Origin of the sequence: Aquincola sp. J276 (genome assembly GCF_024700035.1) — a bacterium.
Taxonomy (GTDB): domain Bacteria; phylum Pseudomonadota; class Gammaproteobacteria; order Burkholderiales; family Burkholderiaceae_C; genus Aquincola; species Aquincola tertiaricarbonis.
This window is the reverse complement of record NZ_JAJONC010000002.1, coordinates 1845158-1955153: the sequence shown is the minus strand read 5'-3', so window position 1 is coordinate 1955153 and position 109996 is coordinate 1845158. Positions and strand designations below refer to the sequence as shown.

General features: G+C 72.0%; 104 protein-coding genes and 8 pseudogenes (2 of these 112 cut by a window edge). 71 read left to right on the top strand and 41 right to left on the bottom strand.

The features are described 5' to 3' along the window. A protein-coding gene (locus LRS14_RS26970; RefSeq protein ID WP_257801782.1) for an EAL domain-containing protein crosses the window boundary here: on the top strand, positions 1-405 show its 3' end. Its footprint begins 828 nt before the window's first position; 405 of the gene's 1233 nt are visible here — the last part of the coding sequence; its start codon lies off the left edge, out of view; its stop codon occupies positions 403-405. Between the two features lie 13 nt (positions 406-418). Here LRS14_RS26970 and LRS14_RS26965 read toward each other — a convergent pair whose 3' ends face one another. Together LRS14_RS26965 and LRS14_RS26960 are read right to left on the bottom strand one after the other, a co-directional pair. Continuing rightward, positions 419-2053 (bottom strand): ATP-binding protein, encoded by a 1635-nt coding sequence (locus LRS14_RS26965; protein WP_257801781.1) that lies wholly within the window; start codon positions 2051-2053, stop codon positions 419-421. A 203-nt stretch (positions 2054-2256) separates the two neighbouring features. Then, entirely contained in the window at positions 2257-2583 is a 327-nt protein-coding gene (locus LRS14_RS26960) for a glycine zipper domain-containing protein (RefSeq protein ID WP_198157109.1), read from the bottom strand. 155 nt (positions 2584-2738) lie between these two features. On the opposite strand from LRS14_RS26960, the gene LRS14_RS26955 reads away from it, so the two are divergent. Continuing rightward, a complete protein-coding gene (locus LRS14_RS26955) occupies positions 2739-3194 on the top strand; it encodes a universal stress protein (protein WP_046116344.1) in 456 nt (151 codons plus the stop codon). Positions 3195-3252: 58 nt separating this feature from the next. Here LRS14_RS26955 and LRS14_RS26950 read toward each other — a convergent pair whose 3' ends face one another. Together LRS14_RS26950 and LRS14_RS26945 are read right to left on the bottom strand one after the other, a co-directional pair. Continuing rightward, the gene (locus LRS14_RS26950) at positions 3253-4098 is read right to left on the bottom strand and encodes a universal stress protein (protein ID WP_046116252.1); all 846 of its coding nucleotides are present in this window, start codon (positions 4096-4098) and stop codon (positions 3253-3255) included. Between the two features lie 100 nt (positions 4099-4198). Next, positions 4199-5773, bottom strand: a complete 1575-nt coding sequence (locus tag LRS14_RS26945) for a bifunctional aminoglycoside phosphotransferase/ATP-binding protein (RefSeq protein WP_257801780.1) — start codon at positions 5771-5773, stop codon at positions 4199-4201. A gap of 67 nt (positions 5774-5840) precedes the next feature. Between LRS14_RS26945 and LRS14_RS26940 the strand changes: the two genes are divergently transcribed. After that, the gene (locus tag LRS14_RS26940; RefSeq protein ID WP_257801779.1) at positions 5841-6230 is read left to right on the top strand and encodes a hypothetical protein; all 390 of its coding nucleotides are present in this window, start codon (positions 5841-5843) and stop codon (positions 6228-6230) included. Here LRS14_RS26940 and LRS14_RS26935 read toward each other — a convergent pair. From LRS14_RS26935 to LRS14_RS26920, 4 genes are all read right to left on the bottom strand, one after another. Then, a complete protein-coding gene (locus LRS14_RS26935) occupies positions 6167-7087 on the bottom strand; it encodes a branched-chain amino acid ABC transporter permease (protein WP_257801778.1) in 921 nt (306 codons plus the stop codon). The two genes, LRS14_RS26940 and LRS14_RS26935, sit on opposite strands and share 64 nt — an antisense overlap. Beyond that, positions 7084-8259, bottom strand: a complete 1176-nt coding sequence (locus LRS14_RS26930) for an ABC transporter substrate-binding protein (RefSeq protein ID WP_257801777.1) — start codon at positions 8257-8259, stop codon at positions 7084-7086. The genes LRS14_RS26935 and LRS14_RS26930 overlap by 4 nt, the downstream gene beginning before the upstream one ends. 113 nt (positions 8260-8372) lie before the next feature. Further along, entirely contained in the window at positions 8373-8597 is a 225-nt protein-coding gene (locus LRS14_RS26925; protein WP_046116257.1) for a hypothetical protein, read from the bottom strand. A gap of 344 nt (positions 8598-8941) precedes the next feature. Then, positions 8942-9568, bottom strand: coding sequence for a GNAT family N-acetyltransferase (locus LRS14_RS26920; protein ID WP_257801776.1), 627 nt, complete (start codon positions 9566-9568; stop codon positions 8942-8944). A gap of 39 nt (positions 9569-9607) precedes the next feature. On the opposite strand from LRS14_RS26920, the gene LRS14_RS26915 reads away from it, so the two are divergent. The 5 genes from LRS14_RS26915 to LRS14_RS26895 all read left to right on the top strand — a co-directional run bounded on the left by LRS14_RS26915 (position 9608) and on the right by LRS14_RS26895 (position 15650). Next, a complete protein-coding gene (locus LRS14_RS26915) occupies positions 9608-9832 on the top strand; it encodes a hypothetical protein (RefSeq protein WP_046116258.1) in 225 nt (74 codons plus the stop codon). A 6-nt stretch (positions 9833-9838) separates the two neighbouring features. After that, a complete protein-coding gene (locus LRS14_RS26910) occupies positions 9839-12580 on the top strand; it encodes a sensor histidine kinase (RefSeq protein ID WP_257801775.1) in 2742 nt (913 codons plus the stop codon). Then, complete coding sequence (locus LRS14_RS26905) at positions 12552-12926, top strand: response regulator transcription factor (protein WP_046116346.1); 375 nt, start codon at positions 12552-12554, stop codon at positions 12924-12926. Before LRS14_RS26910 ends, LRS14_RS26905 begins: the two co-directional genes overlap by 29 nt. Next, positions 12923-15115, top strand: a complete 2193-nt coding sequence (locus LRS14_RS26900) for an exonuclease domain-containing protein (RefSeq protein ID WP_257801774.1) — start codon at positions 12923-12925, stop codon at positions 15113-15115. The genes LRS14_RS26905 and LRS14_RS26900 overlap by 4 nt, the downstream gene beginning before the upstream one ends. Positions 15116-15176: 61 nt before the next feature. Beyond that, positions 15177-15650, top strand: coding sequence for a DUF421 domain-containing protein (locus tag LRS14_RS26895; RefSeq protein ID WP_046116261.1), 474 nt, complete (start codon positions 15177-15179; stop codon positions 15648-15650). On the opposite strand, the gene LRS14_RS26890 is transcribed toward LRS14_RS26895, so the two are convergent. Both LRS14_RS26890 and LRS14_RS30830 read right to left on the bottom strand, forming a co-directional pair. Continuing rightward, the gene (locus LRS14_RS26890) at positions 15647-16090 is read right to left on the bottom strand and encodes a DMT family transporter (RefSeq protein ID WP_257801773.1); all 444 of its coding nucleotides are present in this window, start codon (positions 16088-16090) and stop codon (positions 15647-15649) included. The two genes, LRS14_RS26895 and LRS14_RS26890, sit on opposite strands and share 4 nt — an antisense overlap. Before the next feature lie 73 nt (positions 16091-16163). Beyond that, positions 16164-16559 (bottom strand): annotated as a pseudogene (locus LRS14_RS30830) (EamA family transporter); the annotation flags it as partial. A gap of 76 nt (positions 16560-16635) precedes the next feature. On the opposite strand from LRS14_RS30830, the gene LRS14_RS26880 reads away from it, so the two are divergent. Both LRS14_RS26880 and LRS14_RS26875 read left to right on the top strand, forming a co-directional pair. Beyond that, complete coding sequence (locus LRS14_RS26880; protein ID WP_257801772.1) at positions 16636-17082, top strand: CBS domain-containing protein; 447 nt, start codon at positions 16636-16638, stop codon at positions 17080-17082. A 52-nt stretch (positions 17083-17134) separates the two neighbouring features. Then, a pseudogene (locus tag LRS14_RS26875) lies at positions 17135-18172 on the top strand (LacI family DNA-binding transcriptional regulator); the annotation flags it as partial. Positions 18173-18217: 45 nt separating this feature from the next. Here the strand turns inward: LRS14_RS26875 and LRS14_RS26870 are convergent. Beyond that, entirely contained in the window at positions 18218-19102 is an 885-nt protein-coding gene (locus tag LRS14_RS26870; RefSeq protein ID WP_257801771.1) for a LysR family transcriptional regulator, read from the bottom strand. 125 nt (positions 19103-19227) lie between these two features. On the opposite strand from LRS14_RS26870, the gene LRS14_RS26865 reads away from it, so the two are divergent. Continuing rightward, the gene (locus tag LRS14_RS26865; protein WP_257801770.1) at positions 19228-19836 is read left to right on the top strand and encodes a glutathione binding-like protein; all 609 of its coding nucleotides are present in this window, start codon (positions 19228-19230) and stop codon (positions 19834-19836) included. Next, positions 19833-20519, top strand: coding sequence for a glutathione S-transferase family protein (locus LRS14_RS26860; RefSeq protein ID WP_257801769.1), 687 nt, complete (start codon positions 19833-19835; stop codon positions 20517-20519). Before LRS14_RS26865 ends, LRS14_RS26860 begins: the two co-directional genes overlap by 4 nt. Positions 20520-20627: 108 nt before the next feature. On the opposite strand, the pseudogene LRS14_RS26855 reads toward LRS14_RS26860, so the two are convergent. Beyond that, a pseudogene (locus tag LRS14_RS26855) lies at positions 20628-21109 on the bottom strand (GreA/GreB family elongation factor). 123 nt (positions 21110-21232) lie between these two features. Here LRS14_RS26855 and LRS14_RS26850 point away from each other — a divergent pair. The 7 genes from LRS14_RS26850 to LRS14_RS26820 are packed head-to-tail and all read left to right on the top strand — an operon-like array spanning position 21233 to position 26889. Next, positions 21233-21904: an amino acid ABC transporter permease gene (locus tag LRS14_RS26850; protein WP_046116269.1), complete on the top strand. Its 672-nt coding sequence runs from the start codon at positions 21233-21235 to the stop codon at positions 21902-21904. Further along, positions 21904-22557, top strand: coding sequence for an amino acid ABC transporter permease (locus LRS14_RS26845; protein WP_046116270.1), 654 nt, complete (start codon positions 21904-21906; stop codon positions 22555-22557). The genes LRS14_RS26850 and LRS14_RS26845 overlap by 1 nt, the downstream gene beginning before the upstream one ends. Before the next feature lie 35 nt (positions 22558-22592). Continuing rightward, positions 22593-23405, top strand: coding sequence for a transporter substrate-binding domain-containing protein (locus LRS14_RS26840; protein WP_257801768.1), 813 nt, complete (start codon positions 22593-22595; stop codon positions 23403-23405). A 19-nt stretch (positions 23406-23424) separates the two neighbouring features. Then, positions 23425-24186: an amino acid ABC transporter ATP-binding protein gene (locus LRS14_RS26835; RefSeq protein WP_046116272.1), complete on the top strand. Its 762-nt coding sequence runs from the start codon at positions 23425-23427 to the stop codon at positions 24184-24186. Next, on the top strand, positions 24183-24968 hold the full coding sequence (locus LRS14_RS26830; RefSeq protein ID WP_257801767.1) for a sugar phosphate isomerase/epimerase: 786 nt from the start codon (positions 24183-24185) through the stop codon (positions 24966-24968). The genes LRS14_RS26835 and LRS14_RS26830 overlap by 4 nt, the downstream gene beginning before the upstream one ends. Beyond that, complete coding sequence (locus tag LRS14_RS26825) at positions 24968-25909, top strand: sugar kinase (protein WP_257801766.1); 942 nt, start codon at positions 24968-24970, stop codon at positions 25907-25909. The genes LRS14_RS26830 and LRS14_RS26825 overlap by 1 nt, the downstream gene beginning before the upstream one ends. A gap of 5 nt (positions 25910-25914) precedes the next feature. Next, positions 25915-26889 carry a 2-hydroxyacid dehydrogenase gene (locus LRS14_RS26820; RefSeq protein WP_404977625.1) on the top strand — a complete coding sequence of 325 codons (975 nt, stop codon included), beginning with the start codon at positions 25915-25917 and terminating at the stop codon, positions 26887-26889. Between the two features lie 10 nt (positions 26890-26899). On the opposite strand, the gene LRS14_RS26815 is transcribed toward LRS14_RS26820, so the two are convergent. After that, positions 26900-27079: a DUF3606 domain-containing protein gene (locus LRS14_RS26815; RefSeq protein WP_046116276.1), complete on the bottom strand. Its 180-nt coding sequence runs from the start codon at positions 27077-27079 to the stop codon at positions 26900-26902. Between the two features lie 135 nt (positions 27080-27214). Between LRS14_RS26815 and LRS14_RS26810 the strand changes: the two genes are divergently transcribed. Further along, on the top strand, positions 27215-27586 hold the full coding sequence (locus tag LRS14_RS26810) for a hypothetical protein (protein WP_046116277.1): 372 nt from the start codon (positions 27215-27217) through the stop codon (positions 27584-27586). A gap of 30 nt (positions 27587-27616) precedes the next feature. On the opposite strand, the gene LRS14_RS26805 is transcribed toward LRS14_RS26810, so the two are convergent. Continuing rightward, the gene (locus LRS14_RS26805) at positions 27617-28417 is read right to left on the bottom strand and encodes a c-type cytochrome (protein ID WP_157039862.1); all 801 of its coding nucleotides are present in this window, start codon (positions 28415-28417) and stop codon (positions 27617-27619) included. A gap of 143 nt (positions 28418-28560) precedes the next feature. On the opposite strand from LRS14_RS26805, the gene LRS14_RS26800 reads away from it, so the two are divergent. From LRS14_RS26800 to rpoN, 3 genes are all read left to right on the top strand, one after another. Beyond that, positions 28561-28854, top strand: coding sequence for a hypothetical protein (locus tag LRS14_RS26800; RefSeq protein WP_198157112.1), 294 nt, complete (start codon positions 28561-28563; stop codon positions 28852-28854). Next, entirely contained in the window at positions 28832-29200 is a 369-nt protein-coding gene (locus LRS14_RS26795) for a response regulator (protein ID WP_046116278.1), read from the top strand. The genes LRS14_RS26800 and LRS14_RS26795 overlap by 23 nt, the downstream gene beginning before the upstream one ends. 147 nt (positions 29201-29347) lie before the next feature. After that, on the top strand, positions 29348-30832 hold the full coding sequence (gene rpoN, locus LRS14_RS26790) for an RNA polymerase factor sigma-54 (protein ID WP_046116279.1): 1485 nt from the start codon (positions 29348-29350) through the stop codon (positions 30830-30832). A 28-nt stretch (positions 30833-30860) separates the two neighbouring features. Here the strand turns inward: rpoN and LRS14_RS26785 are convergent, their stop codons facing one another. Further along, positions 30861-32297 carry a sigma-54 dependent transcriptional regulator gene (locus LRS14_RS26785; protein WP_257801764.1) on the bottom strand — a complete coding sequence of 479 codons (1437 nt, stop codon included), beginning with the start codon at positions 32295-32297 and terminating at the stop codon, positions 30861-30863. Between the two features lie 253 nt (positions 32298-32550). On the opposite strand from LRS14_RS26785, the gene LRS14_RS26780 reads away from it, so the two are divergent. Beyond that, complete coding sequence (locus LRS14_RS26780) at positions 32551-35040, top strand: ATP-binding protein (RefSeq protein WP_157039863.1); 2490 nt, start codon at positions 32551-32553, stop codon at positions 35038-35040. A gap of 19 nt (positions 35041-35059) precedes the next feature. Here LRS14_RS26780 and LRS14_RS26775 read toward each other — a convergent pair whose 3' ends face one another. The 3 genes from LRS14_RS26775 to LRS14_RS26765 form a co-directional block, all read right to left on the bottom strand. Then, positions 35060-35257, bottom strand: a complete 198-nt coding sequence (locus LRS14_RS26775) for a hypothetical protein (RefSeq protein WP_046116280.1) — start codon at positions 35255-35257, stop codon at positions 35060-35062. A gap of 42 nt (positions 35258-35299) precedes the next feature. After that, complete coding sequence (locus LRS14_RS26770) at positions 35300-35530, bottom strand: hypothetical protein (RefSeq protein ID WP_157039864.1); 231 nt, start codon at positions 35528-35530, stop codon at positions 35300-35302. A 114-nt stretch (positions 35531-35644) separates the two neighbouring features. Next, positions 35645-36943, bottom strand: a complete 1299-nt coding sequence (locus LRS14_RS26765; RefSeq protein ID WP_257801763.1) for a response regulator — start codon at positions 36941-36943, stop codon at positions 35645-35647. Between the two features lie 143 nt (positions 36944-37086). On the opposite strand from LRS14_RS26765, the gene LRS14_RS26760 reads away from it, so the two are divergent. Genes LRS14_RS26760 through LRS14_RS26740 form a run of 5 tightly spaced genes read left to right on the top strand, consistent with a single transcriptional unit; the run spans position 37087 to position 41825 of the window. Next, a complete protein-coding gene (locus LRS14_RS26760; protein WP_257801762.1) occupies positions 37087-37512 on the top strand; it encodes a hypothetical protein in 426 nt (141 codons plus the stop codon). Then, positions 37509-39257: an ATP-dependent DNA helicase RecQ gene (locus LRS14_RS26755; RefSeq protein WP_257801761.1), complete on the top strand. Its 1749-nt coding sequence runs from the start codon at positions 37509-37511 to the stop codon at positions 39255-39257. The genes LRS14_RS26760 and LRS14_RS26755 overlap by 4 nt, the downstream gene beginning before the upstream one ends. Before the next feature lie 27 nt (positions 39258-39284). Continuing rightward, positions 39285-41117 (top strand): thiamine pyrophosphate-requiring protein, encoded by a 1833-nt coding sequence (locus LRS14_RS26750; RefSeq protein ID WP_046116284.1) that lies wholly within the window; start codon positions 39285-39287, stop codon positions 41115-41117. Between the two features lie 53 nt (positions 41118-41170). Then, positions 41171-41386, top strand: a complete 216-nt coding sequence (locus tag LRS14_RS26745) for a hypothetical protein (RefSeq protein WP_257801760.1) — start codon at positions 41171-41173, stop codon at positions 41384-41386. 7 nt (positions 41387-41393) lie between these two features. Then, complete coding sequence (locus LRS14_RS26740) at positions 41394-41825, top strand: PPC domain-containing DNA-binding protein (protein ID WP_232315626.1); 432 nt, start codon at positions 41394-41396, stop codon at positions 41823-41825. Between the two features lie 6 nt (positions 41826-41831). Here the strand turns inward: LRS14_RS26740 and LRS14_RS26735 are convergent, their stop codons facing one another. After that, on the bottom strand, positions 41832-42023 hold the full coding sequence (locus LRS14_RS26735; RefSeq protein WP_046116286.1) for a hypothetical protein: 192 nt from the start codon (positions 42021-42023) through the stop codon (positions 41832-41834). A gap of 102 nt (positions 42024-42125) precedes the next feature. Between LRS14_RS26735 and LRS14_RS26730 the strand changes: the two genes are divergently transcribed. The 13 genes and pseudogenes from LRS14_RS26730 to fae all read left to right on the top strand — a co-directional run bounded on the left by LRS14_RS26730 (position 42126) and on the right by fae (position 56064). Beyond that, complete coding sequence (locus LRS14_RS26730) at positions 42126-43571, top strand: NAD-dependent succinate-semialdehyde dehydrogenase (protein WP_257801759.1); 1446 nt, start codon at positions 42126-42128, stop codon at positions 43569-43571. A 142-nt stretch (positions 43572-43713) separates the two neighbouring features. Then, positions 43714-44271: a formate dehydrogenase subunit gamma gene (locus tag LRS14_RS26725; RefSeq protein ID WP_257801758.1), complete on the top strand. Its 558-nt coding sequence runs from the start codon at positions 43714-43716 to the stop codon at positions 44269-44271. Further along, positions 44268-45848, top strand: coding sequence for an NADH-quinone oxidoreductase subunit NuoF (locus LRS14_RS26720; protein WP_257801757.1), 1581 nt, complete (start codon positions 44268-44270; stop codon positions 45846-45848). The genes LRS14_RS26725 and LRS14_RS26720 overlap by 4 nt, the downstream gene beginning before the upstream one ends. Positions 45849-45871: 23 nt before the next feature. Next, a complete protein-coding gene (gene fdhF / locus LRS14_RS26715) occupies positions 45872-48751 on the top strand; it encodes a formate dehydrogenase subunit alpha (protein WP_257801756.1) in 2880 nt (959 codons plus the stop codon). A gap of 9 nt (positions 48752-48760) precedes the next feature. Then, on the top strand, positions 48761-49015 hold the full coding sequence (locus LRS14_RS26710; protein WP_046116290.1) for a formate dehydrogenase subunit delta: 255 nt from the start codon (positions 48761-48763) through the stop codon (positions 49013-49015). Positions 49016-49064: 49 nt separating this feature from the next. Further along, positions 49065-49430, top strand: a complete 366-nt coding sequence (locus LRS14_RS26705; protein ID WP_257801755.1) for a 4a-hydroxytetrahydrobiopterin dehydratase — start codon at positions 49065-49067, stop codon at positions 49428-49430. 123 nt (positions 49431-49553) lie between these two features. Next, positions 49554-50636 (top strand): beta-ribofuranosylaminobenzene 5'-phosphate synthase family protein, encoded by a 1083-nt coding sequence (locus tag LRS14_RS26700; protein ID WP_257801754.1) that lies wholly within the window; start codon positions 49554-49556, stop codon positions 50634-50636. A 38-nt stretch (positions 50637-50674) separates the two neighbouring features. Then, positions 50675-51589 (top strand): NAD(P)-dependent methylenetetrahydromethanopterin dehydrogenase, encoded by a 915-nt coding sequence (locus LRS14_RS26695; protein WP_257801753.1) that lies wholly within the window; start codon positions 50675-50677, stop codon positions 51587-51589. A gap of 9 nt (positions 51590-51598) precedes the next feature. Then, a complete protein-coding gene (locus tag LRS14_RS26690) occupies positions 51599-52732 on the top strand; it encodes an ATP-grasp domain-containing protein (RefSeq protein ID WP_257801752.1) in 1134 nt (377 codons plus the stop codon). After that, complete coding sequence (gene mch, locus LRS14_RS26685; RefSeq protein WP_257801751.1) at positions 52732-53712, top strand: methenyltetrahydromethanopterin cyclohydrolase; 981 nt, start codon at positions 52732-52734, stop codon at positions 53710-53712. The genes LRS14_RS26690 and mch overlap by 1 nt, the downstream gene beginning before the upstream one ends. Then, positions 53709-54631, top strand: a pseudogene (locus LRS14_RS26680) (RimK family alpha-L-glutamate ligase). The gene mch and the pseudogene LRS14_RS26680 overlap by 4 nt, the downstream one beginning before the upstream one ends. Beyond that, positions 54628-55479, top strand: a complete 852-nt coding sequence (locus tag LRS14_RS26675) for a triphosphoribosyl-dephospho-CoA synthase (RefSeq protein ID WP_257801750.1) — start codon at positions 54628-54630, stop codon at positions 55477-55479. Before LRS14_RS26680 ends, LRS14_RS26675 begins: the two are co-directional and overlap by 4 nt. Before the next feature lie 75 nt (positions 55480-55554). After that, positions 55555-56064, top strand: a complete 510-nt coding sequence (gene fae / locus LRS14_RS26670) for a formaldehyde-activating enzyme (RefSeq protein WP_046116297.1) — start codon at positions 55555-55557, stop codon at positions 56062-56064. A gap of 81 nt (positions 56065-56145) precedes the next feature. On the opposite strand, the gene LRS14_RS26665 is transcribed toward fae, so the two are convergent. Beyond that, complete coding sequence (locus LRS14_RS26665) at positions 56146-56586, bottom strand: dihydroneopterin aldolase (RefSeq protein ID WP_046116298.1); 441 nt, start codon at positions 56584-56586, stop codon at positions 56146-56148. 225 nt (positions 56587-56811) lie between these two features. Between LRS14_RS26665 and LRS14_RS26660 the strand changes: the two genes are divergently transcribed. The 9 genes and pseudogenes from LRS14_RS26660 to LRS14_RS30825 all read left to right on the top strand — a co-directional run. Beyond that, on the top strand, positions 56812-58920 hold the full coding sequence (locus LRS14_RS26660; RefSeq protein ID WP_257801749.1) for a sigma-54-dependent Fis family transcriptional regulator: 2109 nt from the start codon (positions 56812-56814) through the stop codon (positions 58918-58920). Between the two features lie 25 nt (positions 58921-58945). Then, the gene (locus LRS14_RS26655; RefSeq protein WP_257801748.1) at positions 58946-59506 is read left to right on the top strand and encodes a flavoprotein; all 561 of its coding nucleotides are present in this window, start codon (positions 58946-58948) and stop codon (positions 59504-59506) included. Beyond that, a complete protein-coding gene (locus LRS14_RS26650) occupies positions 59485-60912 on the top strand; it encodes a DUF6513 domain-containing protein (RefSeq protein ID WP_257801747.1) in 1428 nt (475 codons plus the stop codon). Before LRS14_RS26655 ends, LRS14_RS26650 begins: the two co-directional genes overlap by 22 nt. After that, entirely contained in the window at positions 60905-61480 is a 576-nt protein-coding gene (locus LRS14_RS26645; RefSeq protein WP_257801746.1) for a DUF447 domain-containing protein, read from the top strand. Before LRS14_RS26650 ends, LRS14_RS26645 begins: the two co-directional genes overlap by 8 nt. After that, complete coding sequence (locus tag LRS14_RS26640) at positions 61477-62193, top strand: (5-formylfuran-3-yl)methyl phosphate synthase (protein WP_257801745.1); 717 nt, start codon at positions 61477-61479, stop codon at positions 62191-62193. Before LRS14_RS26645 ends, LRS14_RS26640 begins: the two co-directional genes overlap by 4 nt. 107 nt (positions 62194-62300) lie before the next feature. Continuing rightward, positions 62301-63521: a sorbosone dehydrogenase family protein gene (locus tag LRS14_RS30475; protein ID WP_257801744.1), complete on the top strand. Its 1221-nt coding sequence runs from the start codon at positions 62301-62303 to the stop codon at positions 63519-63521. A gap of 558 nt (positions 63522-64079) precedes the next feature. Then, positions 64080-66140 (top strand): LamG-like jellyroll fold domain-containing protein, encoded by a 2061-nt coding sequence (locus LRS14_RS26630; protein WP_257801743.1) that lies wholly within the window; start codon positions 64080-64082, stop codon positions 66138-66140. A 25-nt stretch (positions 66141-66165) separates the two neighbouring features. Beyond that, on the top strand, positions 66166-66954 hold the full coding sequence (locus LRS14_RS26625) for a PEP-CTERM sorting domain-containing protein (protein WP_257801742.1): 789 nt from the start codon (positions 66166-66168) through the stop codon (positions 66952-66954). Between the two features lie 171 nt (positions 66955-67125). After that, positions 67126-67317, top strand: a pseudogene (locus LRS14_RS30825) (hypothetical protein); the annotation flags it as partial. A 30-nt stretch (positions 67318-67347) separates the two neighbouring features. Here the strand turns inward: LRS14_RS30825 and LRS14_RS26620 are convergent. The 3 genes and pseudogenes from LRS14_RS26620 to LRS14_RS26610 all read right to left on the bottom strand — a co-directional run. Next, a pseudogene (locus tag LRS14_RS26620) lies at positions 67348-68127 on the bottom strand (alpha/beta hydrolase); the annotation flags it as partial. Continuing rightward, a complete protein-coding gene (locus tag LRS14_RS26615) occupies positions 68124-69530 on the bottom strand; it encodes a HAMP domain-containing sensor histidine kinase (RefSeq protein WP_257801740.1) in 1407 nt (468 codons plus the stop codon). The pseudogene LRS14_RS26620 and the gene LRS14_RS26615, both read right to left, overlap by 4 nt. Continuing rightward, a complete protein-coding gene (locus LRS14_RS26610; RefSeq protein WP_046116307.1) occupies positions 69511-70197 on the bottom strand; it encodes a response regulator transcription factor in 687 nt (228 codons plus the stop codon). Before LRS14_RS26610 ends, LRS14_RS26615 begins: the two co-directional genes overlap by 20 nt. 237 nt (positions 70198-70434) lie before the next feature. Between LRS14_RS26610 and LRS14_RS26605 the strand changes: the two genes are divergently transcribed. Genes LRS14_RS26605 through LRS14_RS26595 form a run of 3 tightly spaced genes read left to right on the top strand, consistent with a single transcriptional unit; the run spans position 70435 to position 72638 of the window. Next, a complete protein-coding gene (locus LRS14_RS26605; RefSeq protein ID WP_257801739.1) occupies positions 70435-71430 on the top strand; it encodes an SDR family oxidoreductase in 996 nt (331 codons plus the stop codon). A gap of 54 nt (positions 71431-71484) precedes the next feature. Then, the gene (locus LRS14_RS26600; RefSeq protein ID WP_046116308.1) at positions 71485-71811 is read left to right on the top strand and encodes a hypothetical protein; all 327 of its coding nucleotides are present in this window, start codon (positions 71485-71487) and stop codon (positions 71809-71811) included. After that, the gene (locus LRS14_RS26595) at positions 71808-72638 is read left to right on the top strand and encodes an ABC transporter ATP-binding protein (RefSeq protein WP_257802232.1); all 831 of its coding nucleotides are present in this window, start codon (positions 71808-71810) and stop codon (positions 72636-72638) included. Before LRS14_RS26600 ends, LRS14_RS26595 begins: the two co-directional genes overlap by 4 nt. A 16-nt stretch (positions 72639-72654) precedes the next feature. On the opposite strand, the gene LRS14_RS26590 is transcribed toward LRS14_RS26595, so the two are convergent. Next, positions 72655-73686: a kelch-like protein gene (locus tag LRS14_RS26590; protein ID WP_257801738.1), complete on the bottom strand. Its 1032-nt coding sequence runs from the start codon at positions 73684-73686 to the stop codon at positions 72655-72657. Between the two features lie 96 nt (positions 73687-73782). Between LRS14_RS26590 and LRS14_RS26585 the strand changes: the two genes are divergently transcribed. Beyond that, entirely contained in the window at positions 73783-74682 is a 900-nt protein-coding gene (locus LRS14_RS26585; RefSeq protein ID WP_257801737.1) for a LysR family transcriptional regulator, read from the top strand. 21 nt (positions 74683-74703) lie between these two features. Here LRS14_RS26585 and LRS14_RS26580 read toward each other — a convergent pair whose 3' ends face one another. Both LRS14_RS26580 and LRS14_RS26575 read right to left on the bottom strand, forming a co-directional pair. Then, entirely contained in the window at positions 74704-75072 is a 369-nt protein-coding gene (locus LRS14_RS26580; RefSeq protein WP_046116310.1) for a response regulator, read from the bottom strand. Positions 75073-75088: 16 nt separating this feature from the next. Further along, complete coding sequence (locus LRS14_RS26575) at positions 75089-76051, bottom strand: chemotaxis protein CheX (protein WP_046116311.1); 963 nt, start codon at positions 76049-76051, stop codon at positions 75089-75091. Between the two features lie 159 nt (positions 76052-76210). Here LRS14_RS26575 and LRS14_RS26570 point away from each other — a divergent pair, with 159 nt between their 5' ends. Next, entirely contained in the window at positions 76211-77134 is a 924-nt protein-coding gene (locus LRS14_RS26570; RefSeq protein ID WP_046116312.1) for a LysR family transcriptional regulator, read from the top strand. 6 nt (positions 77135-77140) lie between these two features. Here LRS14_RS26570 and LRS14_RS26565 read toward each other — a convergent pair whose 3' ends face one another. Then, complete coding sequence (locus LRS14_RS26565; RefSeq protein WP_257801736.1) at positions 77141-78499, bottom strand: S9 family peptidase; 1359 nt, start codon at positions 78497-78499, stop codon at positions 77141-77143. Positions 78500-78682: 183 nt separating this feature from the next. On the opposite strand from LRS14_RS26565, the gene LRS14_RS26560 reads away from it, so the two are divergent. Beyond that, positions 78683-80488, top strand: coding sequence for a methyl-accepting chemotaxis protein (locus LRS14_RS26560; protein ID WP_046116313.1), 1806 nt, complete (start codon positions 78683-78685; stop codon positions 80486-80488). A gap of 15 nt (positions 80489-80503) precedes the next feature. On the opposite strand, the gene LRS14_RS26555 is transcribed toward LRS14_RS26560, so the two are convergent. From LRS14_RS26555 to LRS14_RS30820, 5 genes and pseudogenes are all read right to left on the bottom strand, one after another. Next, entirely contained in the window at positions 80504-81148 is a 645-nt protein-coding gene (locus LRS14_RS26555) for an ATP-binding cassette domain-containing protein (protein ID WP_083441031.1), read from the bottom strand. Beyond that, positions 81145-81864 (bottom strand): ABC transporter ATP-binding protein, encoded by a 720-nt coding sequence (locus LRS14_RS26550; protein WP_257801735.1) that lies wholly within the window; start codon positions 81862-81864, stop codon positions 81145-81147. The genes LRS14_RS26555 and LRS14_RS26550 overlap by 4 nt, the downstream gene beginning before the upstream one ends. Continuing rightward, positions 81861-82844, bottom strand: a complete 984-nt coding sequence (locus tag LRS14_RS26545) for a branched-chain amino acid ABC transporter permease (protein ID WP_257801734.1) — start codon at positions 82842-82844, stop codon at positions 81861-81863. The genes LRS14_RS26550 and LRS14_RS26545 overlap by 4 nt, the downstream gene beginning before the upstream one ends. Beyond that, a complete protein-coding gene (locus LRS14_RS26540) occupies positions 82837-83709 on the bottom strand; it encodes a branched-chain amino acid ABC transporter permease (RefSeq protein WP_046116316.1) in 873 nt (290 codons plus the stop codon). Before LRS14_RS26540 ends, LRS14_RS26545 begins: the two co-directional genes overlap by 8 nt. A 19-nt stretch (positions 83710-83728) precedes the next feature. Beyond that, a pseudogene (locus LRS14_RS30820) lies at positions 83729-85019 on the bottom strand (ABC transporter substrate-binding protein). A 142-nt stretch (positions 85020-85161) separates the two neighbouring features. On the opposite strand from LRS14_RS30820, the gene LRS14_RS26525 reads away from it, so the two are divergent. Beyond that, positions 85162-90843, top strand: a complete 5682-nt coding sequence (locus tag LRS14_RS26525) for an AAA family ATPase (RefSeq protein ID WP_257801731.1) — start codon at positions 85162-85164, stop codon at positions 90841-90843. Here LRS14_RS26525 and LRS14_RS26520 read toward each other — a convergent pair. Both LRS14_RS26520 and LRS14_RS26515 read right to left on the bottom strand, forming a co-directional pair. Further along, positions 90840-91874, bottom strand: a complete 1035-nt coding sequence (locus LRS14_RS26520) for a ProQ/FinO family protein (protein WP_257801730.1) — start codon at positions 91872-91874, stop codon at positions 90840-90842. The two genes, LRS14_RS26525 and LRS14_RS26520, sit on opposite strands and share 4 nt — an antisense overlap. A gap of 77 nt (positions 91875-91951) precedes the next feature. Continuing rightward, the gene (locus tag LRS14_RS26515; RefSeq protein ID WP_046115594.1) at positions 91952-92413 is read right to left on the bottom strand and encodes an Lrp/AsnC family transcriptional regulator; all 462 of its coding nucleotides are present in this window, start codon (positions 92411-92413) and stop codon (positions 91952-91954) included. Between the two features lie 128 nt (positions 92414-92541). Between LRS14_RS26515 and LRS14_RS26510 the strand changes: the two genes are divergently transcribed. Further along, on the top strand, positions 92542-93267 hold the full coding sequence (locus tag LRS14_RS26510) for an aspartate/glutamate racemase family protein (protein ID WP_310740883.1): 726 nt from the start codon (positions 92542-92544) through the stop codon (positions 93265-93267). A gap of 118 nt (positions 93268-93385) precedes the next feature. Here the strand turns inward: LRS14_RS26510 and LRS14_RS26505 are convergent. Beyond that, positions 93386-94610: pseudogene (locus LRS14_RS26505) on the bottom strand (threonine ammonia-lyase). Between the two features lie 69 nt (positions 94611-94679). On the opposite strand from LRS14_RS26505, the gene LRS14_RS26500 reads away from it, so the two are divergent. Continuing rightward, complete coding sequence (locus LRS14_RS26500) at positions 94680-95186, top strand: DUF2231 domain-containing protein (protein ID WP_046115556.1); 507 nt, start codon at positions 94680-94682, stop codon at positions 95184-95186. Here LRS14_RS26500 and LRS14_RS26495 read toward each other — a convergent pair. Further along, positions 95174-95593 (bottom strand): response regulator, encoded by a 420-nt coding sequence (locus LRS14_RS26495; RefSeq protein WP_046115557.1) that lies wholly within the window; start codon positions 95591-95593, stop codon positions 95174-95176. The genes LRS14_RS26500 and LRS14_RS26495 overlap by 13 nt on opposite strands. A gap of 117 nt (positions 95594-95710) precedes the next feature. Here LRS14_RS26495 and LRS14_RS26490 point away from each other — a divergent pair, with 117 nt between their 5' ends. The 6 genes from LRS14_RS26490 (at position 95711) to LRS14_RS26465 (ending at position 102521) form a co-directional block, all read left to right on the top strand. Next, positions 95711-96328 carry an alpha-ketoglutarate-dependent dioxygenase AlkB gene (locus LRS14_RS26490; protein ID WP_046115558.1) on the top strand — a complete coding sequence of 206 codons (618 nt, stop codon included), beginning with the start codon at positions 95711-95713 and terminating at the stop codon, positions 96326-96328. 80 nt (positions 96329-96408) lie between these two features. Beyond that, a complete protein-coding gene (locus LRS14_RS26485; RefSeq protein ID WP_052736603.1) occupies positions 96409-97206 on the top strand; it encodes a glycosyltransferase family 25 protein in 798 nt (265 codons plus the stop codon). Further along, positions 97196-98017 (top strand): DUF707 domain-containing protein, encoded by an 822-nt coding sequence (locus LRS14_RS26480; protein WP_046115559.1) that lies wholly within the window; start codon positions 97196-97198, stop codon positions 98015-98017. Before LRS14_RS26485 ends, LRS14_RS26480 begins: the two co-directional genes overlap by 11 nt. Continuing rightward, positions 97986-99791 carry an ABC transporter transmembrane domain-containing protein gene (locus LRS14_RS26475; RefSeq protein ID WP_257801729.1) on the top strand — a complete coding sequence of 602 codons (1806 nt, stop codon included), beginning with the start codon at positions 97986-97988 and terminating at the stop codon, positions 99789-99791. Before LRS14_RS26480 ends, LRS14_RS26475 begins: the two co-directional genes overlap by 32 nt. Then, positions 99791-101581 carry a hypothetical protein gene (locus LRS14_RS26470; protein WP_257801728.1) on the top strand — a complete coding sequence of 597 codons (1791 nt, stop codon included), beginning with the start codon at positions 99791-99793 and terminating at the stop codon, positions 101579-101581. The genes LRS14_RS26475 and LRS14_RS26470 overlap by 1 nt, the downstream gene beginning before the upstream one ends. Further along, a complete protein-coding gene (locus LRS14_RS26465; RefSeq protein WP_257801727.1) occupies positions 101574-102521 on the top strand; it encodes a class I SAM-dependent methyltransferase in 948 nt (315 codons plus the stop codon). The genes LRS14_RS26470 and LRS14_RS26465 overlap by 8 nt, the downstream gene beginning before the upstream one ends. Here LRS14_RS26465 and LRS14_RS26460 read toward each other — a convergent pair. After that, entirely contained in the window at positions 102485-103177 is a 693-nt protein-coding gene (locus LRS14_RS26460) for an NrtR DNA-binding winged helix domain-containing protein (protein WP_257801726.1), read from the bottom strand. The two genes, LRS14_RS26465 and LRS14_RS26460, sit on opposite strands and share 37 nt — an antisense overlap. 77 nt (positions 103178-103254) lie before the next feature. On the opposite strand from LRS14_RS26460, the gene LRS14_RS26455 reads away from it, so the two are divergent. Beyond that, on the top strand, positions 103255-104175 hold the full coding sequence (locus LRS14_RS26455; protein WP_257801725.1) for a metallophosphoesterase: 921 nt from the start codon (positions 103255-103257) through the stop codon (positions 104173-104175). Positions 104176-104249: 74 nt separating this feature from the next. Here the strand turns inward: LRS14_RS26455 and LRS14_RS26450 are convergent, their stop codons facing one another. Beyond that, the gene (locus LRS14_RS26450; RefSeq protein WP_257801724.1) at positions 104250-104771 is read right to left on the bottom strand and encodes a DUF427 domain-containing protein; all 522 of its coding nucleotides are present in this window, start codon (positions 104769-104771) and stop codon (positions 104250-104252) included. A 188-nt stretch (positions 104772-104959) separates the two neighbouring features. On the opposite strand from LRS14_RS26450, the gene LRS14_RS26445 reads away from it, so the two are divergent. The 4 genes from LRS14_RS26445 (at position 104960) to LRS14_RS26430 (ending at position 107182) form a co-directional block, all read left to right on the top strand. Further along, positions 104960-105439: a GNAT family N-acetyltransferase gene (locus LRS14_RS26445; protein WP_257801723.1), complete on the top strand. Its 480-nt coding sequence runs from the start codon at positions 104960-104962 to the stop codon at positions 105437-105439. 38 nt (positions 105440-105477) lie between these two features. Further along, positions 105478-105966 (top strand): carboxymuconolactone decarboxylase family protein, encoded by a 489-nt coding sequence (locus LRS14_RS26440; protein WP_257801722.1) that lies wholly within the window; start codon positions 105478-105480, stop codon positions 105964-105966. A gap of 49 nt (positions 105967-106015) precedes the next feature. Continuing rightward, entirely contained in the window at positions 106016-106600 is a 585-nt protein-coding gene (locus tag LRS14_RS26435) for a Crp/Fnr family transcriptional regulator (protein WP_257801721.1), read from the top strand. A gap of 63 nt (positions 106601-106663) precedes the next feature. Further along, a complete protein-coding gene (locus LRS14_RS26430) occupies positions 106664-107182 on the top strand; it encodes a DUF1772 domain-containing protein (RefSeq protein ID WP_257801720.1) in 519 nt (172 codons plus the stop codon). Here the strand turns inward: LRS14_RS26430 and LRS14_RS26425 are convergent. The 3 genes in view from LRS14_RS26425 to LRS14_RS26415 are tightly spaced (at most 13 nt apart) and all read right to left on the bottom strand, a layout consistent with a single transcriptional unit that may run on beyond the window. Next, a complete protein-coding gene (locus LRS14_RS26425; protein WP_046115600.1) occupies positions 107161-107526 on the bottom strand; it encodes a PRC-barrel domain-containing protein in 366 nt (121 codons plus the stop codon). The two genes, LRS14_RS26430 and LRS14_RS26425, sit on opposite strands and share 22 nt — an antisense overlap. Before the next feature lie 13 nt (positions 107527-107539). Further along, complete coding sequence (locus LRS14_RS26420) at positions 107540-107812, bottom strand: DUF378 domain-containing protein (RefSeq protein WP_257801719.1); 273 nt, start codon at positions 107810-107812, stop codon at positions 107540-107542. Positions 107813-107825: 13 nt separating this feature from the next. Continuing rightward, a protein-coding gene (locus tag LRS14_RS26415; protein ID WP_257801718.1) for a glycosyltransferase crosses the window boundary here: on the bottom strand, positions 107826-109996 show its 3' portion. Its footprint extends 271 nt past the window's final position; 2171 of the gene's 2442 nt are visible here — the last part of the coding sequence; its start codon lies beyond the right edge, outside the window — the gene reads right to left on this strand; its stop codon occupies positions 107826-107828.

Below are 109996 nucleotides of genomic sequence, written 5' to 3'. Positions count from 1 at the left end.
GAGACCGACGCCATGGCCGACCTGGCCTCGGTCATCGAGAACACCGGCCGCATCCGCATGCTGGGCTTCAACCTGGCCATCGACGATTTCGGCACCGCCTATTCCAGCTTCTTCCAGCTCTCGCGCATCCCGTTCTCGGAGCTGAAAATCGAGCGCGCCTTCATCCACGGCCTGGAGGCCGACCGCAGCAAGCAGGGCATCGTCAAGGCCTGCGCGATGCTGGGGGCCTCGTTGGACATGCACGTGGTGGCCGAAGGCGTGGAAACCGCCGAGGAGCTGGCGCAGGTGCGCGAGGCCGGCTGCACCGAGGTGCAGGGCTGGTTCGTGGCCCGCCCGATGCCTGCGCCCCACGCGCTGGCCTGGCTGCGCGACCTGCCCGAACAGCGCTTCGCCCTGCCGGGCTGAAGCCGCCGGCGCTTCAGGCCGGCACCCGCCGCAGCACCGCCGCGGCTTCCAGCAGCAGTCCTTCGCACAGCACCGCCGCACGCACCGGATGGCCGGCGCGCAGCGCCAGCTCCACCTCGGTGGCGCGCTCGGTCAGGTGCGCATGGCCGAAGGAGCCGGCGGTGCCGCGCAGCACGTGCACCAGCCGGCCCAGGGCCTGCCAGTCGCTCGCACGCAGCGCATCGCGCATGCCCTGGATCTGCGCCGGCAGGCCGGCGCGGAAGGCCTGGTGCAGCTCGGCCATCTCGGCCTGGAAGGCGGCTTCCTGGGCATCGTCCTCGTAGGCCACGCCCAGGTGCTCGCCGATCACCTGGTAGAAGCGCTCGCGGTCCACGGGCTTGGCCAGCACGTCGTTGCAGCCGGCCTCGTGGTAGCGCTGCACGTCGGCCTTCATCACGTTGGCCGTCAGTGCCACTATGCGGGTCTTGCAGCGGCTGGCGCGCAGCTGGCGGGTGGCGGTCTCGCCGTCCATCACCGGCATCTGCATGTCCATCAGGATCAGGTCGAAGTCCTGGCGCAGCGCCAGCGTCACCGCGTCCTTGCCGTTGGCGGCCACCGTCACCGCCAGGCCGGCCTGGCGCAGGAAGGCGCTGAGCAGGCGCTGGTTGTCCGCACCGTCCTCGGCCAGCAGCACGCGGCCGGCCAGCTCGGGCACGGCGATGGAGGTGATCTCGAAATCACCGCGGCCCCAGTACAGCAGGTCGCCTTCCATCGTCAGCAGCTCGGCGCGCGGCACCGGCGCGGCCAGCGGCATCACCAGCTCGAAGCGGCTGCCCGCCTGCGGCTGGCTCTGCACGCTGATGCGCCCGCCCAGCAGGCCCGCCAGCTGGTGCGAGATGTACAGGCCCAGGCCGGTGCCGCCGAACTTGCGGGTGGTGGTCAGGTCGGCCTGCGAGAAGGGCTGGAACAGCCTCGCCTGCTGCGCCTCGGACATGCCGATGCCGGTGTCCACCACCGCAAAGCGCATGGCGGGCTCCTCGGCGTCGTAGTGCAGCTCCAGCGTCACGCTGCCACGCGGCGTGAACTTGATGGCATTGCTGATGAAGTTCAGCAGGATCTGCTTCAGCCGCACGGGGTCGGTGCGCAGCACCGGCGGCAGCGGCAGGAAGGGCTGCACCTGGAAGGCCAGCGAGCGCTCGGCCGCCCGGCCCGACACCAGCGCATTGATGTCGCGCAGCAGCAGCGGCAGCGGCAGGTCGATCTGCTCCAGGTCCACCTGCTGCGTCTCGATCTTGGCCAGGTCGAGGATGTCGTTGATCACGTCCAGCAGGTGCCGGCCATTGCGGATGATGGTGCGCAGCGCCTCCTCGCGGTCCACCGGGTTGGCCACCGGCTGCATCAGCAGCTCGGCAAAGCCGATGATGGAGGTCAGCGGCGTGCGGATCTCATGGCTCATGTTGGCCAGGAAGGCGCTCTTCGCGCTGCTGGCGGCCAGGGCCTCGTCACGCGCCTGGCGCAGCTCCCCGGTGCGCGCGCGGATGGTTTCCTCCTGCTCGGCCACCACCCGGTCCAGCCGGGCACGGGCCTCGGCCAGCTCGGCCTGCGCCTGCTTGCGGGCGGCGCGCTCCAGTGCCAGGCGGCGCTCCAGCGCCTCCACCAGCGGCTTCAACCGCGGCCTCCGCCGATGATGCGGGCCGGCGCCGCGCGGTGGGCACGCAGCGGCGCGGAAAGGGGCAGGGGCGGAGGTACGGCGGGCACGGTTCGGGACGCGGTGCGCGAGCGCCGCGTTCGAGCTCAGGAAGGCCTGTCATCGGCCCGCCCGGGCCCGACTTGAGCCGGCGCGCCCGCATGCCGGCCCGGTCCGTGAGGCACTCAGCGGCGGCGGGACAGCGCGACCAGCAGCCCGGCGATCACGCCCACCGCGGCGGCCACGCCCACGGCCGCATACGGATGGCTGTGCACCTGCTCGTCCACCAGCCGGGCGGCGCGGCGGGCGCGGTACATCGCCACCTCCTCCAGCTCCTGCAGCTGCTCGCGGCTGCGGGCCAGGCGCGCGGCCAGGCGGTCGCGCAAGGCCTGTGCCTCGGCATCGCCCTGCTTCAGGCCGCCCTTGATCAGCGCATCCGCCTCGTCCACCGCATGGCGCAGCCCTTCGGTGATGCGGTCCTGCATCGCGTGTTCCTGGGAAACGTTGGTCATGTGTGCTCCGGGTGGTGGATGGATGTGCCTGCACTGTAGGCCGTGCCGCCGCGGCTGCACGCCGGCTGCCGTGCCGCGCTTGACCGGCATCAAGGGCTGGCGCCGGCGCGCAATCCACACTGGCCGCCCGCCCTCGGCTGCTGCAGGTGAAAGCCATGTCCTATCAACACATCCTGGTGCCGGTCGACGGCAGCCCCACAGGCTTGCGCGGCCTGGACGAAGCGGTGGCGCTGGCGCGCCTGACCCGGGGGCGCCTGCGGCTGCTGCATGTGGTGGACGAGCTCACCTTCGCCAGCGGCTTCGAGACCGGCACCGCCTTCATGGCCGACGTGGTGCCGCTGATGCGCGAGGCCGGCGAAGCGGTGCTGCGCGAGTCCGCGGCCCGGGTGCAGGCCGCCGGCGTGCCGGTGGATACGGTGCTGTGCGACCGCTTCGCCACCCGCGTGTGCGACGCGGTGGTCACCGAAGCCCGGCAGTGGCCGGCTGATCTCATCGTGCTGGGCACCCATGGCCGGCGCGGCGTGGGCCGGCTGCTGCTGGGCAGCGATGCCGAGCAGGTGCTGCGGCTGGCACCGGTGCCGGTGCTGCTGGTGCGCGCGCTGCCTACCTGAAGAAGAAGACGTTCCCGCGGCGGTACTGCAGGGCCGAGGTCATCGGGCCCCTCCGGGGTCAATGGGACATCAGCACCGGCACCGTCATCGTCAGCAGCAGGCTGCGCGTGGCGCCGCCCAGCATGCTCTCGGCCCAGCGTGCATGGCCGTAGGCGCCCATCACGATGAGGTCGCTGCCGCGGTCGGCCGCGCGGGAGAGCATCGCCTCGCCGATGGGAATGTCGGTGGTCTCCACCGCCACGTCGGCCATCACGCCCTGCCAGGCCAGCCACTGCTGCAGTGACTTCAACCGGTGCTGCGCCGCGGGCGTGTCGTCGGCCATGCCGCCTTCGTTCCACCACACCACCTCCACCGTGCGCGCGCGGCGCAGCAGCGGCAGCGCGTCGGTGAGGGCGCGGGTGGCTTCGCGGCTGTCGTCCCAGGCCACCAGCACCCGCTGGCCCACCGGATCGAAGTGCCCGGCATAGGGCAGCACCAGCGTGGGCCGCGCACTGTAGAGCACCGCCTGCTCGACGATGGCCTGCACCGCCGCATGGCCGCGGACCCGCGGGTCGGCCTGGCTGACGATGGCCAGGTCGCTGCAATGCGCATGGCGCACCAGCGAGGCGGCGGCGTCGTTCTCGTCCACCACCGTCTCGAAGGAAGGCAGGCCAGCGGCGGCGCAGGCCTCGCGCATGCCAGCGGCGGCGGCGTGCGCGCGGCTGCGCATCTCGGTCCAGGCCAGCTCGGTGAGTTCGGCGAAGTTGCCGCCGATCTCGGGCATCACCGGCACGTCGATCAGGCCGGTGGGCGCCAGGCCCACCAGGTGGGCCTCGAAGCTGCGCGCCAGGCGGATGGCCACGTCGATGCGGGCCGCGCACAGCGGGTCCTGGTCGAGCAACACGAGCATGCTGCGGTAGGTCATGGAAGGCTCCTGGTGCGGCGGTGTTGCGGGCATTGTTCGGCGCGGCTGCGGGCGGCTGCTTGATCTGGCGCAAGCAGCGGCGGGGCGTGCCGCGTCGGCCTCAGCGCAGGGCTTGCCAGCGTGCGGCCAGGTCGGCAGGGCAGGGCGGCTGCGTGGTGTCCACCGGCAGGCAGGGCGCGCCTTCGTCGGGCGCCAGCGGCTCGGCCAGCGTGGCCAGCTTTGCCAGCACCGCTTCATCGGCCTCGGAAGGATCGCCGCCGCTGGCCAGGCGGTGGGCGATGCGCCGGCGCAGCACCGGCATCGGCGCCTGGCAGTCGATCAGCGCCACCGGCATGCCCAGCGAGCGGGCCAGCGCGATGAAGCGCAGGCGTTCGTCCCGGCGCAGGAAGGCCGCATCGACGATGACCGGCCAGCCGGCGCGCAGCGCGGTTTCGGCCAGCGCGTGCAGCCGCGCATAGGTGCGGCGGTGCGCGTCGGGCCCGTAGAGGTCCAGGCCGGCGCGGCGAGAGTCGGCCAGCGGACCCAGGCCGTGCAGCCGCTTGCGCTCGACGTCGGAGCGCAGGCGCACCGCGCCGGCGGCCTGCAGCAGGGCTTCGGCCAGCTGGCTCTTGCCGCTGGCCGGCAGGCCGTGCATCAGCGCCAGCCGGGCGTCCTCACCGAAGGCCAGGCGGTGCGCCAGGCCCAGGTAGCCGGCCATGTCGCAGCCTGCGGGGCCGGCCCGGCCCTGCGCAGCCTGCAGCACCGCCACCTGGGCCCGCACCAGCGCGCGGCTGACCAGGTAGAAGCGCAGCAGCGGCAGGCCCTCGTGATCGCCGCCGGCCTGCAGCCAGGCATCGAGGAAGCGCCAGGCCAGCGCCGGTGCGCCATGCGCCAGCAGGTCCATCACCACGAAGGCGATGTCGTGCATCACGTCCACCCAGCGCAGCGCGGGGTCGAAGTCGATGCCGTCGAAGGCGGTGGCGGCGGGCGTGGGGCGATCGAAGGCCAGCAGGTTGGCCAGGTGCAGGTCGCCATGGCCCTCGCGCACGCGGCCGGCCTGCAGGCGAGCCTCGAACTGCGGTGCCAGTGCAGCCAGCTGCTGCCGGAGCCAGGCGCGCAGCGGCGGCCAGTGGCTCACGGTGGCGGCCTGCTCGGCGGCGTCCAGGCCCGCAACCAGCCGGCCCATCACCTCGTTCAGCGCCTGCGGCGTGCCCCAGGGTCCGTCCGCCGGTGCCGCTGCGGCCTCGGCATGAAAGGCCACCAGCCGCGCCGCCAGCGCATCCACATGCGCAGGAAGCAGGGTGCCGGCGGCCACGCGGGTGCTCCACAGCGCCGCGTCGTCGAAGCGGCGCATCTGCACCGCCACGTCCACCACCGGCCCCGGGGCATCGCCCAGCACCGGGCCGGCAGGGGTGGCGTGCACCTCGAGCAGGCCGAGGTAGATCTCCGGCGCCAGGCGGCCGTTCAGGCGCAGCTCCTCTTCGGCGCAGAAGCGCCGCCGCGCCAGCGTGGCGCAATCGACGAAGGACAGCTGCAGCGGCTTCTTCAGCTTGAAGGCCTGCGTGGCGGTGAGCAGCACCCAGGAGATGTGCGTTTCCACCAGCTGCACCGGCCCGCCTTCGGTGGCCTGCAGCCATGCCTGCAGCGCAAGCACGCGGGCGGTGGCGGCGGGGAGGGAGTCGGCATCGGCTGGCATCGGCCCACTATGCACAGCACCGCCGGTGGCGGGTCTGTCCAGACGCAAAAAGTGAAGCGGTCGGCTGATGGCGCCGCAGCAGCAGTACCCGCCGGGCATGCTGGACCTGCTGCTCTGGCCCAGCATCGTCACCCAGCGGCCGCAGCCACCCGAGACGGCTTACCTGCCGCTGCCCCAGGCACTGGCCCGCCACAGCGCGGCGCACCTGGTGCAATGCAACTGGCCCCATGCGCTGAACACACCGGACGGCAGGGGCCTGGGCGGCAGCCACGTGCTGGCGCCCGATGGCACGCTGCTGTTCAGCCTGCCCGACGACGAGGCCGGGTTGGCGGTATCCAGGCTGGGCAGCCGCGAGATGATCTGGCACCCCGACCCGCCGCCCCCCAGCCCCCGCTACCCCCGCGCCGGAAACAGCCCCTGCGGCTTCCAGAACAGCACGGCCGCCATCAGCAGGTAGATCAGGATGGATGCCAGCGCCGGCCCGGCGCCGGACGCGGCCGCGGGGCCGAGCAGTCCGGCCAGCGCCCAGGGCACGAAGCTGCGGCCCACGGTGTCCACCATGCCCACCAGCAGCGCGCCCACCAGGGCGCCGCGCACCGAGCCGATGCCGCCGATCACCACCACCACGAAGGCCAGGATCAGGATGCTTTCGCCCATGCCCACCTGCACCGCCAGCAGCGGGCCCAGCAGGCCGCCGGCCAGGGCGCACAGCGCGGCACCGGCCGCGAACACCAGCGTGAACAGCCGCTTGACGTCGGCACCCATGGCCATCGCCATCTCGCGGTGGCTGGCACCGGCGCGCACCTGCATGCCGATGCGCGTGCGCGTGATCACCAGGTACAGCCCCAGCGCCACCAGCAGGCCGGCGGCGATGATCACCAGCCGGAAGGCCGGGTAGCTGAAGCCCGGCCACAGCTCGACCGGCCCGGCCACCGCCGCGGGCAGGTTCAGCATCAGCGGCTGCGGCCCCCACAGCATGCGCACCGCTTCGTTGCACATCAGCAGGATGGCGAAGGTGCCCAGCACCTGGGAGAGGTGGTCGCGTTGGTAGAGGCGCCGCAGCACCGCCAGCTCCAGCGCCACGCCGAACAGGGCCGTGCCCGCGATGCCGGCACCCAGCCCCAGCAGGAAGGAGCCGCTGGCCTGCGTGGCCGCGGCGGTGAGGTACGCGCCCACCATGTACAGCGAGCCATGGGCCAGGTTGATCATGTCCATGATGCCGAACACCAGCGTCAGCCCGGCGGCCAGCAGGAACAGCATCAACCCGAACTGCAGGCCGTTGAGGGCCTGCTCCGCCAGCAGCGTCGCGCTCACGACATCCTGCAGGCGCTGGCGTAGGCGTCCACGTGGTTCTTGAACACGGTGCCCAGCGTGCGGTTGGTGATGCGGCCCTGGCCGTCCCTGGTGACCACCCGCAGGTGGTAGTCCTGCACCGGGTACTGGTTGGCGCCGAAGCGGAAGCCGCCGCGCACCGAGCTGAACCGGGCCGCCTTCAGTGCCTGCCGCAGTGCCTGCTTGTCGTCGAGCTTGCCCTTGGCGTCGCGCACCGCCGCGTCCATCAGCATCGCGGCGTCATAGCCTTGCGACGCGTACAGCGTGGGCAGCCGGCCGTAGGCCTTCTGGAAGTCGGCCACGAAGCGCTTGTTGGCCGCGTTGTCCAGGTCGTGCGCCCACTGCGAGGTGTTGAACATGCCCAGCATCGGTTCGCCCACGGCGCCGATCACGTCCTCGTCGGCCGAGAAGCCGGGGCCGAACAGGGTGGCGTCCTTGGACATGCCCGAGGCCACGTACTGCTTGACGAAGTTGATGCCCATGCCGCCCGGCAGGAAGATGTACATCGCCTCGGGCTTGGCCGCACGCACCTGGGCCAGCTCGGCCGCATAGTCCAGCTGGCCCAGCCGGGTGTAGATCTCCTGCACCACCTCGCCCTTGTAGAAGCGCTTGAAGCCGGTGAGCGCATCCTTGCCCGCCGGGTAGTTGGGCGCCAGCAGGGCCACTTTCTTGAAGCCCTTGTCCTGCACCGTCTTGCCCACCGCCTCGTGCTGGTTGTCGTTCTGGTAGCTGACGCTGAAGAAGTACGGGTTGCACTGGTCCCCCGCGTACTGCGACAGGCCGGCATTGGCGCTGAGGTAGAAGGTCCTGGCCGCGAAGGTGGGCGGGCCCACCGCCAGCATCACATTGGAGAACACGATGCCGGTCATGAAGTCGACCTTGTCGCGCTTGAGCATGCGGTCGGCCAGCTGGCGCGCGACGTCGGGGCTTTGCTGGTCGTCGGCGACGATCACTTCGGCGGGCCGGCCGCCGAGCTGGTTGCCGGTGTGCTTGAGCGCCAGGTTGAAGCCGTCGCGGATGTCGATGCCCAGCGCGGCGCCGGGCCCCGACAGCGTGCTGATGAAGCCCACCTTCACCGCATCGGCGGCAAGGGCGGCGGCCGGTGCCGCGAGGGCGGCCGCCAGCAAGGGGAGGGCGGCAAGGGCGAGACGCATGGCAAACACTCCTGGAAGGTGGGATGGCCACCGGCCAGGCGGCCGCACGCTGCGGCCTGCCATGCCTGCGGGCAGGCGCCGGCCGGGACGGGCCGGAGCTTACCCGCCGTGCGTCATGCGGCCGGCGCTTCCTGGGTGCGTATCGCGCCTTCGGCGACGTAGCGCTTGTAGTCGGTCAACGGCATGGCGGTGAGGCCGCGGGCCTCGCCTTCTTCCCAGCTGAGGGTGGCGTCCCGCTCGGTGAATTCCACCTCGATGGGGCCGGGGCGGATGGCGATCTGCGCGCCGTCGCCTTCACGGTAGAAGACTTCGCCGACGATCTCTGCGTGCTGTGTCATGGGTGACTCCTGATTCCGACCAAAGATCGATGGGTGAGATGCTCGCGCGCGGTTTTTCGTTCCGCCACCGGACGTGCGCGCGAAGGCCTGTAGGTGCCGTCCTACGCGGCGGCGGCATCAAACAGCACGTCGGCAACCGGCCTGTTCCTGCGATCAGGCCGGCGCCAGGTCAGCACAATGCACAGCTGAACGAGGCGAACAACCGACCGCACCATTGGGCGGAATCCCGGAACCCGTGACCGGCGCCAAGACCCCGTCGTTCCAGCATGACGCTGGCACGCCCGGTAGCGAGAAGGGCCACCCCACGGTGGCCCTTTGCTTTGTGCGGCCGGTCATCCGGCGGCTCACACCGGCGGCAGCACCCGCAGGTACAAGACCTCCGAAGGCCGCAGCCCCAGCGGCGCGGCCTCCTCCGGCGTGGCCGGGCGCATGCCCAGCTGCTGCATCAGGTGGATTGAGCGGCCATGCGCCGCCTCGGCCGATGCCAGCAGCAGCGTGATGCCGCAGTGCGCATGCAGGTGCTCCACCATGGCCGCCGTGGCGCGCCGCGCGATGCCGCGGCCGTGGAAGCGGCTGCCGAACACATAGGCCACCCAGCAGGTGCCCGGCGCGATCACCGTGGCCTGCACGTAGCCGGCCGCTTCCTCCCCGCCTTGTGGGCCGGTTACCCACACCACCCAGTTCAGCCACACCTCGGTGCCATCGGCGGACCCGCCTTGCGCCAGCTGCGTGAACACCTCGCGCAGGTAGCCCAGCGAGGGCGGCGGGCCGTAGTCCAGGTGGGTGTAGATCGCCGGGTCGGCCAGCACCGGGTACATCGCCTCCGCATGCTCGGGCCGCAGCGGCCGCAGGCGCAGGCCGTCGGCCTGCAGCTCGGCGGCGGCCGGATCGTCGGCGGATGGATAGGTGGGCGTGGGCATGCCCCACGATAACAAGGCCGCCTGCTTCAGGCTGGTGTAAGCGGTGCGCACCACAGTGGCCTGCACGGTGCAAAGCGCGCCGCCCGCCCCATGTCCGCCGATCCCCTCGACAGCCCGCCCCGCCCGCCGGCCGACCTGCGCAGCCAGCGCCTGCCGGCCCTGGCCGTGGCGGCGCTGCTGCTGTTCAACTATCCGCTGCTGGCGCTGTGGGACCACCCGGTGCTGGTGCTGGGTCTGCCGCTGTTCCCGGCCATGCTGTTCGGCCTGTGGGCGCTGCTCATCGCGCTGCTGGCCTGGCTGATGGAACGGGACTGAACCACCATGCTGGCGCCGGCACTGGTGCTGGCGGCCTCGGCCGCCTACCTGTTGCTGCTGTGCCTGGTGGCGGCCTGGGGCGACGCGCGGGCGCGGCAGGGCCGCTCGGTGGTGGGCCATGCCGGCGTGTACACGCTGTCGCTGGCGGTGTACTGCACCGCATGGACCTACTACGGCAGCGTGGGCCGGGCGGCCTCGGCCGGCATGGCCTTCCTGCCGGTGTACCTCGGCCCCATGCTGGCCATGGTGCTGGCCTGGCTGGTGGTGCGCAAGATGATCCGCATCGCGCGCAGCTACCGCATCAGCTCCATCGCCGACTTCATCGCCAGCCGCTATGGCCACAGCCCGCTGCTGGCCGGGCTGGTGACGCTGGTCACCCTGGTGGGCATCGTGCCCTACATCGCGCTGCAGCTGAAGGCGGTGGCCACCGGCCATGCGCTGCTCACGCAGCCGGGCGGCACGGCGGCTGCGCCGCTGTCGCCCTGGTGGCGCGACGGCACGCTGGCGGTGGCGCTGGCGCTGGCCGGCTTCACCATGGTGTTCGGCACCCGCCAGCCGGGCAGCGCCGAGCGCCACGAGGGCATGGTGCTGGCCATCGCGGTGGAGTCGCTGGTCAAGCTGCTGGCCTTCGTGGCGGTGGGCGTGTTCGTCACCTGGGGCCTGTTCGGCGGGCCGGCCGACCTGTTCGCGCGGGCGCTGCAGCAGCCCGCGCTGGCGCGGCTGCTCACGCTGGGGCCGAGCCAGCCGCTGGCCTACGGGCAGTGGCTGGCGCTCACGGTGCTGTCGGCGCTGTCGGTGCTGTTCCTGCCGCGGCAGTTCCAGGTGATGGTGCTGGAGAACGTGGACGAGCGGCACCTGCGCCGCGCGGCCTGGGCCTTTCCGGCCTACCTGCTGCTCATCAACCTGTTCGTGCTGCCCATCGCGCTGGGCGGGCTGATGCACTTCGCCGGGGCGGGACAGCCGCAGGCCTCGCCCGACGGCTTCGTGCTGAGCCTGCCGCTGGCCGCCGGGCAGCCGGCGCTGGCGCTGCTGGCCTTCGTGGGCGGTCTGTCGGCCGCCACCGGCATGGTGATCGTGGAGGCCACCGCCGTCAGCACCATGGTGTGCAACGACCTGGTGCTGCCGCTGCTGCTGCGCAGCCGCCGCTGGGCGCATGCGGCCGACCTGAGCGGGTGGCTGCTGGCCATCCGCCGCGCGGCCATCGTGGCCCTGCTGCTGCTGGGCTGGCTGTACATGCGGCTGGCCGGCGAGGCCCAGGCGCTGGTGAGCATCGGTCTCATCAGCTTTGCCGCAGTGGCGCAGTGCGCGCCGGCGCTGCTGGGCGGCATGTACTGGCGCGGCGCCACCCGCGGCGGCGCGCTGGCCGGGCTGGCGGCGGGCTTCGGCCTGTGGCTGTACACGCTGATGCTGCCTTCGCTGGCGCGCTCGGGCTGGCTGGCCGATGGCTTCCTGCAGCACGGCCCGGCCGGCCTGGCGCTGCTGCGGCCGGAGCAGCTGTTCGGCCTGGCCGGGCTGGACAACCTCACGCATTCGCTGTTCTGGAGCCTGCTGGCCAATGCGGCGCTGTTCGTCGGCGTGTCGCTGGCGCGGCGGCCCGGGGCGCAGGAGCTGGCGCAGGCGGTGCTGTTCGTCGACGTGTTCAGCCGCACCGGCGCGCCGGCCGGTCCGCAGGCGCCGCTGTTCTGGCGCGGCCAGGCCCGGGTGCACGACCTGCTGGCGCTGGCCGGCCGCTTCCTTGGCGAGGCCCGGGCGCGTGCGCTGTTCATGCGGCATGCGGCCGGGCAGGGCGTGGCCGACCTGGCCGCGCTGGTGCCCGATGCCGGCCTGGTGCACCTGGTGCAGACCGAGCTGGCCGGCGCCATCGGCAGTGCATCGGCGCGGGTGGTGGTGGCGCGCGCGGTGCAGGAGGAGGCACTGGCCGCCGACGACGTCCTGCGCATCGTGGAGGAGGCCACGCGGCTGCGCGCGGCCAACCAGCAGCTGCAGAGCCTGGACCGACTGAAGGACGATTTCATGTCGTCGGTGACGCATGAGCTGCGCACCCCGCTGACCGCCATCCGCGGCCTGGCCGAGCTGATGCGCGACGAACCTGGCATGCCCGAGGCGCAGCGCCAGCAGTTCCTGGGCATCGTGGTGGACGAGGCGCAGCGGCTGTCGCGGCTGGTCAACCAGGTGCTGGACCTGGCCAAGATCGAGAGCGGCCATGCCCGGTGGCTGGAGGAAGACGTGGACCTCAGGGCGCTGGCGCAGCGCTCGGCCGACGCGGTGGCCGAGCTGCTGCGCGAACGCGGCGTGCGGCTGTCGCTGGCGCTGCCGCCCGACCCGCTGCCGCCGCTCGTCGCCGACCCCGACCGGCTGATGCAGGTGCTGGTGAACCTGCTGTCGAATGCCGCCAAGTTCGCGCCCGCCGGCCGCGGCCAGGTGCGGCTGGCGCTGCAGGCCGATGCCCGGGGCGCCACCTTCAGCGTGGCCGACGACGGCCCCGGCGTGCCCGCCGCGGAGCGGGAGCTGGTGTTCGAGAAGTTCCGCCAGGGCAGCGCCGGCGGCGGGGACCCGCGTGTGCAGGGCACCGGCCTGGGCCTGCCCATCTGCCGCGAGATCGTGGCGCATCACGGCGGGCGCATCTGGCTGGAGCCCGACACAGGTCAAGGCGCGTGCTTCCGCTTCACGCTACCTTGGCAGCGCGGGGCGCAAGCCCCGCCGCCGCCGGAGACACGCCATGCGCCACAAGATCCTGATCGCCGATGACGAGCCCAACATCCTCATCACCCTGGACTACCTGATGAAGCGCGAAGGCTTCGACGTGCGCCTGGCGCGCGACGGCCAGGAGGCGCTGGACGCGGTGGCCGCCGATTGCCCCGACCTGCTGCTGCTGGACGTGATGATGCCGCGCAGGAGCGGTTTCGAGGTCTGCCAGGCGCTGCGCGCCGAAGGCCACGGCGGCCGGCCGCGCATCCTGCTGCTCACCGCCAAGGGCCGCGACACCGACGTGGCCAAGGGCCTGGCCCTGGGCGCCGACGGCTACATGACCAAGCCTTTTTCCACCCGCGAGCTGGTGCAGCGGGTGAGGGCGCTGCTCGGCCCTGCGCCATGAAGCCGCGCCAGGCGCTGTGGGCCGGTGTGGCCGGCGCCGGGCTGGCGCTGCTGGCCTGGCTGCTGTCGACAGGCGGCCTGCTCTGGGCCACGCTGTCGGCCGCCGAGCGCGCCGCGGTGGCGCCGGTGCTGGGCCCGCGGCTGCCCTTGCTGGGCGGCGCCGTGCTGCTGGCCGCGGCGGCAGTGGCGGCCGGCGTGCAGCGCTGGCTGCTGCCGCGGGCCGACGCGCTGCAGCGCCTGGCCGAGCAGGCCCGCATCCGCGTGCAGGCGCCGGCCCAGGCGAGTGCGTCGCTGCAGACCATCGACGGCGAGGGCGGGTCGGCGCTGCGCGCGCTGGCCACGGCCATCGACGAGCTGGTGCGCCAGCGCGAGGCGCTGCGGCAGGACGTGGCCGAGCAGGTGCGCCTGGCCAGCCTGGAGATGGAGCTGGAACGCAACCGCCTGGCCGCGCTGATGTCCGAGCTGACCCAAAGCGTGGTGGTGTGCAACCTGGACGGCCGGGTGCTGCTGTACAACCAGCGCGCGCGGCTGCTGTTCCGCGACCTGTCCGGCACGCCGGCGCTGGCCGGCGGCGCCGAGCTGCTGGGGCTGGGCCGGTCCATCCACGCGGTGCTGGAGCAGCCGCTGCTGGCCCATGCGCTGGACACCATCCGCGCCCGGCTGCTGCGGGGCGATGCCGCCGCCTCCGCGCAGTTCGTCACCGTGGCCGCCACCGGCCGCCTGCTGCGCGTGCAGGTGGCGCCGGTGCGGGATGCCGGGCCGCAGGGCGGCGAGGGGCTGCAGACCATCGCCGGCTTCGTGCTGATGGTGGACGACGTGACCGACGAGTTCGAGCAGGGCGCGCTGCGCGACCGCCTGCTGCACCAGCTGACCGAGGGCCAGCGCGGCCCATTGGCCAACCTGCGCGCGGCCGCCGAGATGCTGGACGACGGCGGCCTGGACGCGGGCCTGCGGCAGCGCTTCGTGGCGGTGATCCACGAGGAGGTGGGCACGCTGGGCCGCCGCATCACCGAGCTGGCCGCCCGCGCGCAGGAAGGCGTGCGGACCCGCTGGCCGATGGAGGAGATGCGCGGCGCCGACCTGGTGGCTGCCGCCCAGCGCCGGCTGGCGGACCGTCTGGGCCTGCACGTGGGCTTGCAGGCCGTGGACGAGATGCTGTGGCTGCAGGTGGACAGCTATGCCCTGCTCACCGCCCTGCACTACCTGGCCGGCCGCCTGGCCGACGAATTCCAGGTGCGCATGGTGCAGCTGCGCCTGCAGCGCGCCGACACCGGCCATGCCCAGCTGGACCTGCTGTGGGGCGGCCAGGCCCTGAGCGCCGAGACGGTCATGAGCTGGGAGCTGGACCCCATGCGCATCGGCGGCGACACCAGCCCGCTGAGCCTGCGCGAGGTGCTGGACCGCCACGGCGCCGAGTTCTGGTTCGAGCGCGAGCGGGTGCGCCACCAGGCCTTCTTCCGGCTGCTGCTGCCGCTGTCGGCGCCGCCGCCCACGCCGCTGGCCGAGGCGCTGCCGCTGGTGGTCGGCGGCCGGCCCGAGTTCTACGACTTCGACCTCTTCCAGCACAGCCCGCAGCACCAGGCGCTGGAACACCGGCCGCTGGCCGAGCTTGCCTACACCGTGTTCGATACCGAGACCACCGGCCTCCAGCCCTCGCAGGGCGATGCCATCCTGCAGATCGGAGCGACCCGCATCACCGGCGCCAAGCTGCGCCGGGCGGAGAGCTTCGAGCAGCTGGTCGATCCGCAGCGGCCCATCCCCGAGGCCGGCATTGCCATCCACGGCATCACGCCCGAGCGGGTGCGCGGCCAGCCCGCCATCGGGCAGGTGCTGCCGGCCTTCCACCGCTTCGCGCAGGACACGGTGCTGGTGGCCCACAACGCCGCCTTCGACATGCGATTCCTGCAGCTGCAGCAGGCCGCCACCGGCTGCGTGTTCGACCAGCCGGTGCTGGACACGCTGCTGCTGTCGGCGGTGGTGCATCCGCACCAGCCCTCGCATGCGCTGGAGGCGATCGCCGCCCGCTTCGGCCTGCCGGTGGCCGGCCGCCACAGCGCGCTGGGCGATGCGCTGCTCACCGCCGAGGTGTTCCTGCGGCTGCTGCCGCTGCTGCAGGCCATGGGCATCCACACCCTGCACCAGGCGCGCGAGGCGGCCCAGCGCACCTACTTCGCCCGCCTGGCCTATTGAGCACTTGCGTCCGGGTATGCAGGTTGCCGAGCCGGGCCTGTATCAACTTGCGGCCTGCCGAATGTTCAGCTTGGAGCAAAACGGGTGGGAACTGGTGCTGCGTGCGGTGCTGGTGTATGCGGCGCTGCTGGTGATGGTGCGCCTGTCGGGCAAGCGCACGGTGGGCCAGTTCACGCCGTTCGACCTGCTGGTGATGCTGCTGCTGAGTGAATCGGTGAGCAATGCCCTGACCGGCGGCGACGAGTCGCTGCCCGGCGGCCTGCTGTCGGCCGGCACGCTCATCCTGCTCAACGGCCTGGTGGCGCTGGCCACCACGCGCAGCCGGCGCGTGGAGCGGCTGGTGGAAGGCGAGCCCGTGCTCATCGGGCGCGACGGCCAGTTCTTCGAAGCCGTGATGCGGCGCCACCGCGTGGCCGATTCCGACATGGAGCGCGCCTTGCGCGAGGCCGATTGCGACAAGCAGGACATGGCCTGCGCCTTCCTCGAGTCCAACGGCGGCATCAGCGTGATGAAGAAGCAGCCACCGCGGGCCTAGCCGCGCGAGGGTGCCGATACCAGCGCCACGCCGGCCGTCGTCACCACGATGCCCAGCGCGCTCAGCGCGGTGGGCACCACGCCGTACATCGCCCACTCCAGCACCACCGCCACGATGGGCGTGAGGAACAGCAGGCTGGTCACGCGGGTGGCATGGCCGCGGCGCATCAGCCAGTGCAGGGTGTTGGTGGCCAGGATGGAGGCGAACAGCACCAGGAAGGCCAGCGAGCCCGCCAGCGGCCAGCTCCACCGGATGCGCAGCCCTTCCACGCCCCAGGCCAGCGGCGCCAGCACCAGCGCCGACAGCAGCAGCTGGATGAGCCGCCGCGCTGCGCAGGTCGGCCGTGGGGCAGTAGCGGCGCTGGTACAGCGTGCCCGCGGTGATGGCCACCAGCGAGATGGCCACCGCGGCCAGCGCCGCGCCGTTGACCGCCTGCACATCCACCTTGTGCCACACCACCAGCGCCACGCCCAGCAGCCCCGCCGCCACGCCCGCCCATTGCCGCGGTTGCAGCCGCTGGCCGAGGAAGCGGTGCGCCACCAGCGCGGTGGCCAGCGGCTGCGTGGCCAGCAGCAGTGCGGTGATGCCGGCCGACAGGCCCAGCACCTGCGCATGGTGGCTGCCGCCCAGGTTCACCGCATGCATCAGCAGCCCGGCCACGCCGATGTGCAGCCATTCGGCCCGCGTGGCCGGCCAGCGCGGGCGCGTCATCAGCACCCAGGGCAGCAGGCACAGCGCCGCCAGGCAGAAGCGCAGCGTGAGGAAGGTGAAGGGCGACGCGTACTGCAGCCCCGTCTTGCTGGCCAGGTAGCCCGAGCCCCATACCAGCACGAAGAACCAGGCCAGCGCGGTGTCGATGCGGGGCGCCGGCGGCGCGGCAGTGGGATGGGGGTGGGAAGGGGCGGTCATGCAGTGCCCACTGTGCCCGATGTGGCCCGCGTCGGCAGCATGCCGCGGGCATGGCCCTTGCCCGGCCGGCAGCACGATGGCGACGCTGATCCGTGAGGTGATGACCCGGGGCGCACGCACGCTGGCCCCGGCCGACAGCGTGCGCGATGCCGCGCGGCTGATGCACGAGCTGGACGTGGGCGCGGTGCTGGTGTGCGACGGCCGCCGGCTGCAGGGCATGCTGACCGACCGCGACATCGTGCTGCGCGTGGTGTCGCCGGGCCTGGCGCCCGAGGACACGGCCATCGACCAGGTGATGAGCCCCGAAGTGGTCTGGTGCTTCGAGTACGACGAGGTGGCCGCCGTGGCCGCCCGCATGCAGCAGGCCCGCATCCGCCGGCTGCCGGTGGTGGACCGCGCGCAGCAGCTGGTGGGCATCGTCACCCTGGGCGACCTGGCCAGCCGCGGCGAGCATGGCTGGGCGCAGGAAGTGCTGGCCGATGTGTCCGAGGCCTCGCAGCCGGCAGTCCCGCCGGATGAATGACGCCTGAAAATTCCGGTGGAAACCATGAAACTGGTTTCATACAATCCGCCGGATGAACCCACCCGAGGTCCTGGAAGCCGGCCCCGCCGAAGCCGAAGGCCGCAGCACGATTGCCGACGTCGCGCGTGTGGCCGGCGTGTCCAAGGCCACCGTCTCGCGCTTCCTCAACCACCGCGAGAAGCTGCTGTCGCCCGAGATCGCCGCCAAGGTGGAAGCCGCCATCGCCGCGCTGGGCTACAGCCCCAGCCCGATGGCGCAGGCGCTCAAGCGCGGGCGCTCGCGGCTCATCGGGCTGGTGGTGGCCGACATCACCAATCCGTTCTCGGTGGCGGTGCTGCGCGGGGCCGAAAAGGCCTGCCAGGAAGCCGGCTACCTGGTGATGCTGTTCAACCTGGGCAACCAGAGCCAGAGAGAGCGTGAAGGCATCGAGGCGCTGGCCTCCTACCAGGTCGAGGGCTTCATCCTCAACACGCTGGGCGCCGACCCGTCGGCTGCCAGCGAGGTGGCGCGCCACGGCAAGCCCGCCGTGCTGGTGGACCGCCGGCCGCCGGGCATGAAGGCCGACTTCGTCTCGCTGGACAACGCCGACGCGGTGCGCCAGGCCGCCAGCCACCTGCTGGGCAACGGCTGGCGCGAGATGCTGTACGTCACCGAGCCGATCAAGGGCGTGAGCTCTCGCGTGGAGCGCGAGGCCGCCTTCCGTGCCTTCATCGCCGAGCAGGGCAGGGCGGCCAACGGCCAGACGCTGGAAGCCGGCGACGGCGACGAGGCTGCGTTGGCGCAGGCCTTGAAGGACTGGCGCAAGCGTGCCGGCCGCAAGCCCATCGCCGTGATCGCCAGCAATGCGGTGGTCACGCTGCGCGTGGCCAGCGCCGTGGCGCAGCTGGGCTGGCAGTTCGGGGTGGACCTGGGCTTCGTCGGGTTCGACGACACGGAGTGGGCGCCGCTGGTGGGGCCCGGCTTGAGCACCATAGCGCAGCCGACCGACGACCTGGGGCATGTGGCGGCGAGCTGCCTGCTGGAGCGGCTGCAGGGCCGGCAGCTGCCGGCGCGGCAGATCTTGCTGCCGGGGCGGTTGGTGGTGCGGGGGGTCGTCGCGGGGGGTGGGTCAGTAGACGGTCATGCCCAAAAACCCTCAGGGAAGTTGTATGACCTTGGAGAGGTGGGCGTAAACCGCACCCACCCGACGCAGATGTCGTACGTCCGGGTGCGTCAGCAGCCACAGTTCTGTCTCGCACTCCGGCAGCGGGTCGGTCAAACGCACGAGATCCTTGCGCCCTTCCGCCAGGAACAGGGGCACGACGCCGATGCCCAGGCCCAAGGCGACCAGTTCCAGCACCGACAGGATGCTGCCCACCTGGTACCGCGGAACCAGCTTCGGAAAATGGCGCTTGCGCCAGACGACCGAAGGATGCTCGGGTAGCGCTTCGTCGGGCGCCACCCAATCCAGGCTCGCCGCCCGGGCCAGCTCGAAGCTGCGCAGCCGAGCCCGGCGCGCCGCGTACAGGGCCACGCGGATCGGCCCGATCTGCTTGCCGACGAGGTGAGCGGGCGGGCGCTTCGTCGCGCGAACCGCGATGTCGGCATCGCGCCGCGTCAAGCTCGCCAGCTCATTGCCTGTGTGCAGCTCAAACGCCAGGAGGGGGTGCTCCTCCCGCATGGCAGCCAGCGCTGGCGCGACCAGACCATGCAGGACTGTGTCGGTCGTTGTAACGCGAACCACGCCCGAGATCTGGGACGGTGCCGACTCCACCATGGAGCGCGCCGCCTCGAGCGCACTTTCAATGGATTCCGCCTGAACGGCAAGCTCCTGGGCGAGTTCCGTCGGGACATAGCCCGAACGGGTTCGCTCGAACAACGGTCGACCCAGGCCACGCTCGATCCGCTGCAAGGCCCGGAACACCGTCGAGGCGTCGACGCCCAGCCGCTCTCCCGCGGCGGCCAAGGTCCCGGTGCGCGTCATGGCCAGGGTCATTTCCAGGTCGGCTGGGCCCATCTTGTATTGCGTTCTCGCAATCATCGCTTGCCGTTCGGCCTATGGTCGTTGCTCGGTGGCAATCCTACAGTGGACTCGTCGTCAACTTCCCTCCCTTGGCGATGGTGCTGCGGGCCCCATCGCTCATCCCTCACCGAAAGGTCACTCCCATGAAGCTCTACTTCGCCCCTGGCGCCTGCTCCCTCGCCGTCCACATCGCACTCCGTGAAGTCGGCGCGACGTTCGACGCCGTCTCCGTCGACCTCGCCAAGTCGGTCACCGCTGACGGCACCGACTACCGCACCATCGCTCCGCGCGGCTATGTGCCGCTGCTGCAGCTCGACGACGGCTCGCGCCATACCGAGGCATCCGCACTGCTGCAGTACGTCGCAGACCTGGATCTGCAGCAGCGCCTGATCGGCGCGGCGGGCTCGGCGCGCCGGCTCGCGGTGGTGGAGTGGCTGACCTTCGCCAGCACGGAACTGCACAAGGTCTTCAGCCCGTGGCTCTGGCACAAGGAGACTGCGGAGTCGACACGCCAGGCGGTCAAGGACAAGCTTGCCACCCGCTTCGCCGAGCTCGATGCACTGCTGGGCACGCAGCCGTACCTGGCGGGCGAGTACAGCGTGGCCGACGCCTATGCCTTCACCATCGTCAACTGGTCGAACTTCCTGGGACTGCCCCTCACGAAGTACCCGAACCTCCTGGCCTACATGGGCCGCGTGTCGTCACGACCGGCGGCCCAGGACGCCCTGCGCGCCGAGGGGCTCCTGAAGTGAGTGCGCCGCTCGTCCTGGTGTCTCACGCGCTGTGTCCCTACGTGCAGCGCGCGGCCATCGTGCTGGCCGAGAAGGAGGTGCCGTTCGAGCGGCGGGACGTTGACCTGGCGCGCAAGCCCGATTGGTTCGTGCGCGTGTCGCCGCTGGGCAAGACGCCCGTGCTGCTCATCGGCAAAGAGGCCATCTTCGAGTCGGCTGTGATCTGCGAGTACCTGGACGACACGACGCTGCCGCGCTTGCACCCTGCCAACGCGCTGGAGCGCGCCCGACACCGCTCGTGGATGGAATTCGGCTCCAGCGTGCTGAACCTCATCGGAGCGTTCTACAACGCCCCCGACGAGCAAACGCTGAAGGCCCGGGCAGCGGACATCCGGGAGAAGTTCCAGCAACTGGAGGCCGCACTGGGATCGGGGCCGTTCTTTGCGGGCGCATCCTTCAGCATCGTCGATGCGGTCTATGGGCCGGTGTTCCGGTACTTCGACGTGTTCGACAGCATCGCCGACTTCGGGTTCTGGGACGACCTGCCCAAGGTACGGCGGTGGCGCAAAGCGCTGGCCAGGCGCCCCTCCATCCAGCAAGCCGTCAGTCCGCGGTATGCGGAATTGCTCCTGGCTTTCCTGGTCAAGCGCAGCTCGGCGCTCAGCAAGATGTGTCGCGAGGCGGGCGCGAACTTGCCAACCTGACCTTTCGAGAACCACTGCCGCCGGGCCGATAGGACGGAGACCGCTCCTGGCCGAGTGCCAAGGCCGCGGATTCGGCCCATGACCGACCGCAAGCGCTGCGCCGCAGCCTCAGTCAACCCGCAGCACCTCGAACTGCTGCCGCCCTGTCGCGACGTGGATCGACACCTCGTCGCCCTCGCACTTGCCCAGCATCGCCTGGCCCAACGGCGCTTCGCTGCTGATGACCTGGACGAGTTGCGCGCCGATGCCCAGCTTCATGCTGCCCCCGCCGGGCCGATGAAGAGCTGCTGCTGCCTGTCGTCGGCATCGACGAGGCAGACCAGCGCGCCGAGCTGTATGCCTTTGCTGCTGTCGTAGGGGCCGGGGCGGAACTGGCGCCACACAGCCATCGCCTGGCGGATGGCTTCGGCGCGACGCGCCTGGCCGGTGGCCAGGTAGGCGGCTTCAAGCCCCAGGGTGTCGTACTTGTTTTCGGCGATGTTCTCTTCGTGCGTCGCCGCCTCGTGGGCCACCCGTACGGCCTGTTCGGCTTGCAGAAGGTCTTCGGCCAGCCGCGCCAGCACCTGCTGTTGCAGCACGTGTTTGTCCATGGTCGATTGTCATGCCCCCCGGGAAACCCCCAATCCCATCCTGAAACCGGTTTCCTACACTGAACCCGTTAAGAAACCGGTTTCACAGCGTCCCGCCGGACACCGCGCCGAAAGCAGTACCCCTTGAACTACACCCTCCAATTCGCCGACGTGCTGGCCGCCTGGCCGCTGTTGCTCAAGGGCACGTGGATCACCATCCAGCTGTCGCTGACGGCCACGGTGCTCGGGCTGCTGGTGGCCATCGTGTGCGCCTGGGGCAAGACCTCGGGGCCGAAGCCGGTGCGCTTCGTCATCCAGGCCTACATCGAGCTGATCCGCAACACGCCGTTCCTGGTGCAGCTGTTCTTCTTCTTCTTCGCGTTGCCGGCCATCGGCCTGCGCTGGTCGCCGTACACCGCGGCGCTCACGGCGATGGTGGTGAACCTGGGCGCCTATGCCACCGAGATCATCCGCGCCGGCATCGAGTCCATCCCGAAGGGCCAGATCGAGGCCGGCCTGGCGCTGAACATGAAGCGCCACCAGATCTTCCGGCTCATCGTGCTCAAGCCCGCGCTGCGCGCCATCTTCCCGGCGCTCACCAGCCAGTTCATCCTGCTGATGCTCAGCAGCAGCGTGGTGTCGGTGATCTCGGCCGACGACCTCACCTCGGTGGCGGCCAACCTGCAGTCGCAGACCTTCCGCAGCTTCGAGATCTACATCGTGGTGGCGCTGATCTACCTGGCGCTGGCCATGGCCTTCTCGGCGCTGTTCCGCCTGGTGCAGCGCCGGGTGCTCTCCTATCCGGACCGCCGCTGATGCGTACCTTCGGCCTCAACGACCTCTGGTTCATCGCCGCCGCGGCGCAGTGGACCATCGCGCTGTCGCTCATCGCCTTCGTCGGCGGGGCGGTGGTGGGCCTCGCGCTGGCGCTGGCCCGTACCTCGGAGCGGCCCGCACTGGTGCGCGCCGCCGGTGCCTTCATCCAGGTGTTCCAGGGCACGCCGCTGCTGCTGCAGCTGTTCCTCATCTTCTTCGGCCTTCCGGTGCTGGGGCTGGAAGTCAGCCCGTGGATCGCGGCCGGCACGGCGCTGGTGCTCAACACCGGCGCCTTCCTGGGCGAGATCTGGCGCGGCTGCATCCAGGCGGTGCCGCGTGGCCAGTGGGAGGCGGCCGAGGCGCTGGGCCTGCACTACGTGGCCCGCATGCGCCGCGTGGTGCTGCCGCAGGCCTTCAAGATCGCGCTGCCGCCCACCGTCGGCTACATGGTGCAGGTGATCAAGGGCACCTCGCTGGCGGCCATCATCGGCTTCACCGAGATCACCCGCGCCGGGCAGATCATCAACAACGCCACCTTCCAGCCGCTGATCGTGTTCAGCGTGGTGGGGGCCATCTACTTCCTGCTGTGCTGGCCGCTGTCGATCTGGGCCGGCCGCATCGAGCGCCGCCAGGCCCTGGCCCTGCAGCGCTGATTCGCGCTTCTTCCCCTTCATCACCGGAGACACCGATGTCCACCACGTCCCGCCGCCCCTTCGTCGCCGCTGCCGCCGCCCTGGCCTGCAGCACCCTGCTGGCCGCCTGGGCGCCGCTGGCCCAGGCGCAGACCGCCGAAGAGATCAAGAAGAAGGGCACGCTGACGGTCGGCATGCTGGTGGACTTTCCGCCCTACGGCACGGTGGACAGCAGCAACAACCCCGACGGCTACGACGCCGACGTGGCCAGGCTGCTGGCCAAGGACCTGGGCGTCAAGCTCAACCTGGTGCCCGTCACCGGCCCCAACCGCATTCCCTACCTGCTGACCAACAAGGTCGACGTGCTGATCGCCTCGCTGGCCGTTACGCCGGAGCGGGCCAAGCAGGTGCAGTTCTCGCGCCCCTACTCGGCGGCCACCATCGTGCTGTTCGCTCCGAAGAAGGCCAACATCAAGGCGCCGGCCGACCTGAAGGGCGTGCGCGTGGCCGTGGCCCGCGCCAGCACGCAGGACACCGCGCTGACCGCCATCGCGCCCGAGGGCACCGAGATCCGCCGCTTCGACGACGACGCCTCGGCCATGCAGGCGCTGCTGTCGGGCCAGGTGGATGCCATCGGCTGCTCCACCACCGTGGCGGCGCAGATCGCCAAGCGCGCCGGTGCCGACACCTTCGAGCAGAAGCTGGTGCTGCGCCAGCAGCTGATGGCCGTGGCCATGCGCCCGGGCCAGGCCGACCTGCAGAAGACGATGGACGGCCTGATCGAGAAGAACACCGCCAACGGCGAGCTGAACAAGCTCTACACCAAGTGGCTGGGTACCGCGCTGCCGCAGCTGCCCGCCGCCAACTGAGCCTGCTGAAGCTGCTGCCATGAACACCGCCGCCGAGCCCATCATCCGCATCGAGAACGTCAACAAGTGGTACGGGCAGTTCCAGGTGCTGACCGGCATCGACCTGCAGGTGCGGGCCGGTGAGCGCATCGTCATCTGCGGGCCTTCGGGCTCGGGCAAGTCGACGCTGATCCGCTGCATCAACCGGCTGGAGACGGTGCAGCAGGGCCGCATCGTGGTCGATGGCATCGACCTCACCGCCAACCCGCGCAACGTGGATGCGGTGCGCAAGGAAGTCGGCATGGTGTTCCAGCAGTTCAACCTGTTCCCGCACCTGACGGTGCTGCAGAACTGCACCCTGGCGCCGATGAGCACCCGCGGCGTGTCGCAGGCGGAGGCCGAGGCCACCGCCATGAAGTACCTGGAGCGGGTGCGCATCCCGGAGCAGGCGCGCAAGTACCCGGCGCAGCTGTCGGGCGGCCAGCAGCAGCGGGTGGCCATCGCCCGCGCGCTGTGCATGACACCCAAGATCATGCTGTTCGACGAGCCCACCTCGGCGCTGGACCCCGAGATGGTCAAGGAAGTGCTGGACACCATGATCGGCCTGGCCGAGGACGGCATGACCATGCTGTGCGTGACGCACGAGATGGGCTTTGCCCGCAGCGTGGCCGACCGCGTGATCTTCATGGCCGAAGGCCGCATCCTGGAGCAGGCGCCGCCGCAGCAGTTCTTCGGCCAGCCGCAGCACCCCAAGACGCAGGCGTTCCTGGGGCAGATCCTCAGCAGCGCGCAGCACGCATGAACGAGGCACCGCTGTTGATCTCGTTGTCGTCCTTCGGCGCGGCCGAGGTGCGCCGGCACGGCCAGCTCTGGTTCACGCGGCTGGCGGCGGAGGCCGGTGCCGATGGCGTGGAGGTGCGCGGCGAGCTGCTGACGAATGCCGCGGCCGAGCTGGATGCGCTGGCCGACGCCACGCTGCAGCTGGGCCTGACCACGGTGTACTCCAGCCCCGAAGGCCTGTTCGCGGCCGATGGCACGCTGGACGACGCCGCGCTGGATCGCGCGCTGGCGGCGGCCGCCCGGCTGCAGGCACCGCGGCTGAAGATGTCCATCGGCGGCTATGGCGCGGCCTCGCGCAGCGCCTCGGCCGAGGCCCTTCCCGCGCTGCGCCTGCGGCTGCAGCAGGCCGAGGGCATCGAGCTGGTGATCGAGAACGACCAGACGCCCACCGCGGGCACGGTACGCGCGCTGGTGCCCTTCTTCGAGGCCGCGGCCGATGCGGCGCTGCCGCTGCCCATGGTGTTCGACATGGGCAACTGGCACTGGCTGGGCGAATGCCCGCTCCAGGCGGCGCAGGCGCTGGCCAGCCGCGTGGGTTACGTGCACTGCAAGGGCGTGCAGCGGCTGCCCGCCAAGTGGGTGGCGGTGCCGCTGGCCGACTCGGCCGCGCCCTGGCGCACCCTGATCGACGCGATGCCGCGCGGTGTGCCCTGGGCCATCGAATATCCCCTGATCGGTGACGACCTGCTGGCCGTCACCCGCACGCAGGTCGACCTGCTGCGCGCACTGAGCCGGAGCCTGTGATGAAGCCCCTGGACGTGGTGACCTTCGGCGAGGCGATGCAGATGTTCGTCGCCGCCGAGCCCGGCCCGCTGGAAGACGTGACCAGCTTCCACAAGCGCACCGCCGGCGCCGAGACCAACGTGGCCATCGGCCTGGCGCGGCTGGGCCTGGGCGTGGGCTGGGTGAGCCGGCTGGGCGCCGAATCCATGGGCCGCTACCTGCTCAAGGCCATGCAGGCCGAGGGCATCGACTGCTCGCACGTGGTGTGCGACGCCGCGCAGCGCACCGGCTTCCTGTTCAAGGGTCGGGTGACCGACGGCAGCGACCCGCCGGTGGAATACCACCGCAAGGGCTCGGCGGCCAGCCAGATCGTGCCTGGCGACATCGACGTGCCGTGGGTGACCGGCGCGCGCCACCTGCATGCCACCGGCGTGTTCGCGGCACTGTCGGCCAACTGCCTGGCCACCGCGCACGAGGCGATGCGGCTGATGCGCGAGGCCGGCCGCAGCATCTCGTTCGACCCCAACCTGCGGCCCACGCTGTGGGCCTCGACCGAGGTGATGCGCGAGGCCATCAACGCATTGGCCGCGAAGGCGGACTGGGTGCTGCCGGGCCTGGAGGAAGGCCGGCTGCTGACCGGCGCCGACACGCCCGAAGGCATCGCCGCCTTCTACCGCGACCGCGGCGCCCAGGTGGTGGTGGTCAAGCTCGGCCCGGCCGGCGCGTACTTCAGCAGCGCCGAGGCCAGCGGGCATGTGCCGGGCTTTCCGGTGGCGCAGGTGGTGGACACCGTGGGCGCCGGCGACGGCTTTGCGGTGGGCGTGATCAGCGCGCTGCTGGAGGGCCGGCCGCTGCTGCACGCGGTGCGCCGCGGTGCCTGGATCGGCGCCCGCGCCGTGCAGGTGCTGGGTGACACCGAAGGGCTGCCCACGCAGGCCGAACTGCAGGCCGCCGCGCTGTGACGGCCGTGCCGCGTCAGCAGGTGCTCGTGTTCCGCGAGCTGCCGCCCGACCAGTTGGCGCGGCTGCAGGCGGTGCATGAGGTCACCGTCGCCAACCCGCGCATCGAGGCGCAGCGCGATGCCTTCTTCGCGGCGCTGCAGCGCGCCCAGGGACTCATCGGCTCCAGCTATCCCATCGATGCAGAGGTGCTGGCCCGGGCGCCGGCGCTGCGCGTGGTCTCCAGCATCTCGGTGGGCATCGACAACTACGACCTGCCCGCGCTGCGTGCACGCGGCGTGATGCTGTGCCACACGCCCGGCGTGCTGACCGAGACCACGGCCGACACGCTGTTCGCGCTGGTGATGGCCACCAGCCGCCGCCTGGTGGAGCTGGCCAACCATGTGCGCGAAGGCCGCTGGCAGCGCAACATCGACGAGCGGCTGTTCGGCTGGGACGTGCACGGCAAGACGCTGGGCATCGTCGGCTTTGGCCGCATCGGCCAGGCGCTGGCGCGGCGGGCGGCGCTGGGCTTCGGCATGCCGGTGCTGTTCCACAACCGTTCGGCGGTGGATGTGCCGGCCGAGCTGCCGGCGCTGGCGGCGCATGCGCGCCAGCTGCCGCTGCATGACGTGCTGGCGCAGTCCGACATCGTGGCGCTGACGGTGCCGCTGACCGACGAAACCCGCGGCCTGATGGATGCCGCGCGCTTTGCGGTGATGAAGCCGGGTGCCATCTTCGTCAATGGCTCGCGCGGCGGCGTGGTGGACGAGGCGGCGCTGCTGCAGGCGCTGGACGGCGGACACCTGCGCGCCGCCGGGCTGGACGTGTTCGCCACCGAGCCACTGCCGCTGGATTCGCCGCTGCGCACGCATCCGAAGGTCACGCCGCTGCCGCACATCGGCTCGGCCACGCACGAGACGCGGCAGGCGATGGCCGAACTGGCCACCAGCAACCTGCTGCAGGCCCTGGCCGGCGAGCGGCCCCGCGCCACCGTCGGCTAGGGGCCTTCGCTCAGCCGTCGTTGCCGGGTGCGGCCGGCTGCGGATGGGCGGCCAGGTAGCCCTTGACCTTGTCGAGGTCGGTGCCCACGCGGCGCAGCGCTTCCTCCAGCACCGGCACTGGCACGGCCAGCTGCGCTGCCCAGCGTTCCAGCGCGCCGGGTTCCGAGAGCTCGATGCGTTGCATGTCCATGCCTTCCGCGCAGCAATCCAGGTGCCGGCCGCTGTCTGGTTTCTGTAGGACACCCCGCACGCCCCATCGCGCCATCGCCCCGCAGCCTGGTGTCAGCCCGCGGGGCAGCATGCAGCTTCAGACCAAGGAGCAGCCATGAGCATCACCGATTCCACCGACCGACCGCTGGCCACCCCGGACCAGCGCCATCGTCCGCAGGATGCAGGCGATGTGGGCGGGCAGGCCACCACCATCGACGCCGGCCTGGCCCGGGCCAGCACCTCGCCCGACGACCAGCCCGGCATCAGCCCGGCGGGCAAGCCGCAGCCGGTGGACGGCGACTGGGCCGACCGCGAGGCCGCGGCCCGCGAGGACGGCACCGAGACCGAGCTGCCCGACAGCACCGGCGTCAAGCGCTCCGGCGTGCGGGTGAACGACGACGACAACGTGCTGGAGTCGCTGGGCAAGGCCATCACCGACCCGCTTCGCAGCGCAGCCGACGACGAACCCGGCCAGCCCGGGCGCTGAAGGCCGCGCGCCTCGGCGCGACCCGGTGACTCAGCGCAGCCCGGTGAGGTAGACCGCCACCGCCTGCACCGTGGCCGCCGGCATCGCGCCGTACGAAGGCATGCCGGCGCCGGGCTTCAAGGCCTCGGCGTGGCGTATCCAGTGGGCCATCTGCGCACTGTCGTTGTCCAGCAGGCCGGCCGCCAGGGTCAGGCGCCGGCCCACATGGGTGAGGTCCGGGCCACCGCCGGTGGCCTCGGACACGCCGCGCACCGTGTGGCAGGCGGTGCAGCCGTGGTCGATGAAGGCCTGCCGGCCCAGCGCCGGCACCACGCCTTCGTCCGCATGCGCCGGCTCGGCCTCGCGCTCCAGCCAGCGTGCGAAGCCCTCCGGCGCCACCGCCACCACCTGCAGGCTCATGCGGCTGATGCCGTTGGCGGTGAATTCGGCGCATTCGCCGCGGTACACCGCGGGCCGCCAGGCGGTGATGTCCAGGTGCTGCACCTGGCCCGGCATGATGTCGGTTCGGCCGCTGAGCGGCGGCACGCGGAAGCTGTGCACCACGTCGCTGGAGCGCAGCGACAGCCGCACCTTGCGGCCGACCGGGATGCGCAGCTCATTCGCGCTCACCACTTCGGCGCCGGTGCGGGGGTGGCGGTAGCGCACTTCCCACCACCACATGTTGGCCGTGACCGAGACTTCCAGCGGCGCTTCCGCCGGCAGCGGCCCGAATACATAGCGTTCCAGCGCGCTGTACACCAGCAGCGACGCCATCACCACCAGCGGCAACGCAATGGCGGAAAGCAGGGTCCAGCGGGCCCAGCGGGTGCGGTGGCGCGACAGTGCGTTCATGCCGCCATGGATCAAACGGCGTGCCCGCGTGTAGCAAAGGCAAAAAGTGGCTGCAAGGTATGCATCGTGTAAATCTGTAGCCGGATGTCACCAGCCGGCACATGGTTTGCCCGAATGTGCCCGGATGCAACTGGAGAACCACCATGAACGCAGGTGAAGCGACGCGGTGCCGGCTGACCGAGGATCTGCTGCTCGGCGATGCCACCGCGTTCTTCGAACGCATGCTCGACGACGACTGCCCGATGCCAGCGCCGCAGCGCCTGGAACTGCGGCTGCCCGCAGCTTCAGGCGGCATGCCTGTTGCCGCGAGACGCTATACAGCCATGCCGTGCGCGGCACGACGTGGGCTGCAGGGAGAGCAGGATGAATCAGGCAGGGGCAGCGCCAGCCGCAGGGCGGGGCGGGCTTCAGGGCATGCATGTGCTGTTGGTGGATGACTGCGTGGATGCGCTGGTGCCACTGGCGGCCTTGCTGGAGATGAGCGGGGCGGAGGTGGCCACGGCGGAGAACGGGCAGCAGGCGCTGGAGTGCCTGCGCAGCGCGCCATGCGACGTGCTGGTGTCCGACCTGCGCATGCCGGTGATGTCGGGCGTGGAACTCATCCGCGCGGTGCGGGCCGATGCGGCATTGCCGCAGCCGGTGGCCATCGCCTACAGCGGCTATAGCACGCTGGCCACGCGGGAGGTGGTGGACGCCGGCTTCGACGCCGTGCTCACCAAGCCGCTGGGCATCGACAAGCTGCAGCAGGTCATCGTCGCGCTGCGGGCGGGCGGCCGCCCTTGAACCGGCTTGCCGCAATTCACGCGGCGTTACCGGCAAAACCGGTGCCCGCCGGCACGGGCTGAAGGCGTTCCACCGAGGGAAGGCAGGGTTGTTGCGGGGCCGGCACGAAAGGTGCGGAAAGAGCCTCCCAGAGGAGATAACGACCCCATGCCCGCCAGCAGCCTTCGCGTCATACACCAGCAAAACCAGGCCTTGTCGCCCCGCCTGCAACATGCTGTCCGGCTGTTGCAGATGTCGTCTCTCGACTTTGCGCAGACCATCGCCGACACCCTGGGCCGCAACCCGTTTCTTGAAGGTGACGAGGGCGACGACGCCCCGTTGCCGCCCGGCCTCACCGCCCTTGTCAATCCGCTGGCCGAACCCGGCAGCGCCACCGCGCCGCGGGAAGACCTGACGCCCGCCGACCAGGCGGCCAGCGACTACGACAATGCCGCCGACGACGGCCACAGCGAGCCGCCGCCCGATGCCGGCACCTGGAACGAAGCCCTGCCCGGTGGCAACAAGGGCGATGGGCCCGAGGTGTCGGCCACCGAGCTGGTGGCCAGCAGCACCGGCCTCAACACCCACCTGCACGGCCAGCTCAACCTGCTGCCGCTGGGTCCGCGCGACATGGCGCTGGCCAAGGCGGTGGTGGAGCTGCTGGACGACGACGGCTACCTGCGCGGCGATCCGTTCGAGCTCACCGCCGACGATTCCATGGATCCGCCGCCCACCGACGAGGAAGTGCGCATCGCGGTGCGCCGCGTGCAGTCGCTGGACCCGGCTGGCGTGGGCGCCCGCACGGTGCAGGAGTGCCTGCTGCTGCAGACCGGCGAGATCGAATGCCCCCACCAGCGGGCGCTGGCGCGCCGCATCATCGGCGAGCAGCTGCGCCTGCTGGGCACCCGCGATTGCGAGACCCTGGCGCACCGCGTGGGCCATCCGCTGGCCGACGTGGAAGCGGCCTGTGCGCGTATCCGCCGCTTCGACCCGCGGCCGGGCTGGCGCTTCGGCGCGCCGCCGGTGCACTACGTGACGCCCGACGTCATCGCCCGCCGCTACCGCGGCCGCTGGGTGGCGGTGCTGAATCCGGCGGTGGTGCCGCGGCTGCGGCTCAACAGCACGGTGGTGGACCTGTTCCAGCGCCACCGCGGCGCGCCCTGCCCCGACCTGGCCAGCCACCTGCAGGAGGCGCGCTGGACGGTGCGCAACGTGGAGCAGCGCTTTTCCACCATCGTGGCGGTGGCGCAGGCGGTCATCGACCGCCAGCACCACTTCCTGGACTACGGCGAGATGGCGATGAAGCCGCTGGGGCTGAAGGAGATCGCCGAGGCCGTGGGCGTGCACGAGTCCACCGTCTCGCGCGTGACCAGCAACAAGTACATCGCCACGCCGGCCGGCGTGTTCGAGCTCAAGCACTTCTTCTCGCGGGCGATGGTGATGCCCAGCGGCGCCTCGCTGTCGCCCACCGCCATCCGCGGCCTGGTGCGCGACATCATCGCGGACGAGAAGGCCAGCCATCCGCTGTCGGACACCGAGATCACCCAGCTGCTGTGGCAGCAGGGCCTGCGCGTGGCGCGCCGCACGGTCACCAAGTACCGGCAGGCGCTGCGCATCGAGCCCGCGGCACGCCGCAAGGCGATGGCGGGCTGACGGGCCCGCGCTTCGGCGGGGCCGCGCCTCAGCTGCCCGCAGGCGGCTCGGCCAGGTCGGCCGCGGTGGCCTCCATGGCGTCGTCGCCGCCGCGGGAATATTCCTTCAGGCGGTTGTAGAGCGTCTTCATGCTCACGCCCAGGGCGGCGGCGGTGCGCTCCTTGTGGCGGTTGAAGTGCTGGAAGGTGGCCAGGATCAGCTGGCGTTCGGCCTCGGCCATCGAGGTGCCCAGCGGCAGCGTGAGCGAGGGCACGGCCGGTGGCGCGGCCACGCCGCCTTCGCCGGCCATCGACATGCTCAGCGGCACGCCGCTGTCGCGCGGCAGCCATTCGTCGCCAATGTCGTCGCCGTCGGCCATCACGTACACCCGCTGCACCACGTTGCGCAGCTCCCGCACGTTGCCCGGCCAGCGGTAGGCCTGCAGCGCCTGCAGCGCCCTGGGCGTGAAGCGGCGGCTGTGGCCCTCCCGCTGGCACACGCCGGCCAGGAAATGCTCGGCCAGCAGCGGCACGTCCTCGCGCCGCTCGCGCAGCGGCGGCAGCTCGATCGGGAAGACGTTCAGGCGATAGAACAGGTCCTCGCGCAGCTTGTGGTCGGCCACGGCCAGCTCGGGCGCCCGGTTGGTGGCGGCGATCACCCGCACGTCGGCCTCGCGCAGCTGGGTGGAGCCCACGCGCATGAAGGTGCCGGTCTCCAGCACCCGCAGCAGCTTGACCTGCAGCTCGATCGGCATCTCGGTGATCTCGTCGAGGAACAGCGTGCCGCCGTGCGCCCGTTCGAAGAAGCCCTGGTGCTGCGTGTCGGCGCCGGTGAAGCTGCCCTTCTCGTGGCCGAAGATCTCGCTCTCGATCAGGTTGGGCGAGATGGCGCCGCAGTTCACGGCCAGGAAGGGCCGCGCACGCCGGCGGCTGAGGTCGTGCACCGAACGGGCCACCACCTCCTTGCCGGTGCCGCTCTCGCCGGTGACGAACACGCTGATGGATGTGATGGCCACCCGCGTGATCTGCCGGTACACCCGCTGCATGGCCGCGCTGCGGCCCCACAGATGGCCGAAGTGCCCGCTGCGGGCCCATTCGGCCTCCATCTGGCCGATCTCGGCCTGCAGCGCATCGGGCCGCATCACGCGCGACAGGATGCCCTGCAGCTGCCGCTTGCTCACCGGCTTGGTGATGTAGTCGGCCGCGCCGAAGCGCAGCGCCTGGATCGAGGTCTCCAGGCTGGCATGGCCGGTGATCAGCACCACCTCGGAATGCTTGATCAGGTCCGGTGTTTCGAAAAGATCCATTCCGCTGCCGTCCGGCAGCTGCAGATCGAGCAGCACGACATCGGGTCTTTGCAGCGCGAGCTGTCGGCGGGCATCGCGTAACGATCCCGCGGTTGCCACGCTGAATTGCTGTTCCGCAATCAGCGCTGCCATCATGCGCGCCGCGTCCGCATCGTCCTCAACGATCAGGGCGTGGCTCATCGGTGAACTCCTCCGGTACTGCTACTGACAAGGTCCGGTTCGGGGCGCTGGAGGCCCCTTCGGGGCATGGAGCATAAGCGTTCCGACGTCGCCGCACGGGCGGCGTGGGCAGCAGGAAACAACTCGTCTCACATTGCAGAAACGGGCATGCCGATTGCCCCTTGGAACCCTTGGTTCGCCACTTCCGTCGCACCCTCCATTGCCCACCACACGCCGTTGGCCCGTTGCCTCGCTGCGCACCTACCTGGTCGCCATGATCCTGTTGGCCAGCGTGCCGATGGCCTTGTTCATGTCGCTGCAGATCCTGCGCGACGTACGGTCCCAGCATGAGCGCCTGACCGACAGCCTGCAGCGCTCGGCCAACGTGCTGGCCGAAGGCATCGACCGCGAACTGGTGGCCTCGCTGGAAGCGCTGGTGCTGCTGTCCGATGCGGCGGCGCCGGGCGGCGTGGACGTGCAGGCGCTGGTGGGCCGGCTGCGCGAGCGCCCGCGCCTGCGGCCCAGCTGGCAGGCGGTGTTCATTGCCGACGCGCAAGGCCGCGTGGTCGAGGTGGTGGCGGGCAACGGCACCGTGCTGCCCGACCGTGTGGCCGTGCCCACCGCCACGGTGTCGGACCTGGTGGAGATCGGCGGCCGGCGCCTGGTGGCGCTGAGCGTGCCGCTGGGCGGCGGCGTGCGCATGGGAACCTGGATCGACGTGGCGCATTGGCAGCAGCTGCTGTTGCGGCTGGGCCGCGCGCAGGGCGGGTATGCGTCGCTGTTCGACGGCCAGTACCGCATGATCGCCCGCACCGAGTCGCCCGAGCGCTACGTGGGCCGGCGCCTGCCCCTGGGGGCGGTGCAGGCGATGGGCGGTCGGCCGCAGGGCGTCCACCGCACCAACCTGCTGGACGGTGCACCCACCTTCGTGGCCTGGCACAAGGTGGGCGACACGCCCTGGGGCGTGGCGGTGGGCGTGCTGGCCGAGCCCATCGAGCAGCTGCACCGGCATGCGCTGGTCACCGCGGTGAGCACGGCCGCGCTGTGCCTGCTGCTGGGGGTCACGCTGGCGCTATGGATGGCGCGGCGCGTGACCGGGCCGCTGCAGGCCCTGGGCGCGGGCGGTGGCGGCCTGGCGCCGGGCCGCCATGAGCCGGACAGCCCGGTGCGCGAGATCGCCGCGCTGCGCGACGCGGTGGTTTCCGCGCGGCACGAGGAAGCCGCCGCGCGTCTGCGCCTGCAGCGCAAGGCCGACGAGTTCGAGGCGCTGTTCCGCGGCAGCCCCATCGGCCTGGCCTTCGCGCAGGACCCACAGTGCCGCAAGGTGCTGCGCAACCGCGCACTCACCGACCTGATGCGCCCGCCTGCCGGCACCGCGGACGTGCCGATGCAGATCTGGCACGAGGGCCGGCTGCTGTCCCGCGAGGAGCTGCCGCTGGCCGTGGCCGCGCGCACCGGCGAGCCGGTGCCGGTGTGCGAGCTGGAGCTGCGCTTTGGCGGTGGTGCCGATTCGCGCTTCGTCATCATGCAGACGGTGCCCCTGCTGGACACCGACGGCGCCTCGCGCGGGGCCATCGCGGCACTGCTGGACATCACCGACCGCAAGCGCGCCGAGGCGCAGCTGCTGGAGACCGACCGCGAGCGCGTGGCCCTGATCGCACGCGAGCAGGCCGCACGGCGAGAGGCCGAGATGGCCAACCAGGCCAAGGACGAGTTCCTGGCCATGCTGGGCCATGAGCTGCGCAATCCGCTCAATGCGGTGGCCTCGGCCATCGAGGTGCTGAAGCTGCTGGGCGGCGGCGGACCGCAGGCCGACGATGCACGCGGCATCATCGGCCGCCAGACCCGCCACCTGGCCCACCTGATGGACGACCTGCTGGACATGGCCCGGGTGGCCTCGGGCAAGGTGGTGCTGGAGCGCCGGCCGCTGGACCTGGCCAAGCTGGTGTCGTCGCTGGTGGCCACCATGCGGCTGTCGGGCGACGTGCGCGAGCACACCCTGACGATGGACGTGCAGGAAGCCTGGATCGACGCCGACAGCACCCGCATCGAGCAGGTGGCCGGCAACCTGCTCACCAACGCGCTGAAGTACACGCCGCCCGGCGGGCGCGTGCTGGTGAAGGTGATGCCGCAGGGCCAGGAAGCGGTGCTGGAGGTGCGCGACAACGGCGTGGGCATTCCGCCGCAGCTGCTGGAACGGGCGTTCGACCTCTTCGTGCAGGGCGAGCGCTCGCTGGACCGCCGCGCCGGTGGCCTGGGCGTGGGCCTCACGCTGGTCAAGCGGCTGGTGCAGCTGCATGGGGGCAGCGTGGCCGCCGAGAGCGATGGCGACGGCAGCGTGTTCCGCGTGCGGCTGCCGCTGGTGGCCTCGCCGCCGCCGGCCGATGCGCGCGGCGCGCCGGGACGGCAGCGCGGGCGCAGCGTGCTGCTGGTGGAGGACAACGACGACGCGCTGCATGCGCTGAAGTCGGTGCTGGAGCTGGACGGCCACCGCGTGAGCACCGCCAACGACGGTGAGCAGGGCCTGGCCCTGCTGCTGCAGGAGCTGCCCGAGGTGGCGGTGGTGGACATCGGCCTGCCCACGCTCACCGGCTTCGAGGTGGCCAAGCGCAGCCGAGCGGCTGGCTACGCCGGCCGGCTCATCGCGCTATCGGGCTATGGGCTGGAAACCAGCACCCGTCAGGCGCTGCAGTCCGGCTTCGATGCGCACCTGACCAAGCCGGTGGACTTCGACCGGCTGCGCGAGCTGTTCGAGGACCGCTGAAGCGGCCCCGCGGGACGGGTCAGTTCAGGTCGGAGGCGGGCTGCTGCATCGCCTGCAGGCGCGACTGTTCATGCTGCCAGTGCCAGGCGTTGACACGCTCGATGGCGCGGCGCAGTGCATCGGTCATCCACTCGTCCGCAGCACCGGAAGCAGCTTCCGGCACGTTCTGCACGACAACGGGGTGGATGGCGGGCGTGAGGGTTTGCAGTGTGTCCATGACAAAACTCATGCAAGGGTGATGCCTAGCAAGGGTTTTCGCTTACCGGTTGTCACTCACCGGGCCGCGGGCGGCCAGCGCGCGCAGCGATTGCTCGACGTAAAGGGCCGATTCGTACTCGGCCGTCAGGCGGTGGATGTCATTGACCAGCCAGCCCACCATCGCGGGGCCGGCACGGCGCCGCAGCGCTTCGTCGAGCGCGTTTTGCCGCAAGCGCAGCGCATCCGACAACCAGGACGACAAACCACCATCGCCTACTGCATCGGCCGGCATGGACACTCCTTCGGTCCGCATGCGGACAACCATCTGGGGAAAAGTTTGTCAGGCTTGCAGCAATAACGGTGCCGCTCGAGGCAGCGCCTGCCCCTGGGGTTGCAACCAGACCTTTCAAGCGCCGTGGGCGACGCACCATCGGCGCATCTCGCTGCGCAGCGCATGCAGGTCCACCGGCTGCGGCACGAAGCCGTCCACGCCGTCGGCCAGGGCCTGCCATGCATGGGCCGCATCCACGCCCGGGCCGTGCAGCACGATGCGGCACGGCGGGGCCAGCCCGGCCCTCTGCAGCCTGTGCAGCCGCCGGGGCAGCTGCTCGCCGGGCGGGCCGGCAAGCGCGGGGTCCAGCAGCATCACCGTGGGCGCCAGCCGCAGGCAGGCATCCAGCGCCTGCAGCGTGTCGCGCGCGGCATGCACCTCGTAGCCGGCAGCCTGCAGCACCGACTGGGTCAGGCAGCGGGCCACGTCGTCGTGCTGGGCGACCAGCACCTTCAGCGGGCTGGCGGCGTCGCTCCCCGGCTGCGGCGCCTCGGGCGGCGGCTGGCGCAGCAGGCGTTCCCAGGCCTGCCAGTCGCGCTGGCTGAAGGGATGGCAGCACAGCTCGTAGCCCGGCACCGTGTCGGCATGCCCCAGCCACAGCGAGCCGGTTTCCACTGCCAGCACCGCATGCACCCCGCGCGGCAGGCCGCGGCGCAGCCGCTGCAGGGTGGCCGGCGCCATGGCCGCATGGGCGAACACCACCAGCAGCGCGGGCAGCACCTCACCCGGTGCCGGCTGGCGCAGCCGCTGCAGCGCGGCCTCGCAGCCATGCAGGATGGCCACCGTCCAGCCCTCCTGCGACGCCTGGCGCGCCACCGAGGCGGCCAGCACCGCATCCGGCTGCACCAGCCACAGGTGGCGGCTGCCGAAGGCGGGGCGGGGTGGTGCGGGACGCCGCCACGCCCGCCGCAGCAGGTAGTGGCCGTGCAGCTCGAAGCCGGTGCGCCGCCAGGCCAGCGTCACCGCCGCCTGGCTGGCGGGGCACAGGCCCTGGGCGCTGCCCTCGGCCTGTGGCCGCAGCTGCAGCCGCTCCGCCGCCTGCAGGAAGCCCAGGCCGCCGCGGCGCTCGGGCTGGCCACTCAGCCGCCAGTGCAGGCGGCAGCCGCCGCCGGGTTCGGCCTCGGCCTGCGCCTCGAAGCCCAGCACGCCGCCGCCGGCCAGGTTGTCGATGGCCGCTAGCCCCAGCCGGTGCAGGCTGCAGTTCAGCGCGCGCACCTCGGAGAAGCTGCCTTCCAGTCCGCCTGCCGGCCCGGCCACATGCCAGCCGCCGGTGCGGTCGTCGAAGCCGTAGCTGATGCCCTCGTGCAGCAGCCTCGGCACCAATTCGCGCACGCTGATCGCGGCCAGGCGCGACAGCAGGGTGTCCATCGGCATCAGCGTCCCGGCCCCGTTCTGCAAATCTTGCGGCATGCGGTGGCATGGCCCGGTAGCAAGGGGTGCGCGAAAGGTGGAGGTACAGGCATTGCCAGAACGGTATTGCAGCCGGCCTGGCTGCGCCGAACCTGGAGCCCCTGCCCATGCGCGCCCACCACTACTTCCCGACGCTGCCCGTACCGGCTGCCGGCCACCGCACCGGCGCCGTGCTGGCACCGCGGCCGGCCTGGCGCGCGCAGAGCGTGCCGCCCGAGCCGGTGATGCCGCCCCCGCCGCCGCCCGACCTGCCCACCGGCGTGCCGCCGATCGGCGACCCCTTGCCCTCGCCCTCGCCCTCGCCAGCGCCCGATCCGGTGCCGGGCACCGTGCCGGGCACCACGCCCGACATGCCGCCGCCGATGCAGGCGCAGGCGGGGCAGGGCGGGCAGCGGCAGGTGGCTTCGACGGTGCATCACCCGATGATCGCGCAGCCGGCCCGGGGCCGGGCGCCACGGTACGAGCGGCCGTCGGTCTACCGCATCAGCCTGCAACGCAGCCTGGGCGGGCCGCAGTCGGGCATCGCCCATTGAGCGCAGCGGCCCGCCAGATCCGCCGCCGCACGCCGGCGCGCGAAGGCCTGCCGCCGCGTGCGCTGCAGGCGCTGCGGCAGGTGTTCGGCCTGCGGGCCTTGCGGCCCGGCCAGGGCGAGGTGGTGGCCCGTGTGATGCGCGGCGATTCCACGCTGGCCGTGATGCCCACCGGGGCCGGCAAGTCGCTGTGCTACCAGCTCCCAGCCTTGCTGAGCGAGCAGCGCACGCTGGTGGTGTCGCCGCTCATCGCCTTGATGAAGGACCAGTGCGACGGCCTGCGCGACCTGGGCATCGACGCGGTGGCCTGGCACAGCGGCCTGAATGCCGAAGCCCTGGCCGCGACCGAGGCCGCGGTGGCCGACGGCAGCGCCCGCATCGTCTTCACCACGCCGGAGCGGGCGGCCGAGCCCGGCTTCGCCGACGTGGTGAACACCGGGCGCGCGGTGGGCCTGCTGGTCATCGACGAGGCGCATTGCATCAGCCAGTGGGGCCATGCCTTCCGGCCGGCCTACCTGGAGCTGGCGCCGCTGCGCGGCGCGCTGGGCAAGCCGCCGGTGCTGGCGCTGACCGCCACCGCCACCGAGCAGGTGGCCGAGGAGGTGATGGCGCAGCTGGGCATCCCGGCCGGCGGCCTGCTGCGCGCCGGCGTATACCGGCCCAACCTGCACTACCGCGTGGAGCCGCAGGCGGACGAGGAGGACAAGCGCGAGCGCGCCGTGGCCCTGGTGCAGGCCACCGAAGGCACCGGCATCGTCTATGCCGCCACCGTGCGCGAGGCCGAGGCCGTGCATGCGTTGCTGCAGGAAGCGGCCAACGCCGCCGGCCAGCCGCCGCAGTCCATCGGCCTCTACCACGGCCGGATGAACGCTGCCGACCGCAACCGCGTGCAGGACGCCTTCATCGCCGGCGAGGTGAGGGTGATGGTGGCCACGCCCGCCTTCGGCCTGGGCATCGACAAGCCCGACATCCGCTTCATCGTGCACCTGCAGCTGCCGCCCGGCCTGGATGCCTACTACCAGGAGACCGGCCGCGCCGGCCGCGACGGCGAGGATGCGGACTGCACGCTGCTGTACCTGCGCGGCGACCGAGGCGTGCAGCAGTTCTTCATGGCCGGCCGCTACCCCGACCGCGAGGCCGTCTCCGCCGTGCTGCGCCAGGTGAGCCAGGCGGGTGAGCCGGCCGAGCTCGAAGCGGTGGCCGAAGCCGCCGACCTGCCCGCCGCACGGGTGCGCGGCATCCTCAACCTGCTGGCCGGCGAGCGGCTGGTGCGCCGCGACGGACAAGGCCGCTGGCGCGCCGCCCCCGGTCGCCGGCTGGACGACGCCGCCCTGGCCCGCGTGCTGCAGGCCTGCGAGCAGCGCCGCGAGCAGGACAAGGCCGAGCTGGAGGCCATGGTCTTCTATGCCCAGACGGGCACCTGCCGCTGGCAGGTGCTGCTGCGCCACTTCGAGCCCGAGGCCGGGCATCCCGCCTGCGGCCACTGCGACAGCTGCCGCCGGCTGCAGGCCTTCGAGGCGCTGCGCGAGGCCGAGGCCGCCCAACAGGCGGCCGCCGACGCCGGTGCCCAGCCCATCCAGGTGCTGGCCGCCGGCACCGCGGTGCGCGTCAAGCGCTACGGCCTCGGCGAGGTGGTCAGCGGCGACGCCAGCAGCCTGACGATCCGTTTCCCAGGCGGCGCCGAGCGCAGCTTCCATCCCGACTTCGTGCGCCCGGCACGGCAACGCCGTGCCGTGGCCGCCGCCTGACACCGACCCCCGCAGAAAGACCCACCGATGAAACCCACCGTCAGCGACCACCTTCTGCAGCGCCTGCATGCCTGGGGCGTGCGCCGTGTCTTCGGCTATCCCGGCGACGGCATCAACGGCCTGATGGGCGCCTTCGGCCGGCGCGACGGCGACATCGAGTTCGTGCAGGCGCGGCATGAGGAGCTGGCCGCCTTCATGGCCACCGCGCACGCCAAGTTCACCGGCGAGGTGGGCGTGTGCATGGCCACCTCCGGCCCCGGCGCCATCCACCTGCTCAACGGCCTGTACGACGCCAAGGCCGACCACCAGCCCGTGGTGGCCATCGTCGGCCAGCAGGCCCGCAGCGCCATCGGCGGCGACTACCAGCAGGAGGTGGACCTGCCGGCGCTGTTCAAGGACGTGGCCGGCGCGTACGTGCACACGGTGATGGTGCCGGAGCAGGTGCGCCACGTGATCGACCGTGCCATCCGCATCGCCCGCGACCAGCGCACCGTCACTTGCGTCATCGTGCCCAACGACGTGCAGGAACTGCCGCAGGTGCAGGAGCCGCCGCGCGAGCACGGCACGGTGCACAGCGGCATCGGCCACACCGGCGTGGCGGCGGTGCCGCCGGCCGGCGAGCTGGCGCGGGCTGCGGCGGTGCTGAACGCCGGGCGCAAGGTGGCCATCCTGGTGGGCGCCGGCGCGCTGCATGCAGCCGACGAGCTGCAGATGGTGGCCGACCGGCTGGGCGCCGGCGTGGCCAAGGCGCTGCTGGGCAAGTGCGCCCTGCCCGACGACCTGCCCTACGTCACCGGCGCCATCGGCCTGCTGGGCACCGGGCCCAGCTGGGAGCTGATGGAGGGCTGCGACACGCTGCTGATGATCGGCTCCAGCTTCCCGTACAGCGAATACCTGCCCAAGGAAGGCCAGGCCCGCGGCGTGCAGATCGACGTCGACCCGCGCAAGCTGGGGCTGCGCTACCCGATGGAGGTGAACCTGGCCGGCGACAGCGCGCTCACGCTGCGGGCGCTGCTGCCGCTGCTCAAGCCGCGCGCCGACCACCAGTGGCGCGAGCAGGTCAACAAGAGCGTGCTCAAGTGGTGGGACGTGATGCGCGCGCGTGCGATGGCGCCGGCCAAGCCGATGAATCCGCAGCGGGTGTTCTGGGAGCTGTCGCCCCGGCTGCCTTCGGACGTGATCCTCACCTGCGATTCCGGCACCAGCGCGGCCTGGTATGCACGCGACATCAAGGTGCGCCACGGCATGATGGGCTCGCTCTCGGGCGGGCTGGCCAGCATGGGCGCGGCGCTGCCCTATGCCATCGCCGCCAAGTTCGCGCATCCGTCGCGCCCGGTGGTGGCGCTGCTGGGCGATGGCGCGATGCAGATGATCGGCCTGAACGCGCTCATCACGCTGGCCCACCACTGGCGCCGCTGGGCCGACCCGCGGGTGCTGGTGATGGTGCTGGACAACCAGGACCTGAACATGGTGACCTGGGAGCAGCGCGCCACTGCGGGCGATCCCAAGTTCGACCCGTCGCAGACGCTGCCCGGCTTCGCCTATGCCGAGTACGCCAAGCTGCTGGGCCTGAACGGCCTGCGCGTGACCAACCCGGAGGACATCGGCTTCGCCTGGGAGGAAGCGCTGGCCGCCGACCGACCCACCGTGCTGCAGATGGTGGTCGACCCCAACGTGCCGCCGCTGCCGCCGCATGTGCCGGTGAAGCAGGTGGCCTCGTACATGAGCGCGCTGCTGCACGGCGACAGCAATGCCCGCCAGGTGATGGTGGCCACCTTCCGCCAGTGGTGGGCCGGCGTGGCGCCGGGCCACAAGGGCGACGGACCGGCGGATGCGGCGGAAGACGGCGACCGCGGCTGAAGGCACGGCGGTTGCCGCCTGGCAGGCATCTCAACACGACAAGGAACGACGCCATGAGCGAAGCACAAGCCACCGAGGTCCAGTCCGTCTACCGTGAACTGGTCAAGGGCGTGGGCCGCGAGAAGGTGACCGAGGCCAATGCGGCCCAGCTCATCGAGCTGGCCGAACGCGACAAGCACACCGTGCTGGCCGAGGAGCTGCGCGAATGGGCCATGGGCTGCGGCGGCGCGCTGACGCCGGGGCAGGGTGGGGACGCGACCAAGGGGTGAGTGGCCGGTGGCCCTGGCGCCTGAGTTCCTGCCACTGCGCCTCGGCCCCGGCGCGGATCTCCGCGCCGCGCTGGAGGCGCTCTCCGCCGCGCCCGCGGGGCTGTCCGCCTTCGTGGTCAGCGGCATCGGCAGCCTGGCCGGCGCCCGCCTCCGGCTGGCCGGTGCGCAGGTCGAGACCGAGGTCGCCGGCGACGTCGAGATCCTGTCCCTGGCCGGCACGCTGTCGCCCGATGGCGCCCACCTGCACATGGCCATCGCCGATGCCGCCGGCCGCGTGCTGGGTGGACACGTCGGCTACGGCAACCTCGTCCGCACGACGGTGGAGCTGCTGGTCGTGCAGCTGGCCGACTGGCGGCTCGGCCGCCAACCGGACCCGACCACCGGCTTCAAGGAACTGGTGATCACGCGCACGTCCACCGGCCCCGGCGGCGCGGCGTGAGCGGCCTCAGTTGTGCGAGCCCCGCTTCGATTCCTCCGCCTGCCCCTTCTGCGCCGAGCCCTTCTGATGGGTTGGCAGCGGTGTGCCGGTGGGCGCGGGGTCGTTGCCGGTGCCGGTGTTGTTGATGCGCTCGGCCATCCAGTCGTTGGCCGTGGTCTCGTCGGTGGGCGGGGCCACGGGTTGGTTGCGTTGGGTCATGACCGTCTCCTGAAGGCAGTTTGAAACCGTATGGCGGCAAGCGTTGTTCCCACGGTGCGAGACTCGGCGTCTCGACCGACCTACCTTCCTTGAGGACCGTGCATGAGCAACGCTTACCGTGACACCCGGCTGCTGATCGACAACGAATGGGTGGATGCCGCCGACGGACGCACGCAGGACGTGCTGAACCCCGCCACCGGCCAGCCCATCGGCCGCGTGGCCCATGCCAGCCGCGCCGACCTCGACCGCGCGCTGGCCGCCACCCAGCGCGGCTTCCAGGCCTGGCGCAACACGCCGGCGCATGAGCGCGCCAACATCATGCGCAAGGCCGCTGCGCTGGTGCGCGAGCGCGCCGATGCCATCGCACCGCTGATGACGCTGGAGCAGGGCAAGCCGCTGGCCGAAGCCAAGGTGGAAGTGATGTCGGCCGCCGACATCATCGAGTGGTTCGCCGACGAAGGCCGCCGCACCTACGGCCGCATCGTGCCGGCCCGCAACCTGGCCGTGCGCCAGATGGTGCTGAAGGAAGCCGTGGGCCCGGTGGCCGCCTTCACGCCCTGGAACTTCCCGATCAACCAGGTGGTGCGCAAGCTGTCGGCCGCGCTGGCCACCGGCTGCTCTTTCCTCGTCAAGGCACCGGAGGAAACCCCGGCCTCGCCGGCCGCGCTGCTGCAGGCCTTCGTCGATGCCGGCCTGCCTGCCGGCGTGGTGGGCCTGGTGTTCGGCGACCCGGCCGAGATCTCCAGCTACCTGATCGCGCATCCCACCATCCGCAAGGTCACCTTCACCGGCAGCACGCCGGTGGGCAAGCAGCTGGCGGCGCTGGCGGGCCAGCACATGAAGCGGGTGACGATGGAGCTGGGCGGCCATGCCCCGGTGATCGTGGCCGAGGATGCCGACGTGGAACTGGCCATCAAGGCCCTGGCCGGCGCCAAGTTCCGCAATGCGGGCCAGGTGTGCATCTCGCCCACCCGCTTCCTGGTGCACAACCGCATCAAGGAGCGTTTCGTCGACGGCTTCGCCTCGCGGGTGCAGGGCCTGAAGGTGGGTGACGGCCTGGCCGATGGCACCACGCTGGGCCCGCTGGCCAATGCCCGCCGCATCAGCGCGATGAACAAGGTGATGGACGATGCCCGCCAGAAGGGCGCGCGCATCGTCACCGGCGGTGAGCGCGTGGGCAGCGAAGGCAACTTCTTCGCCCCCACCGTGCTGGCCGACGTGCCGCTGGACGCCGACGTGTTCAACAACGAGCCGTTCGGCCCGGTGGCCGCGGTGCGCGGTTTCGACACGCTGGACGAAGCCATCGCCGAAGCCAACCGCCTGCCCTTCGGCCTGGCGAGCTACGCCTTCACCCGCTCGCTGAGCAATGCGCACAAGCTGTCGCAAGACCTGGAAGTGGGCATGCTGTGGGTCAACCAACCCGCCGCCCCTTGGCCCGAGATGCCGTTCGGCGGCGTGAAGGACTCGGGCTACGGCAGCGAAGGCGGCCCGGAGGCACTGGAGCCCTACCTGGTGACCAAGTCGGTCGCGATCCTCAACGCGGACTGACTGAAGGCACCGCCCGGCGCTGGGGCGCCGGGCGCGGGCTCGGGTTGTCACGTAGGGCATCCAGAGCCTAAGGCACGGGCCGGCATGGCCCTATTGCCCCGCAGGGCGGCGGCTCCTAGAGTGGCCGCGTTGCGAGGTGACGATGCCCAGCCCTGTTTATGCCCCCGGTGCCCCAGTGATCCCGGCCAACGATGCCGTGCCCCAGCCGATTCCGGCGCCCTCGGTGGACGCGGCGGCCGTGCGACGCATCGCGCTCGATTTCGAACACCTGCCTGGCGGCCTGCTGCCGGCCCTGCATGCGGTGCAGGATGCGCTGGGCCATGTGCCGCGCGACGGCGTGCCGGTGATCGCCGAGGTGTTCAACCTCTCGCGCGCCGAAGTGCATGGCGTGCTCACCTACTACCACCACTTCCGTACCGAGCCGCCGGCCGGCTGCGTGGTGCAGGTGTGCCGGGCCGAATCCTGCCAGGCCATGGGTGCCGATGCGCTGATGGCGCATGTGCAGCTCACGCTGGGCTGCGGCGGCCACGGCCAGGCGCATGCCAGCCGCTCGGCCGACGGCCGCTTCCAGGTGGAGCCGGTGTACTGCCTGGGACTGTGCGCCTCGTCGCCCGCACTCACCATCGACGGTGAGGTGCATGCCCGCATGAGCTCATCGCGCTTCGATGCGCTGATCGCCGAGAAGGTGGGGCAGCAATGAGCACGGGCCAAGCCATCACCGTCTACGTGCCGCGCGATTCGGCGGCCCTGGCCGTGGGCGCCGAGCGGGTGGCCCGCACCATCGCCGCACAGGCCGCCGAGCGCGGCCTGGAGGTGAACATCGTGCGCAACGGCTCGCGGGGCCTGTTCTGGCTGGAGCCGCTGGTGGAGGTGGCCACGCCGCAGGGCCGCATCGCCTACGGCCCGGTGGATGCGGCCGACGTGCCGGGCCTGTTCGAAGCCGGCTTCCTGCAGGGCGGCGCGCATGCGCTGGGCCTGGGCCTGACCGACGAGATCCCGTTCCTGAAGAACCAGGAGCGCCTGACCTTCGCCCGCATGGGCATCGTCGATCCGCTGTCGCTGGCCGACTACGAGGCGCATGAAGGCTATGCCGGCCTGCGCCGCGCGCTGGCGCTGCCACCGGCCGAGGTCGTCCAGCAGGTGCTGGACTCGGGCCTGCGCGGCCGCGGCGGTGCGGCCTTTCCGGCGGGCATCAAGTGGAAGACGGTGGCGGGCACCACCGCGCTGCAGAAGCACATCGTCTGCAATGCCGACGAGGGCGATTCGGGCACCTTCTCCGACCGCATGACGATGGAGGGCGACCCCTTCGTGCTGATCGAGGGCATGACCATCGCCGGCCTGGCGGTGGGCGCCACGCAGGGCTGGATCTACGTGCGCTCCGAGTACCCGCATGCCATCGCCACGCTGGAAGCCGCCGTCGCCACCGCCCGCAATGCCGGCTACCTGGGCCGCGACGTGATGGGCTCCGGCCGCGCCTTCGACCTGGTGGTGCGCAAGGCCGCCGGGGCTTACGTGTGCGGCGAGGAGACGGCGCTGCTGGAGAGCCTGGAAGGCAAGCGCGGCATCGTGCGCGCCAAGCCGCCGCTGCCCGCCATCGAAGGTTTGTTCGGCCAACCCACGGTGATCAACAACGTGATCACGCTCGCCACGGTGCCCATCATCCTGGCGAGGGGAGCCGATTTCTACAAGCACTACGGCATGGGCCGCTCGCGCGGCACGTTGCCATTCCAGCTGGCCGGCAACATCAAGCAGGGCGGCCTGGTGGAAAAGGCCTTCGGCCTGACGTTGCGCGAGCTGCTGTTCAGCTTTGGAGGCGGCAGCGCCAGCGGCCGGCCGATCAAGGCGGTGCAGGTGGGCGGGCCGCTGGGCGCCTACCTGCCCGAATCGCAATGGGACCTGCCGCTGGACTACGAGGCCTATGCCGCCGTGGGCGCGGTGGTGGGCCATGGCGGCATCGTGGCGCACGACGACTCGGCCGACATGTCCCGGCTGGCGCGCTATGCGATGGAGTTCTGCGCCATCGAGAGCTGCGGCAAGTGCACGCCCTGCCGCATCGGCTCCACCCGCGGCGTGGAGGTGATCGACCGCATCACGCTGCACCGCCAGCAGCCGGCCGCGCATGCGCAGCAGGTGGCGCTGCTGAAGGACCTGTGCGACACCATGCTGTATGGCTCGCTGTGCGCGATGGGCGGCATGACGCCGTACCCGGTGATGTCGGCGCTGAACCATTTCCCCGAGGACTTCGGCCTCACCACCCCGCAACGCGAGGCGGCCTGAGCGCCGGCCGGCAGGAGACACCCATGCTCGACGCATTCAAGGACATCGACTACGGCACGCCGCTGCGCACCTCCACCGAGGAGGTGACGCTGGAGATCGACGGCGCGCAGGTCACCGTGCCCAAGGGCACCTCGCTGATGCGTGCGGCGATGGACGCCGGGGTGCAGGTGCCCAAGCTGTGCGCCACCGACAGCCTGGAGCCCTTCGGCAGCTGCCGGCTGTGCCTGGTGGAGATCGAGGGCCGCAAGGGCTACCCCGCCAGCTGCACCACGCCGGCCGAAGCCGGCATGAAGGTGCGCACGCAAAGCCCCAAGCTGCAGGACCTGCGCAAGGGCGTGATGGAGCTGTACATCTCCGACCATCCGCTGGACTGCCTGACCTGCGCGGCCAACGGCAACTGCGAGCTGCAGGACATGGCCGGCGTGACCGGCCTGCGCAACGTGCGCTATGGCGTGGGCGACCAGTACGGCGGTGCGCACCACCTCAATGCGAAGAAGGACGAGTCGAACCCGTACTTCACCTACGACCCGGCCAAGTGCATCGTGTGCAACCGCTGCGTGCGGGCCTGCGAGGAGACGCAGGGCACCTTCGCGCTCACCATCAGCGGCCGCGGCTTCGAGTCGCGGGTGTCGGCCGGCATGGACGAGCCGTTCATGGAGAGCGAATGCGTGAGCTGCGGCGCCTGCGTGGAAGCCTGCCCCACCGCCACGCTGCAGGAGAAGTCGGTCATCTGGATGGGCCAGGGCGAGCACAGCGTGACCACCACCTGCGCCTACTGCGGCGTGGGCTGCGGCTTCAAGGCCGAGATGAAGGGCAACGAGGTGGTGCGCATGGTGCCGTGGAAGGACGGCGCGGCCAACGAAGGCCATTCGTGCGTGAAGGGCCGCTTCGCCTGGGGCTATGCCACGCATGCCGACCGCATCACCACGCCGATGATCCGCAGGAAGATCACCGATCCGTGGCAGGTGGTGAGCTGGGAGGAAGCCATCACCTACGCGGCCAGCGAGTTCAAGCGCATCCAGGCCGAGCATGGGCGTGACGCCATCGGCGGCATCACCTCCTCCCGCTGCACGAACGAGGAAACCTACCTGGTGCAGAAGCTGGTGCGCGCGGCCTTCGGCAACAACAACGTCGACACCTGCGCCCGCGTGTGCCACTCGCCCACCGGCTACGGCCTGAAGCAGACGCTGGGCGAATCCGCCGGCACGCAGACCTTCAAGTCGGTGGAGCAGGCCGACGTCATCATGGTCATCGGCGCCAACCCCACCGACGGCCATCCGGTGTTTGCGTCGCGGCTGAAGAAGCGGCTGCGCGAAGGCGCGCAGCTCATCGTCGTCGATCCGCGGCGCATCGACCTGGTGAAGTCGCCGCATGTGAAGGCGGCCCACCACCTGGCGCTGCGGCCCGGCACCAACGTGGCGGTGATGACGGCGCTGGCGCATGTGATCGTCACCGAAGGCCTGCTGGCCAACGACTACATCGCCGAGCGCTGCGACACCAAGTCGTTCGGCGAATGGATGGCCTTCGTGGCCCGGCCCGAGCATTCGCCCGAGGCCACCGAGGCCGTCACCGGCGTGCCGGCGGCCGAGCTGCGCGATGCGGCGCGGCTGTATGCCGGCGCGCGCAACGGCGCCATCTACTACGGCCTGGGCGTCACCGAGCACAGCCAGGGCTCCACCACCGTGATGGCGATCGCCAACCTGGCAATGGCCACCGGCAACGTGGGCCGGGAAGGCGTGGGCGTGAACCCGCTGCGCGGCCAGAACAACGTCCAGGGCAGCTGCGACATGGGCTCCTTCCCGCACGAGCTGCCGGGCTACCGCCACGTGAGCGACAGCACCACGCGCGCGCAGTTCGAAGCCGCCTGGGGCGTGGCCATCCAGCCCGAGCCGGGCCTGCGCATCCCCAACATGTTCGAGGCTGCGCTGGGCGGCAGCTTCAAGGGCCTGTACTGCGAGGGCGAGGACATCGTGCAGTCCGACCCCAACACCCAGCACGTCGCGGCCGCGATGATGGCGATGGAATGCATCGTCGTGCAGGACCTGTTCCTCAACGAGACGGCCAAGTACGCGCATGTGTTCCTGCCGGGTTCCTCCTTCCTGGAGAAGGACGGCACCTTCACCAATGCCGAGCGCCGCATCAGCCGCGTGCGCAAGGTGATGCCGCCGAAGGCCGTGTACTCCGACTGGGAAGTGACGATGCTGCTGTCGAATGCCCTCGGGTATCCGATGCACTACAAGCACCCCGAGGAGATCATGGCCGAGATCGCGGCGCTGACGCCCACCTTCCGCGGCGTGAGCTACAGGAAGCTGGACGAGCTGGGCAGCGTGCAGTGGCCGTGCAACGAGGAGGCGCCCGAGGGCACGCCCATCATGCACATCGACCACTTCGTGCGGGGTAAGGGCCGCTTCATCATCACGCAGTACGTGGCCACCGACGAGAAGGTGACGCGCCGCTTCCCGCTGCTGCTGACCACCGGCCGCATCCTCTCCCAATACAACGTGGGCGCGCAGACGCGCCGCACCGACAACAACCGCTGGCACAGCGAAGACCGGCTGGAGATCCATCCGGTGGACGCGGAAGACCGCGGCATCCGCAACGGCGACTGGGTGGGCATCCAGAGCCGCGCCGGCGAGACGGTGCTGCGCGCGGTGATCAGCGAGCGCATGCAGCCGGGGGTTGTCTATACGACCTTCCACTTCCCCGAGTCGGGTGCCAACGTCATCACCACCGACAGCTCCGACTGGGCCACCAACTGCCCCGAGTACAAGGTGACGGCGGTGCAGGTGATGCCGGTGGCGCAACCGTCGGAGTGGCAGCAGTCCTATTCGCGCTTCAACCAGGTGCAGAACGACCTGCTGCAGCAGCGCCAGCCGGCCGACGCGGCGGTGGTGGGCAAGTAGGGGCCGGCGATGCATGCAGACAACCTGGTGCGCATGGCCAACCGCATCGGCCAGTTCTTCGAGGCCATGCCCGACCGGGCCGAGGCACTGGAAGGCATCGCGCTGCACATCCAGCGCTACTGGGAGCCGCGCATGCGCCGGGCGCTGCGCGCGCACCTGGCGGATGCGGCGGCGCTGGCCGAGCATCCGCTGGACCCCATCGTGATGCAGGCGCTGCAGGCCCATCCGCAGGTGCTGGAATCCGCCACCGCGCCAGCGGGGTGATGCACTCCGGTGCACCATCGGCCCCGGTTACAACCACGAGGGGCAAGCGATGGACACCGTCTACACCGACGACCAGGTCACCAGCCGGCTGGCGTCCGAACTGCCGCGCTGGACGCTGGAGGGCGGCTGGATGCGCCGCACCTACAAGACCGGCGGCTGGAAGGCCACGCTGATGGCGGTGAACACCATCGGCCACCTGGCCGAGGCAGCGTGGCACCACCCCGACCTGACCGTGAGCTATGCCTTCGTCACCGTGAAGCTGGTGACGCACTCGGCCAAGGGCATCACCGACAAGGACTTCGCGCTGGCCAGGAAGATCGAGGAAGTGCTGATGTGGCAACCCGGCACCGAGCCCGGCACCGCGCTGGAAGGCACGCCGGACGATCCGCGGTTCCGGTACCTGAGATACGACTGACGCACGCCCCGGGATGACAGTCTGTCCTTGACCCGGCACACCCGCCGCCACGCGCGGCCGGCCGGGCGCGGGGCGACCGCGGGTTAGCCCGCAGGGGAACGAGGTTTGCTTGGTGCGGTGCAGATGTACACCTGTGCCAACACCCTGGGCGGCGACGCCCCCGCCGAGGCCGACGCCCTCACCGGCGCCGGGCTGCCGCCCGCCGCGGCGGCGCCACGCGCGCCTGCCGTCACGCTGCGGGCGCCCGGGCGGCTGCACCTGGGCTTCCTCGACCCGGCGGCCACGCTGGGCCGGGCCTTCGGCAGCATCGGCCTGGTGATCGACGGCTTCGAGACGGCCGTGTCGGTGACCGCCGCCGCGCGTGCCGACGAGATCGTGGCCGCCACGCCGGCTGCGCAGGCGGAGGTGGAGCGGGCGGCCCGCCACCTGGCCGCGCTGCGCCGCCACAGCGGCTGCAGCGGTGCGCTGCGGCTGCAGCTGCTGGAGGTACTGCCGGCGCATGCGGGCTTTGGCTCGGGCACGCAGCTGGCGCTGGCCATCGGCCGCGCCTTTGCCCACTGGCATGGCCTTGCGGTGGACACGCCCACGCTGGCCCGCTGGCTGGGCCGCGGCCTGCGCTCCGGCGTGGGCATCGCCGGCTTCGACCAGGGCGGCCTGCTGGTGGATGGCGGCCCCGGTGCCGACGGCCGGCCGGCGCCGCTGCTGGCCCGGCTGTCGCTGCCCGCTGCCTGGCGCGTGCTGGTGGCGCAGGACGACACGCTGGCGGGCCTGTCCGGCCAGCGGGAGAAGCAGGCCATCGCCACGCTGCCGCCGCTGCCGCGGGCCCTGGCCGCCGACATCTGCCACCAGGTGCTGATGCGGGTGCTGCCCGGCGCCGCAGCCGACGACTTCGCCGGCTTCGCGGCCGGCATCAACCGCATCCAGCAGGTGCTGGGCGAGCATTTCGCGCCGGCGCAGGGCGGCTGCTACACCAGCGCCGCGGTGGGCCGCCTGATGGCCTGGCTGGCGGCGCAGGCGCCGTCCGGCGCGGCCATCGGCCAGAGCTCCTGGGGCCCCACCGGCTTTGCCATCGTGCCCGGCGCCGCACAGGCCGATGCGCTGATGGCTGCAGCCCGCCAGGCCGGCCTGCTGCCTGCCGGGCTGCGGCTGCGCAGCGTGGCCGCGCGCGACCACGGCGCCACGCTGGCCGACACCCGCGCCCGCTGAGCGCGCCACCCCACCACCCCGACACCCGAAGAGCCGCGATGGAACGCCCCTACATCCTCCACATGTTCACCCCGGGCAAGCAGATGAGCCCGTTCGACATCAACATGGCCGCCGACGCCGGCTACCAGCTGGTGGTGCCGTATGCCGAGGTGGGCCTGGACGCCATCCGCAACCTGACGCAGGACACCATCTTCTCCCGCGGCCCCAAGGGCGTGGCGCGCACCGGCATCTTCATCGGCGGGCGCGATGCGCTGCTGGCGGCCGACATGCTGCAGCGCGCCAAGGAGAGCATGGTCAAGCCCTTCATCGTCTCGCTGATGGCCGACCCCAGCGGCGCCTACACCACCGCCGCGGCGATGGTGGCCTGCGTGGAAGGCCAGCTGCTGCGGCAGCACGGCTGCAAGCTGGACGGCCTGCGCGTGGTGGTGCTGGGCGGCAGCGGGCCGGTGGGCCGCATCGCCGGCGTGCTGGCGGCGCAGGCGGGCGCGCAGGTGCAGCTCAGCAGCCGCAACGGCATCGACGTGGCGGAAGAGGCCGCGCAGGAGACGGCGCAGCGCTTCGGCGTCACGCTGCACGGCATCTCGGGCGGCGACCGCGCGGCCATCCGCACCTCGGTGGCCGATGCCGACGTGGTGCTGGCCTGCGCTGCCGCCGGCGTGCAGGTGCTGTCGCAGGAGGACCTGGGCCACGCCAAGGCCCTGCGCGTGGCCGCCGACGTGAATGCGGTGCCGCCCGAAGGCATCGCCGGCGTGGGCGTGATGGACGACGGCCAGCCCATCGCCGGCGCGGCCCCGGGTGCGGTGGGCATCGGCGCGCTGGCCATCGGCAACGTGAAGTACCAGACCCAGCACCGGCTGCTGGTGGACATGTGCCAGGGCGAGAAGGCCTCGGTGCTCAGCTTTGCCGAGGCCTTCGCCAAGGCGCGCGAGATCGTCGGCGAGACACGTGGCTGAGCGCCGGCCATGACCATCCTGGCGGTCGCGGGCGTGTCGGCCCGCGCCATGGCCGAGGCCGCGGTGCGCGACGGCTTCGAGGCCATCGCGCTCGACCTGTTCGGCGACGTGGACACCTGCCGCACCGCCTCGCGCTGGCTGCCGCTGGGCGAGCCCGGCGCGCTGCAGATCGACGTCGATTGCACGCTGTCGGCCCTGCGGCTGCTGGCCCAGCGTGGCGACGTGGCCGGCTGGGTGCCGGGCAGCGGCTTCGAGGGCCTGCACGAGGTCATCGCCGAGGGTGGCGCCTGGCTGCCGCTGATCGGCAACCGGCCCGAGACCATGCGCCGCGTGCGCGACCCGCGGGCCTTCTTCCGCGTGCTGGCCGCGCTGGGCGTGCCGCATCCGCCGGTGGCCCGCACCGCGCCGGCCGAGCTGGATGGCTGGCTGCTGAAGGACATGCGTGGCTGCGGCGGCTGGCAGGTGGCGCCGGCGCCGCCGGTGGACGCCGGCACGCCCGCCCCGCCGCACTATGTGTACCAGCGGCGGGCGGCCGGCGTGCCGATGTCGGCCACCTTCGTGGCCGATGGCTACCGCGCACGGGTGCTGGGCTTCAACGAGCAGATCGTGCAGCCGGTGGGCGACCGGCCGTGGGTGTTCGCCGGCCTGGTGGGGCCGGTGGCAGTGGCGGCGCAGGTGGTGCACGAGGTATGCGCCGCGGCCAGCGTGCTGGCCGGCGCCTTCGGCCTGCGCGGGCTGGGCAGCCTGGACTTCATGCTGCAGGCCGATGGCCGCTGGCAGGCACTGGAGGTCAATCCGCGGCCGCCGGCCAGCCTGTCGTGCTACCTGGATGCGGCACCCATGGCCGCCCATGTGCGCGCCTGCCTGGAAGGCGTGTTGCCGCCCGATGGCCCGCCCGGGCCGCCGCGCCGTGCCGAGGGCCATCGCATCGTCTTCGCCACGCGGGCGCTGCGGCTGGCCGATGCCGCGGCCGCGGCACTGGCGGCGCGGGCCGACACCCATGACCTGCCTTCGGCGGGCGCGCGTTTCCATGCCGGCGACCCGGTGTGCAGCGTGAGCGCCGCCGGGGCCGACGCGGCCGAGGTGCATGCGCTGCTGCAGGCCGCGCATGCCGACGTGAGCAACCTGTTGGAGACAGCCTGATGACGCCTGTGAGCGTGAATGCCGGCGCAAGGCCGCTGGTGGAACGACTGCTGCGCGAAGCGCCCAGCCTGGGCGTGGCCGCAAGGCGCGACGAGCGCGGCGTGTGCATCGTCGATGCCGGCATCGAGGCGCCGGGCAGCGTGGCCGCCGGCCTGCTGGTCGGCGAGATCTGCATGGGCGGCCTGGGCCGGGTGGGCCTGCGGTCCGGCGGCGGCGGCTGGCCCACCTGGCTGGACGTGCGCAGCTCGCAGCCGGTGCTGGCCTGCCTGGGCAGCCAGTACGCCGGCTGGAGCCTGGCGGCCAGCAAGGAGGAAACCGGCGGCAAGAAGTTCTTCGCGCTGGGCTCCGGCCCGGCGCGGGCGCTGGCGGCCAAGGAGAAGCTGTTCGCCGAGCTGGCCTACCAGGACGCGGCCCAGCAAGGCGTGCTGGTGCTGGAGGTGGACCGGGCGCCGCCGGCGGTGGTCATCGACAAGGTGCTGCGCGACTGCGGCCTGCAGCCCGAGGGGCTGACCCTCATCCTCACGCCCACGCGCAGCCCGGCCGGCACCACGCAGGTGGTGGCGCGGGTGCTGGAGGTGGCGCTGCACCAGGCGCATGAGCTGGGCTTCCCGCTGGCCGACATCGTGGACGGCAGCGGCACCGCGCCGCTGCCCGCGCCCAGCCCCGACGGCGTGCAGGCCATGGGCCGCACCAACGATGCCATCCTCTACGGCGGGCAGGTGCACCTCACGGTCAAGGGCGACGATGCCGCCGCCTGCGCGCTGGCGCGCAAGCTGCCTTCGGGCAATTCGCGCGACCACGGCCGCAGCTTCGCCGAGATCTTCCAGGAGGTGGAGTTCGACTTCTACAAGATCGACCCCGCGCTGTTCGCGCCGGCCGAGGTGTGGGTGAGCAACATCGACAGCGGCCACACCTGGCATGGCGGCGCCACGCACCTGCCGCTGCTGCGCGGCCTGTGGCTGAAGGAGGCCGCCGAGTGAGGGTGGCGATCTTCACCGACGAGGTGGGCTGGCACACCCGGCAGCTGCAGGCCGCGCTGCGCCTGCGGGGCGCGGTGGGCCGCTGCATCGACCTCGCCGATTGCCACGTGGACACCACCGCGGCCTGGCATGGCCTGGTGATCCCGGGCTTCGGCCGCGCGCTGCCCGACGCGGCGCTGGTGCGCGGCATCGCGGCCGGCAGCTTCGAGGCGGTGACCAAGCGGCTGGGCGTGCTGCATGCGCTGCAGGCGCTGGGCGTGCCGGTCTACAACGAGGCGCGGGCCATCGAGCGCAGCGTGGACAAGTCGATGACCAGCCTGCTGCTGCATGCGGCGGGCGTGGCCTCGCCGCCCACCTGGGCCACCGAATCGGCGGCGCAGGCGCAGCGCATCGTCATTCGCGAGAGTGCGGCCGGCCATGCCGTGGTGCTGAAGCCGCTGTTCGGTTCGCAGGGCAAGGGCCTGCTGCGCATCGGGCGGGTGGATGGCGTGCATGTGCCGTTGCCGCCAATGCAGCAGGTGCCCGGTCGCCTGGCCTACCTGCAGCGCTTCGTGCCGCAGGCCGATGCGGCCCGGCCGGGCTTCGACTGGCGGGTGCTGGTGGTCGGCGGCCGCGCCGTGACCGCGATGCGCCGCGTGAGCGCGCACTGGGTGCACAACGTGGCCCAGGGCGCGCGCTGCAGCCGGCCGCGCTGGAGGCGCCGCTGGTGCAGGCCGCCGAGGCCGCGGCCCGCGCGCTGGACATGGACTACGCCGGCGTCGACCTCATCCCGTCGGCCGACGGCATCCAGGTGCTGGAGGTCAACGGCGTGGCGGCCTGGCGTGGGCTGCAGCGGGTTACCGGCTTCAACATCGCGCAGGCGCTGGTGGCCGACCTGCTCGACCGCAAGATGGCGCAAGGCCTGCAGCGCAGCGCATGACCGGGCGCAGCGCCTTCCTGCGGGCCTGCGCGCTGGACGTGGCGGTGCGCAAGCCCGGCAACGTCAGCGAGGCCTCGCCCGGCCATGGCATGCAGGCCGCGCAGTTCATCGCCAGCGCGCAGGCCGCGGCCGGGCCGCTGTTCGAGCCAGGCGCACGGGTGGGCCGGCGCATCGAAGGCGCGGTGCAGGCGAGCTGGGCCGCGGCCGGCTGCAACACCAACCTGGGCATCGTGCTGCTGTGCGCGCCGCTGGCCTCGGCCGCCGAACTGCTGCAGGCCGGCCAGGCCGCCAGCCTGCGCGCGGCCATCGAGCAGGTGCTGCAGTCGCTGGACATCGACGATGCCGCGGCCGCCTTCCGCGCCATCACGCAGGCCAACCCGGGCGGCCTGGGCGATGCGCCGCAGCAGGACGTGCATGCACCGCCCTCCATCGGCCTGCGGGAGGCCATGGCATTGGCCGCCGGCCGCGACAGCATTGCGCGCCAATACCGCGATGGCTTTGCCGAATTGTTCGACATCGGCCTGCGTGCATTGCCACCCGCGTTTTCACTCATGGCCGTGGCCAAAGCACCTGATCTGGCCGCGGCGGTGCAGGCGCTGTACCTGGCCTGGTTGGCCGCGCATCCCGATTCACACATTGTTCGCAAGCATGGCGAGGCCGTGGCACACAGTGTCATGAGCGCGGCGCAGGGCTGGCAGGCCCGCGCGGCGACCCCTGGCGGCACGCTGGACGCGGACCCGGCCTTCATCGCATGGGACGACAGCCTGAAGGCCCGGCGCATCAACCCCGGCACCACGGCCGACCTGACGGTGGCCACGCTGCTGCTGTCCGCATGGCACGGAACGTGATACCTCCAGTATCACGCCGGCCGCCCGGGCCGGTGTTGTGGTTCACGCAATACCTACATTGGAGATACCCAAGCCATGGCAAAGATTGATCGCATGATGGTCGGCGAATCGCTCGTCGGTGAAGGCAATGAGGTCGCCCACATCGACCTGCTGATCGGGCCGCGTGGCTCTCCGGCCGAAGCCGCATTCGCCAACGCGCTCACCAACAACAAGGACGGCTTCACCTCCTTGCTGGCCGTGGTGGCGCCCAACCTGCTGACCAAGCCCGCGACGGTGATGTTCAACAAGGTCACCATCAAGGGCGCCAAGCAGGCCGTGCAGATGTTCGGCCCGGCGCAGCGCGGCGTGGCGATGGCCGTGGCCGATTCGGTCGAGAACGGCACCATCCCGGCCGACGAGGCCGACAACCTGTTCATCTGCGTGGGCGTCTTCATCCACTGGCTGGCCGAGGACGACAAGAAGATCCAGGACTACAACTACCAGGCCACCAAGGAATCCATCGCGCGTGCGGTGGCCGGCACGCCCACGGCGGCCGAGGTGGTCTCCAAGAAGGGCAGCGCCTCGCATCCCTTCGCCGCGCAGTAACGCCTGCGGGCGCGAAGACGAACGCCCTGCCTGGCCACAGGCAGGGCGTCGTTCTTGGGCGGCCGGTGCGGCCGCCGGGGGTCAGTCGCGGCGGCCGGGCACCAGGCCGCTGCCCAGCAGCTGCACCACCGCCGCCTGGCGGCCGGCCTCCCGCGTGGCCGGCGCCACGTCGGTGGCATCGCGCTCGATCTGCACGCCCACGGCCTGCACGTCGTCGAACTTGCGCGGCTTGGCCACCTTCACCCGCACCCAGCGCGCGCCGAAGTCCACCAGCAGCATGTCGGCGATGGCCTCGGCGAACGCCTCCAGCAGCTGCAGCTTGTGGTGGGCCATCAGCTGCTGCAGCCGCTCGCGCACCACGCTGTAGTCGATGGTGTCGCCGATGCGGTCGGTGTCGCAGGCGCGGGCCCGCGGCACGCCGGCCTGCAGGTCGATCACCAGCGGCTGCGCATGGTGCAGCTCGGTCTCGTGGATGCCGATGACGGTGTGGCCGGTGAAGCCCTCGATGAAGATGATGTCCATGCGGGCGGGTGCGCGCAGCGGCGCGGCCGATGGCGTTGCAGGGCTGGGTTGTGGGATCAAGGCGGTTGTCTCCGTTCGTATCCGCGCCTGGTGGCGCAGACACCCCTGGCTGCAAATAGCGAGCCAGTGGCGGAAACCCCGGGGTTTCGCCCGGTGCCGCGCCGTTGCGATGCGAACAGAATGGCCCTCCAGCCCGGGCGCAGGGCAGCAGTTGAGGAAGTCCCGATGACATTGGTGCTGCAAGGCCATGACCGCCACGCCGACCGCATCCTGGATGTCGTACGCAACGGCATGACCGACCCCGGCAACGAAGTGGTCACCCGATCATGGATCCGTTGCCTGAACGAATACCAGCTCCACCCCGAGCGCCCGCGCGAGCCGGCCATCATCTCCAATGCGGCGATGCAAAGCCGCTTCGAGCGGCAGGCCGACGTCATCGAATGCGCGCGCTACGAGATGACCACGCTGTACCAGCAGCTGGGCGATGCGGATTCGGCCGTGGTGCTGACCGACACCGACGGCGCCATCGTGCACATGGTCTCGTCGCCGGAGTTCGCGGCCGAGGCAGCGCCGCTGGGCCTGCGCGTGGGCGCGGTGTGGAGCGAGCGCGAGGCCGGCACCAACGGCATGGGCACCTGCCTGGCCTCCGGCGCGCCGGTGTCCATCCGCCGCGACGACCACTTCTTCAGCCAGTTCACCAGCCTCACCTGTTCGGCGGTGCCGGTGTTCGACCCCTCCGGCGAGATCGCCGCGGTGCTGGACGTGACCAGCCGCAGCAGCCTGATGCAGCAGCACCTGCTGGTGCTGCTGGGCATGACGGCCCGCATGATCGAGAACCGGCTGATCGACCGCCGCTTCAGCAACGCCCATCCGCTGCACTTCCACAGCCGGCCGGAGTTCGTCTACACGCTGCATGAAGGCAAGCTGGCGGTGGACGGCGACGGCCGCATCCTGGCGGCCAACCGCAGCGCGCTGTTCCAGCTGGGCCTGCAGTCGGTGGACGAGGTGCGCTCGCGCCGCATCGAGGACCTGTTCCAGACCTCGCTGGAAGACATGCTGCAGCGGAGCAGCTCGTCGTCCTTCCATCCGGTGGTGACGTATCGCGCCAATGCGGCGCTGCGCTTCTTCGCGGTGGCGCGGCAGCCGGCCTCCGAGGCCGCGCCGGCACCTTCGCGCAGCGCGCGCAGCATCGGCAGCTCGATGACGGTGGCGCCGCCGGCCGGCCTGCCGAACGGCACGGTGGCCACGCGCCCGGCCGCGCCGCGCCCGCCCCGCGGCGGCAGCTGCCCGGGCGGCATCACGTTCAAGGACAGCCGGCTGGCCAACCACCTGGAGACGGCCCGCCGCGTGATCGCCCGGCAGACGCCCATCCTGCTGCGCGGCGAGACCGGCGCGGGCAAGGAGGTGTTCGCCAAGGCCGTGCACGAAGGCAGCCCGCATGCACACGGCAACTTCGTGGCCGTCAATTGCGCCAGCCTGCCCGAGACCTTGATCGAGAGCGAGCTGTTCGGCTACCGCGCCGGCGCCTTCACCGGCGCGCAGCGCACCGGCCGCCGCGGCAAGATCCTGCAGGCCGATGGCGGCACGCTGTTCCTCGACGAGATCGCCGACATGCCGCTGGAGCTGCAGGCGCGGCTGCTGCGCGTGCTGGACGAGCGGCAGGTCACGCCGCTGGGCACCGAGGAAACGCATCCGGTGGACTTCCAGCTCATCAGCGCCAGCCACGGCCACCTGCCGGACCTGGTGCGCGAGGGCCGCTTCCGCGAGGACCTGTACTACCGCCTGGCCGGCATCGAGCTGACGCTGCCGCCGCTGCGCGACCGGGCCGACAAGCGAGAGCTGATCCACGGCCTGCTGGCCACCGAAAGCGGCGGCGACGGCGTGCTGAGCACCGAGGCCGAACGCCTGCTGCTGGACTACGCCTGGCCCGGCAACATCCGCCAGCTGCGCCATGTGCTGCGCAGCGCCGCGGCGCTGGCCGACGGCAAGCCCATCGTGCGCGAGCACCTGCCTTCGCTGTTCATCGAGGGCGCGCCCACGGTGGCCCACAAGCCGGCGGTCGTCGCGCCGCCGATGCCGGCCGCCGGTGCGGCATCGGCCATCTCCTTCAGCGGCGGGCCGGCCGCCGAAGCCCACGAGGCCGAAGCCGCGCCCGAGCCCGCGCTGCCCAAGCTCAACCCGATCCAGGCCAACGAGCGGCAGGTGCTGCTGCAGATGCTCGAGCAGCACCGTTGGAACGTCAGCAATGTCGCCAAGGCGCTCGATGTCAGCCGCAACACCCTCTACCGCAAGCTCCACAAGCTCCACATCGAGATATCCCACCCCGAGCGCTGACGACGAGCTGCCGGCGGTGCCGGCCATGCCGCGTTCGCGCTTCGCGTGGTGCATCACCGGATCGGGCCACTACCTGGACGAATCGCTGGCGCTGGCCCGCCGGCTGCCGCAGGTCGACCTGTTCCTCTCCGCCGCGGGCGAGGAGGTGCTGGAGATCTACAAGCTGCCGCTGGCCGAGCTGCGCCAGCACTTCCGCGTGCTGCGCGACAAGACCCGCAGCGGCGTGCCGGTGGGCATGCTGTACGACGACGTCTATCACACCGTGGTGGTGGCGCCGGCCACCAGCAACACCGTGGCCAAGTGCGCCTTCGGCATCAGCGACAGCCTGCCCACCAACATGTTCGCCCAGGCGGGCAAGCTGGGCATCCCCGGCATCGTGTTTGCATGCGACACCGAGCCGGTGGTCGTCACCAAGTCGCCGCACGACTGGGTGACGCTGCGGCCGCGGCGCATCGAGCTGGACAACGTCGAGCGCCTGCGCCAGATCGACTACTGCCACGTGGTGGCATCGCCGGCCGAGCTGGAGGCGGTGCTCGATGCCCGCCTGAAGGAACTGCACCTCGCATGGAACACATCGTCTTCCTGACCGGCCGCCTGGCGCAGCCGAGCCTGGAACGTGTGCTGAGCTCGATCGACGACGCCCCGTTCACCTGGGAGACGCGCGACATCGGCCTGCAGGTGGCCGGGCTGATGACCGCCGACATGGTGCGCCGCCGCGTGGCCGCGCCGGTGCAGGCCGACCGCATCATCGTGCCCGGCCGCTGCCGCGGCGACGTGCAGGCGCTGGCCGACCACTACGGCATGCCGGTGCAGCGCGGGCCCGAGGAGCTGAAGGACCTGCCGCGCTTCTTCAACCGCGCGGCCAAGGCGGTGGACCTGAGCGAATACGAGGTGGCGATCTTCGCGGAGATCGTCGATGCGCCGCGCTTGACGGTGCAGCAGATCGTGGAGCGCGCGCAGGCCTACAAGGCCGATGGCGCCGACGTGATCGACCTGGGCAGCCTGCCCGACACGCCCTTCCCGCACCTGGCCGACAGCGTGCAGGCGCTGAAGTCGCTGGGCTTCCAGGTCAGCGTGGACGCGGTCGATCCGCAGGACCTGCTGCGCGGCGGCCGCGCGGGGGCGGACTACCTGCTGAGCCTGTCGCTGGACACCCTGTGGGTGGCCGACGAGGTGGCCGCCACGCCGGTGCTGATCCCGCGCGCGCCCACCGACGAAGCCTCGCTGCACGAGGCGGTGCGGCTGATGCAGCAGCGCGGCAAGCCCTTCATCGCCGATGCCATCCTCGACCCCATCCCGTTTGGGCTGGCCGCTTCCATCGTGCGCTACCACCGGCTGCGCGAGGCCTTCCCCGACATCGCCATCATGATGGGCGTGGGCAACGTCACCGAGCTGACCGAGGCCGACACCAGCGGCATCAACGCGGTGCTGTTCGGCCTGTGCGCCGAGCTGGACGTGGCGGCCGTGCTCACCACGCAGGTGAGCCGCCATGCCCGCCGCGCGGTGCGCGAGGCCGACTGGGCGCGCCGCATCATGCATGCGGCGCGCAGCCGGCAGATGCTGCCCAAGGGCTTGAACGATGCGCTGATGACGGTGCACGACAAGCACCCGTTCCCCGACACGCCGCAGGAGATCGCCGCCACCGCCGCCCAGGTGCGCGACCCCAACTTCCGCGTGCAGGTGTCGGCCCAGGGGCTGCACGTGTACAACCGCGACGGCCTGCGGCAGGGCCGCGGTGCCTTCGAGCTGTGGCCGCAGCTGGGCCTGCAGCATGACGCGCCGCATGCCTTCTACATGGGCGTGGAGCTGGCCCATGCCGAGATCGCCTGGCGGCTGGGCAAGCGCTACGTGCAGGACCAGCCGCTGGACTGGGGCTGCGCGGTGGAGCGTGCGCCGGTGGACAACGCCGCCTGGTGCGCACCCGGCACCACGCTGCAGCCTGCGCCCACCGGCCGCGCCCGCGGCGATGTGAACAAGGCCCGAGATGAATGACCTGATCTACGAGACCGTGGTGACCACCGCTTCCCCCGCCGGCGTGCCGCACGTGGCGCCGATGGGCGTGCGGTACCGCGAAGGCGAGGTGGTGCTGATGCCCTTCCGGCCCTCCACCACGCTGGACAACATCCTGGCCACCGGCCATGCGGTGCTCAACCTCGTCACCGACGTGCGGGTGTTTGCCGGCTGCGTCACCGGGCGCAAGGCGTGGCCGGTGCTGCCGGCCGTGCAGGTGCCGGGCGTGCGGCTGCAATGCGCGCTGCGGCATGTGGAGCTGCAGCTGGTCGCGCAGGCCGAGGATGCGGAGCGCCCGGTGCTGCGGCTGCGGCCGGTGCATGAGGCCGCCCATGCACCCTTCATCGGCTTCAACCGCGCGCAGGCCGCGGTGCTGGAAGCCGCGGTGCTGGTGAGCCGGCTGCACATGCTGCCGGCCGACAAGGTGGACGCCGAGATGCGCTACCTGCAGATCGCCATCGACAAGACCGCCGGCCCGGCCGAGCACGAGGCCTGGGGCTGGCTGGTGGAGGCCATCGCGCAGCAACGGGAAGGCAGGGCGGCCGCATGAACCTGTCTGGACAAGGGCGGATGCGCATGCTGGTCAGCGTGCGCACGGTGGAGGAAGCGCTGCTTGCGGCCGAGGGCGGCGCCGACTTCATCGACCTGAAGGAGCCGCGCGCCGGCGCGCTCGGCGGCCTGCCGACCGGCCTGCTGCGCGACATCGTGCAGTCGCTGCGTGCGGGGGGCAGCACGTTGCCCATCAGCGCGACCATCGGCGACCTGCCCATCGAGCACCTGCCCGCCGTGATGGCGCAGGTGCATGCGGTGGCCGCCTGCGGCGTGGACATCGTCAAGGTGGGCATCACCCGCACCGTCGAGCCGGCCACCGCCTGCCGCGCGCTGGATGCGCTGGCCGCCAGCGGCCATGCCGTCGTGCCGGTGTTCATTGCCGACCAGGGCGTGGAGCCGCAGGTGCTGGCCCATGCCGCGGCGCTGGGCCCGGCGCTGGCCGGCGTGATGGTGGACACCCAGGACAAGCGCGCCGGCAGCCTGTTCGACGTGATGACCGATGATGCGCTGCGGCAACTCGTCGGCGGGCTGCGCGCTGCAGGGCGGCCGGTGGGCCTGGCCGGTGCGTTGCGGCTGCGGCACCTGCCGGCGCTGGCCGCGCTGGCGCCGGACTTTGCCGGCTTTCGGTCGGCGGTGTGCGTGGGCGACCGCGGCGCCGCGCTGGATGAGGGCTGCCTGCACGCGCTGCGGCAGGCGCTGTCGGCGCATTGAAGAACAACACGGGAGGATGTTTCGATGGCAGTACATGAAGCGCTGGCGCGCGTGGTGGCCCTGGTGGGTGCCGGCGCCATCAATGGCGTCGGCGGCAGCAGGGCACGGTGGGCACCGCCGCCGTGGGTCCTGCGCCGCAGATCCCCACCGCGCAGCCGCAGGGCAGCGTGCCGACGCTGAAGATGCCCACCGCCCGCGGCTGGGCGGCCGGCCAGGTGCCCTCGGCCGCGGCGGGCTTGAAGGTCAACGCCTATGCGGCCGGCCTGAAGCACCCGCGCTGGCTGCAGGTGCTGCCCAATGGCGACGTGACGGTGGCCGAGGCGCTGCAGTCGGCCGGCAAGCCGCGCACGCTGTTCGACCATGCGATGGTGGCCACGATGAAGCGGGCCGCCGCCATCGGCGACAGCCCCAACCGCATCACCCTGCTGCGCGATGCCGATGGCGACGGCGTGGCCGAGCAGCGCCACACGCTGCTGCAGGGCCTGAACCAGCCCTTCGGCATGGCGCTGGTGGGCGACACCTTCTACGTCGGCAATACCGACGGCGTGATGGCCTTCCCCTACACGCCCGGCGCCACCCAGATCACGGCCGCGGGCCGGCGGCTGACCACCTTCAAGCCGGGCGGCCACTGGACCCGCAGCCTGCTGCCCAGCCGAGACGGTCGCCGCCTGTTCATCGGCGTGGGCTCGCTCAGCAACATCGCCGAGCGCGGCATGGATGCCGAGGAAGGCCGCGCCTGCATCTACGAGCTGGACCTGGCGACCGGCCGCAGCCGCATCTTCGCCGGCGGGCTGCGCAACCCGGTGGGCCTGGCCTGGGAGCCGGTCACCGGCCGGCTGTGGACGGTGGTGAACGAGCGCGACGGCCTGGGCGACGAGACGCCGCCGGACTACCTCACGTCAGTGAGCGACGGCGGCTTCTACGGCTGGCCGTACTGCTACTGGGGCAAGACGGTGGACGACCGCGTGCCGCAGGACGCCGCCAAGGTGGCCAGCGCGCTGCAGCCCGACTATGCGCTGGGCGGCCACACCGCCTCGCTCGGCCTGTGCTGGATGCCGGCCGGCACGCTGCCGGGCTTCGACGTGGACGGCATGGTGATCGGCCAGCACGGTTCCTGGAACCGCAGCATCCTGAGCGGCTACAAGGTGGTGTTCGTGCCCTTCGCCAATGGCCGGCCCGCAGGCCCGCCGCGCGACATCCTGTGGGGCTTCCTGGCACCCGACGAATCGGTGTCCTACGGCCGCCCGGTGGGCGTGGCCATCGGGCCCGACGGCCACTCGCTGCTGGTGGCCGATGACGTGGGCGATGTGGTGTGGCGGGTGGGGTGAGGGGGATGGGCGTCACGCTTCAATCCAGCGTGATCGTCCAGCCGGAGAACCTGCGCCCGACCCCACCTGGCAACGGGCGGTCGGAGAACAGATCGCAACGTACCTTGGTAGTGCTGCCATCAGCGGCTGCTGGAATCCGTACCACGGGTCCAGGCAGGCGGCAACGCTGAAGGTCGATGTGCCTGCTTGCACGGTGCATCCCTTCGGCCTCAGCAGCTGCCGAATACGGGCTTCGCCGCCCACAAGGCAGGATTTCCGGATGATGGACTGCAGCATGTATAGGCAGGCGGGCCCGCAGCTCTGCGCTTGCTCCTGCGACCAGCCAACGTAGGCCGCTCCGTCTTCCTCGCATTCGAGGTAGTCCAAGCATGTGCACCGGGAGGGGCTTGGCATCTCGACTTTGCTTTGCGGCCCGAGCGCGTGCATCCGCTGGTTTGCGGACGCTGTAGACGTGGTCCGCTGTCATGAACGCGACTCGGTTGCAATAGAGACTGTCCTCCATGCCGACGGACCCGCCGCATGCAGGTCTGCCGGCCTCCTATTGCAGTGAGGACACGCATGACCGAAGTGAACGAAGGCTGGGCCGACGAGGGCCCGGCCGAGGATGAATCGCGCCTGGTGGCCGACCGCCGCTCCATGCTGCGCGGGGCCGCCGGGCTTTCCGCATGGGCCGCTGGCAACGGCCTGATGGGCAATGCGCAGGCGGCAGCGCCGGCAGCCGTCACCAGCTTTGCCATCGCGGTGCTGCCCGACACCCAGTTCTACGCTCGCTACGCCACCCCCGAGGAAGGCCAGCAGTTCCAGACCTACTACGGCTCCACGCCGTTTGCCGCGCAGACGGAATGGATTGCCCGCCATGCCGCGGCGTACAACATTCCGTTCGTCATCCACCTGGGCGATGTGGTGGACCAGCAGAACAAGCCCAACCAGTGGCGCGTGGCCGATGCGGCGATGCAGGTGCTGGAGAACGCCGGCGTCCCGTACTCGATCCTCGCGGGCAACCACGACGTCATCAACGACTTCGACTACCGCGTGCCGGCCGACCAGGGCTTCGGCACCGATGCCCAGCGCAACCTGTCGTCCGAACCCTACCTGCAGTGGTTCCCCCGCCAGCGCGCGGCGCGGCAGGCCACCTTCCGCGAGCGCGATCCGTCGGGCTTCCACGAGTGCCACGTGTTCCAGGCCCATGGCATCAGCTTCATGGTGCTGTCGCTGTCCTGGCGCATCTCGGATGCCGGCATCGCGTGGGCGCGCAGCGTCATCGCGCGCCACCCCACGCTGCCGGTGATCCTGTCGAACCACCAGCTGCTGAACATCGCCGCCGACGGCAGCAGCCCGCAGGAGACCGAGTACGGCCGCATGCTGTGGGACAAGCTGATCCGCGACAACGACCAGATCTTCATGACGCTCAACGGCCACCACCATGGGGCCGCCCACCTGCGCAAGTTCAATGACTTCGGCAACGAAGTGCACCAGATGGTGGTGGACTACCAGATGGACTACCAGGGCGGCAACGCGATGATGCGGCTGTACGAGGTGGACTTCACCGGCAACCGCATCGACGTGATGTCGTTCTCGCCCTGGGTGGTGGCCAAGCCGAAGAACAAGCTCAACCAGTTCGACTTCGCCGAGCTCACGCAGCCCAACCAGCGCTTCAGCATCCCGGTCAACTTCAAGAAGCGCTTCGCCGGCTTCCTGCGCTGGCGGCCGGTGCCGTCGACCACCGGCGCCTCCATCCTGCCGCGTGTGCGCAGCGAGCTGCTGGCCGGTTATGTGGAGCCGGTGCCGCCGGCCGTGCGCCCGCCGGCCGATGCCAACGACTTCCCGCTGGTGGCCGATGCCTATGCCCACTGGCGCGTGCCGGCCGGCATCCATGAAGGCAAGGTGGTGCAGGTGGGCGAGGCGCTGCCCGACGTGGCCGGTGGCCACGACATGACCCGCGTGGCGCTGCGGCCGCAGGCCAGCCTGGGCGACGTGGTCTGGTCCACCGACCGGCACTACCTGTCGTCCGCACCGGGCAGCGTGCGCTTCCTCAACACCGACAAGACGGTGGGCCGGCTCAATGCCTTCCTCACCGCGGCGGGCTCGTCGCTCAATGGCCGCAGCTTCTGGACCGGCTACACCTTCGAGGCCTTCGTGAAGATCCCGGCCGACTGGGATGCCAACAAGCACCGCTGGGGCAACCTGCTGGGCCGCCAGGGCAACCGGGGCAACGTGCCGGGCGGCTTCCGCGGCGGCGATCCCGAAGCCTCCAGCGTGCTGTTCGCCATCTCCAGCCTGCGCGAGGTGCAGTGGGAAGTGGTGCCGGCCAGCAATTCGCAGCAGGCGCAGACCAACTGGTCGGGCGAGCTGATCCGCGACACCTGGTACCACGTGGCCATCGTCAACGACCCGGCCACCGCCACCACCACCATGTACATCGAAGGCGCGCCCGTGCTGCGCAACGTGGCCAATGCCGCCACCGGCACCCGCTCGCAGAACCCGCCGCAGCCCTGGATCCTGGGCGCGGGCTGGTGGGACGGCGTGCTGGACGACGGCTTCTATGGCTGGATCGGCGAGCTGCGCATCGTGCCGCGCCCCATCCCGGCGGCGCAGTGGCTCACGGCCCGCCGCGGTTGATCAACGTTTCGTGGAGCTTTTGTTCATGTCCTTCAATAATTTCCTGAGCGCAGCCGTGGTCGGCGCGCTGCTTCCGCTGGCCGCGCAGGCGCAGCAGTTCCAGGCCGGCGCCGGCGTGTTTGACGGCAACGGCTACGGCAGCAGCTACAGCGGTGCGGGCGGCTTCACGCCGCTGTTCAACCAGGCGCTGGGCCAGGTGGTGGACGGCGGCAACGGCGCCTTCGATGCCTTCGGCTTCTACAACGCCGGCGTCGGCAGCCTGGGCCAGCAGCGCCAGGTGGAGCTGCTGGCCGGCAATGTGTTCCGCTTCTTCGACACCTTCACCAACACCGGCAGCAGCACCGTCAGCACCACGCTCAACTTCTTCGGCAACCTGGGTTCCGATGGCGACGAGCTGGTCAGCCATGTGTCGGCCGGCCTGGTCGTCAGCTGCGAGGACGATGGCTTCGGCGCCTGCGGCAGCGACCCGGTGCTGGCGCTGGTGTCGGGCAACAACGGCCTGGGCCAGGCCGCCATCACGCCCGACCGCTACAACGTGCGCTTCGAGGTGAGCCTGGCGCCGGGCCAGAGCCTGAGCCTGCTGAACTACGCCTTCCTGGCCAGCGAGGTGAACGGCCCCACCGCCGCCGACCTGGGCCTGGCGCTGGCCACCGGCCAGCAGCTGCAGGCGTCGCCCTGGCTGCAGGGCCTGAGCCGCCAGCAGATCGACGGCATCGCCAACTTCAACCTGTCGCCGGTGCCCGAGCCGTCGACCTGGGCCATGGCGCTGCTGGGCATGGGCCTGCTGGGCTGGAAGCTGCGCCGGCGCGGTTGAGGTGCCTCAGGGCGGCAGCCCGGCATCCAGCACGCCCGCCATCACGCCTGCCTGCCAGTCGAAGTACGGGTTGAAGGTGAGCCGGGCGTGCACCTTGCCCGGTTCGCGGTAACCCCATTCCGAGAACCACAGCTCGCCGCCGCGCAGGCAGGCCTGCGTGGCCTGCGCATCATGTCCGTTGCGGCACAGCCGCAGGCGCCCTTCGCGGCCATACAGCGGGTTGTCCGGCGCGAACAGCACGCCCATGTGCGAGAACTGGCTGATGCGCCATGCCGGCAATGCATCCGGCTGCACGAGCATCCGCGTGTCGCCCTGCGAGGGTGGTGGCGTGCCGTACCAGACCAGCCGGGCGTCCGGGTGCGGGAAGCGCGTGCGGAAGGCCTCCACGGCGTGCGCGGTGTCCACGACCGAGTCGCTGGCGGCCAGCACCATCAGCACCGGCTTGTCGAAGCTCCCCGAGCCCAGGTGCCGCTGGGCCCGCTGGCTGCTGCGGTGGAACTGGGCGAAGCCGTTGGTGGGCACCACCGAGTAGCGCACGGGAATGGACTCGGCTGCAGCCGTTGGCGCCACCAGCCACGGCCGCACATGACGCAGCAGCGGGGTCACCCAGCCGAAGGGCACGGAAGCGCGGAAAGCCGGTGAGAACAGCAGCAGGCCGGCCACGCGGGGATCGGCGTAGGCATGGTCCAGCACCAGGTTGGCCCCGGTGGAAAAGCCGCCCAGGTAGACCGCGCCGGCGTCCCGCCGCAGCAGCTCGGCCTGCTCGGCCACCGTGCGGCGCCAGTCTTCCAGCGTCACCTCCAGCATGTCCTCGGGCACGGTGCCATGCCCCGGCAGCAGCACGCTGCGCGCCAGGAAGCCCTGCCGTGCCAGCTCCGGCCCCAGGTCGTGGAAGGACCAGGGCGAGTCGCCCAGGCCATGCACCAGCAGCACGCCGCCTCTCGTCGGGCGACCGACCGGCCGCCACTCGCGGGGCGCGTTGAGCCGCGCCTCCTGCAAGGCGTCCGGTGCCTGGGCGCCCCGCCGCGCCGCCACCCGGCGCAGGGTGTCGGCCTCGTAGGCCGCAAAACTGTCGTGCACGGTCTGCAGGCCAGGGCCCGCGTCGCTGGCGCAGCCGCCCAGCAGGCCCAGGACCAGCAGCCCGGCGAGGCCGCGCCATGGCCGCCCGTTCATGGCTGCCTCCCGCCGGCGCCGGTCACGGCCAGGGCGGCCGGCGATGCCTCATCGGCCGCCATGCGCACATCCATGCACAGCCCGACCTCCAGCGGCCGGGGAACGATGCGCCATCCGTGCGCCTCGGCGATGGCGGCGCAGATCGACAGGCCGAGGCCCGCGCCTTCGTCGCGCCGGTCGGCCCCGCGCCAGAAGCGGTCGAAGATGCGGGGCAGGTCGTGGGCGGCAATGCCCGGCCCCTGGTCGGTAACGCGGAAGCCGCCCTTGCCGGCCAGCAACTTCACCGCGCTGCCTTCCCGGCTGTGCTGGATGGCGTTCTCCAGCAGGTTCTTCAGCAGCGTGAACAGCGCACCGCGGTCCGCCGTCCAGCTGTGCAGGCCCGGGTCGGCATGCAGCTCCACCTGCACCGCACGACGGCCGGCGACGCGGTTCATCACGTCGCACACCTCGGCCAGGATGGGGCGCGGATCGATGGCCGCCACCTGGTAGTTCAGCGGTTCGCTGGTCTCGGCCAGCAACAGCAGCTGCTGCACCTGGCGCCCCATGCGGTCGATGTCGGCCAGCAGCGGGGCCTGCGCCTCGTCCCGGCGGCCCAGTTCCACCTGCGCGCGGATCAGCGCCAGCGGCGTCTTCAGCTCGTGCGCCGCGCTGGCCAGGAAGTGCTGCTGCGCCTCGAAGCCCTGCTGCAGGCGGTCCAGCGCCTGGTTGAAGGCCTCCACCAGCGGCCGGATCTCGGCCGGCTGCGCCGTGGCGTCCAGCCGCTCGGCCAGCGCGCTGGGCGAGATGCGCTGCGCCGCTGCCGAGGCCGCATGCAGCGGCCGCAGGCTGCGGCGCAGCAGCCATTGGAACGAGACGAGGAAGACCACTAGGAAGGTGGCGGACATCGCCAGCACGCCGCGGCGCATGCCCGGCGCCCCGAAGGACTCGCGCAGCAGGCCGACGAACCGCTCGCTCGCCGCGACCTGCACCGCCAGCCGCCTGCCCCGGGCGTCGAGGCTCCGCGTGGCCAGGTGCATGGCCACGCCGGCGTGTTCGATGCCCACCGACTCCTGCGGCGGCAGCCGGAACTGCGGCGCGCTGCCCAGCGGCCGGGCTTCGCCATTCGTGTACAGCACGCGGCCGTCCTCGTCGACGATGCGCACCTGCATCTCGGTGGCCAGGCTGGTGAGGATCCAGGGCTCGATCACCTGGGCATCGAAGCCCACGGCCTGGCCCTCGGCATCGAAGCGCAGGTGCTCGGACAGCCGTTCGGCGAACAGCTCCGCCTTCTGCGCCAGCAGCGTGCGCGACCAGGCATCGCCCAGCAGCGTGACCAGCAGCACCACCAGCAGCGCACTGCCGGCCATGCCGAGCAGGAAGAACAGCCGCAGGCGGCCCAGCAGGCTAAGGCATCGGTGGTTCATCGCGGAGGGCATAGCCATAGTTGCGGATGTTCTCGATGTGCTGCGCGGAGCCGATGGCCAGCAGCTTGCGACGCAGGCGATGCAGCGCCACATCCAGTGCGTTGGGCGTGACCGCCTCGGCCAGGCCCCATGCCGCCAGCTCCAGCGCGCTGCGCCGCAGCGGGCGGCCGGCATGGCGCAGCAAGGCCGTCATGATCTGCAGCTCGGCCGGTGCGAGCGATACCGATTCATGGTCGCGGCACAGGCGGCCGCTGTCGACGTCGATGCGCAGGTCGCCATGGGCTGGCGCGTTCTCCAGCATGGCCGCCGGCCGGCGCATCAGCGCCCGAACGCGCGCCACCAGCTCCTCCATCGGGAAGGGCTTGGTCAGGTAGTCGTCGGCACCGGAGTCCAGCCCGTCGACCCGGTCGTGCAGCGCGTCGCGCGCGGTCAGCATCAGGCAGGGCGCCCGCATGCCGGCGCCGCGCATGCGCCGCACCAGTTCCAGCCCGTCGCCATCCGGCAGGCCGCGGTCGATCACCCAGGCCACGTAGTCCAGGCGCTGCGCCGCGCCCCAGGCCTCGGCCAGGGAAGCGAACACGTCGGAGGCGATGCCCGCGGCCTGCAGCGCCTGGCGTACCAGCGTGGCCAGGCGCGCGTGGTCCTCCACCATGGCGATGCGGCTCATGCGCGGTGGGCAGGCGCGGCACGGGGCCTGGCCTGGTCGAACGGTGCTGGGTGATGCAAGGCAATGACTCCTGCGGATGGCGGCCGGCCAGTCTGGGCCTGCATGAATTACGGGCTTCTTTCCAGCGCTGCGTCCACGGCGGTGGGCGGGTCTGTCGGCGGGTAAGTCGGCGGTAATGAAGGCGGCTGGAACATGGCCTTCGACCGCAACACACCGCTTGGACGAAGCGCCCGCACCATGCCGCAACCGACCGCCCCCCACATTCCACCTCAACACGGCCGCACCGCGGTCATCACCGGCACCGGAGGCCTCGGCCTGGAAGCGGCGCTGGCGCTGGCCCGGGCCGGTGCGCAGGTCGTGCTGGCCGGGCGCGATGCGGCCAAGGGCGCGGCGTCGGTGCGGCGCATCCAGCGCGAAGTGCCCGACGCCCGGGTGGCATTCCGTGAGCTGGACCTGGCCAGCCTGGCCTCCATCCGGCGGTTCAGCGAGGCGCTGGCCGGCAGCGGGACCACGCTGGAGCTGTTGATCAACAACGCTGGCGTGATGGCACCGCCGACCCGGCAGCTGACCGCCGACGGCTTCGAGCTTCAACTGGGCACCAACCACCTCGGCCACTTCGCCTTGACGGCCCGGCTGCTGCCCCTGCTGCGCCAGGCCGCAGCCGCCCGCGTGGTCACGCTGTCCAGCATCGCCGCGCAGCGCGGGCGCATCGACTTCGACAACCTGCATGCGCAGCGGCACTACCAGCCGATGGCGGTGTACAGCCAGTCGAAGCTGGCCTGCCTGATGTTTGCGCTGGAGCTGCAGCGCCGCAGCGACGCCGCCGGCTGGGGCCTGCGCAGCCTGGCCGCGCACCCGGGCGTGGCCCGCACCGAGCTGCTCCCCAACGGGGCCGGCCGCTGGAGCCTGCCCGGCCTGGCGCGCCGCGGCCTGTGGTTCCTGTTCCAGCCGGCGGCACACGGCGCATGGCCCAGCCTGATGGCCGCCACCTCGCCGGGCATGGAAGGCGGGACCTACATCGGCCCCGACGGCTGGCGCGAACTGCGCGGCGCAGCCACGCAGGTGGAGATTCCGCCGCAGGCGCTGGACCGGGACGTCGCGGCCAGGCTGTGGGCGGACTCCGAACGGCTGACCGCATGCACGTTCCCCGCGGCCGGAAGGCCGGACGGATCTCGGACCGCCAGCTTCACGCCCACCCGCACCGGCATCCCGCTGCCGCAGCCCGCGCGCTGAGCGCCGCGCCAGCCCGCCATGCACAGCTTCTTCCACCCCCGACGAGAGCCTCCCATGCAGTTCCCCTCCAAGACCCTCGCCCTGCGCATCGCCACCCTGCTGACCGGCCCCACGCTGGTGATGGCCTGCGCGCAGATACCCAGGAGCAGCGTGGCCGAAGCGCAGTTCCCCGCCTTGTCCTGCGAGGAGCTGGCCCGCGAGGTGGCCGCCGCGCAGGCCACCCGGGCGGCCGCCGAACAGGCCAAGAGCGAGTCGTGGCATGCGGTGCTGCCCTTCGTGGTGGCCGCGCGCTATGCCGATGCGGGCGCCGCCTCGAGCGAGGCGCAACGCCGCATCGGGCTGCTGTCCGCCCAGGCCGCGCAGCGCCCGTGCGCGAGTTGAGCCGCCGCGCCACGGGCCCGAAGCCCGAGGCCTTCGTGGAGCTCGACCGTGTGAGCTTCGGCTACGACACCACCGCGCGCGTGCTGTCGGACCTGTCGCTGCGGTTTCCCCGCGGGCAGGTCACCACCATCCTGGGTGGCTCCGGCTGCGGCAAGACCACGCTGATGCGGCTGGTCGGCGGCCTGCAGGCGGCAGACGCCGGCCGCGTGCTGATCGACGGCGAGGTGCTCGATCCCCGGCATCGGCGCCGGCTCTACGCGCTGCGCCGCCGCATGGGCATGCTGTTCCAGTTCGGCGCCCTGTTCACCGACCTGACGGTCTACGAGAACGTCGCCTTCCCGTTGCGGGAGCACACCTCGCTGCCCGAGGCCGCGGTGCGCGACCTGGTGCTGATGAAGCTGCAGGCGGTGGGCCTGCGCGGCGCCGTGGGGCTGCGCATCGGCCAGCTGTCCGGCGGCATGGCCCGCCGCGTGGCCCTGGCCCGCGCCATCGCGCTGGACCCGGAGCTGATCCTGTACGACGAACCGTTCGCCGGCCTGGACCCCATCAGCATCGGCGTGACGGCCCAGCTGATCCGCCGGCTGAACGATGCCACCGGGGCCACCTCCCTGGTGGTGAGCCACGACGTGGCCCAGTGCATGGCGATCAGCGACCGGGTGGTGCTGCTGGCCCGGCAGGGCCGCATCGTGGCACAGGGCACGCCGGCACAGCTGATGGCCGGCACCGATCCCGAGACGCGGCAGTTCCTGCGCGGCGAGCCGGACGGTCCGCTGCGCTTCCACCATCCCGCGCCGGGCCTGGCCGCGGACTTCGGCCTGACGGCATGACATCGGCCGCGCGGGCTCACGGCCTGTCGTCGAGCACCAGCACCTCGTGCACGTCGCTGGCGGCGTTGCCACCCACGCGCAGGCCGCCGCCTACCAGGTGGATGCGGTTGCCGAGCGTGGCGGCGCCCAGGCCGTGGCGGGCCGTGGGCATGGGCGGCAGTGCATCCCAGCGGTCCGCCGCAGGGTCGTAGACCCAGGCGTCGGCAAACACCTGCTGCTCGGGCACCCATTGCTCGCCGCCGAACACGTAGAGCTTGCCCCGGTAGGCGGCCGCAGCCAGTCCGCCGCGTGCCTGCGGCATCGGCCTGCGGGTGGTCCAGGTGTTGCTGGCGGGATCGAACACTTCCAGCGCGGCGACGTTGACCTGGCGCAGCGTGCCATCGGCCTGCTTCTGCGCGCTGCGGCCGCCGACGACATAGATGCGGCCGTCGATCACCGCGGAGGCGGCGCTGTTGCGTGCCGTCGGCGCATCGGGCAGCCGGCTCCAGCGTCCGGTGGCGGGGTCGAGCACCTCGGCCAGCACGGTGTCCTCATGGTCATTGAAGTGGCTGGCACCGGCGAATGCCGGCACCCGCCCGCCGACGAGATAGATCTTGCCCTGCACGGCCGCCGCAATGCCTTCCGCACGCGGCTGCGTCAAGCCGGGCCCTGGGTGCCAGCGGTCCGCATCGGGTGCGTACCAGTGGACGGTGGCCTGTGCACGCCAGTTGGGAAAGCCGCCGCTGAATCCGCCGATGCCCCACAGCCGCCCGTCGGTCGCGGCCAGCGCGATGTGGTGCCGGGCCTCGGGCAGGGTGGCCAGCCGCGTCCAGCGGCGCCGGGCCGGGTCCCAGGCCTCGAAGTGCGCCGAATAGCCCGTGTTGGGGCTGAGCAGGCCGCCGGCCACGTACAGCTTGCCGTCCAGCACCTCCGGATACAGCTCCTGCCGGGCCACGCCGGCCGGCGCGGCCGCCTCCCAGCGGGGCACGGGCTGCGCATGGGCGGCCAAGCCCAGGAGGGCGGCTGCGGCCAGGGTGAGGCTGCGGAGTTGGCGGTGGTGGTTGCTCATGGTGTCGGGCCCCGGTTGTTCCAGCGGATCGTAGGCAGCGGTGGCCGTCGGCACCAGATGGATAATCGTGCACGGGGCGTTCAACCAGGCTTAACAATGACCCGATCCGTGCTGCCCGACCTGGACGTGTTCGCGGCCGTCGCCAGGCATCGGAGCTTCCGTGCCGTGGCCACGCAGCGCGACGTGTCGGTCTCGCTGATCAGCCAGACCATCCGCCGGCTGGAAGACCAGTTGGGCGTCGCCCTGCTCACCCGCACCACGCGCAGCGTGACGCCCACTGCCGCCGGGCTGGCCCTGCTCGCGCAGCTGGAGCCGGGCCTCGCCATGATCCAGAAGGCGGTGGAGGAGCTCAACGCGCACCGCGGCTCGCCCCTGGGCTCGCTGCGCATCAATGCGCCCGCGCCGGTCGCGCAGTTCCTGCTGGCGGGCCTGGCGGCCCGCTTCCTGGCGCAGCATCCGGGCGTGTCCATCGAGATCACCGCCGACGCGGCCAAGGCCGACATCGTGCGCGACGGCTTCGATGCCGGCGTGCGCATCGACAAGGACCTGCAGCAGGACATGGTGGCGGTGCGCATCGGTGCGCCGCAGCGCTACGCCGTGGTGGGATCGCCGGCGTACTTCTCGCGCCGGCCGATGCCGAAGTCGCCGCGCGACCTGGCGGGACACGATTGCATCCGGCGTCGGTTTCCGGCGGGCGGCCTGCAGCCATGGGACTTCCAGCGACGCCACCTCGCGCCCGAGATCGCCGAGCCCCGCCTGGTGGTCAATGACGCGCAGGTGGCGGTCAATGCGGCGGTGGCCGGCGCGGGCCTGGCCTACGTGCACGAGAAGTACGTGGAGCGCGAACTGGCTGCGGGGCAGCTGGTGCGGGTGCTGGAAGGCTGGTCGCCGGGCATCGGCCCGCCGTACCTCTACTACCCGCGGCAGCGCTTCCTGTCCGCCGCCCTGAGGGCCTTCGTGGACTTCGTGCGCGCGGCCGGGGCGGATGCGCCTTGAGGGCCGGCGCTGCCGCCTTGCTCACATCCCGCAGAGCTTCCTGAACGGCCCCAGCACCGCCTCGCCGCGGAAGGGCTTGACGATCCAGCCGGTGATGCCGATCTCCTTGCCGCGGGCGCGCATGCCGGCGTTGTCCTCGGTGGTCAGCATCACGATGCGCACCGCGGTGTTGCCCAGCTCGGTGCGGATCTTCTCGGCCATGGTCAGGCCGTCCATGTTGGGCATGTTGATGTCGCTGACCACCAGCTTGATGCCGGCATCCTCCTGCAGCAGCTTCAGGCCGTCGCGGCCGTCGTTGGCCACCGCCACCTCGAAGCCGTTGTGGGTGAGATAGCCGGACACGATCTCGCGCATCGTGCTCGAGTCGTCGACCACCAGGATCTGGGCCATGCGAACAAACTCCGGATCAGAAGAACTCGAGCTCGCCCGTGCTGGCCGAGCCGGCGCTGGCCGAGAACTCGATGAAGGCCTCGGGCACGAACAGCAGGTTGAAGATGAAGCGCTGCACGATGGTCACCGGCGGCTGGCGCGGCCGGCGCGGGTCGGTCAGCAGGTAGCGGATGCACAGCTGCGGGTCCTGCGAGCCGAACGAGATGTACTTCTGCTCGTGGTTGATGACGATGGGCACCTGCGTCTGCTGGTTGGCGAAGGCCTCGGGCGGTATGTAGCGGTTCTTGAACGCGCCCCACACCAGGTTGGTGGTCTCGCCCAGCAGGTTGTTCAGCTCGCGGAAACCCAGGTCGCCGCCCACGCCCTCGAACCCCATGCCCTGGGCCATGCCCTGGCGCAGCGCGCCTTCCTCGGTCTGCAGCATCATGTAGCCGCGGCACCATGTGCTTTCCAGCGCGATGAGGGTGGATACCTGGCCGTAGATGATGCGGTCGTGCACCACGTAGGGCGGCTCGGCCACCACCTCGGCATTCGGGAACATCGAGCGGATGGCGTTGCAGCTCAGCTCGATCACGCCGTCCACCAGCGGGGTGGGGTAGCGCATGCCGAACAGGCTGTGGTTGATGTGATCGCGCAGCGTGGCCACGTCGCCGCTGGGCCAGGGGTGGGTCACCGCCCGCGCCTCGTCCTCGTTGAGCACCCGCGTGCTGGTGCGGCGCAGGAAGATGGGCAGCTCCGGCCGCTGGCGGTGCAGCGCGATGGCCAGGCGCAGGCTGTCGGGGTGGTCGCAGGGCAGGTCCTCGGCCAGCAGCACGCCGCCCAGGTCCTTGTGCTGCGACAGCGCCTCCAGCGCGTCGGCGGCCGCGCGCGGCACGGTGATCAGCCCCAGCGACTCGCAGCACTCCAGCAGGCTGGCGTAATGCGCCGGATCGTGCTCCAGCAGCAGTACCTTGGCGGCAAGAAACGTGGGCTCGTTCATCGGCGGCGTCCTCATGGTGGTGGTCTGGCACGGCCCCCCGGGAGGTGCGCAGCACACCATATCGGCCGCCGCCCGGCGCACTGAAACCCGGCCGTCGCGCGCGCACCCACAATGCCGCCCGTGCCGGCCCCGCGGCGGCCGGCTGGAGTGCCCCCCGAGATGGACAGATTCGATGCGATGCAGGCCTTTGCCCGGGTGGTGGAGTCCGGCAGCTTCACCCAGGCGGCCCACTCGCTGCAGCTCAGCCGCGCCACCGTCACGCAGCTGGTGCAGCAGCTGGAGGCGCGGCTGCGGGTCAAGCTGCTCCACCGCACCACCCGCCAGGTGCAGGTGACGGCCGAGGGCGCCGCGTACTACGAGCGGGTGCTGCGGCTGCTGGCCGACATGGACGATGCCGAGACCAGCCTGTCGGCCGGCGCGGCCTCGCCACGCGGCCTGCTGCGGGTGGACGTGCCCAGCCCGCTGGCGCGCCTGCTGCTGGTGCCGGCACTGCCGGACTTCCATGCCCGCCATCCCGACATCCAGCTGCACCTGGGCGTGAGCGACCGCGTGGTGGACGTGATCGGCGAGCATGTGGACTGCGTGCTGCGCGGCGGCACCCTCCCCGACAGCGGCCTGATCGCCCGGCACGTGGCCGACCTGCCGCTGGGCTGCTATGCCGCGCCGGCCTACCTGGAGCGGCATGGCACGCCCGGCCATCCGCAGGCGCTGGCATCGGCACCGCACCAGGTGGTGGGCTTCCTGTGGAAGCGCAGCGGCCGGGTGCTGCCGCTGCGCATGCGGCGCGGCGCGGAGCAGGTGGAGGTGCAGGGCCGCCACCTGCTGGCGGTGGACGACGGCAATGCCTACCTGGCCGCCGGCCTGGCCGGGCTGGGCGTGCTGTGGCTGCCCGAGTACATGGCGCGCGCCCACCTGGCCGGCGGCGAACTGCGGCCGCTGTTCACCGACTGGCGCTTCGAGCCGATGCCGCTGTACCTGGCCTTCGCGCCCAACCGGCATGTGAGCGCCAAGCTGCGGGTGTTCATCGACTGGGTGGCCGCGCTGCTGGACCGGCATGCGCCGGTGCAGCGGCCGGCGCGCTGAGCCGGTTCAGGGCCGCGTGCGGGGCGGCACGCGCGTGTCCAGCGCGGCGGGCCGGTAGTCGGGCGCAAAGCTGCAGCCGGCGCCGAAGGTGGCCTCCAGCGCGGGACATTGCTGCGCCACGCTGGCCGGCGTGGGCTTGCTGCCTTGTTCCACCCAGGCCAGCAGCGCATTCATCAGCGTGGGATAGGTGGGGTCGCTGATGTAGCTGTGGGTGCCGCGGGTGGTGAAGGTCTGCACCAGCCGGTCGGCGCTGCCGCCCTGCGCCATCACCTGCGCGAAGTAGGCGTCCAGCTCCACGAAGGCGGTGGGATCGTCGATCCACTTGGTGCTGAGCACCGGCACCGGGATGCGGCCGGTGGGATCGGTGTCCTCGGCGAAGCGGGTCACGGCCTGCGGATCGGCGCGGTAGCGCAGCACGCCCGCGTTCAACGCCGCATCGTCCTCGGAGCCGGTGTACTGCACGCCGGTGTTGCCGAAGGGGCTGGCGCCGCCGGTGCGCAGGCTCACCACGTCGCGGAAGTGGAAGGTGCCCCAGTTCAGGTGCGACTGGATGGCGCTGGCCGGAATGCGGATGACGCTGGCGATGGTCTGCACCTTGCGCTGCTGCTCCGGCGTGCGCTGCGCGGCGGGCTTGTCCAGGCCCAGGCATTCGGCGGTGCGGGCATTCAGGTCGGCCTGCGTCATCGTCGAATCGGCCGGCAGGCCGATGTTCAGCGGGTAGGCCGGCTCGGTGGGCCGCGGGTGGTTGTTGCACAGGTACTGGTACACCACCCGCAGGTCGAGCCGGAAGTCGTAGGAGCGGGTGCCGCCGGCCAGCACGCCGCTGGTCAGCAGCACCGCGTCGTACGGCGTGCTGCCCACGCTGGCGGCGGTGTAGGTCTCGGCGGCCTTGGCGGCCACGCCTGCGCCCCAGGACTGGCCGTGCAGCACGGTGCGCTGGGGCTGGGCCACATGCTCGCGGAAGATGCGGCGCAGGCGCTCGGTGTCCTCGGCCGCGTCGCGCACCTCCACGCCGCCCTGGCGGAAGGTGGAGCCGGCCCAGGCATAGCCGGCCTTCACCATCACCGCCCAGCGGGTCAGGTCTTCCACCGCGCGTTCGGGCGTGGGGGCCTCCAGGCTGGGGCCGCCGTGAGCATGCAGCACCAGGTGGCCGTTCCACTGCGCCGGCAACGCGATAAGGTAGTAGGCGCCGGCCGAGTCGCGGCCGGACAGGCAGCGGGCGGTGGTGGGCACCGCCTCCGGGCAGCTGGCCGCCACCGGGGCCGCCTCGCGGCCAAAGGCATCGTCGCCATGGCCGTCGCTGTTGCATCCCGCCGCGGCCAGCGCAGCCGCCGCCAGCAGGCCCTTCCAATGTCGTGCACCCATGCTTGTCTCCGTCAGGTTGTTCTGACGGGCATGTTCAGAGGGCGGTGCACATACGTCAAATATCCGGGGCAGCGGTCAGCCATATGCGGTGGATATGGCGGTGGCGCTCAACGTCTGCTGCATTCGACCGATATGCAAAAAGTGAAAAGTAACCAGCGCGGCGAACGCCGGCGCGATGTCCCCATGTTCTCCACCGTCCGCTTCCGCCTGATCGCCACCAGCCTGCTGATCGTGGTCGCCGCGATCGCCATCGTCGGCTTCATCAGCTACCGCTTCACCCGCGCCTCCATGCTGGAGGACATGCAGCTGCAGCTGGGCCGCATCGCGCAGTCCGAGGCGGCCAAGCTGGGCGACTGGGTGGCCGCCAACAAGCGGCTGGTGGCCGCGCTGCAGCCCGCCGCCCTGCTGGCCGAGCCCGACGCCGCGCTGCAGCAGGCGCTCACCGCCGGCGAGCTGGAGCTGGCCTACGTCGGCCATGCCGACAAGCGCATGCTGTCGGTGCCGCGCCGCCAGCGCGCGGCCGACTACGACCCCACCGCCCGCCCGTGGTACCGGCTGGCCCAGGACAGCCCCGGGCCGGTGCTGACCGCGCCGTACCTGGCGGCCTCGTCTAAGAAGCTGGTCGTCACCTTCGCCCAGGCCGTGCGCAGCGGCGCGCAGGTGACGGCGGTGGTGGGCACCGACGTCACCATCGACAACGTGGTGGCCGGCCTGGCCAACATCCATCCCACGCCCAGCGGCCATGTGTTCCTGCTGGACAGCCAGGGCCGGGTGCTGGCGCATCCGCAGCCGGGTGCCATCCTGAAGCCGGCGCTGGAGCTGTCGCCCGAACTCACGCCCGAGCTGCTGCGCACGCTGCACGACACGGCGCTGCCGCCGGCGGCGGTGCGCATGGGCCAGGGCAGCTATCTGCTGAAGGCCGCGCCGGTGCCGGGCACCGACTGGCTGATGGTCACCGCCGCCCAGCGCGGCGAGGCACTGGCCCGGCTGGACGCGCTGCTGCTCAGCCTGGGCGCGGCGCTGCTGCTGGTGGGCGGTGCGGCCGCGGCCACGGCCACCGTGTCGATCAATGCGCTGCTGGGCGGCCTGCGCACGGTGCATGCGGCCATGCTGCAGATCGGCTCCGGCACCGGCGACCTCACCCAGCGGCTGCCGGCCCGGGGCCGCGACGAGATCGCGGCCATCGCCACCGCATTCAACAGCTTCGTCGGCCGCATCGAGCAGGTGATGCGCGAGGTGCGCAACAGCGCCGAGTCCATCGCCCATGCCTCGCGCGAGATCGCCATGGGCGCGCAGGACCTGAGCAGCCGCACCGAGCTGACCGCCAGCAACCTGCAGCAGACCGCCTCGTCGATGGAGCAGATGACGCAACTGGTGCGGCGCAGCGAGGGCCATGCCGCCAGCGGCACCCAGGTGGCCAACGGCTCGGCCGAACTGGCCGGCCGCGGTGGCGAGGTGGTGGGCCAGGTGATCGCCACGATGGACGAGATCCGTGCCAGCTCCGGCAAGATCGCCGACATCACCGCCGTCATCGATGCCATCGCCTTCCAGACCAACATCCTGGCGCTGAATGCCGCGGTGGAAGCCGCCCGCGCCGGCGAGCAGGGCAAGGGCTTCGCGGTGGTGGCGGCCGAGGTGCGGCTGCTGGCCCGCCGCTGCGCCGAGGCGGCGCGCGAGATCAAGGGCCTGATCCAGGACAGCACGCAGCGCGTGGAGCAGGGCGGCCGGCTGGTGGGCGAGGCCGGCGAGTCGATGACCCGCATCCTGGCCAGCGTGCAGCAGGTGAGCCAGATCGTGCAGCAGATCACCGCCGGCACGTCGCAGCAGGGCGAGGGCATTGGCGAGATCAATGCCGCGGTGGCGGAAGTCGACCAGATGACGCAGCAGAACGCGGCGCTGGTGGAAGAGTCGGCCGCCGCTGCCGAGAGCCTGAAGGACCAGGCGCGCCACCTGGCGCAGGTGATCGGCGGCTTCCGCATCGGCGCCTGAAGCGTCGCCCCCGCCTCAGCGCCCGCCCGCCGGCGGCAGCGGCAGCAGGTCGTCCGCCAGCGCCCGCAGCGCCGGCGCGGGCGGCGGCTCGGCCAGCAGCAGGCCGATGCCTTCCTCGCGCAGCAGCGGCAGCAGCCCGCGCAGCCGCTGCACCACGGGCGGCGCCAGCGCCAGCATCGGTTCATCCAGCAGCAGGTAGCGCGGCCCGCCCACCAGGGCCTGGGCCAGTGCCAGCAGCTTGCACTGGCCGCCGGACAACGTGCCCGCAGCCTGGCCCAGGCAGGGCCGCAGCTCCGGAAAGCGCTGCAGCATGCGTTCCACGGCAGCCTGCAGCGCGGCACGGCGCAGCCCGCTGCCGCCCGCGCGCAGGTTGTCCTGCACCGTCAGGCCGGGCAGCACCGCAGGGCCTTCCGGCACCAGCGCCAGGCCCAGCGCGCGCCGCCGCTCGGGTGGCAGGCCGTCGATGCGGCGGCCGTCCAGCCACAGCGTGCCCTGCTGCAGCGGCAGCAGCCCGGCCAGCGCCAGCAGCAGGCTGCTCTTGCCACTGCCGTTGGGGCCCAGCAGCAGGCTGATGCGCCCCGGCGCCAGCTGGAAATGCAGCGGCGCGCGGGCGGCAGTGCCGGGGCCGCGGCCGGCCACCACGCCACGGGCTTCCATCATGGCGGAGGCACCTCGCCCAGGCAGGCTGCGCGCACGGTGGGCGAGGCCAGCACCTGCGCCTTGTCGCCCAGGGCCAGCACACGGCCAGCTTCCAGCACCAGCAGCTGCCGGCAGCAGCGGGCGACGAGGTCGATGTCGTGGTCCACCAGCAGCAGCTGCGCGCCCGTCTCGCCGGGAATGCGGGCGAGCAGCCCGCACAGCGCCTCGCGTTCCGCGGCGTCCAGCCCGGCGGCGGGTTCGTCCAGCAGCAGCAGCCGCGGCGTTCCGGCCAGCGCCCGCGCCAGCTCCACGCAGCGGCGCGGGAAGGGGCCCAGCGTGCCACAGGCCTGGTGCTGCAGGCGCGAGAGTCCGGTGAACGCCAGGGCCGCCTGCAGCGCCGTGGCTCGGCCAGCAGCTGACATGGGCAGCGCGTCCAGCATCACCGCCACGTTGTCGGCCACGCTGCGCTCGGGCGCCAGCTGCACCGCCTGGAAGCAGCGGCGCAGCCCCGCCCGCGCCCGCCGGTGGGGCGGCCAGGCCTCGAAGCGCTCGCCGTGCAGGCTCAGCCGGCCACCGGGCTGCAGCGGCACCAGGCCGCACAGCGCATCCAGCAGCGTGCTCTTGCCGGCGCCGTTGGGCCCGATCACGCCCACCGCCGGGGCGCTGAGGCTGAGGCACAAGCCGTCCAGCGCCACCAGGCCGCCGAAACGCACGCCCACCTGCTGCAGCGTGATCATGGCGGAGGCGCCCGCCGTGCCCGGAGGCTTTGCCAGGCGTGTGCCCACTGGCCGGCCAGGCCGCCCGGTGCGGTGGCCAGTGCGTGCATGAGGCCCAGGCCGAAGAGCAGCGTGGCCAGCTGCGCATCCAGGCCGGCGGTGTCCAGCAGCGCCGGCAGCACCCGGTGTAGCAGGCCGGCCAGCAGGATGCCCAGCGGCGACTGGGTGCCGCCGATCAGCGCCACCGCCAGCAGCACGATGCTTTCGCTGGCGGCGAAGCTGCGCGGATCCAGCGTGCCCAGCATCGCTGCCAGCAGGCTGCCCGCCATGCCGGCCACCGCACCGGCCAGCGCCAGGGCCTGCAGCTTGCGCGGGCCCACCGCCACGCCGGCCATGCGGGCGGCGGCTTCGCTCTGCCGCATCAACGCCCAGGCGCGGCCGCTGGCACTGCGCAGCAGGGCCTGCTGCAGCGCCAGGCAGGCCCACAGCCCCAGCGCTGCATAGCGCAGCAGCGCCGCATCGTCCGGCGCCAGCGCAGGCCGCGCCATCGGCACGGTGCCGAAGCCGTAGCCCGCCAGGCCGCCCGCCCCGCCATTGGGAAACTGCAGCGCGGTGACGGCCACCGCGAAGGCGCCGGCCGCCATCAGCGTGGTGAGCGAGAACGCCAGCCCGCGCAGCCACAGCGCCGGCAGGCCGACGAGCAGGCCGGCGGCGGCGGCGGCCAGCGTGGCCGCCAGCAGGCAGGCCTCGAAGGGCCAGCCGGTGGCATGCCACAGCCGCAGGCATACCCAGCCGCCCACGCCCATCAAGGCCACCTGCCCGAGGTGCACCAGGCCCAGCCGGGCCTGCAGCAGCGCCACGCCGCTGGCCGCCAGCGCGTAGATCACCGCGGCCAGCCATGCCTTGAGCCAGTAGCCGCCCAGCAGCGCCGGCAGCAGCACGATGGCCGCGGCCGGCAGCAGCAGCCGCGGCAGCCAGGCCAGGCGGCGGGCGTCAGCCATGGGCCATCCGCCGCCGCCCCGCGCCGTGCGGCCGCAGCTGCCAGGCCACCGCGGCCAGCGCCAGCACGAAGGGCGTGGCCGCGCGGAAGGGCACCGCCGCCGGCCACAGCGTCAGCAGCGCCTCCACCACGCCGATGAGCAGGCCGGCCGCCACCGTCAGCCGCAGCGAGCGCAGCCGGCCGATCAGCGCCGCCGCCAGCGCCGGGATCACCAGGAAGGTGAGCACGGCCGCATCCAGCCGCACCAGGCTGCCCAGGCCCAGCCCGGCCAGGCCGCAGAGCAGGCCGCTCAGGCCCCAGGCCCAGGCCTCGGCGCGGCGCACCGGCAGGCCCAGCAGCAGTGCATGGGCGCGGTGGTCGGCCAGCGCGCGCATCGCCAGGCCGATGCGGCTGGTGCGCAGCAGCAGCCCCACGCCGGCGGCGGCCAGCAGCGCCACCGCCAGCGCCAGCAGCCGGGTGCCGGTCAGGCGCAGGCCCAGCACCTGCACCGCCAGTGCATCGGTGGGCAGCAGCAGCCGCCGCGGCGCCTGCGGCCAGGCCCAGCCGGCCGCGCCCAGCAGCACCAGCGCCAGGCCCAGCGTGCCCACCGCCTGCAGTGCCGGCTCATGCCGGGCCAGGTGCGGTGCCACGGCCTGGCCATACAGCAGGCTCAGCCCGGTGGCCACGAGCAGTGCCAGCAACGCGGCACCGGCACCCACCGCGCCGGGGGTGGAGAGCTGCCAGGCCAGCATCGCGGCCATGGCGCCGATGGCGCCCTGCGCCAGGTTGAGCACGCCGGTGGTGCGGTACAGCAGCACCAGGCCCACGGCGGCCATGGCATACACCGCGCCCACCGCCAGGCCGGACATCAGCAGCAGGCCGGCCATGACGCTGCGCGGCGCCCGGCTAGCGGCGCCCGATGCCCTGTTGCCGCTCCAGCGCCTTGATCGGCGCCAGGTAGTCGGACTCGGCATCGAAGCAGTCCTGCACCGTGCGGAAACCGCTGCCGGTGTACTGCAGCATCAGCCCGGCATGGTTGGGCAGGTGGCGGTCGCCTTCGCCGAAGTACCAGGGCCGGCACAGCAGGTCGGTGCGCCAGTCGCGCACCGCGCGCAGCGCGCGGGTGACGCCGGCACGGTGCAGGTCGCGCGGATCCATGCGCAGCAAGGTGTGGGTGAAGATGTCGGCCGAGACGAAGCCGGCCTGCGAGAAGGTGTCGCGCCGGTGGGTGGCCACCGCATCGCTGCGGCCCCAGCGGTCGGTCACGGCCCGCCAGCGGCGGGCATCGGGGCCGTCGCTGTCCAGCCGCGTCAGCTCGGCATGCACATGCAGCTTGCCGGCCCAATAGGGGCCCAGCGCGGCAGGAATCTTCAGGTCGTACAGCGGCGTGGGCGCGATCCATCGGCGCTGGTCGCGCAGGTCCTGCTCCTCGGCGGCCTTCAGGATGGGCACCGCCAGGCCGGCGGGCAGGTTCACCAGCAGGGTGTCGGCGCCGGTGGCCATCGCCTGCAGCAGCACCGAGGTGAAGTCGGCGCTGCCGGCATCGAACAGCACCGACGTGCCCTTGAGCCCCCTGGCCGGCCAGCCACCGGTTGACGGCATCGCAGGTCCAGCTGCCGCCGCCCGGCGTGTTGATGCTGATGCAGGCCACCGACTTGCTGCCCAGCGTGCGCACCGCCCACTGCACCGCGCCCAGGTTGCTGGGCAGCGGCCCGGCATTGGTCGACACGATGTTGCGCGACTCGAAGCACTCCTGCACCGCGCAGGCGGAAGCGATGACCACCGCGCCTTCCTGCTCGTACAGCCGGGCGTTGACACGCATCTCCACCACGCTGCCGTTGCCCACCAGCGCCAGCACGCCGCGGTCCTTCACCAGCCGGGCGCCGGCCTGGGCGGCCACCTCGGGGTTCCACTTGTCGTCTTCCACCAGGTAGTGCACCGGCCGGCCGTGGATGCCGCCGTGCTCGTTCACGCACTGGAAGTAGGCCCGCGCGGCCGCGGCGGCGGAGCTGAAGTCGTCGGGACCCGTCTTGCCGGCGATGGCGCCCACCAGCAGCGGTGCGCCGCGCGGCGGCGGGCCGCCGCTGGCATGGCACGGCGGCGGCGCATCGGCTGCTGCGGCGGCGGCCGGCAGCGCAACGGCCAGGCACAGCGCCCAGGCAGCGGGCAGGTGGCGGAGGCGGGGAAACACGGGCATCGCTCGCTCCAGTAAATGGCAAATACTCACCATGCAGGAGCGGACTTGTACCACTTTTATTCTTTCTATCCCCACAACTGGGGTACACCTCGTGCTTGTGCCGGATTCCTGGCCCCGCCGCATCACGCACAGACGCACCGCGATGACCTCTCAATACACCACCGCCGAGAAGCTGAACGAAAGTGATGCCACGCGCGTGTTTCGCGGCCGGGCGCCGGGCGTGGCGGCGCAGACGGTGCTGCTAAAGGTGCTGCGCCCCGACGCCGCCAGTGCCGAGGCCGCTGCCCGGCTGCGCGACGAACATGCGCTGATGATGGGCCTGCAGGGCCCGCATGTGCCGCGGCCGCTGGCCTGCCTGGGCGACGATGCGGCGCCGGTGCTGGTGCTGCAGGACGCCGGCGGCCGCCCGCTGGCCGATCTCATCGCCGACCAGCAGCCCTGCGCCCTGGCGCAGTTCTTCCCGGTGGCGCTGGGCCTGGCCGGCGCGCTGGCCGACCTGCACCGCCAGCGCGTGATCCACGGCGGCCTGCATCCCGGGCGGGTGCTGGTGGGCGAGGGCGGCCAGGTGTGGCTGCTGGACTTCTCGCGCGCGGTGCGGCTGTCGCGCGACTATCCGGACAGCGCCGTCACCACGCTGCCGGCTTCGCTGCTGCCCTATGTGTCGCCCGAGCAGACCGGCCGCATGAACCGCACGGTGGACAGCCGCAGCGACCTCTATTCGCTGGGCGTGATGCTGTACCAGCTGCTGACTGGCCGGCTGCCCTTCCAGGCAGGCGATGCGCTGGAGTGGGTGCACTGCCACCTGGCGCGCGAGCCGCGCTCGCCCGACGCCGTGGTGCCCGGTCTGCCGCATCCGCTGGCGCTGCTGGTGATGAAGTTGCTGGCCAAGCTGCCCGAGTGCCGCTACCAGACCGCGGCCGGCCTGCGCGCCGACCTGCAGCTGTGCCAGGCCGCCTGGCTGGAGGGCCGCGCCGACGACCCGCTGCCGCTGGGCCGCGCCGACGTGTCCGACCGCTTCGAGCTGCCCGAGGCGCTGGTCGGCCGCGAGGCCGAGCGCAATGCGCTGCTGGCCGCCTTCCACCGCGTGGCCACCGGCGCCACGCGGGAGGTGGTGCTGGTCACCGGCGAAGCGGGCGTGGGCAAGAGCAGCCTGGTGGCCGAGCTGCGGTCGGCCGTGGCACTGGAAGGCGGCGCCTTCTGCGTGGCCAAGCTCGACCCCTACCTGCGCGGCATCCCGCACGCGGCCTTCGGCATGGCGCTGGGGCCCATCGTGCAGCAGATGCTGGCCGGCCCGGCGGAGCAGCTGGCGCAGTGGCGCCAGCGCCTGTCCGACGCGCTGGGCAGCGACGCCGCCGCCGTGGCCGAGCTGGTGCCGGCGCTGCGCTGGGTGCTCGCGCCGCTGCCTTCGGCGCCCGAGCGGCCGGCCGAGCAGGCCGCCCGCCGGCTGCAGAACGCGCTGCAGCGCTTCGTCGCCATGCTGGCTTCGGCCGAGCGGCCGCTGGTGCTGTTCTTCGACGACCTGCACTGGCTGGACCTGGGCAGCCTGCAACTGCTGGCCGCGCTGTGCGACGCACCCGATGCGCGCCACCTGCTGGTGGTGGGCGCAAGCCGGCAGATCGGACCGCAGGGCGCCGCCAGCGCCGCCGCTGCCCAGGCCGCCTTCGCCCGCCGCAACGTGCCGGTCACGGTGCTTCCGCTGCAATCGCTCAACCGCGGCGAGGTCACCCGCATCGTCTGCGCCGCGCTGCACCGGCAGGACGCCGAGGGCCAGGCGCTGGGCACGCTGGTGTACGAGCGCACCGCCGGCAATCCGCATTTCGTCGGCCAGTTCCTCACCTCGCTGCACCAGGACGGGCTGCTCGCCTTCGACACCGCCGCCGGCCACTGGCATGGCGACATGGAGCGCATCGCCCAGCGCGGCTTCACCGAGAACGTGGTGGGCCTCATGCTGGCGCGGCTGCGCCGCCTGCCCGGCGACACCCGCGCGTTGCTGGCCCTGGCCGCGATGCTGGGCAGCCCCTTCCCCATCGGCATGCTGGCGCGGGTGGCCGGCCAGCCGGAGGCGGCCGCCGAGGCCGCGCTGTGGCCGGCGCTGCAGGCCGGCCTGGTGGCGCGCGGCCAGCCGCACTGGCGCTTCCTGCACGACCGGGCGCAGGAGGCCGCGCACGAACTCACGCCCGCCGCCGACCGCCCCGCCGCCCACCTGCACATCGCCCGCTGCCTGATGGCCGACGCCGCCGCCCAGGGCCTGGTGGAAGGCGACGACCGGCTGTACGCCATCGTCACCCACTTCAACCATGCGCTGCCGGCGCTGGCCGACGAGGCCGAGCGGCTGTCGGTGGCGCGGCTGAACCTGCAGGCCGGCGCCCGCGCCTATGCCGCCACCGCCTACGTGGCTGCCACCGCCTACCTGCGCGCCGGCATCGGCCTGCTGCCCGAGCAGGCCTGGCAGCAGCAACCGGCGCTGGCCAGCGCGCTGCTGCGGCTGCTGGCCCGCTGCGAGGCCCAGCGCCAGGGCCTGAACGAGGCCGAGCGCCTGGCGCGCCTGGTGCTGGCCCGGCCGCGGCCGGCCATCGAGCGGTTGGACGCCCACCAGGTGCTGATCGAGGTCTGCCTGGCCCGTGGCCGCTATGAGGAGGCGCAGGAGCTGGCCTGCACCAGCCTGGGCGAGCTGGGCATGCCGCTGCCGCGCCGGCCCGGGCTGGCGCAGGTGCACGAGGAATGGGACGCGCTGCAGCAGCGGCTCAAGGCCACCGGCATCGCCGGCCTGCAGGCCCTGCCGCAGATGATGGACCCGGATGCGCTGGTCATCCTGCGCGGCATCGACGGCGCGCTGCGCCTGATGGTGTTCATGGACAAGAACCTGCTGGCGCTGCTGCAGATCCGCCTGGTGGGCCTGCTGATCACCCACGGCCAGGCGCGCGCCGCCGCGCCCTGCCTGGCCTACTTCGGCTGGATGCTGGCCGGCCACCTGGGCGAGACGGCCGCCGGCGATGCCTTCGGCGAGTTGGCCCAGGCCATGGCGGATGCGGCGGTGGGCGGCGGCGACCACGGCCGCATCGGCTTCTGGCGCAGCCTCACCGCCATGTGGAGCCGGCCATGGCCCGAGGTGGTGCGCCGGCTGCGGCTGGCGCTGTCCGCCGCGCGGGCCGAAGGCGACCTGGCCACCACCTGCTTCGCCTGCGGTCACCTGGTCACCGCGCTGATGTTCGCCGGCCGGCCGCTGGAGGAGGTGCTGGCCCAGGCGCAGGAATACCTGCCGCTGGTGCAGCGGGCGCAGTTCCCGGACCTGGCCGACGACCTGGCCAGCTGCCGCGATGCCGCGCTGCGCCTGCGCGGCGAGCTGCCGCCCGGCCCCACCGCCGACCCTGCCACGGTGCCGACCGCCCCGGGTCCCGGCGCCGGGGCCGCGGCGACGCTGGCGCTGGCGCCCGCCGCGCCGGCCCAGGCCTGCGCCGGCGGCTCCACGCTGGGCATCGCCTTCCGCGCGCTGCGGCAGTTGATGGTGCACACCGTGCTGGGCGACCTGTCGGCCGCCCGGCAGGAGGCCGAACGTGCGCGGCTGCTGCTGCCGGCGGTGCAAGGCACGCTGCTGGAGCACCTGCACCTGGTCTACGGCGCGCTGGCCCTGGCCGGCGACCGCAGCACCGCCACCGCGGCCGAACTGGACCAGCTGCAGGCCGCCACCAACCGGCTGGCCGGCTGGGCACGCGACAACCCCGACAGCCATGCCGGCTGGCACCGGCTGCTGCAGGCCGAGACCGACCGCCTGGCCGGCCGGCCCCTGCCGGCGCTGGCCGGCTTCGAGGCCGCGGCCGCCCAGGCGCGCGGCCAGGGCTTCCTGCACCTGGAGGCGATGGCCCATGAACGTGCGGCGCGGCTGTGCGACAGCCTGGGCCTGGCCACCGCCGCCCCCGCCCATCGCCAGGCGGCCGCTGACGCCTGCGAGCGGTGGCAGGCCTGGGCCAAGGTACGGCGGCTGGATGCGCCCGCGCTGCGCGCCGCGGCCGGCACGCCGCTGCGGCCCCGCGGCCAGCCGGCTGACGACGGCGCGGCCCGGCCGCTGGCGTTGGACACGCTGGCCCTGGTCAAGGCCACGCAGGCGCTGTCCAGCCGCATCACGCGCGACGAACTGATGGGCACGCTGATGCGGCTGGTCATCGAGCAGGCCGGTGCGCAGTCGGGCGCGCTGCTGCTGGTGGAAGGCCGCGATGCGCAGGCGCCGCTGGTGCTGGCCGCCACCGCGCAGGTGCGGCTGCATGACGTGGAGGTGCAGCTGCATCCCGACCACGGCGGCGGGCAGCGGCTGCCGCAATCGCTGCTGGCCTTCGTGCAGCGCAGCCGCGAGACGGTGCTGCTCGGCGAGAGCCAGGCCCCGCATGCCTTCGAGCGCGATCCCTACCTGCTGGCGCAGCGGCCCGCCTCGGCGCTGTGCCTGCCGGTGCAGCGCCAGGCCACGCTGGTGGGCGTGCTGTATTTGGAGCACCGCAGCGTGCCCCGGCTGTTCACCCGCGAGCGGCTGGGCGTGCTGCACCAGCTGGCGGTGCAGGCCGCCATCTCGCTGGAGAACGCCTGGGTCTACGAGCAGCTGCGCGCGCTGAATGCGGAACTGGAGCAGCGCGTGGCCCAGCGCACCGCCGCGCTGCAGACGGCGATGGAAGCCGCCGACGCCGCCAACCGCGCCAAGACCGCATTCCTGGCCAACATGAGCCATGAGATCCGCACGCCGATGAATGCGGTGCTGGGCATGGCCTACCTGGCGCTGCACAGCGGGCTGGACCCGCGCCAGCGCAACTACGTGCAGAAGATCGAGACCTCGGCCACGCTGCTGCTGGCGCTCGTGGACGACATCCTCGACTTCTCCAAGGTGGAAGCGGGGCGGGTGGAGATCGAGCGCATCGTCTTCTCGCTGGCCGACGTGGTGAGCCACGTGCAGGACATCGTCGCCGTGCGCGCTGCGCAGAAAGGCCTGGCGCTGCGCTTCCAGCAGGCGCCCGGCGTGCCGGCCCACCTGGTGGGCGACCCGCTGCGGCTGGGGCAGGTGCTCATCAACCTGTGCAACAACGCGGTGAAGTTCACCGAGCAGGGCGAGGTGCTGTGCCGCATCGACAGCGCTGCCCCGCCCGATGCCCAGGGCGCGCGGCTGCGCTTCGTGGTGCAGGACACCGGCATCGGCATGACGGCGGAGCAGATGGCCCAGCTGTTCAAGCCCTTCAGCCAGGCCGATGGCTCCACCTCGCGGCGCTATGGCGGCACCGGGCTGGGCCTGGCCATCTCTCAGCGGCTGGTGCAGCTGATGGGCGGCCAGATCGAGGTGAGCAGCCAGCCCGGCGAGGGCAGCCGCTTCGCGTTCGTGCTGCCCTTCGCCAGCGCCGGGCTGCTGCCGGCTCCTGCCGCCGCGCCGGCCGCGCCAGCGCATCCGCCCGACCTCAGCGGCCTGCGGGTGCTGCTGGTGGAGGACAACGACATCAACCAGGAACTGGCGCAGGAGCTGCTGCGCGTGGCCGGCATCCAGACCACCGTGGCCGTCAACGGCCGCGATGCGCTGCGCTGCCTGGAAGAGGGCCGCTTCGACGGCGTGCTGATGGATTGCCAGATGCCGGTGATGGACGGCTTCGAGGCCACCCGCGCGCTGCGCGCGCAACCGCAATGGCGCGACCTGCCGGTGATCGCGATGACCGCCAGCGCCCGCGCCATCGACCGCGCCGACGCCCTGGCCGCCGGCATGAACGACCACGTGGCCAAGCCCATCGACGTGGACGCGCTGTACCGCACCATCGGGCGGTGGATGCGGCCCGGCGCAGCGCCGGGCGCAGGCGCCTAGCGGCGCGGGCCGGGCTTGCCGCCCGGGCCGCCGCGCGGACGGTCGCCGCCGCGGCCGGGGCCGCCACCGGCTTCGCCGCGCGGGCGGTCGTTGCCGCGGGGCCCGCCGCGTTCACCGCCACGCTCGCCCCGGCCGGAGCCGAACTCCGGGCGGCCGCCGCCACCGCCTTCACGCGGCCCGCGGCCACCCGGGCCACCGCGGCCGCCCGGGCCGCCGCCGAAGCCTTCGCGGCGCGGCGGGGGTTGCAGTGCACGCTCGGCGGCCTCCTTGCGGGCCACTTCCAGCAGCTTGTCCAGCGACTCGGGCGCGATGCCCTTGAGGGCGCAGAAGTTGGCCGGCGTCAGCGTGGTGCGCTCGAAGGCGTAGAGCAGGTCGGCACGCTCGCGACGGCCCTGCTCCTCCTGCTCGCGCCGCGCCTGGTGGTTGGTGCGGCGGCGGGCCAGTTCCTCGATGGCGGCCTGGCGATGTTCCTCGCTCAGCTCGCCGGCGGGCTGTCCGTCCAGGTCGAAGCGCTCCTTGGCCTTGCTCAGCGCGATCAGGTAGGAGGTGCTGCCGGTGTGCCGGTGCAGGAAGATCGACAGCGCCCGCTTGCTGAACACGCCGGGCGCGCGCTGCTGGATGTCGGCCTGGATGCGCAGCTTCAGCGGCTTGGGATGGCGCCCGAACAGCGCCGGGAAGCGCTCGGCCAGTTGCGCCGCACACTGCGCCGGCGACAGGTCGGCCGCACGGCCGCCAGCGGGCTTGCCGGCGGCAGGCTCGGCAGGCTCGGCACCCGCAGGCTCGCCACCGCCACCGCCATCGCCATCGCCATCGCCATCGCCCACCGGCGCTTCGGCCAAGGCCGCCTCGCCCGCCTGCGAAGCGGGGGTCGGCTCGGCAGCGCCGGCTTCGGCCGCGGCAGGCGCCTCGGGCGCATCGGCAACGGGCTCGGTGGCCGCGGGCACGGGCTCTTGTGCAGGGGCGGCCGGGCTGGCGGCGCCTTCGGGGTCGAGCGGCGGCACGGGGGTGTGTTCGGAGGCTTCGGAGGTCATCGGCAAGGGCGTCGGTCAGGTCGGCGCGAAGGGCGGATTGTGCCTGCCGCGCACGGACAGCCTGTGGCCCCGTGGTGTCAGGATGCGTAGCCCAGCGGCAGCGCGGTGGTGAACTTGATCTCCTCCATCGCGAAGCTGGAGCTCACGTCATGCAGCTGGGTGCCGTCGGTCAGCCGCTTGTACACGCCGTCGTAGGCCTGGATGTCGGGCACCACGATGCGCAGCAGGTAGTCGATGTCGCCGCTCATCCGGTAGAACTCCACCACCTCCGGAATGGCCTGCACCGTGGCGCGGAAGTGCTCGAACCACGCCGGCGTGTGCTGGCTGGTGCGCACGGTGACGAACACCGTCACGCCCACGTTCACCTTGCGCGGATCGACCAGCGCCACCTGCCGCGTGATGACGCCGGCCTCCTTCAGCCGCTGGATGCGCCGCCAGCAGGGCGTGGTGGACAGGTGCACCTGCGCGGCCAGCTCGGCCACCTGCAGCGTGGCGTCCTGCTGCAGCAGCTCCAGCAGCTTCCTGTCGATGGCATCCAGTTTCATGGTGGGTCGCTTGAATGGAACGCCATGCTATCGGCAGCGCGATACGGGGCATGCAATGCACGCGGCTTCCCCGGCCCGCGCCAGACAATTTCCGCAGCACGCAACTCGCACCGGAGCCCTTCATGAACATGCGTTCCATCGGCCTGATCGGCGGCCTCAGCTGGGAATCGACGGCGCTGTACTACCAGACCATCAACCGCGAGGTGGGCCGCCGGTTGGGCGGGCTGCGCTCGGCCTCCATCACCATCCACAGCCTGGACTTCGAGCCCATCTCGGCGCTGCAGAAGGCCGGCGATTGGGCCGCGATGGCCGGCCTGATGGGCCGCGCGGGCCGCCGGCTGGCCGAGGGCGGCGCGCAATGCGTGCTGATCGGCAGCAACACCATGCACCGGGTGGCCGACGCGGTGCAGGCCGAGGCGGGCATTCCGCTGCTGCACATCGCCGATGCGCTGGCCGCGGCCATTCTCGCCACGCCGGTGCGCACGGTAGGCCTGCTGGGCACGCGCATGACGATGGAGCTGCCCTTCTACGTGGAGCACCTGGCGCGGCACGGCATCCGCTGCATCACGCCCGACGAGGCGCAGCGCGAAGCCATCCACCGCATCATCTTCGGCGAGCTGTTCCTTGGCCAGGTGCGGCCCGCATCGCGCGAGCGGCTGGCCGCCATCGTCGACAGCCTGGTGCAGCGCGGCGCGCAGGGCATGGTGCTGGGCTGCACCGAGCTGCCGATGATCGTGCGCCCCGAGGACAGCCCGGTGCCGCTGTTCGACACCACCCGGCTGCATGCGCTGGCGGCGGTGGACTTCAGCCTGCAGGACATGGCGCACGCTGTCCCCGCTCAGGCCTGACGCCGCCCAGGCGAGCGCCGGGCCGCTGCCAGGCAGCATGGGCAACCCGCCTGGCGGTGGCTTCAGGCACCCGTGGAGCCGGGTGCTTCCCCCGTGCTTCTCCCGGCCGGGTGCCGCGTCACTTCACCAGCTGGACCTCGAACCCCCGCTGCGCCACGGTCGCCAGGATCGTCTCCACATGCGCATGGCCGCGTGTCTGAACCACCACCTCGATCTGCGCCCGCTCCACCGGCAAGGAGCTGAAGGCCCGGTGGTGCTGCACTTCCTCGATGTTGGCGCCCAGTTCGCTGAGCATCTGCGCCACCACCGCCAGCGTGCCCGGCACGTCGCGCACGTTGATGCGCAGCCGCACCAGCCGGCCCGACTTGACCATGCCGCGGTGGATGATCTCGGCCAGCAGCAGCGGCTCGATGTTGCCGCCCGACAGCACCAGGCCCACCTTGCGGCCGACGAAGCGCTCGCGGTGCGCCAGCAGCGCCGCCAGGCCCACCGCGCCCGCGCCTTCCACCACCGTCTTCTCGATCTCCAGCAGCATCAGGATCGCCTGCTCGATGGTGTCCTCGCCCACCAGCACCACGTCGTCCACCAGCTGGTGGATCAAGGGCACCGTCAGCAGCCCCGGTGAGCTGACGCCGATGCCGTCGGCGATGGTGGTCTGCGCGAAGGCGCGGCTCTCGCCCTTCTTGGCATTGAACACGGCCGGGAAGCGCTCGGTCTGCACGCCCACGATCTCGATGCCCGGGCGCACCGCGCGCGCGGCCACCGCCATGCCGCCGATGAGCCCGCCGCCGCCGATGGACACCACCAGCGTGTCGATCTCGGGCTGCTGCTGCAGCATCTCCAGCCCCAGCGTGCCCTGGCCGGCGGCGATGGCCAGGTCGTCATAGGGGTGCACCACCGTCAGGCCGCGCTCCTGCGCCAGCTGCAGGCCGTGGGCCCGGGCCTGGTCGAAGGTGTCGCCCTCCAGCACCACCTCGGCGCCGAAGCGGCGGGTGTTGTCCACCTTCACCGCCGGCGCGAAGCGCGGCATCACGATGGTGGCCGGCAGGCCTAGCCGCTGCGCGTGGTAGGCCACGCCCTGCGCATGGTTGCCGGCCGAGACGGCCAGCACACCGCGGGCCTTCTCCTCGTCGGTCAGCTGGGCCAGCTTGTTGAGCGCGCCGCGTTCCTTGAAGGACGCGGTGAACTGCAGGTTCTCGAACTTCAGGAACACGTCGCAGCCGGTGATGGCCGACAGCGTGCGCGAGGGCACGCAGGGCGTTTCCAGCAGTGGGGCCGCGCAGCCGGTCGGCCGCGGCCAGGATGTCCTGGACGGTGAGCGTGGGCGGTATGGGCGTGTGCATGGCCGCATGATCGCAGCTTGCCCGCGGCATGCAGCTTGCCGAACGGGCACAAGCCATGAAGGAGCTGAGATGGAAAGCCGCGCCAAGGTGCTGGGCCACCCCGTTCACCAGATGCTGATCGTGTTTCCGCTGGGCCTGCTGGCCACGGCGGTGCTGTTCGACATCGGCTGGCTGATGCTGGACCGCTCCGACCTGACGGTGGTGAGCTGGTGGCTGATGGTGGCCGGCGTGGTGGGTGGCCTGGTGGCCGCCCCGTTCGGCACCGTCGACTGGCTTGCCATTCCGCACGGCACGCGGGCGCGGCGCGTGGGCGCGCTGCACGGCGCGGGCAATGCGCTGGTGGTGGTGATGTTCGCGCTCAGCGCCTGGCTGCGCGGTCGCGGCACGCTGGAGCCGGGCGCGGGGGCGCTGGCGCTGTCCTTCGGCGGTGCGGCGCTGTCGCTGGCCACGGCCTGGCTGGGCGGCGAGCTGGTGAGCCGGCTGGGCGTGGGCGTGTCCGACGGGGCGGGGCTGGATGCGCCCAGCTCGCTCAAGGGCCCGGTGCCGGCGACGGCGGCCCGACGTCAGAAGGCGTAGGGCGAATCGGCGAAGCGTTCCTGCCACTCATGGCGCAGCAAGGCGAACAGCGCATCCGCATCCACCGGCTTGCTGAGCTTGTGGTCGAAGGCCAGGGCATTGGCCGGGTAGGCCGAGCTGAGGCCGGTGATGCCGATGATGACGCGGCGCATGGCGTGTTCGTTCACGCGCAGGTGCTGGGCCACTTCCACCCCATGCACCACCGGCAGGTTCAAGTCCAGCAGCACGATGTGGGGGTCGAAGTGCGCCGCCACGGCCAGGCCTTCGGCGCCGTTGGGGGCGGTGCACACCTCGTAGCCTTCCAGTTCCAGCAAAGCCTGCAGCGCCTGCGCGCCGTCGTCGTCGTCCTCCACGATGAGGATGCGGGCGCGGGGGTTGTTCTTGGTGTCGTCGTCGTGCAGGGACATGAAACAGGGGTGTTGCTGCTGGCAGGTGTTCCGCCGCAGCGGAGCAACCCGGGTGCCTGTGTGGATGCGCCCCGCGTGAAGCGGGGGGTGGGCGCGCGGCCGGACCGGGGCTAGGGCATGCAGCAAGGCTCGCTGTTCGATCTGCCCGAACCGCCGCCCGCCTTGCCGCCCGGCATGGTCTACGGCCCCGAGTTTCTCAGCACGGCGGAAGAGGCCGATCTGATCACCCTGCTGCGGCAGCTGCCTCTGGCTGCCGCCCGCTACAAGGACTACACCGCCCGCCGCCGCGTGGTGAGCTATGGCGGCAGCTTCGACTACGACAGCAACCGCCTGCTGCCGGCCGAGCCGTTGCCGGCGGCGCTGCAACCCTGGCGCGACCGCATGGCGGCCTGGGCCGGCATTGCGCCCGCGGCCCTGGTGCATGCGCTGGTGGCCGAATACGCGCCCGGCACGCCGCTGGGCTGGCACCGCGACGTGCCCGACTTCGAGGACGTGATCGGCCTGTCGCTGGGCGCACCGGCGGTGCTGCGCTTCCGCCCCTACGAGCCCGGCGCCGCGCGCCGCAGCCGGGCCGACATCCTGGCGGTGACGGCGGCGCCGCGCTCCATCTACCTGCTGCGCGGGCCGGCGCGCTGGCAGTGGCAGCACAGCGTGGCGCCGGTGGCGGCGCTGCGCTGGTCCCTCACCTTGCGCACCGCCCGTGCCGGGGCGCGCCGTCCGGGCGCCGGCATGTAAAGCCCGCCGCGCTGGTACGCGCATTGCCATCACGGGGCTGCATTCCACCGTCCCCGTGCCGCCCCGCCTCACTGTTTCCCATGGACATTGCCGTCATCAACCTGGCCACCGAGCCGGACCGCTGGGCGCACACGCGCCGCCAGTTCCAGGCCCTGGGCCTGCAAGCCTTGCGGCATGAGGCCGTGCCGGGCCACCTGCTGCCGGTGCAGGAGCGTGCCGGCCTCTACAGCGCCGAGCTGAACCGCCGCCAGTACCACAAGCCCTTGCGTGCCGGCGAGATCGGCTGCTATGCCAGCCACCTGGCGCTGTGGCGCCGGCTGGTGGCCTCCGGCGAGCGCTCGCTGGCCATCTTCGAGGACGACGTGGCGCTGGACCCCACGTTGCCGGCGGCCCTGGCGCAGGTCGAGGCGATGGACCTGCCCTGGGACGTGATCAAGCTCTACGGCCGCGCGCAGGAGCAGGTGCACCACCGCCTGCCCTGCGGGCCCGGGCTGGAGCTGGTGCGCTACCGGCGCGTGCCCAGCCACACCTGCGCCTACGTGATCAGCCGCCGTGGCGCGCACAAGCTGCTGGCCACGCGCAGGCCCTTCGGCCGGCCGGTGGACATCGACCTGCGCCACTGGTGGGAGAACGACCTGGCGCTGTACGGTCTGCTGCCCTATCCGGTGCGGCTGGCCGAGATGAGCCGGCAGTCCAGCATCGATTCACGCCGCGGCTGCGCCGGCCTGGGCATGCGGCTGCACAAGCTGGCGCTGCAGGCGGGCTACACGCTGCACAACTGGCAGGCGCTGCGGCGGCTGGGCCGGCCACCGGCCGCGGCGCCCGGGCCCGCGCTGGCAGGCGCCGCGGATGCGGCGGCACGGCGTGATGTCGCCTGAGGCGCACGGCACGCCGCCCGCATCGCACCGCCGCAACCTGGTGGTGCTGCGTGCGGGCGACAGCTCGCTGCACGAGGAATGGATCGCCGACGGACCGCGCGACTTCGATCTCTTCGTCAGCTACTACGGCCGCAGCCCCGGCCGCTACAGCGACAGCGCCGACCACTACGAGCTGCGCCGCGGCCCCAAGTGGCCGGCCCTGGCCGACCTGCTGCGCGAGCGGCCGGAGCTGCTGGAGCAGTACGAGGTGTTCTGGTTCCCGGACGACGACCTGGCGGTGCGCACCGAGGTGATCGACCGCATGTTCGCCTTCTTCCGCGCCTACCAGCTCTGCCTGGCGCAGCCGGCGCTGACGCTGGACTCCTACCGCACCTGGAACACGCTGCTGCAGGACCGCCGCTACCACCTGCGCTACACCGGCTTCGTGGAGGTGATGGCGCCGCTGTTCAGCCGCCAGGCGCTGCAGCTGTGCGCCGGCACCTTCGATGAAAGCCGCAGCGGGTGGGGCCTGGACTGGGTGTGGCCGCAGCTGTGCGCCAAGGCCGGTCTTCAGGGCATCGCGGTGATCGACGCCACGCCGGTGCGCCACACGCGGCCGGTGGGTGGCGAGCTGTACCGCAACCATCCCGAGATGGACCCCCGCCGTGATGCGGCCGCCGTGGTGCAGCGCCACGGCCTGAAGGAGATTCGCGCCATCGCCAAGTATTCGTTCGAGCGCTGCGTGCGGGATGCGCAGCTGCCCTGGACCACCCGTTTCGTGTTTTGGTTGAAGAGGTTGAATGGGCGCCGCAAGCATCTCCGCCGCGCGTGATCCGCGGGCCGCCCATGGCGGCGTGGTGGCCGGCGGCGCGGACATGCCGCTGAAGGCCGCGGCCTGGCGGCTGGCGCGTTATGCGCGGCCGCAGCGTGCGCCGCTGGTGCTGGCGGTGCTGCTGTTCTTCGGCTCCGGCGCCATCGACCCGCTGCTGCCCGCGCTGTTCCACCGCATGCTGGACAGCGGCTTCGGCACCAAGGGCGCGGCGGGCTTCCCGATCTGGCTGGCGCCGGTGGCCATCATCGGCCTGTTCACGGTGCGCGGCGGGCTCAACTTCTGCGCCAGCTACCTGTTCGCACGGGCCACCTCGCAGGCGGTGCTGGCGCTGCGGCGCGACGTCATCGCCTCGGTGATGCGGGCCGATGCCGGGCTGTATGCGCAGATCAGCCCCGGCGTTGCCGCCTCGCGCGTGATCAACGATCCGGTGAACGCCACCAGCTCGATCGCCGGCGCCATCACCACGCTGCTGCGCGACGGCACCACGCTCATCGCGCTGCTGGCCTACCTGATGTACCTGGACTGGCGGTTGACGCTCATCTCGCTGGTCATCGTGCCGCTGCTGGCGGTGGTGGTGCGCAAGGTGCAGAAGCGCATCCTGGCGGTCAGCGGCCGCTCGTACGAATCGCAGGTGCGGCTCACCGGCATCGTGGACGACATCGTGCGGGCCTGGCGGGTGGTGCGCACCTTCGACGCGGCGGAGTTCGAGCAGCAGCGCTTCGGCGCCGAGGCCGAGCGGCTGCGCCGGGCCACGCTGAAGGTGGCGGCGTCCGGCGCGTCGATGACGCCGCTGACGCAGGTGGTCACCAGCCTGGGCGTGGCCCTCATCGTCACGCTGGCGCTGGTGGACGCGGCCAACGGCGGCGCCACCGTGGGCAGCTTCGTGGCCTTCGTCACCGCGCTGCTGATGACCATCTCGCCGCTGCGGCACCTGGCCGACCTGTCGCAGCCCATCGTCGGCGGGCTGGTGACGGCGCGGGCCTGCTTTGCGCTGATCGACACCCCGCCCGAGCCCGATACCGGCGAGGCCGAGCTGGGCCGCACCCAGGGCCACTTGCGCTTCGAGCAGGTGAGCGTGAGCTACCCCGGCAGCGAGCGGCCGGCGCTGCGCGAGGTGTCGCTGGACATCCCCGCCGGTGCCACGGTGGCGCTGGTGGGCCCCTCGGGCGCGGGCAAGAGCACGGTGGTGGCCGCGCTGCTGGGCTTCGTGCGCGCGGCCAGCGGGCAGGTGCGCATCGACGGCGTGGACCTGGCCACGGTGCGCAAGGCGTCGCTGCGCCGGCAGTTCGCGGTGGTGTCGCAGGACATCGTGCTGTTCGACGGCAGCATCGAGGACAACGTGGTGTATGCCCTGCCGCGCGATGCCGACCGCGCCCGCGAGTGCCTGCGGGCGGCCGACCTGTGGACCTTCGTCGAAGGCCTGCCGCAGGGCGTGCACACGCCGGTGGGCATCAACGGCAGCCGGCTGTCGGGCGGCCAGCGCCAGCGCCTGGCCATCGCCCGCGCGTTGTACAAGGACGCCAGCGTGTGGATCTTCGACGAGGCCACCTCCGCGCTGGACAGCGAATCGGAACGCGCGGTGCATGAGTCCATCGACCGGCTGCGCGGGCAGCGCACGCTCATCCTCATCGCCCACCGGCTGAGCACGGTGCGCCGGGCCGACCGCATTGTCGTGATGGACGAGGGCCGCATTGTGGAAAGCGGCCCGCATGCGGAGCTGATGCAGGCCGACGGCCTGTATGCCCGCATGGTGCGCACCCAGAGCATGCACTGATGAACACCCTGCAAAGCCTGGTGCTGCCCAACCTGCACGTGCCCGCCAGCGAGGACATGAGCCTGCGGCTGAACGACCGCGCCTGGGCGCGGCTGGATGCCGGCTGCGTGGAGTTCGACACCGGGGGCGTGGCCTCCACCGACACCTTCTACAACGGCCTGTCGGTGGGTGCCTGGCAGCGCCGCTGCGCGCTCGCCACCCTGTCGCTGGTGGTGGCCGGCGTGGGCGACTTCGTGCTGCGCATCGGCCTGCACCGCAGCGGCCAGGCGTCGCTGTGGCTGGCCGAGCATGCGCTCAGCCTGGCCGAAGGCGCACCGGTGGAACTGCCGCTGCCCGCCTGGCCCACGCTGGCCGACGGCATGCTGTTCTGGACGCTGCGCGCGCGCCGCCCCGGCCGGCTGGACGGCGCGGCCTGGGTCACCGCCGACGCGCCGCGGCAGGCGGTGCGGCTGGGCATCGTCATCACCCACTTCAACCGCCAGCAGCAGGTGCTGCCGGCCATCGAGCGCCTGCGGCGCACGCTGCTGCAGCGGCCCGACCTGCAGCCCCACATCACGCTCACCGTGGTGGACAACTCCGGCAACCTGGGGCTGGAGCCCGCCCCCGGCGTGGAGGTGATTCCCAGCCGCAACCTGGGCGGCACCGGCGGCTTCATGCGCGGGCTGCTGGCGCTGAAGGACGGCGGCGGGCACACCCATGCCCTCTTCATGGACGACGACGCCTCCTGCGAGGCCGATGCCATCGCCCGCACCTTCGCGCTGCTGCGCCATGCCACCGATCCCGGCCTGGCCGTGTGCGGCGCGCTGCTGCGCGAGGCCGCGCCCTGGCAGCTGCTGGAGAAGGGCGCCCGCTTCGACGGCCAGGTGCGGCCGCTGTCGCCGGGGCTGGACATGCGCCGCGTGGACCACCTGCTGGAGGCCGAGCGCGTGACCGTGCGGCCCGACTACGGCGCCTGGTGGTTCTTCGCCTTTCCCATCGGCGAGGTGAAGGCCTATCCCTTCCCGTTCTTCGTGCGCGGCGACGACATCCACTTCGGCCTGGCCAACCGCTTCCGCATCGCCACGCTCAACGGCGTGGCCTGCCTGGGCGAGGACTTCAGCGTCAAGCACAGCCCCATGACCGCCTACCTGGATGCGCGCTACCACCTGGTGCTGGCGCTGCTGGCCGGCGGCAAGGCCCGCTCGGGCGTGAGCTGGGTGGCCAGCCGGCTGTTCGTCAAGCAGCTCAGCGCCTACCACTACAGCAGCGCCCGTGCGGTGGCGCTGGCAGTGCGGCATGTGCTGCAGGGCCCTTCGTTCTTCAACGAGCACATCGACCTGGCCGGGGTGCGCGCCGAGATCGCCAGCTGGCAGCCCGACGAGAAGCTGCGCCCCATCGACCGCTCCGCCTACCAGGCGCGGCCGCCGCGCCAGGGCCGCGAAGGGCGGGGGCGCCGGCTGCTGCGGTTGCTCACGCTGCAGGGCTTCCTGCTGCCCGATGCACTGCTGAAGAACCGCATGACGCTGCAGGACAAGGCCTTCCACGGCCGTGCGGGCGCGGTGTTCCGCTACCGCAGCGTGCTGTACGAGCACCAGCCCAGCGGCACCGGCTACGTGGCGGTGTACGACCGGCCGCGCTTCTTCGCCGAGCTGCGCGGCTTCATCCGGCTGTGGCGCGAGCTGCTGCGACGGCTGCCCGCGCTGCAGGCGGCCTATGCCGAAGGCGCGGCCGGCTATGCGCAGGAAGCCTACTGGCGCGCGGTGCACCAGCTGCCCGAGGCGCCGGCCGCACGAGGAGAGCCCGATGTTTGAAGCCCTGCTGGCGTCGCTGCCCGAGTCCGCACTCGCCTGCCGCGCGCTGTACGACGTGGCCAACGGCGGCTACCACCTGCCGCTGCGCGAGCACAACCGGCGCCTGACCCGCGCCGAGGTGCCGCAGTACCGGGCGCTGTACCCGCAGGTGCACTACGACTGCATCGAGGTGCCGGTGGCCGACCTGCTGTACTCGCTGGTGGTCAACACCCGCAGCGCCCGCATCCTGGAAACCGGCACCTCGCGCGGCTTTTCCACCTGCCACCTGGCCGCCGGCGCCCGCTTCGTGGACGAGCGGGCCGCGCAGGTCATCACCATCGACCCGGCGCCCGCGGCCAACCTGTTCTTCGAGGGATCGACGCTCGCCGAGAGCATCGTGCCGGTGCGGGCCGACTCGCTGCGCTTCGACCTCACGCAGGCGTTGGGCACGGGCCAGTGCGATTTCATGTTCTTCGATTCGCTGCACACCTATGCGCACCTGTCGGCCGAGCTGGCGCACTACCTGCCGCGGCTGGAGCTGGGCGGCCTGTTCGCGCTGCACGACACCTTCGTCTTCGACGACCTGGGCCTGGTGGTGCTGGCCATGCTGGGCACCGGCCGCGCCGAGATGCTGAGCCTGCCCACCCACCGCCGGCATGCGGAGCCGGCGCGTTGCCCGGGCATGTCGATCTTCCGCAAGATCGCGCCCATCCAGGCTGGCGACCTGGTGTTCCCCGACCTGCAAGGCATCACCGCCGGCGAGCAGCATTGCGTGCCCGACCCCGCGGCCATCGTGCAGCGCACCGGCGGCCTGTTCGTAGGCGATGCCCGTTATGCCGCGCACGGCATGCACCGCGGCGGCCCGCGCGGCCCGCTGTCGCCGGCGCTGCTCGAGCCGGCGCAGGCCGCCAGCGCCGCAGCAGGTCAGCCGGCGGTGGGTACGCCCGGCAGCAGGCCGTAGAGCTGCGCCGGCCGAAAGGCCCCGGTGCGCAGCTCGCCGGCGAGCGGCTGCACCAGCTCGCGCGCGGCCAGGCGGCGGCGGAAGCTGGACTTGTCCAGCGGCCGGCCCAGCACCTGTTCGCAGCGCGCCTGCAAGTCGCCCAGGGTGAAGGCCGGCGGCATGAAGCCGGGCGGCAGGTCCAGGCGAGCCACCTCGTCGCGCGTGGCGGCCACCGCGCGCGCCAGCAGCGCTGCGTGGTCGAAGGCAAGGGTGCGGTCGTCCATGGCATCGTCCACCGGGCGCCAGGCCAGGGCCTCGATGCGCTTGCCCGGCGTCGGCGCCGGGCCATCGGCCTGCGGCAGCAGGGCGCGGTACACCACGCTCAAGGCCCAGGGCGCGCGGGCGTCCCGCGCGGCGCCGCCGACGGTGCACACCTGCCGCATGTGCGGCGGCGTCACCTGCAGCCGCTCCAGCGCAATGCGCTGTACCGCCTGCTCCAGCGTGTCGTCCAGGTCGATGCGCACCACGCCGCCAGGCAGCGCCCACTGGCCTGCGTGGGGCCGGGCCTTGCGCAGCGCCAGCAGCGCCTGCAACCGCCCTTCCCGCACGGCCAGCACGGCCAGTTCCACCCGCGTAAACGGCATGGGGTAGGGCGCGGCGGGGCGATGGTCCGGCATGGTGCGAGGGTTAGTGGCAAGTTGCCACGAAGTGTCGCACAATAGCCCGGTTGCAGACATGCGGGGGCAGTTGGCCGATGGGATACGACGTGATTGGCGATGTGCACGGGCAGGCCGGCAAGCTGCAGGCGCTGCTGCGCGGCCTGGGGTACACGCCGCTGCACGGCAGCTGGCGGCCGCCGCCCGGCCGGCAGGCGGTGTTCGTCGGCGACCTGATCGACCGCGGGCCGGAACAGGTGGCGGTGGTGAACCTGGTGCGTGCGATGGTGGACGCCGGCCATGCCCGCGTGGTGATGGGCAACCATGAGCTGAATGCGCTGGGCTACGTGGTGCGGCGGCCGGAAGCGCCCCAGCAGTTCCTGCGCGCCCACAGCGCGACCAACTGCGCCCAGCATGCCGAGTTCCTGCGCCAGGTGGGCGAGGGCTCGGCCCTGCACCAGGAGGTGCTGGGCTGGCTGCGCACGCTGCCGCTCACGCTGGACCTGGGGGCCATCCGCGTGGTGCATGCCTGGTGGCACCAGCCGCATGTGGACCAGGCGCTGGCCTGGCGCCAGGAGGACCCGCTGCTGCAGGGTGAGCTGCTGCATGCGGCCTTCACGCCCGGCACGCCGCAGTTCCAGGCCATCGGCGGCCTGACCAAGGGCCTGGAGATGCCGCTGCCGGCCGGCGCCCGCTTCCTCGACCATGGCGGCCATGCACGCGATGCGGTGCGGGTGCGCTGGTGGCAGCCCGAGGGCCGCTCGTACCGCGACATGGCGCTGGTGCAGGAAGACCAGCGCCACGCCATCCCCGACCTGCCGCTGGCCGCGCCGGTGGTGTCAGACCATGGCAGCGTGCCCACCTTCATCGGCCACTACTGGATGACCGGCACGCCTGCGGTGCTCACGCCCACCGTGGCCTGCGTGGACTATTCCGCCGGCCGCGACGGCCCGCTGGTGGCCTACCGCTGGGACGGCGAGCCGGCGTTGAGCGCCGACCGCTTCTTCAGCCAGGCGTGAGGCCCGCGCCCGCGCGGCGGGTCACCAGCCCGACGACCCCGGCCCGCCCTTGAACGGCCCCACCAGCTCCGGCGTCACCCACCCGCCATAGAAGCCCCCGGCTGCGGCGTGACCGGCTGGCCACCCACGCGGCAGTCCAGCCCGGTGGCGTAGAAGGCCACGCAGTCGGCGATGGCCCCCGCCCCGGCCAGCGGCTGCGGGTAGCTCCAGGCCACGCCTTCCAGCCGCTCGCCACCGTCGGCGGACACCAGGCTCCAGTACTGCGCCGGGCCTTTCCATTCGCAGAACGAGCTGCCGGCCGCGGGCTGCAGCAGCGTGCGGTCCACGTCGGCCCAGGGCAGGTAGAAGCTGGGCGGATGCGAGGTCTCCAGTAGCCGGATGGCCCGCTGCGTGCGCGCCACCTGACGGCCCCGCCAGTGGATGGTCACCTCGCGGGTGTCCGGCACCAGGGCCGGCGGGCGCGGGTAGTCCCAAACCGACTCCTGGTGCGGGCCGGGCGTGACCGCGAATGCCGGGCGCTGCCCGCCGCGCCAGGTCCAGTGGGCGCGGGCGGCGGCGAGCCAGGGAGGGATCGTGGAGGAGGGTGTCGAGGGCATGGGATGACTTGTCTAGGCAAGCGGGCCGTGCTGTGCGAAGGTGGGCTCGATCATGCGCCGATTCGGCCGTCCTGGTCGACGTCGCCGCCAGAGGCGGCGCCTTACGATCAGCGCCGACGACAGGCAGACGCCTTGACCCGCACGACGGTTCGAGCAACCTGCTGGTCCTGCCCATCGCGTCCGCCACCATGCCCCTGCGCCCCGCCATCCCCGCCGACGCCCCGGCCATCGCCGCGCTCATCCAGCCGCTGGCGCAGTCCTTCCTCGTCACGCCGGACGACCCGGCGGCGGCGCCTTTCTGGCAGTCGGTGAGCGAGGCGGCCGAGCGCGGCTACATCGAGTCCCCGCGCTACCGCTTCACGGTGGCCGAGCAGCATGGCGCGCTGGCCGGTTTCATCGCCCTGCGCGATACCTGGCATGTGTTCCACCTCTTCGTGGCACCGGCCCACCAGGGCCAGGGCCTGGCCACGCGGCTGTGGCGCCAGGCGCGGGCGCAGGCCGAGTCGGCAGTCGGCGACCACGCCGCCTTCACCGTCAACGCCTCGCTGCCAGCCGTCGGGTTCTATCGCCGGCTGGGCTTCCAGGCCGCTGGCGACGTGCACGCCGCGCACGGCATCCGCTTCCAGCCCATGCGCCTGCCGCCCGGCTGTCACAACCGCCGGGGCTGACTCGTCTTGTGGAGGTCAACCCACCCAAGGAGTCATCCATGAACACCCTGCCCCGCCTCCAGCATGCGCAACTGTCCAGCGAGCTGTTCAAGAAGCTGGCCGACCTGAACATGGCCGTGGTCCGCCGCGGTCATGTCGATGTCGGCCTGCTGCACCTGGTGGACATCCGCGCCTCGCAGCTCAACGGCTGTGCCTTCTGCCTGGACATGCACAGCAAGCAGGCGAAGCTGCACGGCGAGCGCGAGCTGCGCCTGTACCACCTGCCGGTGTGGCGCGAATCGCCGCTGTTCAGCCCCAGGGAGCGGGCCGCCCTGGCCTGGACCGAGGCGCTGACCCGCCTGGCGCCCGGCGGCATTCCCGATGCGCTGTATGCCGAGCTGCGCGAGCAGTTCAGCGAGACGGAGCTGTCCGACCTCACCTACCAGGTGATGCTCATCAACGCCTGGAACCGCGCCGGCGTGGCCTTCCTCACCCCGCCGGGATCGCTGGACAAGCCCTACGGGCTGGACAAGGCCGGCCTGGCCTGAGAACCCGAGCGCCCGCACCGGGCCGGCCGCGGCCGCTACATTCGCGGCCATGTCCTGGCTTGCCACCCGCCTCGCTACCCTGCTGCCCCAGACCCCGGCCGCGCTGCGCGGCCAGCTGGCGGCCTGCGCGCGGCCGGTGCAGCTGGACAAGGGCCAGCCGCTGCTGCGCGCCGGCACCCGCTGGCGGCACCTGTGGCTGCTGGAAAGCGGGGCGCTGCGGCTGTACTACCTGGACCGCCACGGCGCCGAGTGGAACAAGAACTTCGCCTTCGAAGGCCAGGCGCTGTGGCCGCTGACGCCCACGCTGCGCGATGGTCCGGCGGACTTCTTCATCGCGGCACTGGAGCCGGCCCGGCTGCATGCGCTGGCCATGGACAACATCCAGCCGCTGCTGGCCGGCCAGCCGGATTGGCAATTGCTGCAGCAGCAGGCGCTGCAGCAATTGCTGGACGAGAAGCTGTGGCGCGAGCACCTGTTCCTGCAGTGCGACGCGGCTTCACGCTACCGGGCGCTGCGGGCGGCACGCCCCGCGTGGTGCGAGCGCATCCCGCTGCGCCACCAGGCTTCGTGGCTGGGCATCACCGACGTGTCGCTGTCGCGCCTGCGCGCCGCGTGGCCGCCGGCGTCGCCTTGACCCGCATGCCATGGCTTATCCGGTGTTAAGGCAGGTGGCCGGGCGGCCGGCCACAGTGGCCTCATGCAGCTCAAGCCTCCTGTTTCCGCCGCCCTGTCTCACGGCTGCCATGTGGCCGCCGTCTTCTGGCTCGGCCTGATGGCCGGCTTCTTCGCCACCTACAGCGGCAACGTGTCGCCCGCCTTGCAGGGGCTGGAAGGGCCGCTGTATGCCGTGGTGCAGTCGGCGCTGAACCGGCATGTGCGGCATGCGGCCTTCTTCGTCTTCTTCTGCCTGCCGCCGCTGTGGTGCGGGCTGGCGCTGCTGCCCGCGTGGCGCGGGCGCGGCGCCTGGGGCTGGGGCCTGCTGGCCGCCGGCCTGCTGTATGCGGCCGGCGTGGTGGTGTTCACCCGGCAGGTGAACCTGCCGCTGAACGCCTACACCGAGTCATGGCCACCGGCGGCCCTGCCGGCCGACTGGGCCCTGACCCGCGAGCGCTGGAACGCGGCCAACCACCTGCGCACCGTGATCAGCGGTGCCGCCTTCCTGCTGGCCGTGCTGTCCCTGGCGCTGCGCCGGCCTCAGGGAATGTCCACGCCGTAGTAGCTGTGCACCCGCCGGCCGTAGTCGATGTCGTAGGCCGGCACGTCGGTGGAGGTGTAGCGCGGGGCGCCCTGCAACTGGTCCTTGTCCAGCGGCACCACGTAGCCGGATCGGGTGGTGTCGTACTTCAGCACTTCCCACGGCAGCGGGTAGCGGTCGCTGCCCATGCCCAGGAAGCCGCCGAACTCCATCACCGCGAACCGGACCTGGCCGCTGCGCTTGTCGATCATCAGGTGGTCGATGCTGCCCAGCTTCTCGCCGGCGGTGTTGTAGACGGCGGTGCCTTCCACGCGGTCGGACGATATGACGTCGCCGCTGTCCCAGGGGGCTCGTGTCGTGTCCATCTGGCTCTCCTCATCAGCGCAGCCCGGGCCGCGCCACAAAGTGCTTCCACTGCAGCAACAACACCGCACCCAGCACGCCGGCCAGGCCGATGGCTGCATAGACGACGCGGGCAGCCGGCGTGCCATCGCCAAACAGGCGGGCCACCAGGTCGATGCCGAACAGGCCCGCGAGGCCCCAGTTCAGCCCGCCGGCCACCAGCAGCACCGCCACCGTCCACGCCAGCACGGTGCCGGTGCCGCGGGGCGCCACCTCGGCATTGGGCGTGGCGGTGTCGGGCGGCTCCATCCTGCGGCCAGGGTCAGGCCACGGCGCGCGGCGTGGCGGCGGCCAGGCGGCCGGCAGGCAGCGCGGCGGCTTCGCTGCCGGCCGCCTTGGCGGCCTGGGCCGCGTAGGGCGCCAGCAGCGAACGGATCTCCTGCACCGTGTCGTCCCACGACATGCGCCAGACCATGTCCAGCTGCGCGGCGATGCGCTGCTCGCGCTCGGCGGGCTGCTCGGCCAGCGCGGCGTCGCAGGCCTGGATGAATTCGGCCACGCCGTGCGTCACCCGCACCACCTCGCCGTACAGCACCTGCACGTCGTGCACCGCGGTGCTCACCACCGGCTTCTCGCCGGCCATGTATTCCAGGGTCTTGGTGGGGCTGATGAACCGGGTGGATTCATTCAGCGCGAAGGGCAGCAGGCACACGTCCCACTCCGCCACCAGGTACGGCAGCACGGCATAGGGCTGCATGCCCGGCCAGTGGATGTTGGGCCGCTGCGGCAGGCTGGCGGGGTCGATCTTGACGACCGGGCCGGCCATCACCAGGTGCCAGTCGGGGCGGGCGTCGGCCAGCGCCGCCACCAGGCCGATGTCCAGCCGCTCGTCGATCACGCCATAGAAGCCCAGGCGCGGATGCCCCACGTCCGCATGCAGGCCGCGCACGGCCTCGGCTTCCACGCTGCCTGGCAGCAGCCGCGCCGGCGCGAAGTGCGCCGGGTCCACCGCGCTGGGCAGGCAGTGCACGCTGGGATGCTGGCCGCGGCGGGCGTCGTACAGCGAGGGGCCGCCGGTGAGCACCAGGTCGGCGGTCTTCATCAGGGCCGTCTCGCGTTGGCGCAGCTGGACGGGAGCGCCCTTGAAGGCGGACAGCTCGTCCATGCAGTCGTACACCACGGCCAGCGGGTCCAGGTCGGCCATTAGCGGCAGCGCCATCGGCGTGTAGAACCAGACGACGGGGCGCTCGATGCCTTCCTCGGCCAGCCAGTCCTCCAGCAGCGGGCGCAGCACGGGCAGCTGCGCATCATGGAAGCCCGGTGCGTCGATGCCGGTGCAGGGCGTCAGCACCTGCACGCCCGGCAGGGCTTCGCGCACATGCATGGCAGGCGGGCCTTCACCCGGTGCCGGCTCCTCCACGAACACCACCCGGTAGTCGCGCGCCAGGCGTGAAAGCAGCTGCTGCGGACGTTGGAACACGAAACCCCAGCGCAGATGGGAAAAGACGAGAAGAGTCGGCATGGTGGCTTTCTTGGGTTGGGGGATTCGGTGCTGGCTGCGCACCAGCGTGGCCAGGGTGGCGGGATCGCCGAGGCGATGCCAGCGATGCGCGCGCCGGGGCTGCGCGCGGGCGGCGGCGGCCGAGGGCGGCAGCACGTCGAACACGCCGCTGCGGTGCCAGTGCGTGGTGTGGGTCCAGTCCGGCCGGTCGATCAGCGGGTACAGGCACATGCCCAGCAGCGGCACGCCGGCCGCCAGCGCGGCCTCGGCCTGGCCGGTCATGTCCTGCAGCCATTCGGCGCGGCCTTCGCCCACATGGCTGGTCTCGGCGATCATCAGCGGGCGGCGATAGCGCTCCCAGGCGTCCTGCAGCAGCAGGGCGGGCTCGCGGCGGCGCGGGTCGCGCAGGTGCCAGGCCAGCCGGGCCTCGGTGCCGGTCTCCCACTGGCCGCTGTGGTAATGGTTGGCGCCCAGCAGGTCCAGCAGCTCGGGCTCGCCGCCCAGCTCCGGCTCCAGCCGGCCGCTCAGCAGGTCCCAGACCTGCCATTGGTAGCTGGCCACCTGGCGCGCCTGCGGCTCCAGCTCGGGCCGGTCGGCCGGGGCCACCACATGCACCAGCGGCTCCACATGCAGGAAGCGCGCGCGCGGGTCCACCGCACGCATCGCCCGCATGGCGGCGATGGCCGCGCGCACCAGCCGGCGCTTGACCTCGTAGCCGCTGCGCAGGCTGCCGCCGCCGTGGCCGTCGGCCTCGCCGCCGGGGTGGCTGTGGTAGGGCCACATGAGGTTGGTCTCGGACACGGCCCACGCCAGGAAGCCGATCTCGTTGATGGGCGTGTACACCGGCGGCTCGTCGCACAGCGGCGCCAGCACCCGCGCCACCTCGGCGGCGAACAGCGGCAGCCGCTGCACGATGCTGTCGTCGAACAGGCTCACGTCGGCCGGCGTGCCGTAGTGCATCACCGTCCACAGCACCTGCACGCCATGGCGGC

Coding starts and splice junctions, on each gene's coding strand:
- LRS14_RS26960 (WP_198157109.1), bottom strand. CDS start 2,583: ATGACCAACGTTTCCCAGGAACACGCGATGCAGGACCGCATCACCGAA.
- LRS14_RS26955 (WP_046116344.1), top strand. CDS start 2,739: ATGTCCTATCAACACATCCTGGTGCCGGTCGACGGCAGCCCCACAGGC.
- LRS14_RS26950 (WP_046116252.1), bottom strand. CDS start 4,098: ATGACCTACCGCAGCATGCTCGTGTTGCTCGACCAGGACCCGCTGTGC.
- LRS14_RS26945 (WP_257801780.1), bottom strand. CDS start 5,773: ATGCCAGCCGATGCCGACTCCCTCCCCGCCGCCACCGCCCGCGTGCTT.
- LRS14_RS26940 (WP_257801779.1), top strand. CDS start 5,841: ATGGCGCCGCAGCAGCAGTACCCGCCGGGCATGCTGGACCTGCTGCTC.
- LRS14_RS26930 (WP_257801777.1), bottom strand. CDS start 8,259: ATGCGTCTCGCCCTTGCCGCCCTCCCCTTGCTGGCGGCCGCCCTCGCG.
- LRS14_RS26925 (WP_046116257.1), bottom strand. CDS start 8,597: ATGACACAGCACGCAGAGATCGTCGGCGAAGTCTTCTACCGTGAAGGC.
- LRS14_RS26915 (WP_046116258.1), top strand. CDS start 9,608: ATGTCCGCCGATCCCCTCGACAGCCCGCCCCGCCCGCCGGCCGACCTG.
- LRS14_RS26910 (WP_257801775.1), top strand. CDS start 9,839: ATGCTGGCGCCGGCACTGGTGCTGGCGGCCTCGGCCGCCTACCTGTTG.
- LRS14_RS26905 (WP_046116346.1), top strand. CDS start 12,552: ATGCGCCACAAGATCCTGATCGCCGATGACGAGCCCAACATCCTCATC.
- LRS14_RS26900 (WP_257801774.1), top strand. CDS start 12,923: ATGAAGCCGCGCCAGGCGCTGTGGGCCGGTGTGGCCGGCGCCGGGCTG.
- LRS14_RS26895 (WP_046116261.1), top strand. CDS start 15,177: ATGTTCAGCTTGGAGCAAAACGGGTGGGAACTGGTGCTGCGTGCGGTG.
- LRS14_RS26890 (WP_257801773.1), bottom strand. CDS start 16,090: ATGTGCAGGCGGTCAACGGCGCGGCGCTGGCCGCGGTGGCCATCTCGC.
- LRS14_RS26880 (WP_257801772.1), top strand. CDS start 16,636: ATGGCGACGCTGATCCGTGAGGTGATGACCCGGGGCGCACGCACGCTG.
- LRS14_RS26870 (WP_257801771.1), bottom strand. CDS start 19,102: ATGATTGCGAGAACGCAATACAAGATGGGCCCAGCCGACCTGGAAATG.
- LRS14_RS26865 (WP_257801770.1), top strand. CDS start 19,228: ATGAAGCTCTACTTCGCCCCTGGCGCCTGCTCCCTCGCCGTCCACATC.
- LRS14_RS26845 (WP_046116270.1), top strand. CDS start 21,904: ATGCGTACCTTCGGCCTCAACGACCTCTGGTTCATCGCCGCCGCGGCG.
- LRS14_RS26840 (WP_257801768.1), top strand. CDS start 22,593: ATGTCCACCACGTCCCGCCGCCCCTTCGTCGCCGCTGCCGCCGCCCTG.
- LRS14_RS26835 (WP_046116272.1), top strand. CDS start 23,425: ATGAACACCGCCGCCGAGCCCATCATCCGCATCGAGAACGTCAACAAG.
- LRS14_RS26830 (WP_257801767.1), top strand. CDS start 24,183: ATGAACGAGGCACCGCTGTTGATCTCGTTGTCGTCCTTCGGCGCGGCC.
- LRS14_RS26825 (WP_257801766.1), top strand. CDS start 24,968: ATGAAGCCCCTGGACGTGGTGACCTTCGGCGAGGCGATGCAGATGTTC.
- LRS14_RS26815 (WP_046116276.1), bottom strand. CDS start 27,079: ATGGACATGCAACGCATCGAGCTCTCGGAACCCGGCGCGCTGGAACGC.
- LRS14_RS26810 (WP_046116277.1), top strand. CDS start 27,215: ATGAGCATCACCGATTCCACCGACCGACCGCTGGCCACCCCGGACCAG.
- LRS14_RS26805 (WP_157039862.1), bottom strand. CDS start 28,417: ATGAACGCACTGTCGCGCCACCGCACCCGCTGGGCCCGCTGGACCCTG.
- LRS14_RS26800 (WP_198157112.1), top strand. CDS start 28,561: ATGAACGCAGGTGAAGCGACGCGGTGCCGGCTGACCGAGGATCTGCTG.
- LRS14_RS26795 (WP_046116278.1), top strand. CDS start 28,832: ATGCATGTGCTGTTGGTGGATGACTGCGTGGATGCGCTGGTGCCACTG.
- rpoN (WP_046116279.1), top strand. CDS start 29,348: ATGCCCGCCAGCAGCCTTCGCGTCATACACCAGCAAAACCAGGCCTTG.
- LRS14_RS26785 (WP_257801764.1), bottom strand. CDS start 32,297: ATGAGCCACGCCCTGATCGTTGAGGACGATGCGGACGCGGCGCGCATG.
- LRS14_RS26780 (WP_157039863.1), top strand. CDS start 32,551: ATGATCCTGTTGGCCAGCGTGCCGATGGCCTTGTTCATGTCGCTGCAG.
- LRS14_RS26775 (WP_046116280.1), bottom strand. CDS start 35,257: ATGGACACACTGCAAACCCTCACGCCCGCCATCCACCCCGTTGTCGTG.
- LRS14_RS26770 (WP_157039864.1), bottom strand. CDS start 35,530: ATGCCGGCCGATGCAGTAGGCGATGGTGGTTTGTCGTCCTGGTTGTCG.
- LRS14_RS26765 (WP_257801763.1), bottom strand. CDS start 36,943: ATGCCGATGGACACCCTGCTGTCGCGCCTGGCCGCGATCAGCGTGCGC.
- LRS14_RS26760 (WP_257801762.1), top strand. CDS start 37,087: ATGCGCGCCCACCACTACTTCCCGACGCTGCCCGTACCGGCTGCCGGC.
- LRS14_RS26750 (WP_046116284.1), top strand. CDS start 39,285: ATGAAACCCACCGTCAGCGACCACCTTCTGCAGCGCCTGCATGCCTGG.
- LRS14_RS26745 (WP_257801760.1), top strand. CDS start 41,171: ATGAGCGAAGCACAAGCCACCGAGGTCCAGTCCGTCTACCGTGAACTG.
- LRS14_RS26735 (WP_046116286.1), bottom strand. CDS start 42,023: ATGACCCAACGCAACCAACCCGTGGCCCCGCCCACCGACGAGACCACG.
- LRS14_RS26730 (WP_257801759.1), top strand. CDS start 42,126: ATGAGCAACGCTTACCGTGACACCCGGCTGCTGATCGACAACGAATGG.
- LRS14_RS26725 (WP_257801758.1), top strand. CDS start 43,714: ATGCCCAGCCCTGTTTATGCCCCCGGTGCCCCAGTGATCCCGGCCAAC.
- LRS14_RS26720 (WP_257801757.1), top strand. CDS start 44,268: ATGAGCACGGGCCAAGCCATCACCGTCTACGTGCCGCGCGATTCGGCG.
- fdhF (WP_257801756.1), top strand. CDS start 45,872: ATGCTCGACGCATTCAAGGACATCGACTACGGCACGCCGCTGCGCACC.
- LRS14_RS26710 (WP_046116290.1), top strand. CDS start 48,761: ATGCATGCAGACAACCTGGTGCGCATGGCCAACCGCATCGGCCAGTTC.
- LRS14_RS26705 (WP_257801755.1), top strand. CDS start 49,065: ATGGACACCGTCTACACCGACGACCAGGTCACCAGCCGGCTGGCGTCC.
- LRS14_RS26700 (WP_257801754.1), top strand. CDS start 49,554: ATGTACACCTGTGCCAACACCCTGGGCGGCGACGCCCCCGCCGAGGCC.
- LRS14_RS26695 (WP_257801753.1), top strand. CDS start 50,675: ATGGAACGCCCCTACATCCTCCACATGTTCACCCCGGGCAAGCAGATG.
- LRS14_RS26690 (WP_257801752.1), top strand. CDS start 51,599: ATGACCATCCTGGCGGTCGCGGGCGTGTCGGCCCGCGCCATGGCCGAG.
- mch (WP_257801751.1), top strand. CDS start 52,732: ATGACGCCTGTGAGCGTGAATGCCGGCGCAAGGCCGCTGGTGGAACGA.
- LRS14_RS26675 (WP_257801750.1), top strand. CDS start 54,628: ATGACCGGGCGCAGCGCCTTCCTGCGGGCCTGCGCGCTGGACGTGGCG.
- fae (WP_046116297.1), top strand. CDS start 55,555: ATGGCAAAGATTGATCGCATGATGGTCGGCGAATCGCTCGTCGGTGAA.
- LRS14_RS26665 (WP_046116298.1), bottom strand. CDS start 56,586: ATGGACATCATCTTCATCGAGGGCTTCACCGGCCACACCGTCATCGGC.
- LRS14_RS26660 (WP_257801749.1), top strand. CDS start 56,812: ATGACATTGGTGCTGCAAGGCCATGACCGCCACGCCGACCGCATCCTG.
- LRS14_RS26655 (WP_257801748.1), top strand. CDS start 58,946: ATGCCGCGTTCGCGCTTCGCGTGGTGCATCACCGGATCGGGCCACTAC.
- LRS14_RS26650 (WP_257801747.1), top strand. CDS start 59,485: ATGGAACACATCGTCTTCCTGACCGGCCGCCTGGCGCAGCCGAGCCTG.
- LRS14_RS26645 (WP_257801746.1), top strand. CDS start 60,905: ATGAATGACCTGATCTACGAGACCGTGGTGACCACCGCTTCCCCCGCC.
- LRS14_RS26640 (WP_257801745.1), top strand. CDS start 61,477: ATGAACCTGTCTGGACAAGGGCGGATGCGCATGCTGGTCAGCGTGCGC.
- LRS14_RS26630 (WP_257801743.1), top strand. CDS start 64,080: ATGACCGAAGTGAACGAAGGCTGGGCCGACGAGGGCCCGGCCGAGGAT.
- LRS14_RS26625 (WP_257801742.1), top strand. CDS start 66,166: ATGTCCTTCAATAATTTCCTGAGCGCAGCCGTGGTCGGCGCGCTGCTT.
- LRS14_RS26615 (WP_257801740.1), bottom strand. CDS start 69,530: ATGAACCACCGATGCCTTAGCCTGCTGGGCCGCCTGCGGCTGTTCTTC.
- LRS14_RS26610 (WP_046116307.1), bottom strand. CDS start 70,197: ATGAGCCGCATCGCCATGGTGGAGGACCACGCGCGCCTGGCCACGCTG.
- LRS14_RS26605 (WP_257801739.1), top strand. CDS start 70,435: ATGCCGCAACCGACCGCCCCCCACATTCCACCTCAACACGGCCGCACC.
- LRS14_RS26600 (WP_046116308.1), top strand. CDS start 71,485: ATGCAGTTCCCCTCCAAGACCCTCGCCCTGCGCATCGCCACCCTGCTG.
- LRS14_RS26590 (WP_257801738.1), bottom strand. CDS start 73,686: ATGAGCAACCACCACCGCCAACTCCGCAGCCTCACCCTGGCCGCAGCC.
- LRS14_RS26585 (WP_257801737.1), top strand. CDS start 73,783: ATGACCCGATCCGTGCTGCCCGACCTGGACGTGTTCGCGGCCGTCGCC.
- LRS14_RS26580 (WP_046116310.1), bottom strand. CDS start 75,072: ATGGCCCAGATCCTGGTGGTCGACGACTCGAGCACGATGCGCGAGATC.
- LRS14_RS26575 (WP_046116311.1), bottom strand. CDS start 76,051: ATGAACGAGCCCACGTTTCTTGCCGCCAAGGTACTGCTGCTGGAGCAC.
- LRS14_RS26570 (WP_046116312.1), top strand. CDS start 76,211: ATGGACAGATTCGATGCGATGCAGGCCTTTGCCCGGGTGGTGGAGTCC.
- LRS14_RS26565 (WP_257801736.1), bottom strand. CDS start 78,499: ATGGGTGCACGACATTGGAAGGGCCTGCTGGCGGCGGCTGCGCTGGCC.
- LRS14_RS26560 (WP_046116313.1), top strand. CDS start 78,683: ATGTTCTCCACCGTCCGCTTCCGCCTGATCGCCACCAGCCTGCTGATC.
- LRS14_RS26555 (WP_083441031.1), bottom strand. CDS start 81,148: ATGATGGAAGCCCGTGGCGTGGTGGCCGGCCGCGGCCCCGGCACTGCC.
- LRS14_RS26550 (WP_257801735.1), bottom strand. CDS start 81,864: ATGATCACGCTGCAGCAGGTGGGCGTGCGTTTCGGCGGCCTGGTGGCG.
- LRS14_RS26545 (WP_257801734.1), bottom strand. CDS start 82,844: ATGGCTGACGCCCGCCGCCTGGCCTGGCTGCCGCGGCTGCTGCTGCCG.
- LRS14_RS26540 (WP_046116316.1), bottom strand. CDS start 83,709: ATGGCCGGCCTGCTGCTGATGTCCGGCCTGGCGGTGGGCGCGGTGTAT.
- LRS14_RS26525 (WP_257801731.1), top strand. CDS start 85,162: ATGACCTCTCAATACACCACCGCCGAGAAGCTGAACGAAAGTGATGCC.
- LRS14_RS26520 (WP_257801730.1), bottom strand. CDS start 91,874: ATGACCTCCGAAGCCTCCGAACACACCCCCGTGCCGCCGCTCGACCCC.
- LRS14_RS26510 (WP_310740883.1), top strand. CDS start 92,542: ATGAACATGCGTTCCATCGGCCTGATCGGCGGCCTCAGCTGGGAATCG.
- LRS14_RS26500 (WP_046115556.1), top strand. CDS start 94,680: ATGGAAAGCCGCGCCAAGGTGCTGGGCCACCCCGTTCACCAGATGCTG.
- LRS14_RS26495 (WP_046115557.1), bottom strand. CDS start 95,593: ATGTCCCTGCACGACGACGACACCAAGAACAACCCCCGCGCCCGCATC.
- LRS14_RS26490 (WP_046115558.1), top strand. CDS start 95,711: ATGCAGCAAGGCTCGCTGTTCGATCTGCCCGAACCGCCGCCCGCCTTG.
- LRS14_RS26485 (WP_052736603.1), top strand. CDS start 96,409: ATGGACATTGCCGTCATCAACCTGGCCACCGAGCCGGACCGCTGGGCG.
- LRS14_RS26480 (WP_046115559.1), top strand. CDS start 97,196: ATGTCGCCTGAGGCGCACGGCACGCCGCCCGCATCGCACCGCCGCAAC.
- LRS14_RS26475 (WP_257801729.1), top strand. CDS start 97,986: ATGGGCGCCGCAAGCATCTCCGCCGCGCGTGATCCGCGGGCCGCCCAT.
- LRS14_RS26470 (WP_257801728.1), top strand. CDS start 99,791: ATGAACACCCTGCAAAGCCTGGTGCTGCCCAACCTGCACGTGCCCGCC.
- LRS14_RS26465 (WP_257801727.1), top strand. CDS start 101,574: ATGTTTGAAGCCCTGCTGGCGTCGCTGCCCGAGTCCGCACTCGCCTGC.
- LRS14_RS26460 (WP_257801726.1), bottom strand. CDS start 103,177: ATGCCGGACCATCGCCCCGCCGCGCCCTACCCCATGCCGTTTACGCGG.
- LRS14_RS26455 (WP_257801725.1), top strand. CDS start 103,255: ATGGGATACGACGTGATTGGCGATGTGCACGGGCAGGCCGGCAAGCTG.
- LRS14_RS26450 (WP_257801724.1), bottom strand. CDS start 104,771: ATGCCCTCGACACCCTCCTCCACGATCCCTCCCTGGCTCGCCGCCGCC.
- LRS14_RS26445 (WP_257801723.1), top strand. CDS start 104,960: ATGCCCCTGCGCCCCGCCATCCCCGCCGACGCCCCGGCCATCGCCGCG.
- LRS14_RS26440 (WP_257801722.1), top strand. CDS start 105,478: ATGAACACCCTGCCCCGCCTCCAGCATGCGCAACTGTCCAGCGAGCTG.
- LRS14_RS26435 (WP_257801721.1), top strand. CDS start 106,016: ATGTCCTGGCTTGCCACCCGCCTCGCTACCCTGCTGCCCCAGACCCCG.
- LRS14_RS26430 (WP_257801720.1), top strand. CDS start 106,664: ATGCAGCTCAAGCCTCCTGTTTCCGCCGCCCTGTCTCACGGCTGCCAT.
- LRS14_RS26425 (WP_046115600.1), bottom strand. CDS start 107,526: ATGGACACGACACGAGCCCCCTGGGACAGCGGCGACGTCATATCGTCC.
- LRS14_RS26420 (WP_257801719.1), bottom strand. CDS start 107,812: ATGGAGCCGCCCGACACCGCCACGCCCAATGCCGAGGTGGCGCCCCGC.